Genomic DNA, 112,530 nt, shown 5'->3' with positions numbered 1-112,530 from the left:
CGACCGCCTTGACGTGCGGTTTCACGTCGGCGGCAGCCACGACCTCGGGTGTCGGGAACAGCGTCGTCAGGGTGTCCATCGGCGGCTCACCGGACGGTACCCGGGGGCCGAGCGCGGCGACGGAGGCGGCGGCTGAGCCGAGCGCGGCGCGCAGGACCAGCTCTGGCCCGTCGACCGCACCGGGCACGCGCAGGCCCGGCACCTTCGTGACCAGCGGCGCGAGCACCGGATCCGCACCGAGGACGCGCGCGACGGCCTCTGGATCTGCGTCGAGATCGAGCAGCCGCCGGACGCGGGAGACCGCGCTGCCGAGGTCGCGCAGGTCGGTCAGCGCGAGGTCGCACCGGACATGATCCGGTTGCGGCGATAGCCACACCAGGCCGGGGCCGTGGGAGAGGCGCAGCGTGCGGCCGTAGCCGGTGATGCCGTCAGCGCTCTGTTCGACCGCCTCGATGCCCGGCAACGCACGCGACGCGTGGTAACGCAGCACACCCTGTGCGTCGAACGGTGCGCGGAACGGCAGGCGCAGGCTCAGCCGTGTCGAGCCGGTGGGTTCGGCGCGGCGGCCGCGACGCAGTGAAGCCGCGCGAAGCTGCGAAGGCGTCGTCGCGAAGACCTCGCGGATCGTCTCGTTGAACTGCCGGATGCTGGAGAACCCGGCGGCGAACGCGACGTCGGTCAGCGGCAGCGCCGAGAGCTCGATGAGCAGCCGCGCGGAGTGGGCACGGTGGGCGCGGGCGAGCGCGAGCGGGCCGGCTCCCAGTTCGGCGGTGAGGACGCGGCCGATCTGGCGTTCCGAATAGCCGAGCCGCCGCGCCAGGCCGGGCACGCCTTCGCGCTCGACGAAGCCGTCGGAGATCAGGCGCATGGCGCGGGCGGCCAGATCGGCGCGGACGTTCCAGTCGGGTGAACCCGGCACGGCGTCGGGCAGGCAGCGCCGGCACGCGCGGAAGCCGCTCGCCTGGGCGGCGGCCGACGTGGGGAAGAACCGCACGTTCTGGGCCTTCGGCGTGATCGCCGGGCACGACGGGCGGCAGTAGATGCCGGTGGTGCGCACGGCCATGATGAACTGGCCGTCGAACCGCTGGTCGCGGGCGGTGACGGCCCGGTAGCAGCGCTCGGTGTCGCGCCAGAGCGGGGCGGTCTGGGTGGCCATGTGGTCGATGGTGCCAGCAGGTCGCGGGCTTGGCTGGCGGGAATCCGACACGGCGTTACCGGGTCGGCCGGGGCGTTGGCCGGGCACGTAGACTTCACTGTCGTGAGTCTGACCCTCGGTATCGTCGGCCTGCCCAACGTCGGCAAGTCCACCCTGTTCAACGCGCTGACGCGCAACGACGTGCTCGCCGCGAACTACCCGTTCGCGACGATCGAGCCCAACGTCGGCGTCGTCCCGCTGCCGGACCCGCGGCTCGACAAGCTGGCGGAGATGTACAGCTCGGAGAAGATCGTGCCGGCTGTCGTGTCCTTTGTGGACATCGCGGGCATCGTGAAGGGCGCGTCCGAGGGTGCCGGGTTGGGCAACAAGTTCCTCGCGAACATCCGCGAGGCCAACGCGATCTGCCAGGTCATCCGCGTGTTCGACGACCCGGACGTGGTCCACGTCGACGGCCGCATCGACCCGTCGAGCGACATCGAGACCATCAACACCGAGCTGATCCTCGCCGACCTGCAGACGCTCGACAAGGCCCTGCCGCGCCTCGAGAAGGAGGCGCGCACCAAGAAGGAGGCGCGTCCGGCGCTCGAGAACGCGCAGCGCGCCAAGGAAATCCTCGACGCGGGCCGGACGCTGTTCCAGGCACAGAAGGAAGTCGACTTCGAGGCGCTGCGTGAGCTGAGCCTGCTGACGACGAAGCCGTTCCTGTACGTCTTCAACGCCGACGAGGGCGTGCTGACGGATTCCGGTCGCCGCGACGAGCTGGAGAAGCTCGTCGCCCCCGCCGACGCTGTCTTCCTCGACGCGAAGGTCGAATCCGAGCTGCTGGAACTCGACGACGAGGAGTCCGTGCGCGAGCTGCTGGAGTCCGTGGGCCAGGCCGAGCCGGGCCTCAACGCCCTCGCCCGCGCCGGCTTCCACACCCTCGGCCTGCAGACCTACCTCACCGCCGGCCCCAAGGAATCCCGCGCCTGGACGATCCCCCAGGGCGCCACCGCCCCCCAAGCCGCGGGCGTCATCCACACGGACTTCGAGCGCGGCTTCATCAAGGCGGAGATCGTGTCCTACGCCGACTTGATGGAGGCCGGCTCGATGGCCGCCGCGCGCGCCGCGGGGAAGGTGCGGATGGAGGGCAAGGATTATCTGATGGCGGATGGCGATGTGGTTGAGTTTAGGTTCAACGTCTGAGCCTGCTCTCCGTAAACGCGGTCCTTGTTCCGGCGTGGAAACTCTAAATTGACCCGGTGATCCGCGAACTGGAGGCCGCCCTCGCCGAGCACCGCGCGGCGCCGTTCCCCGCTCCCGAGGTCGTGCGGGGCCGGGACTACGGCTCGGTGTGCGCTGTGATGATCGACGCCGACATCTACGCGCCGTCGGAGCGGGTGTCTCGCGGAGAATTGCCGGCGGATGACCGGTGGAACTGGCTCGCGGAATGCGAGGCAAGACTGCAGGACTCGCTCGCCGAGTTCCCCGAAGCAGGGCGGCCGTACTACGCGCGGCTCCTGCGGATCGCCGAACTGGCGTTCCAGCGCATGGAGGCGATGGCGCCGACCCACGCCAGTTGACCGGAGGTCAGGTGAGCCCTGTTCGCTCGGTCAGACGTTCTCATCGAGGATTTCGCCCAGCTCCGTGCGCCGGCGCTGTCGGACCGTGGCGGCTTTCGTCACGGCCAGGCCGCAGAGCGCGAGCACGATCGCTGACACGGCGAGGAGCAGCCAGAACGTGCTGCCATCGGCAGAAGTGAGCGTGCCGACGAAGATGAAGACACCGACGAAGCCGTAGAACAATGCAAGCCTCACCTGCCTGGCGAATTGCTGTGCGTAGAGCTTGTGCTTCTGCCGGGCGGCGTCCAACGCTGCGGCCGATGGTGGTTCGCCGGCGACCGTGAACGGTCCGTCAGTGAGGTCGTGGACGGAGGTCGTTCCGGGCCGGGCGAGCTCCAGGCTGGGGCGCGCGCTGTCTTGTGCCACTCGGCGTACTTCCCAGCCCGCGGATTCTGCGGCGCGGCGGACGTCGTTCAATGGGATGGCCGGGTACTGACTGGCGTCCAGGAGGTAGCGGCCCTGGACGTCCGGCTCGGCAGCGGCCAGCTCACCCGCCAAGCGAGTACGCGCACTGCCGACCTCGGCAGGCTCGGTTCGCCGAGTGAAGTGCAGTGTCCAGGCTGTATCGCCGACGTCTTCAGCGCACAACATCCAGCCCTGCCCGCCGAGCACGTCCAGCAGCTCGGCTTTGGGGATCTCCCGATACTCCAGCCAGTCGAGGTCCAGCGAAGTGCCGGAGCCGAGGCTTTGCAGCCGGCACAGCTGACTTTCGCGACGGCGCCGCCGGGTCGCCCGCGGTGTGCCGGCCACCTGCGCGGCGAGGACCAGCACGACCAGCGACAGCGCGGGCAGCAGCAGCCAGAGTGCGATGGAGTTCGCGACCTTGTCAGACATCCAGTGACAGCTTCCGTCGCTGCTGAGGCGGCTTGAACTCGAGGCCGCGTGCTCCGTTGTAGGTCATCCGCTCGCCGACGTACCGGTAGCCGCGAGCGGTGGCCAGCTCTTTGATCATGTGGTCGCTCAACGGGTGCGCCGACCACACGGCGACCAACGCCGTGTCGGACCCCGGACGCAGTTTCGCCAGCTCGCGGTGCACCTGCTCGACGGCTTTGCCCAGCCGCTGGGTACGCCGGCGCAGCCGGTCGGCGAGCAGACTCAGCGCGACCAGGGCGACCACGCTCGCGCCGATCACGTTCGTCACCATGCCCTCCTCGTCATCATGGATTCACGCATCTAGTGTGGCGTTGATCGATTTGGTCGACGACGGATCGGTGAACGACACGCTGTTCACGATCCCGTTGAGGATCTCCATCAGGTACGGCCAGTCATCGAGACTCTCGCTGGACAGGCCGAACGTGGTAATCCGACGTCGGTCTGGGCACGCGAAGCTGACCTGTGCTTGACGGACCCGGTGCTCGGCAGGAGCCGGTTCGCCGAGCGGGCCGAACGGCACAGTCACCAACAGCTCCTCGGCGACGATCAGACCGTCACCCGCGGGAAACCGCTCCAGCACCACTTCACGTGGAGAGCCGGGCGTGCGCAGACCTCCTGCCGCGCCGGCGAGCGGACGTTCCGCGTGCAGGTCCGCAGCCTGGACGGTGACTGAAAACTGAGCGGTGACTATCCGGTGGGGGTCGGTCTCGGACCGAGCGCAGCACAGTCCCAGGTAGACGCCGCCGTGGTCGTTCAGCTCGGCGATCAGGTATTCCTGGCTGTAGGCGAGATGCAGTGCTTGACGCTCGGTGAGCCCGTGCAACGATGCCCGGAGCCGGTCGTAATTCCGCCGAACCCTGATCTCCGGATTCTCCGTCAGGTCGATCTCGTGTAACTGTTCCGGCACCTTGAAGGCCAGCGGCGCCTCGGTGCGTCCGGGATTGAGCAGATCCGAGATTCCCACGCTCACCTCGCGGTCAGGATGCCGGTGGCCAAACCGCCCCAGCCGGCTGCGTTCTTGGCATCGGTCGTGGCGTCGTGCGTGTCGAACAGGCCCGCTGCCGACGGCACTTGCAAAGCGACGTTGGTTCCGCCTTCGAACGCCTTCGCGACGTTCTGCGTCAGCGCGGGGTCAGTGAGCGCTCCGGTGCCCATCGCCTTGTCCGCCAGCCACTGCGCGGCCTTGCTCGGGTCCTTCATCTCGCTGATCACTCGCGGCATTTCGTCGGCGAACGCGCGCCCGCCCGCCGCCGCGGCGTCGCTCGCGGTGCTCAGGGCGCCACCGGCCCTGGTGACGTCGACCAGCCGGTCGACACCGGCGACGGCGTCACCTGCGGCGTTGAACCCCTTCGACACCGCGCCGATGCCGGGGATCAGCCCCACAACGTCGCCGCCGAGCGAGACCCAGGCGTTCGGGTCGTCGTACTTCTCGTTGACCACCATGTCCGCGCCGTGCGCGGCCAGTGCGACGGCGCCTGCACCAAGGGCGATCGGCCCGCAAATCGGGGTCAGAACGGGGATGAACGCCAGCGCACCGGCCACGGCGGACACGATGCCCGCGATGTCCCCGATATCGCCGAGGTGGTCCTTGAACCATCCCCCGATGTCGTCGAACATGCTGCCGAGCGAATCCCAGAACGACTCCTTGGGAGCCTCCTCCGCGGCATCTTTGAGAGCGTCCGCGCAGGTGTCCGCGTCGTCTTCCCATGCATCACGCACGTCTTCGGCCTGCCTGCGGAGATCTTCCACCCTGGCCCAAGCGGCGTTGGCCGCGCTGATCTTGTCCGTCGCCTCGTTGTGCATCGTGGCGTTGTCAGGCTGCTGCAGTGCAAGGTCTCGGGCGGACTCCGCGGCGGAGTTCTTCGCCTCGGCGTCACCGAGAGCTTTCCGACACTCCTCTTCCAGCTGCTTTGCCTTTTGCTGGTGCGCGTCGAGCCGGTCGGACCAATCGGCAAGAGCTTTGCCGGCCAGTGCCAACGATTTCTGGCCTTTGTCGAGGTACTCGGGTAGCTGGTCGAGCTTCCCGGCGAATGCTTCGGCGGCATCACCGGTCCAGACGTCTTTCTTGTCCTGGATGGATTTCAGCACGTTGAAGGCTTCGTCCGTGTAGGTGGCCGTGTCGCTGATTTGCCTGGCCAGTTCACGAACTGTGCTCACATTGCCGCGCGCCGGCTCGAACCGGAGAGACGGGTAGTCGGCGTCGCTCATCCAGCGGTCGCCTCCTCGATCTTGGCGGCCATGTGCTGGAGTGATCCCTTGAGACCTTCTTCCAGTTCGGCATAGCCTTGAACCGCGTTGTCGAGGCCGCCCTTGATGCCGGAGACGGCTTCCTTGATCTTCTTCAGCCCTCCGGCCCAGTCCGATGTGAAATCGGCACAGGCTTCGTCGAGATCGTCCGGGCCGATCGAGTCCGGACCGACGTCCTCCATGCGTTTGGTGGCCTGCTCGATGTTCTCGCCGACGCGGTCGAGATTCTTGCCGAGCGCCTGCAAACCGCCGATGTCGACGGTGAAGTCGGGCATGTCGAGGTCCCCCCTCGGGCATCGCGATGTCCAGTCCTGTTCGTCGGCAGGCGCCAGCAGCCGACGAAAGGCCCACCTTAGTCAAAATCGGGCGTTTCTGGTGCTGATTCGCCAGGTCCGGTGAAGGTGTGGACTGAATTCACGACAAAGTGAGGGGGTATCTCATCGAGGCGGCTGCATGTGCGCGCCGAGGGTGACGAGTCCCGAGGGCGAAAGAAGGCTCAGCCGAGCAGGCCGAGCACCACCAGAACCGCCAGCGTGAACGCCGTGGCGAACATCGTGATCCAGGCGCGCTGGGTGGCGGACAGGGTGGTGGGCGAGTTGTTCATCGCGTGTCCTAGCGGGGGCGGGGCGGGCGGATTCCGCTGGGATAGCGCGCTGATCAAGGGTGGTGTTACGGCCTGTGGTCGAGATCACGGTGGGCGCGGAAAGTGCGCCACAGGACCGCGCCGGCGGAGGCCACCATCAGGGTGAACGCGATGGTGCCGACGACGATTGCCTGGGTCATGGAAAGAGATCCCTCCTCGTGGAACGTACGAAGAGGGGACGTCTCAGACCGCGGAAGGTGTCGCGACAGTAGGGCGCGTCACACGGTGAGCGCGGCGTCGATCTGGCCGGCGAGCGCGAAGTCCTTCGAGGTGAGGCCGCCTTCGGAATGGGTGGAGAGGCGGAAGGTCACCGTGCGCCAGCGGATGTCGATGTCCGGGTGGTGGTCGGCGGCCTCGGCGAGTTCGGCGACGCGGACGACGTAGGCCACGGCGTTCGGGAAGGAAGACAGGGTCACCGAACGGGTGATCGTGGCGCCGTCGCGCTGCCAGTCGGGCACGGTGGCCAGGGCGGACGAGATCTCGGAATCGCTCAGTAGTTGCGCCATGTGTCCAATGGTGAACCCGTTTGGGCTACGCTGCACGGTTGCCACGGGAGTCCGGTACGCCGGGCTGAGAGGCGGGTGCCCGAGACCCGCGACCGTTCGCACCTGATTCCGGATCATGCCGGCGCAGGGAGGCCTGCTCTCCTTGCTCACGGCGAAGTGCAGGAGGGCAGATGATTCCGCGGACCGCACGCACGGTGCTGGGCCTGGCCACGGTCACGGTGCTGGCGAGCGCGTGCTCGCTGTCCGGCGGCTCGGGCGGCGACGCCCAGCAGACCCCGACGGTCACGCTCGTCACCCACGACTCGTTCGTCGCGCCGCAGGACGTGCTCGACGCGTTCCAGCGCCAGTCCGGGATCAAGCTCAAGATCCTCAAGTCGGGCGACGCGGGGGAGCTCACCAACAAGCTGGTGCTCACCAAGGCCAACCCGATCGGCGACGTCGCGTTCGGCGTCGACAACACGTTCGCCTCGCGCGCGCTGAACGAAGGCGTCTTCCAGGCCTACACGAGCCCCGAGGCCGACCGCGGGCCGCAGCGGTACTCGGTGGACCCGCAGCACCGCCTGAGTGCCGTCGATGTCGGCGACGTCTGCGTCAACATCGACCCCGCGTACTTCGCGAGCAAGCACCTGCCCGAACCCAAGACGTACGACGACCTCGCCGACCCGAAGTACAAGGACCTCACCGTCGCCGAGAGCCCCGCCACGGCGTCGCCCGGGCTGGCGTTCCTGCTGGGCACCGTGGCGAAGTACGGCGAGCAGGGCTGGCACGACTACTGGGCCAAGCTCAAGGCCAACGGCGTCAAGGTCGACAGCGGCTGGGAAGAGGCCTATACGAAGAACTTCTCCGGCTCCTCGGGCAAGGGCCCGCGCCCGATCGTGGTCTCGTACGCGTCCTCGCCGGCCGCCGAGATCGGTGACGACGGCAAGCCGCGCACCAAGGCGCTGCTCGACACGTGCTTCCGCCAGATCGAGTACGCCGGCGTCCTCGCGAACACCAAGCAGGTGCCGCAGGCCCAGAAGGTGGTCGACTTCCTGCTCTCGCAGCAGTTCCAGGCGACGGTCGCGGCCAACATGTACGTCTACCCGGCCCGCGAGGGCGTCGACCTGCCCGCCGGCTGGGCCGCGGCCGCGCCGCTGCCGCAGGACCCCGCGACTCTGCCCGCCGACCAGATCCAGGCCGGCCGTGAGAAGTGGATCGGTGAATGGCGCTCGCTCATGGGCGCGTAACGCAGGCGCAGACCGCGCGCACGGCGGGCCTGGCGCTGCTCGGACTGCTGCCCGTCGCGTTCCTGGTCCTGTTCTTCGCCTGGCCGGTCGTCGCGATCCTCGGCCGCGGCTTCTCGGCGGGCGGCGTGGACACCGTCCTGGCCGACGCGCAGACGTGGCAGCTCGCCGCGTTCACGCTGGTCAGCGCCGCCGCTTCGACGGTCGTCGCCGTGGTCGCGGGGCTGCCGGTGGCGTATGTGCTCGCGCGCGTGAAGCTGCCGGGCGTCGGGCTGGCGCGCACGCTGGTGCTGGTGCCGTTCGTGTTGCCGACGGTGGTCGTCGGTCTCGCGTTCCGCGCGTTGTGGCCCGACGGCGGCGTGTTGCCGCTGGTCCTGGCGAACGCGTTTTTCAACGTCGCCGTGGTCGCCCGGACCGTGGCCGGGCTGTGGAGCCACCTCGACCCGCGGGCGACGGAGGCCGCCCGCGCGCTGGGGGCCTCGCCGTGGCGGGCCTTCCGCACGGTGACGTTGCCTGCGCTCGGCCCGGCCGTCGCGTCGGCCGCGGCGGTCGTGTTCCTGTTCTGCGCCACCAGTTTCGGCGTGGTGCTCATCCTCGGCGGCGGCCGCTACCGCACGCTCGAGACCGAGATCTATCTGCGCACGGTCGACCTGCTGGACCTCTCCGGAGCGGCCGCGCTGTCGCTCATCCAGTTCGCCGCCGTCCTCGCCGCGCTCGCACTCGGCGCGATGGCCCGACGCCGCCGCGAGAACGCCGTGAAGCTCAAGCAGTCCGCTCCCCGGCGGCCGAGAAAAGGCGAGTGGTGGACGGTCGGTGCCGCCACGGTCGTGATCGCGCTGCTGATGACGCCGATCGTCGCGCTGCTGGTGGAGTCGGTGTCCACACCGGACGGGTGGAGCCTCGCCGGCTTCCGCGCGCTCGCGAGCACCGGCACGGACGACGCGCTGCAGGTCAGCGGCTGGGTCGCCGCCAAGAACTCGCTCGCCGCGGCCACCGACGCGACGCTGCTCGCGATGACGGTCGGCGTGCTGGCCAGCGTGGTGCTCGTCGCCCTGCGACGCGCACCCGGCCGCCTCGCCCGCGGCATGGGCGAGACGATGGACGCCGCCCTCATGCTGCCGCTCGGCGTCTCCGCCGTGACGGTCGGCTTCGGTTACCTCGTGACGCTTGACGCGCTGCCCGGCGACCTGCGCACGTCACCGCTGCTCGTTCCGCTCGCGCAGGCGCTGGTGATCATCCCGCTGGTCGTGCGGATGATCCTGCCGGTGCTGCGCGCCGTCGACGTGCGGCTGCGCCAAGCCGCGGCCACGCTCGGGGCGAGCCCGGCGCGCGTGTGGCGCGAGATCGACCTGCCGCTCACCGCGCGTTCGCTCGTCGCGGCCGCCGGGTTCGGCTACGTGGTGGCGCTCGGCGAGTTCGGCGCCACGAGCTTCCTCGCCCGACCCGACGCGCCGACGCTGCCCGTGGCCGTCGCGACGCTCATCTCGCGCCCGGGCGAGCTCAACAACCAGATGGCGTACGCCGCGTGCGCGCTGCTCATGGTCGTGACGGTCGCGGCCGTCGCGCTGATCGACCGCTTCGGCTCCGTGCGCGGGCACGGCACGGTGGGGGAGTTCTAGATGGCGCTGGCAGTGCGGGACCTCACGGTCCACTACGGCTCGTTCGCCGCGGTGCGCGACGCGCACCTCGACATCACCGACGGCGAGGTGCTGGCCCTGCTCGGACCGTCCGGCTCCGGCAAGTCGACGCTGCTGCGCGCCATCACCGGCCTCGAGCCCATGACGTCCGGTTCCGTGAGCTGGGACGGCACCGACCTCGCCACCGTGCCCGTGCACCGGCGCGGGTTCGGGCTCGTTTTCCAGGACGGCCAGCTCTTCCCGCACCGCGACGTCGCCGCGAACATCGCGTTCGGCCTGCGCATGCACGGGATCCCCAAAGCGAAGCACCGAGCACGTGTCGAAGAGCTGCTGGAATTGGTGGGGCTCAAGGGATTCGAGCGCCGGCGCGTCACCGAGCTGTCGGGCGGCCAGGCCCAGCGCGTGGCCCTGGCCCGCGCTCTCGCGCCCGAACCGCGGCTGCTGCTGCTCGACGAGCCGCTCTCCGGCCTCGACGCGGGGCTGCGTGAGCAGCTGGCCATCGACCTCGCGGATCTGTTGCGGCGCAGCAAGATCACCGCGCTGCTGGTCACCCATGACCAAGAAGAGGCGTTCACGCTCGCCGACCGCGTGGCCGTGCTCGACGCCGGGGAGATCCGGCAGGAAGGCGCCGTGCGCTCGGTGTGGCGCAACCCGGCGGACGACGACGTCGCGAAGTTTCTCGGCGCCACGTCGTTCGTCGACGGGCTCGCCGCGGGCGGGGTCGTGCACACCGATCTCGGTGATGTCACGCTCCCGGAACCCGAAGACGGTCCGGTGCGGCTCGGCTTGCGGCCGCACGCGTTGCGGGTGGCCGAAACCGGCGTGACCGGCGAGGTGACGGCCGCGGTGCACCGCCGGGAGCACCTCAGGCTGGTCGTACGACTGTCCGAAAAGGACACCGTGGACGCCGTCGCCCCCGTGACGGCCGACTTGCGTGCGGGCGATCCCGTCCGGCTCGCACTGGACCCGGACGGGATCGCGATCGTCGGCTGAAATCCCTCGAGCTCAGCCGTCTCGAGTGGCGAGCCGGCCGTAAGCCAGCGACAGCCCCACGATGATGTAACAAGCCGCCCGCAACGCACCTTCGGTGAGCATCGAGCCCGAGATCGGATCGGTCAGCACTTCGGTCGGGGCCTCACCCCAGTTGCGCGTGAGCAGGAACGGGTGCAGCCAGTCGAGCGAGGTCAGGAACCCCAGGATCGTGAACACGATGTCGCCGGCCAGCACCGAGGCCACCACGAGCATCGGGTGTTCCGTCCAGCTCGACACGGCCAGCGCGACCGCGCCGACGGCCCACAGCTGCAGCACGATCCAGCCCGCCACCAGCAGGATCCGGCCCAGCGCCGCGCCGAGCGACAACGTCGTGCCCGACAGCGTGAACAGCGATCCGGTGCCGTTGATGATCAGCCCGGTCACCACGCCCGTGACGCACATGGCCAGCACCGCGACCACGCACACGACCGCCACGCCGATGGCCTTCACCACCAGCAGCCGGCCGCGGCTGACCGGGGCGACGAGCCACGCGCGCAACGTGCCGTGGGCGGCTTCGCCCGCGAGCGCGTCGGCGCCGGCCATGGCCGAGGCCAGCGGCAGCAGCAGGGCCAGCGTCATCGTCAGCGCGGCGATGGGCAGCACCAGCGCGTTGTTCACGGCCGACGCGAGCAGCGCCGCGTCGCCGTCGGCCGGGCCACCGTCGGGCCCGCTGTCGCCGACGAGCGTGAGGCCGATGCCGATCACGATCGGCACCACGGCCAGTAGCGCGAGCACGGCCAGCGTGCGCGGGCGCCGGAAGATCCAGCGCAGCTCGGCCGCGACGAGCCGCGGCAGCGGCACCGTGTCGTGGCCCGTGCGGCTCACGGGTGCCGTGAGCGTCGCGGTGGTCATGCCGCCTCCGCGGAAGTGAGTACGTCGGCGGTGGTCATGCTTCCCCCTCGGATTCGGCGCCGGCCGGGTTCTCAGCGCCTTCGGTGAGCCGCGCGAACAGGTCCTCCAGCCCGGTTCGCGCGCGAGTCGCCTCGTGCACCTCGACGCCGGCGCCCACGAGCACCTGCAGCACCCGCGGCGCGGGCGTGGCGGTGAGGTCCGCGCGGACACCATCGGGCGTCAGCCGGGCCCCAATGCGGTTCTCCCGCAACACTTCCACGGCGTGTTCCGCGTCGGGCGTGCGCACGAGCAGCGCCGCGTTGCCCGACTCCAGCAGCTCGGCCAGCTCGCCCTGCGCGACGACGTTGCCCGACTGCAGCACGGCGACGTGGGTGCACGTCGCCTCGACCTCGGCGAGCAGGTGCGAGGACACGAGCACGGTGCAGCCGTCGGCGTGCAGCTCGCTGATGATGCGGCGGATCTCGCGCGTGCCGGCGGGGTCGAGGCCGTTGGTCGGCTCGTCGAGGATCACCATCCGGCGCGGCACGAGCAGCGCCGCGGCCAGCCCCAGCCGTTGCTTCATGCCGAGCGAATAGCCCTTGTACCGGCGGCGCGCGGCGACCGTGAGGCCCACGCGTTCCAGCGCCCCGTCCACGGCCGCGGGGATCGCCCCCGACGCCAGCCGCGGCTCGGCTGCGGCGAAGCGCAGCAGGTTGTCGCGCCCGGAGAGGAACGGGTGGAAGCCCGGGCCCTCCACCAGCGCGCCGACGTCGGGCAGCGCGTGCGGCGCGCCGTCGGGCATCGGCCGGCCGAGCAGCTCGACCTCGCCCTCGGTGGGCCGCACGAGGCCCAGCAGCATGCGGATCGTGGTCGTCTTGCCCGAGCCGTTGGGCCCGAGCATCCCGAGCACGGCCCCTTCGGGCACGTCGAGGTCGACGTGGTCCACCGCGACCGTGCCGCGGTAGACCTTGCGCAGCCCGCGCGTGCGCGCGGCGAGCGGGACCGCCGGGGCGGACACCTCCTCGGAGATGCCCGCCCCGGCTACCAGCGCGCTGGTCGTGTCGGTCACTTCTGGCCCAGCGCCTCGTACAGCACCTGCTCCGGCACCGCACCGGCGGCGAACCGCCCGTCGTCGGTCAGCACCGCGCCGCCGACCTTGGTGGTGAACAGGTAGCCGCTGCCCCAGGTGCCGTTCACGCGCTTGGCGAAGCGGCTGAGCAGCTGCTGCGGGTCGGCGCCCCGGCCCTCGGCCCCGGAGGCACCCGCCGGCGTCTTGCCGGACAGCGCGTCGGCCGGCACCTTGCCCGTGATCACGGTGTCCCAGCCGTCACCGACGAGCTTGGTGTCCTGCATGGCCTCGTCGGCCTTCGCCTTGGTCTGGTCGTCGACCTTCGCGGTCTTCTCCGTGACCTTGGCGCCCTGCGGCGGGGTGAAGGTGAACAGGTCGGCCGGCTGCGGCGCGAACTTCACCTCGTCGAACGCCACCTGCAGCGCCGGCGCCGTGGTTCCGTTGCTCAGCACGGAAAGCCGCAGCGGCATGCGCGTCTGCGAGTCCACGGCCACGCGGATTTCGCGCAGCAGGGTGCGTTCGGTCGGCTTCGGCGTGAAGACCAGCTCGTAGGCCGGGCGGTCGGCGACGTTCGCCGTGCCGTCCACGGAGACGGTGCTGTTCTCGCGCACCTTGGCCAGCAGTTCCTTGGTCGCCGTGGCCGGGTCGGCCATCTCGCCGGCACCCATGTCGTGCTTCGTGGCGACCTCGGCCGGGATAGTCGTCTTCGTGGCCGAGTTGTTGCTGGAGTGGTAGTCCCACACCGTGGTGCCGTCGCGGACGATCGTCTCCTGCGAAGCGCCGTTGGTCAGCGAGATCTTGGCCTTGCCGGTGCCGTCGCTGAACACGTGCGCGGAGTCGACGTTCAGCGCGCTCATCCCCGGGATCGCGCCGCCGGCGGCGCCCATCGCGGGCAGGCCGAGGTCGTTGCTCACGCTCACGGTGCCGTCGAACGGACCGGGGTTGGCCGTCATCACCGACTGCACGAGGTCTTCGGCGCTGATCGCCGGCAGCTTCGGCGCGTCGCCGGCCGAAGCCGGCATCGCGACCACCACGAGCCCCCCGACCCCCAGAGCGGTGCCGACGACGGCCGCGGTGATGGCCTTCTTCTTCGGATCCATGTCGTCTCTCCCTGTGTTTCCGAGCCCCAGTGTGCTCGGCTCCCGGAACCGACGCTTCCCTCTCGAGGCTGAGATTCCCCTGAATGCTCGGCCTCCGCGGCTGAGATCGCGCTGAGAGCTCGCGCACGACCTGCGCAAACCGGCCATGATGAAAATCGTGAAACCTCGGGTGCTGGTGGTCGACGACGAGCCGGGCGTGCTCAAGGCGCTGCAACGCGGCCTGCGCGCGGAGGACATGGACGTGGTCACGGCGGCCGACGGGCCGTCCGGGCTGCGGCTGGCGCGCACGGGCGCGTTCGACGTGGTGCTGCTCGACATCATGCTGCCCGGCCTGTCCGGCTATCGCGTGCTGCAGCAGCTGCGCGCGGAGAACGTGACGACGCCCGTCCTGCTCGTGTCCGCCAAGGACGGCGAGATCGACCAGGCCGACGGGCTCGACCTCGGTGCCGACGGTTACCTCGTGAAGCCGTTCTCCTTCGTCGTGCTGGTCGCGCAAGTGCGCGCGGTGCTGCGGCGCGCCGGGCCCGACGCTTCGCGCGGCACGCTGCGGCTCGGCTCGCTGGAGGTGGACCGCGCATTGCGGCAGGTGCGCTGGGACGGCACCGAGGTACCGCTGTCGCCGCGGGAGTTCGGGCTGCTGGAGGTGCTCGTGAGCCGCGCCGGCACGGTCGTCACGAAGGACGAACTGCTGCGCGCGGTCTGGGGCGAGGAGCAGGCCGTGACGCGCAACCTCGTCGAGGTCTACGTCGGTTACGTGCGGCGCAAGCTCGACGCGGTCGGCGCCGGCGCGCTGCTGCGGACCGTGCGCGGCCACGGTTACCTCGCGTCCGACGCGCAGCTGGACGAGGTCATGTGATCGGCACACCCTCCTGGTGGCGGGGCCGTTCGCTGCAGGTCCGGATCACGGTGCTGGCCATCACGATCACGCTCGCCTGCCTGCTCGGACTCGCCACGCTTGCCGCCAGCCGGCTCGAGCCGCTGCTCGTCGACTCCGTGGATCACGAGCTCACGGCGGCACTCGGGCCCGCGTCGGTCTCGGTCGCGGCGGGCCGGCCGCCGGCGGGCGCGGATCCGGTTTCGGTGCGCGTGCTGGACATCTCGGGCGCGCCGGTCGACGGTCAGCCACGGCCGCCGTTGAGCGGCGACGCGATCGGGCAGCTCAAGGCGGGCGTGCCCGTGCAGACGGATGGCGACCGCTGGCGAGGCCAGGTCGTGAGCGGGTCGGACGGCAGCCAGCGGCTGGTCGTCGCGGGCGCGGGCCTCGTCGGGTTCGCCGCGGCCGTGCACTCCGGCGGGTTGTGGCTGGTGATCGTCGCGCTGGTCGGCGCCGTGCTGGCGGGGCTCGCGACGTGGCTGGTGGTGCGCTTCGCGCTTCGGCCGGTGGCGCGGATGCGCGGCCTGGTGCGCTCGTTGCCGCCGGGTTCGCGGCTGCCGCTGCCGACGTCGCACGACGAGCTGCGCGCGCTGGCCGAGGAGTTCAACGCGCTGCTCGCCCGCCAGGAAGAGGTGAGCAGCCGCCTTCGCCGCTTCACCGGCGACGCGGCGCACGAGCTGCGTTCGCCCGTCGCGTCGATTCGCGTGCAGGCCGAGGTCGCCGTGACGAACCCGGATCCGGAGCTGGCGCAGGAGACGCTCACGGACATCCTCGCCGAGGCCGAACGCCTGTCGGCCCTGCTCGACGGCCTGCTGTCGCTGGCCCGTTCCGACGCCGGCGAGGTGCCACCATCCGAGCCGGTGGAGCTGGTCACGGAGGTGCGGGCGGCCGTGCACCGGCTGCCGGCCGGCGCGCCCGAGGCGCGGGTGAGCGCTGCCGTCGCGCAGGCGTGGGCGCTCGCGACGCACTCGGAGGTGGAGCTCGTGCTCGACAACCTCCTGCGCAACGCCTGCCGCTACGCCACCGGCCAGATCGTGGTGTCCGTGCTTGCCTCGCGCTCCGACGTCCGCGTGGTCGTGGACGACGACGGGCCCGGCATCGCGCCCGAGCACCGCGCCAAGGTGTTCGACCGCTTCTACCGCGTGGCCGACGACCGTGCCCGCTCGTCCGGCGGAACCGGCCTGGGCCTGGCAATGGTCGCCGAGGCCGTGCGCCGGCGGGGCGGGCGCGTACGCGTGGGGGAGTCGCCGGACGGCGGTGCGCGCTTCGAGGTCAGGTGGCGTGCGGATCGGGCCGCGGCAACCGGGTGAACGCCGTGCGGGACACTGGGCCGATGGACGGGGTCATCGTCGGGGCGGCGCTGGTGCGCGACGGGAAGTTGCTCACCCAGCAGCGGGCGTGGCCGCCGCACCACGCGGGACAGTGGGAGTTGCCGGGCGGGCGCGTCGAAGAAGGCGAGACCGACTCGTACGCGCTGGCTCGCGAGTGCCAGGAGGAGCTCGACGTCGCCGTCACGGTGGGCGGGCGCGTCGGTGACGAGGTGCCGCTGCCGGGCGGGAAGGTGCTGCGCGTGTACTCCGCCGCGCTGATCTCCCCGGGCGACGAACCGCGCGCGGTCGAGCACACGGCCTTGCGCTGGGTCGGGCCGGACGAGCTCGACGACGTCGACTGGCTGCCGGCGGACCGCGGGTTGATCCCGGCGTTGCGCGCGTTGCTGATCAGCTGACGTTCTGCCGTGGCAGGGGCGGGTTTCCCTTGTGTGTCAAGGAAAACCCGCCCCTGCTCTTCAGCCGGCGCCAATCAGGCGCAGCGCCGAGGACAGCCGGTGGTCGCCGCGCTCGGCGGCGCGGATGGCGCCGGCCTTGCGGACGCGTTCGAGCTCCGCCGTGTCGGCGAGCAGGGCCATCGTGCGTTCACGAACCGGGCGCAACTCTTCGATCACGGCGTCGGCGACGGCGTCCTTGAGCACGCCGTAGGACGGGTACTCGTCGGCCAGCCGGTTCGGATCGCGGCCGGTGCAGGCGGCGAGGATGTCCAGCAGGTTCGCGATGCCCGGCCGGCTTTCCGGCGCGTACGCGGGCACGGACCCGCCGTCGGTGCGCGCGCGACGGATCTTGCGGCGCACCTGGTCCGGCTCGTCGAGCACGAAGACCACGCCCGCGGCGTCGTGCGCCGACTTGGACATCTTGCGCGTCGGCTCGGCCAGGTCCTTCACGCGCGCGCCCGTGGGCGGCAGCACGGCCCGCGGCACGGTGAACACCTCGCCGTAGGTCGTGTTGAACCGCCTGGCCAGTGTGCGGGCGAGCTCCACGTGCTGGCTCTGGTCCTCGCCGACCGGCACGTCGGACGCGCCTTGCAGCAGGATGTCCGCGGCCATCAGCACGGGGTAGGTGAGCAGGCTCAGCCGGACGCCGGCCTGGCCCTTCGCCTTCTCCTTGAACTGGATCATCCGCGCGGCCTCGCCGTAGGAGCAGGTGCACTCGAGGATCCACGTCAGCGCGCCCAGCTCCTTCGCGATGTCGGACTGCACGAACACGCGCTCGGGGTCCACGCCTGTCGCCACCATCACGGCGAGCTGCTCCGTCGCCAGGGCGCGCAGCTTCGCGGGGTTGTGCGCGGTGGTCATCGCGTGCAGGTCGGAGACGAAGAACAGGTCGTCGGGCTCGCTGTCGGACGCGAAGCGGCGCAACGCGCCTAGGTGGTTGCCGAGGTGCACGTGGCCGGACGGGGTGATGCCGGATAACTGGACCACTGGGGTTCCTCTCCTGGGTGTGTGCCCCGGGAGGAGACCCGCCTGATAAGCGAGAAGGCCGCCCACCGGGGCGGCCTTCGCTGGAGTTCAGCGCAGAGCAACGGGGCCGCCGGAGGGCGGCCACCACTGGGTGCTGTGCGCGAACATGGTGAACACCTTAGAACACTTGCGGGTGCTCATGTGCGGAACCGGGTTTACCGTCGAGACATGTTCGTCGTCTTGCTCACCTACACCGCGCCCATCGAGGAGATCGACCTGGCGCTGCCGGACCACGCCGAGTGGCTCGGTAAGCAGTACGACCACGGTCATTTCCTGGCCTCCGGCCGCCAGAACCCGCGCACGGGCGGCGTCATCATCACGCGTCCGATGGCTCGCGGGAAGCTCGACGCCATCCTGGCCACGGACCCCTTCGCGACGCAGCACCTCGCGCACTACGAGGTGATCGAGTTCTCACCGACGAAGACGGCACCCGAGTTGCGCCTGGTCAACGAGGCCGTGGCGCACTGATCAGGGCGTTCGGCGGCAGGAGATTTCGGTCACGCTGAACGGGCGAACGGGCCGTCGTGGGGAGAAGCCGGGCCGCGAACGGCGGGTGAAACCTCTCGGAACTGTCGCCGCCGGGAAAGAAACGCTCAAGCCGCCTTCGCAAGGTCCGTTTTCGCCTTCTTCAACGCGAGAACCGGACACTTCTTGCACCTCGAGGACGACCGGCAGCACTTCTTCTTCACCTTGCCGGCCTTCATCAGCTTGCGGACGACCCCGGCTGGGGTGTCCGGCTGCTTCTTGTCCTTTTTGCCCACGGTGGGCTCCCACGTCCTCGGCGGCACTTCCTGAGTGTTCAGGTTAGGTGAGCCTAACCGATCATGGGGCGTGGCGGTCCTCACACTTCGGCAACAGGTATCCTTATGAAGTCCGCGTGTGGCCAAAGCCGGTCACGATGCCGGTTGAGGTGGCGAAGCCGTTTTGGTGGAGGCCACCGCTGGGCCCGCGACGCGGCCACCCACCCGCCTTCGTAGTTCAGGAGTCTTCGCGTGCCCGCAGCCAGCGCCACCGCAGTCGAAACCGGCCGCGCGTCCGGTAAGACCCGGCCCGACCTGCGCAACGTCGCCATCGTCGCACACGTCGACCACGGCAAGACGACCCTGGTCGACGCCATGCTCCGCCAGTCCGGCGCCTTCGCCGAACGCGCCGAGCTCGTCGACCGCGTCATGGACTCCGGTGAGCTCGAACGCGAAAAGGGCATCACCATCCTCGCGAAGAACACCTCCATCCACCGCCAGACGCCCGACGGTCAGGTCACCATCAACGTGATCGACACCCCGGGTCACGCCGACTTCGGCGGCGAGGTCGAGCGCGGCCTGGCGATGGTCGACGGCGTGGTGCTGCTCGTCGACGCGAGCGAGGGCCCGCTGCCGCAGACCCGCTTCGTGCTCCGCAAGACCCTTGAAGCCGGCCTGCCGGTGATCCTGCTGGTCAACAAGACCGACCGCCCGGACGCCCGGATCGCCGAGGTCGTGGAAGAGACCCACGACCTGCTGCTCGAGCTCGCGAGCGACATCGAGAACGCCGACCACGACGCGATCCTCGACCTGCCCGTGGTCTACGCCTCGGCGCGCGCCGGCAAGGCGAGCCTGGAGCAGCCGGCCGACGGCGAGATCCCCGAGAGCGAGAACCTCGACCCGCTGTTCGACACCCTGCTGCGCCACGTGCCGCCGCCCGCCGCGGACCTCGACGCGCCGCTGCAGGCGCTGGTCACGAACCTCGACGCGTCCAACTTCCTCGGCCGCATCGCGCTGATCCGCATCCACGCCGGCAAGCTGCGCAAGGGCCAGACCGTGGCCTGGATGCGCGAGGACGGCACGGTGCAGAACGTGCGCATCTCCGAGCTCCTCGTCACCGAGGCGCTCACCCGCGTGCCGGCTCTGGAGGCCAGCGCCGGTGAGCTCGTGGCCATCGCGGGTATCCCCGACATCACGATCGGTGACACGCTGGCCGACTCCGAGACCCCGGTGGCGCTGCCCCGGATCACGGTCGACGAGCCCGCGATCTCGATGACCATCGGCGTGAACACCTCGCCGCTGGCGGGGCGCAACGGCGGCGACAAGGTCACCGCGCGCCTGGTGAAGGCGCGTCTGGACCAGGAGCTGATCGGTAACGTCTCGATCCGCGTGCTGCCGACCGAGCGCCCCGACACCTGGGAGGTCCAGGGCCGTGGCGAGCTGGCGCTGGCCATCCTCGTCGAGCAGATGCGCCGCGAGGGCTTCGAGCTGACCGTCGGCAAGCCGCAGGTGGTGCTGCGCACGATCGACGGCAAGCTGCACGAGCCGTTCGAGCGCCTGTACATCGACTCGCCCGAGGAGCACCTCGGCGCGATCACCCAGCTCCTCGCGGCGCGCAAGGGCCGCATGGAGGACATGAGCGGCAACGGCAGCGGCCGGATCAAGCTCGAGTACGTGCTCCCGTCGCGCGGCCTGATCAGCTTCCGCACCGACTTCCTCACCGAGACCCGCGGCACCGGCATCGCGAACCACGTGTTCGAGGGTTACTTCCCGTGGGCGGGCGAGATCCGCACTCGTCACAGCGGCTCGTTGGTCGCCGACCGCACCGGCCCCGTCACCGCGTACGCGATGATCCAGCTGGCCGACCGCGGCACCTTCTTCGTCGAGCCGGGCGCAGAGGTGTACGAGGGCATGGTCGTGGGCGAGAACCCGCGCTTCGAGGACCTCGACATCAACATCACCAAGGAGAAGAAGCTGACCAACATGCGTCAGTCCTCCGCCGACGTGATGGAGACGCTGGCCCGCCCGCGCAAGATGGGCCTGGAAGAGGCGCTGGAGTTCTGCTCGGTCGACGAGTGCGTCGAGGTCGCGCCGGAGGTCGTGCGCGTCCGCAAGGTCACGCTGGACATCAACACCCGCGCCAAGGAGCGTTCGCGCGCCAAGAGCCGCGACAACGGCTGACAGTTCTTCTCGAAAGGGCGCCTCTCCCCTCGCCGGGGCGGGGCGCCCTTCGGCGTTCACGGGCGGGTCGCGCGCCGGTCACGATGCCGCGCCGCTGATCACGAACGGGAACCAGGCGGGGTTCCCGCACGTCCACCGGTTGGCGGTATCCACTCCGGTGTCGGCCGGTCCGGCCGGATGTGGGAATCTCGGTGCCGAGCAGCCTCTGGCGTGGCAGCATGTCGGCTCGGACCGCGGGAAATCGGGAGGGTACGCGTGCGGATGGGACGCAAGGCGGCGCCGGTGCTGGCGCTCGCGGGGGCGCTTCTCGCCGCGTGCTCGAACACTCCACCGCCTCCGGTGGTGACCGCGGCGCCGACGTCGAGCACCCCGTCGCAGCCCACGGCGTCGCAGATCGTGGTGGGCGTCGACGACGTGGTGGGCGGCTACAACCCGCACACGCTCGCGGACTCGTCCACGGTCACGTCCGCGCTGTCGCAGCTGCTGCTGCCCTCGGTGTTCCGCCAGTCCGACGACGGCAAGCGCACGCTCGACAAGACGCTGATGACCTCGGCCGAGGTCGTGTCGCAGATGCCGTTCACGGTGAAGTACGAGATCCGCCCCGAGGCCTCCTGGTCCGACGGCGCGCCGATCGCCACCGAGGACTTCACCTACCTCGCCGACGCCATGAAGTCGCAGCCCGGCGTGATCGAGCCTGCCGGCTACCGGCTCATCAGCGACATCGAGTCGCGCGACGGCGGCAAGGGAGTCGAGGTCACCTTCAGCAAGCCGTACCCGGCCTGGCAGACGCTGTTCGACAACCTGCTCCCGCAGCACCTGCTCAAGGACTCCCCGGGCGGCTGGCAGGCCGCGCTGGCGACGAGCTTCCCGGCCGTGGCGGGACCATTCGCGATCAAGGCCATCGACACCGCCCGCGGCGAGGTGACGCTGCAGCGCAACGACCGCTACTGGGACAAGCCCGCGGCCGTCGACACGCTGATCCTGCGCCGCTCCGACCCGTCAGGCATCGCGACCGCGCTGCGCAGCGGCAACGACCAGTTCTCCCTCACCCGCACCGACGCCAACGGCCTGCAGTTGCTCAACGACCTTGGCTCCGCTGTGAAGCTCACAACGCTGGCGCGGCCCATGGAGGCCACCGTCCTGCTGCGACCTGTGAGTGCGGTGCTGTCCGACACGCAGGTGCGCCAAGGCGTCGCGGCCCTGCTCGACCGCGGCAAGCTCATCACGGCGGGCGCCATGGGCGGCCCCGCCGCCGCCCTGAAGGCCGACGCGCAGGTCCTCCCGCCCACCGGCGCCGGCTACGCGCCCACCATCCCGGCCGGCCCGCCCGCCGCGCCGGATCCGACGAAGGCCGAGGGTTACTTCAAGGCCGCCGGCTACACCAAGGAAGCCGGCGTGTGGCGCAAGGGGACCAAGACGTTGTCGCTGGTCATCGCCTCGCCGGGCGAAGAGGAGCCCTACGCGTCGATCGCGAAGGAGCTCTCGGACGAGCTCATCGCCGGCGGCGTGCAGGTCAACACCATCACACCCGAGCCGCGCGACTTGTTCTCGACGCTGCTCGCGATGCCGGTGCTCAACGGCCAGCAGCAGGCCGGCCCGGACGCGAACGGCAACGTCGGCGTCGACATCGCCGTGGTCCCGCAGCCTGTCGGCGGCGACCCGGCCACGGTGCTCGCGTCCACCTTCGGCTGCGCCCCCGACCAGGCCACGGCCGACCCGACCAAGGCCATCGTGCCCGCCAACTCGGCCGGCCTGTGCAACGAAGGCCTCCAGGCCTCGATCGACTCGGCCCTCACCGGCTCGACGACGCTGGCGGACGCGCTGAAGACGCTCGAACCGCAGCTCTGGTCGGCCAACGTGGTGATCCCGCTGTTCCAGGAAGCCGAGACCCTGGCCGTCGGCAAGGGCATCTCCGGGCTGACGCCGGGGCCGCCGATGCTGGGGCCGTTCGGCTCCGCGGTGAACTGGACCCGCGGCACGAGCTGACCACCTGGCGGTCGCCGGTCAGCGCAGCCGATCCGCGATCTGCTGGAGGCCTTGCCGGATCAGCTGCCCGTACTCGTCGTCGCCGAGCGCGCTGATCGTCGCTTGCGCTTCGCGCAGGTGCGCACGGGCTCGGTCGAGGTCTCCGAGCTTGCGGTGGCACTCGGCCAAATTGAGGTGCAACGACGGAGACAACCCGGCCGCAGACAGCGTCAGTCCGGCCTCCGCCATGCGGGCGTCGGTCAGCCGCCCGGGGGCCGCCAGCGCGCGCTCGTCCCAAAGCAGTTCCTGTCGAACGTCGTCCTGCACGTCGGCCATCGAGTGCGCGAGCGTGCACCGGTGCAGCGGATCCCCTTGCGCACCACCGATTTCGGCCCAGATCTCGGCGAACACCCGGCGCGCGCCTTCCCGGTCGCCGCTGTGACCGAGCTGCACCGCCTCGCCGATTCGGGTGAGCGTGGGGTCCGTGATCACGGGTTACTCCTTTGTCTCACAACGAAAACGCCCCGGCGCGCGCAAGCGGCACCGGGGCGTTTCTCGTCAAGACGGACTCAGATCAGCTGCAGGCTCTCCGCGAAGTGGCACGCCGTCGGGTGGCCCTGGCCGTGGTCGATCAGCAGCGGCTCTTCCGTGCTGCACTTCTTGCGGCCCGCGTCGTCGATCTCGTTGGCGAACTTCGGGCAGCGGGTGCGGAAGCGGCAGCCCGAGGGCGGGTTCGCGGGGCTGGGCACGTCGCCGGTGATGACGATGCGCTGGCGGGTGCGTTCCTTGCGCGGGTCCGGCACCGGGATCGCCGAGATCAGCGCCTGGGTGTACGGGTGCGTCGGGCTGTTGAAGAGGTCCTCGGCCTCCGCGGTCTCCACGATCTTGCCGAGGTACATCACCGCGATGCGGTCGGACACGTGGCGCACGACCGACAAGTCGTGGGACACGAACAGGTACGACAGCCCGAGCTCGGCCTGCAGGTCCTTCAGCAGGTTGAGCACGCCGGCCTGGATCGACACGTCGAGCGCCGACACCGGCTCGTCGAGCACCAGCACCTTCGGCTTGAGCGCGAGCGCGCGGGCGATGCCGATGCGCTGGCGCTGGCCGCCCGAGAACTCGTGCGGGAAGCGGTTGCCGTGCTCCGGGCGCAGGCCCACGGTCTTCATCAGGTCACGGACCTGCTGGCGGCCGCCGTCTTCGTAGAGGCCGTGGATGCGCAGCGGTTCGGCGATGATCTCGTTGACCGGCAGCCGCGGGTCCACCGAGGCGTACGGGTCCTGGAACACGATCTGCATGTCGCGCCGCAGACGCTGCAGCTCGCGCTTCGACAGCTTCGCCAGGTCGCGGCCTTCGTAGGTGACCTTGCCGTCGGTGAGCGGCTGCAGGGCCAGCGCGATGCGGGCGGTGGTCGACTTGCCGCAGCCCGACTCGCCGACGAGCGCGAGCGTCTCGTGCGGGTAGATGTCGAACGACACGCCCGACACGGCCTGAACCGCTCCCGTGGTGCGGCGGATGACTCCGCCGCCGCGGATCGGGAAGTGCTTGACCAGGTTCTGGGCGGAGAGGACGGGCGTCCGGGTCGCCGTAACCTCGCTCATCAGATCTTCTCCGTGTCGGTCGCGGCGTCGACGGTGACCGGGACGGCTGCCGTGTCGGCCGAGGTGGCGCTGAACAGCTCGGCCGGGTCGCGGCCGATGACCTGCTCGGTGAAGTGGCAGGCCGCGAACTGCGAGCCGGGGCCCGCCACCAGGGGCGGTTCCTCCTTGTCGCAGATGTCCTGCGAGATCGGGCACCGCGGGCTGAACGGGCAGCCCGGCGGCATGTTCTGCGTGGCCGGCGGGGAGCCGGTGATCGGCGTGAGCCGTTCGGTCTTCACGTCGAGGCGGGGCAGGCTGCCCAGCAGGCCCAGCGTGTACGGCATCCGCGGCGTGTAGAAGATCTCGTCGACGGTGCCGGACTCGACGACCTTGCCCGCGTACATCACGTGCACCCGGTCGGCCTGGCCGGCGATCACGCCGAGGTCGTGGGTGATCAGCACCATCGCCGCGCCCGTCTCCTTCTGCGCCGCCTGCAGCGCTTCGAGGATCTGGGCCTGCACGGTCACGTCGAGCGCCGTGGTGGGCTCGTCGGCGATGATCACGTCCGGGTTGTTGGCCATGGCGATCGCGATCACCACGCGCTGGCGCATACCGCCCGAGAGCTGGTGCGGGTACTCGTCCGCGCGCTGCTTCGGGTTCGGAATGCGGACCAGGTCGAGCAGGTCGATCGCCTGCTTCTTGGCCACGTCCTTGCGCACGTTGTGGTGCGCGGTGATCGCCTCGGCGATCTGGTCGCCCACGGTGTACACGGGGTTCAGCGAGGTCATCGGGTCCTGGAAGACCATCGCGATGCCCTTGCCGCGGACCTTGTTGAGCTCTTTCTCGCTGGCCTTCAGCAGCTCGACACCGCCGAAGCGGATGGAGCCGGAGATCCTGGCGGTGCGCGGCAGGAGACCCATCACGGCCATCGACGTCACGGACTTGCCGGAGCCGGACTCGCCGACGATCCCGAGCACCTCGCCGCGCTGCAGGTGGTAGCTCACGCCGCGCACGGCGTTGACCACGCCGTCGTCGGTCGGGAACTGGACGGTCAGGTTCTCCACCGTGAGGACGGGATCACCGCCATGGCCATTGGACTCGTACTCGGTCATGCGCGCACCTTCGTCTGCTGGGGGTCGAACGCGTCGCGCAGGCCGTCCCCGATGAAGTTGATCGTCAGCGCGATCAGGATGATGAAAACGCCCGGGAAGTAGAACAGCCACGGGCGGGTGTCGACCGCTGTCTGCGCGGTGCTGACAAGCAGGCCGAGCGACGTGTCGGGCGCGGTTACGCCGAAACCGATGAACGACAGCGCGGTCTCGAGCAGGATGCCGATGGACACCAGGATCGTCAGGTTCACGATGATCGCGCCGAGGGCGTTGGGCACCAGGTGCCGGAAGATGATCCGCGCGTCACTCGCGCCGAGCGCCTTGGACGCTTCGACGAACTCCTTTTCGCGCAAGGAGAGCACGACACCACGGGCGACGCGGGACACGTAGGCCCAGTACAGGCCGGCGATGACCACCGCGATCAGCCACCACGTGCCACCCACCTGGTGGGCCAGCACCGCGGCCACGGCGAGCAGCGGCAGCGTCAGCACGAGGTCGGCGATGCGCATCAGCACCGTGTCGATCCAGCCGCGGTAGTACCCGGCGATCGAGCCCCAGATGGTGCCGACGATCGTCGCGAAGATCGCGATGAGCACGGAGATCTGCAGTGAGATCTGGGTTCCGCGCATCACCTGGGCCAGCGTGTCGTGCCCGACGGCGTCGGTGCCGAACGGGTGCGTGCCCGACGGCGGCGCGGAGTTGTCCTCGGTGATGGTCGCCGGCGTGAACTTCCAGACCAGCGGGCCGATGTAGGCGAACAGGACGATCAGGATGAACACGATGAGGCTGATCATCGCCAGCCGGTGCTGCAGGAAGCGCTTGAAGACCAACTGGGCCTGGCTGCGTTCCTTGACCGTGAACTCGCGCTCGGGAACGGTGTCCGGCTGGGTCGCGACGTCGAGGCGGGAGTCCGCTCCGGTCGGCAGTTCTTCGGTCGTCGATTCGTCACGCATAGCGGATCCTCGGGTCGAGCAGGCCGTAGAGCAGGTCGGCGATGAGGTTGAGCAGGATGATGAACGTGGCGGCGATGAGCAGCCACGCCTCCACGGCGTAGACGTCGCTCTGCTTGATCGCGGTCAGCAGGAACGTACCCGCGCCCTGCCATTGGAACACGGTCTCGGTCACCACGGCACCGCCGAGGATCGCGCCGATGTCCAGGGCCGTCACGGTCGTGAGCGGGATGAGCGCGTTGCGCAGCGCGTGGCGGCGGGTCACCGTCCAGCGGGGCAGGCCCTTCGCGCGGGCCAGCCGCACGTAGTCCGAGTTGAGGACTTCGAGCATCGACGCGCGCTGGAAGCGGCTCCAGGCCGCGTAGCTCGTCAGCGCGAGCGAGATGGTCGGCAGGATCAAGTGGCCGGCGACGTCACCGAGCTGTGCTCCGAACCCGTCGGGTGTGATCACCGACGAGGAGCCGATCGTGTAGAAGATCTGGTCGCCGACCGAGGTGTTGATCCCGATGCCGATCTGCTTCAGCACGATGGCGAACCAGAACGACGGCATCGACAGGAACAGGAAGCCGAAGAAGGTCGCGGTGTAGTCGAACTTCGAGTACTGGCGGGCCGCGCTGATCACGCCGATGATCACGGCGAGGATCACGGCCACGATCATGGCCAGCACGATCAGGCGCAGGGTCACGCCGAAGCGGACGAAGACCTCGTGGCCGATGTTCAGGTTCGACTGCACCGACGGGCCGAAGTCACCGCTGAAGACACCGGTGATCCAGTGCCAGTACCGCTCGAAGATCGGCTGGTCGAGGTGCAGGCGGATCCGCTCGAGCTCGATCGTCTGCGGGGGTGGCGGCGGGTTTCTCTGGATCAGGTAGCTCAACGGGTTGGCCGAGAGCGACACCATCACGAAGACGAGGAACGTCGACACGATGAGGATCGGCACCGAGACGAAGAGCCGGCGCAGTGCGAAGGCAAGCATGGAGGTCTTCCTGCTCTGGTGGTTCTGCCGTGGCCCGCCGCTTGTGGTGGCAGGGCCGAGGCGACGAGAGAGGCAAATCTGGAGTTCGGGATGAAGCGGACTTGACGGTTCGGACATGCGGTGAGGGGCCGGCGATGTGCCGGCCCCTCACCGGTTGTCCTGCGTGAATCTACCCGCGAATCTACCGGGTGGTGATCACTTGCGGAGGCCCCACTCCGCCATGTTGTAGACCGGGGCGTCGAGCGTCGAGTTGTTGCGGATGTTCCCGATCTTGTCGGACGAGGCGATGAAGGTCGGCTTCTGGTACAGCGGAAGCACGTACGCGTCGTCGGACATGATCTGGTCGGCCTGGTTCAGCAGGTCCGTGGCCTTGGCCTGGTCGGTCTCGGTGTTGGCCTGGGCGATCAGGCTGTCGACCTGCGGGTTGGAGTACTTGCCGTAGTTGCTGCCCTGACCGGTGACCCAGTTCTGGACGGCACCCGCGAACGGGAACGGCGAGGACACCCAGGCGAACACGATGATGTCGTAGTCGCCCTTGGTGGTGGTGTCACCGAGGTCGTCGGTCGGCGAGACGTTCACGGTGATGCCCAGCTGCTTGGCGGCCGCGGCGAACAGCTCGCACTCGTCCTGGCGGATCTGGTTGCCGACGGTGTAGCGGATCCGGTACGGGCCGACGTTCTTGCCCGACGGGTCCTGCAGCTGCGTGCCGTTGAGCTTGTAGCCGGCGTCCGTGAGCAGCTTCTTCGCCTTGTCGATGTCACCAGTGCCCTGGCCGGTCGACGAGACGACGTCCTTGAAGCCCGACTGCTGCGGCATGAAGTTGTGGTTGTTCAGCGGCTCGACCTTGTTGGTGAACTGGCCGACCGTCTTCGCGATCATGTCCTTGCGGTTGATCGCCGTGAACATCGCCTGACGCAGCGCCTTGTTGTCGAGACCCGGCGACTTCAGGTTGAAGTCGAAGTGCTCCCAGGTCAGGCCGAGGCCGATGTAGGAGGAGATGTTCGGCATGTTCTTGACCTGGTTCACGAGGTCGACCTGCGGCTGCGGGTAGATGACCTGGACCTCGTTGTTCTGCAGGGCCGTCGGCTCCTGCGTGGCGTCGGTGATGACGCGGAAGATCACGCTCGACAGGTGCGGCTTGGCGCCCCAGTACTTGTCGTTCGGGACCTCGGTCACCGACTGGTTGTTCACGAACTTCGAGATCTTGAACGGACCCGCGGTCCAGGTCGGCACGGTGTCGCCGAACCACTTGTACGACGAGGCGAGGCCGGCCGGGGTCTTGGTGTCACCGTGCTGGGCGGCCAGGTGCGCCGGGTACATCGCGCCCGAGGAGCTCCACAGCTGGCGCCAGTCGGTGAACGGCTTGGAGAAGGTCGCGGTCACCGTCTTGCCGTTGTCCGAACCGACGACCGAGGAGACCTGGTCGTAGCCCGAGGTCGTGGCGGCCTGGCAGTCGGGGCAGTCCTTGCCGTTCTGGACCTTCCAGTTGTAGATGAAGTCGTCGGCCGACACCGGGGTGCCGTCGTCCCAGGACGCCTTCGGGTTGATCTTGTAGACGACCACCTGCGGGTTGGTGCTGGTGACGTCCGCGGACTCCACGAAGTCCTTGTTCAGGACCGGCTTGAGGTCCGGCGTCGCGTAGAAGGTGTAGGGCAGGATGCCCTTGGTGACCATGCCCGTCTCGAAAACGTTGCCCTCGGCCGAGGTCACGTTCCAGTTCGGGATGTTCTTCTCGATGGCGTACGTGACGTCGCCGCCCTGCTGCAGCTGGTCAGCCTGGACCGTGTTGCAGCTGTTCGGGTTCTTGTCGCAGTCGGCGAATGCCTGCCCGGTCTGCACCGCGCTGTTGCCGCCGCCGCCACCGCCACACGCGGAGAGCAGAAGGGCCGCACCCGCGACGAAGGCACCGAGCTTCGCGGCGCGCGACCTTGTCGTCACTAACATTCATTCTCCTTGCTCGACGCCGTCGCGGGTTTGCGAGGCGACCTCTTCCTGACCGCGAGCTTCGATGTAATCGAGTTCGCTCACCGTAGTCGTGCAACCTAGGCAGTGGACAGCCGTCAAAACTATCGATCCGGACACTCTGAGTGAGATCGTGATGGAACAGCAATCTCGTCTTGCCTATCTCCACCACGGGTTCTGCGGTTGATCGACTACTCACGGTAGCTAATCTTCGATCATCGCAGTCCTCGTTCGGGGACGGCCACGGCTCGGTGGGTCATTCGGCTCGGGGGACAATAACCGACGCCATGCTCTTTGTGGACCCCGCGAATGGACTAGTCACACAGCCGTGACGAACCGGAAGTGACAAGGAATTAACCTGATCTCGTGAACGGTGGCGACCGTTTACCGGAGTGCGGGCCGGAGGGCGTGTCCCACCCTTTCCGGGGCGGTCCCGCGAGGTGGGCGGAACCCCTGCCGCGGAACGTTCCGGGATCGGGAACGGCGGGGCCCCGGCCCCGCGGGCGGAGTTCATTAACCTGGTGTCGTGATCCGAAAGCTCCTGCTCGTCCACGCGCACCCCGACGACGAGACCATCACGACCGGCGGCGCCATCGCGCGGTACGCCGCCGAAGGCGCCGAGGTCGCCGTGGTCACGTGCACTCTCGGCGAGGAAGGCGAGATCGTGCCGCCGCGGCTGGCGCTGCTGGCCTCGGGTGCCGCGGACCAGCTCGGCGGCTACCGCTCGGGCGAGCTCGCGGCCGCCTGCGCCGCCCTCGGCGTGACGCGCCACGAGTACCTCGGCGGGATGGGCCGCTGGCGCGACTCGGGCATGGCCGGCACGCCGGCGGCCGAGCACCCGCGCGCGTTCGCCGGCGGCAGCCTCGACGAGCAGGCCGCCCAGCTGGCCGAGCTGCTCGACGAGCTGGCGCCCCAGGTGGTGGTCAGCTACGACTCCTTCGGCGGCTACGGCCACCCCGACCACATCCGCGCCCACGACGTCACCATGGCGGCGGCACCGCGCGCGGCCTCGGTCGAACGCGTCTTCCACGTGGTGCACTCCCGGGCTGCAGTCGACGCGGGGCTCGCGCGGCTGCGCTCGAATGGCGGCTCACCATTCCGGGTACCCGAAGACGACGAGCTCCCCGGCACCGCGGATGAGAAGGTCACGACCGTGCTCGACACCTCGGCCCACCTGCCGGCGAAGATCGCGGCCCTGCGCGCCCACGAGACGCAGCTGACGGTCGTCGACGGAGAGATCGCGCACTTCGCCCTCACCAACGACATCGCGCAGCCGATCCCGCCCGCCGAATACTTCGTGCTCGCCCACGGCGGCGCGGCCGGCGCGGACACCGACCTGTTCGGAGGGCTGTGACGTGCCGGCCCCGCTGAGCCCCGATCAGCGCTTGATGCTGGTGGTGCTGTGCCTGGACGCGCTGCTGCTGGCGTTGCTCGAAGTGTTCTTCCTGCCGCTGCGCGTCGGCGCGCTCGGGGAGGTGCCACTGCCGCTGACGGCGCTCGTCGGCGCCGTCACGACGCCGTGGCTGGTGCTGGCGGCTGCGAAGCTCGTGCGGCCGGGGTTGTCGTGGGGGCCGCTCGTGGTGTGGGTGGTCGTGGTCTTCGCCATCGGCTTGGCCGGACCCGGCGGCGATCTCGTGCTCGTTCAGGACTGGCGGGCGATCCTGCTGCTCGGCGCGAGCGCGCTGCCGGCGGCGCTCGTGCTCGGCGGCGGGCTCGGCCGCGCGGCCTCGGCGAAGGGCAAGCTCCGTGGCTGAGGCCATTTCGGACCGTCAGGTCGTGGCGGTGCTGCGCCCGTTCGTCCGGGCCTGCGCGCCGATGCTCGACGCGCTGCGCGAGTCGGACCCGTTCGGCCTGCGGGCGCGGGCCCGCAAGACCGAGGCGGCCGAGGAGTTCGGCGACGACGGTTTCAAAGAGAAGGTGCTCGGCGCGTTCACGTCGGTGAAGGTTCCCGGCACCGCGGCGTGGGCCGGCATGGACATCGACGCGCGCTGCGGCTGGTGGGTCAATCGCGTCGGCCGGCTCACGTCGGCGCTCACCTCGATCCCGGGCCTCGGTGGCGCGCTCGCCGACCGGCTGCCGGTGCAGGACACGCTCGGCGCCGCGTCGCAGGGGCTGCTGCTGTGCGCGATCGCGGGGGAGTACGGCGTGACCGATGTCGGCAGCCGGGTGCGGCTGATCGCGTCGGTGCTGTTCGAGCGAGACCTCGACCCGGTGCTCGCCGCGGGCAAGCCCGCCGACGAGTCCGCAGAGGACAGTGCGGCGGCGCGGCTCACCGAAGAACTGACGGAATCCGAACGCGCCCACGGCAAGGTGACGGTGAAGGCCGTCGCCGGGACACTGTGGCGGCTCGGCCGGTCACTGTGGGGGATCACCGAGGAGCTGGAGAAGCGCCCGCGCGGCCGCTTCTACCACCGGGCCCTCGGGCTGGTCCCGGTGGTCGGCGCGGCGGGCGACTACCTCGGCGAGCGCTGGGGGCTCAAGCAGATCTGGAAGCGCGCGCACGGCTGGCTGATGGCCAACTCGCACTGGGCTTCTTTTTCTTGAGCTGAACCGCCTGAACTCCGAGCCGGACCGCGGCCGTCAACGCCAGAAGAGGAACGCCGACTGCCCGAACTGCGCGGCCAGGTCGCTGCCGCCGAGCGCGTCGAAGATCAGGCCCGCGACGTACCAGAGCGCGTCGGACAGCGGGCGGAACGCGAAGAACAACGCGAAGAGCACCAGCGGCGCCCACGGCCGCACGCGCGCGCCGAATGCCCGCGCCTGCGGCGAGAGGTACGGCTCGATCGCGCCCCAGCCGTCGAGGCCGGGGATGGGCAGGATGTTGATCAGGAACGTCATCACCTGCAGTAGCGCCAGGTAGGACAGGCCGAAGAACAGGCCGGTCGACATCGGCACCAGCGCCACCACGAGGCACAGCGCGGCGCCGACCCCGAGGTTCGACAGCGGGCCGGCGAGCGAGACCCACGACGACGTCGCGCGGTTGCGCAGCGCGCCGCGGTTGATCCACACCGCGCCGCCGGGCAACGGGATGCCGCCGATGAGGAGGAAGATCAGCGGGAGCAGGATCGACAGGACGGGGTCGGTGTAGCGCCGCACGTCCAGGGTGAGGTAGCCCTTCTGGGCGACCCCGGCGTCGCCGCCGCGATAGGCCACGAAGGCGTGGCCGAACTCGTGCAGGGTCAGCGAAGCGATCCACCCGCCGGCCACGAGGAGTACGACTCCGGTGACGTAGAGCGGGTCCTTGTCACCCGTCAGACTCAGTGAATCACCGTACGCGGCCAGGATTCCGCCGAGGACGGCGACCGCGAGGATGCCGATGAAGACCGGGCTGGGCCGCACTGCTGATCTCTGCACTCCACCAGTCTTCCGTATGCCCGGTGTGAAGTCTTCGGCGTGTCCCCTTGCGCAACGCGCGAGAGGTATCCCCCGAACTCGCTACTCCGCTTGACCTGACCGCACTACACGGGTGTAATCACAGTGATGTCATTCGCTGTCGAGAGGGGACAGCGGATGTCGTTTCACCACCGCCAGCCTGGGGAGTGCGTAGGAGCGAGGAGGCGGACGTGCGGTTGGAAGCGGAAGGCTCGAGGACCGACTCGAGGCCTGAAAAGAGGGAGTGGGGGCACGTCGTGGGTTGGGGCGAGAACCCTGAGCAGGAGCTGGGGGATCTGACCGACCTCTTCGATGCCACCGAGGAGGAACAGGATTGGCAGGAGCGCGCCTTGTGCGCGCAGACGGACCCCGAGGCGTTCTTCCCCGAGAAGGGCGGCTCGACCCGCGAAGCCAAGCGGATCTGCCTCGGCTGCGAGGTCAAGGACGAGTGCTTGGAGTACGCCTTGGCGCATGACGAGCGCTTCGGCATCTGGGGCGGTCTGTCCGAACGCGAGCGGCGGAAGCTGAAAAAGCGCGCGATCTAGCGAGGGGGAAGTGTGTCCACGGAAAGCGTGGACCACGTCTCGCTAGATCGGTGTCTTCTGGGGGTGCAACCCCCAGACCCCGCCCGGGGGCGAGCCCCCGGACCCCCGGCGTGGTCGCCTTGGGAGTTTGGCGTGTGCGGCGGGTTGACTGGTTCTGTTAGGGGTGAGGTGGGTCCGTGCATGGCGCGGGCCCTCTCGCTTTTGTGGTGTTTTTACTGGTATAGCGCCGGATCGGGCTACCGGGTCAGGCGCGGCCGGGGTTGTGGATCTTTCTCGAACTTCGGGGTTTGGGCGGGCAACCGCGTGGGTAGCCAGGCGTCAATGGAGTGTGCGTGGGGAACTTGCCGCTGTGGCGGGGTTTCGGCGCGAACCAATCCCAGCCTGGCGGTGGGGATCGAAGTGGGCGACGACGGTAGTTGTGCCGTCGTGGTGTGTCGCATGTGGTCGGTGCGTCCCGAGGCGTGGACGTATGTGGTGGAGACGTCAGTGTGATCGACACGGCGTTCGGCGCGAAACGTTCGACGCCGCGACGGCGAAAAGGTGGGTGCGGGTCCGGTGCCGCGTGCGCGGGTGAAGCCGTAGGGTGACCGCACCCGCCCGCAGCCTGACCAGGAGTGGTTGTTGACCCGCACCGTCGCACCGTCGCTCGTGAGGACGCTGCCCGTTCTGGCCATTGTGGTCTGTCACGACGGCGAAGAGTGGCTGCCGCTCGCACTTTCTTCCTTGCGGCGCAGCACGGTCCGGCCGCGGCACGTGCTCGCGGTCGACACCGGGTCCACCGACCTGGCCGCGAAGCTGCTCGCCGAGGCGGCCGAACCCGGCGGGGTCGCGGCGGGGCCCGATTCGCAGCCGGTGCTGTCCGGCGTCATCACTCTTTCGAGTGAAACTGGCTTCGCTGCGGCGATCGCGGCCGCCGTGGCGCACGCGGTGGAACGGTGGGGCGACCCGGGTGCGTGGCTGTGGCTGCTGCACGACGACTGCGCGCCCGAACCCGACTGCCTCGAGCAGCTCCTGCAAGCCGCCGATGCGGCGCCGTCGGCGAAGGTGCTCGGGCCGCTCGGGCTCGACTGGGCCGAGCCGCGCCTGATCGTGGAGGCGGGGCTGTCCACGGACGCGTCCGGGCACCGCCAGCAGATGGCCGCGCCCGGCGACCAGCCCGGTGAGGTGCTCGCCGTGCCTAGCGCGGGATCGTTGGTGCAGCGCGAACTCTGGGACACCCTCGGCGGCTTCGACGAGGACTTCTCCTTGCTGCGCGAGGATCTCGACTTCGGCTGGCGCGCCAACGCCGCCGGCGCGCTCGTGCTCTCGGTGCCGGCCGCCCGCGTCCGCCACGCGCGCGCCCTGTCGACGGGCCGGCGCGCGCCCGACGCGGCGGGCCGCTCGCTCGCGGCCGTGAACCGCGCGCACGGGCTGCGCGTGTTCCTCGTGAACTGCTCGCCGTTCTCGTTCTGGTTCGGGCTCGTCCGGCTGCCTCTGCTCCTACTGCTGCGCGCGCTCGTCTTCTTCGTCCTGAGGCGCGCTCCCGAAGCGCGCGCGGAACTCTCCGCGCTCGCCTATCTCACGAGCGGTCGCGGAAAACTCCGGGCAGCGCGGGCGAAACGGCGGAACTCTCCGCGCCCCGGCACGGTGCGGGGATTGTTCGTCGGCCGGTACACGCGGCTGCGCAACGCCCTGCGCGCCGGCGTCGTCGGGCTCGTGCGCCGTGGCGTGGAGAGCGACGTCGCGCTCGGCACGGTCCCCGAAGGCCTCACCGAGGAGCCGGCCTGGATCGCGCCGGAAGCGCTCGGCGCCGCGGACCGCCGGCCCGTCGGACCCGAAGCTTTGCCCGCAGGAGCCTTGCGCGGCTTGAGTTCCCGTGGTTCGGGGTTGCGCCGGCCGGGCACCGTCGTGGCCGTCGCGGTGCCGGCGGAACAGGACACGGCGCCGGAACGCGAGGAAGTTCCGGAGGAAACCGTCGCCGATCCCGGCGACGGCGCGAAGCCCTCGTCCACACCGCGCCCGGCTCCGGCCCGTGAACCCGGACTCGTCTTCGTCGAGGTGAATCGCCGCCGCGTGCTGGCCGCGACGATCTTCGCCCCGCCGGTGGTCCTCGTCGTGCTGCTGACGGCCCTGGCTTTCGCGGTCAACCGCGGCCGCCTCGGTCTGGACCTCTCCGGTGGCGGGCTGCTGCCCGTCGGTGGTCTCGGCGATATCTGGTCCACCTACCTCGCGCCGTGGCACGCGGTCGCGGGCGGCACCGGCGCGCCCGCGCCCGCGACGCTGCCCGTGCTCGGCACCATCGGCGCGATCTTCGCGCCCGTGGGCGGCCCGGCCGCGCTCGTGGCGATCCTGCTCATCGGCGACATCCCGCTCGCCGCGCTGAGCGCGTACGCGGCCACGCGCAAGCTGCCCGTGCGCCGCTGGGTGCGCGCGGTCGTCGCGGCCACGTACGCCCTGCTGCCCGCCGCCACCGCGTCGGTCGCGCAGGGGCGCCTCGACGTCGTGGTGGTCCACCTCATGCTGCCGCTCGTCGTCGCCGGGATCGCTCGGTTGCTGACGCGCCCGGGCACGCGCTGGCTGCACGTGTCGGCGCTCTCGGCCTTCGGCGCCGCGGTGCTCGGCGCGTTCTCGCCGCTCGCGCACGCTCTCGCGCTCGTGGGCCTGCTGCTCGGCTTCGTCGTTCTTCCGGCGCCGACGGGCCTCGCACGCCGCGCCGCTTCGGTCGGGATCGTGGTGATCCTGCCGCTCGTGTTGCTCCTGCCGTGGCCGACGGTGCTGCTCAAGCACCCCGAACTGCTCCTGCACGGTCTCGGCGGTCCCGCCGCGCCCGCGTCGGGCGCCGACCTGGCCGGGCTGACACCGGGTGGCCCGGGGGCGTGGCCCATCGGTGTCGCGGTGCTGGCGGCCACGCTCGTCGCGCTCGTGGTCCGGCCGACGAAGCAGGTGGCCGGCGGCCTCGCGCTAGCCGTGCTCGGTGTCGCCGCGGTCGTGCTCGTGCGGCAGGTTCCGGTGACACCGATGCAGGGCGGTCCCGCCGCCGCCGGCTACACGGGCGTGCCGCTGCTGGTCGTCGGCGCCGGGCTGCTGTGGGCGGTCCTCGCGACCTGGCAGCGCGGCGGCTCGGCGAGTGTGCCCGCGCCGTGGCTGCCCAAGGTCGCGGGCGCCGCCGGGGTGGTGGTGCTGATCGCGTTGGGCGTCAGCGCCGTCGGCACCGGCCACAGCGGCCCGCTCACCGCCCAGCCGCGCCCCGCCCTCGCGCCCGAGGTGGCCGCTGACCTCGCCGGCAGCGGCCGCGCGGTGCTCGATCTGGGCCGGCTCACCCGCCAGACCGGCGGCCGGCTGGCCCTCTTCGGCGACGACCAGCTCGCCGCGACCCCGGGCACGCGCGAGCGGCTTGCGAACTGGCGCCGCGACCTGCTCACGGGGGACGCCAACGCGGTCAAATCAGCCGTCGCGGCCGCCGCGGTGTCCGGCGTCGAGTACGTGATCCTCCCGCCCGGCAGCAATCCGCAGGCCCTCGTCTCGCCGGCCGGCGACCTTGTCGCGTTGGCGGCCCCGATGTCCGACGGCCGGCCCGTGGTCCGGCTCCTGCCGAAGGCCGGCGAGGTCACGCTGATCTCCCCGGAGCTGGCCAAGGCGGCCGTCACGGGCGGCGGCGCGCCCGGCGCGTCACCCGGAGTCTCGCCCGTGGACGCGCGGCTGCCCGACGTCCGCGTGCGCGCCTCCGACGGCCCGACCGGCCGGCTGCTGGTGCTGGCCGCCGAGCAGGAGGCCGGCTGGACGGCGAGCGTGAACGGCAAGGCCGTGCCGATCGTGCCTGCCTGGGGTCACCAGGTGGCGGTGTCGATCCCGCCGCAGTCGTCGGAGGTTTCGCTCGCGTTCCCGGGCACCGAGCGCGGCCTGCTGCTGCTCGCCCAGCTCGCCGCGGTGCTGTTCACGGCGCTCACCGCGGTGCCCTCCCGCCGCCGCACCCCTCGCCCCTGAACCGGGCCGCCGTGCAGCAAAGCCGGGCCGCCGTGCAGCAAAGCCGGGCCACCGGGCGGCAGAGCTGTGCGGCGTACGGCGGAGCGGTGCAGCGGAGAAGGGCCGCCGTGTGGCGGAGCGGTGCAGCGGAGCCGAGCCGGCGTACGGCGGAGCTGTGCGGCGGAGAAGGGCCGCCGTGCGGCAGAGCTGTGCAGCGGAGCCGGGCCGGCGTACGGCGGAGCCGGGCGGCAGCGCCGGGCCGCCGTGCGGCAGAACCGGGCCGCAGAGCCGGGCCACCGTCCGGCACAGCCGGTCCACCCGACAGGACCACCTACGACGGGGCACCAGCCCCCATCAACTCAGTCGCCTTCGATCACGTCCGGTTCGACGCCGAGGTAGCCCGCGACCTGCTCCACCAGCACGTCGTGCACGAGCTCCGCCAGCTCACCCGGGTCCTTGGCGCGCGCCTCGAGCGGCCGCCGGTAGAGCACGATCCGCGCGCGAGTCGGCAGCCCTGCTCGGTCGACTCCGGCCGGGACCAGGCGTGACAGGGGCACGGAGCCGTCGTGGAGCACGCCTTCGGCCGGCGCGCGGCCGTCCGGGCGCACCTCGGGGACCTCGTCCACCGCCACGTCGAGCTTGGTCAGCTCGTGGCGCCAGCGCGCTTCGATGGGTTCCAGCGCGTCGAGCACGAGCGCGTCGAACTTCTCCGCCCGGCTCGCGGCGGCGGGCAGGGACGCGGGGTAGAGCGCTCCGCGCAGGCCCCGGCCGTGCCGGTCCCTCCGCATTCGCTGCCGCTGTCGGTAATCACGAGCCGTCGCCACCGCGCAAGTCTATGCGGTCACGCGCGTCACGCGCGTGTCGCCGGGGGCCCCTTGCGGCGACGCGCTATCGTTCTGGATCGTGCGGAGCGTACGGAAATGTTCGCGAACGGGTTGTCCAGAGCCCGCTGTCGCCACGCTCACGTATGCGTACAGCGATTCCACTGCCGTCGTCGGTCCCCTCGCCACCGCCTCTGAGCCGCATTCGTACGACCTGTGCGAGGCCCACGCGCTGCGGCTGACCGTGCCGAAGGGCTGGGAAGTCGTGCGCCACGAGGGCACGTTCGCCACTCCGGAGCAGTCGGCCGACGAGCTGACCGCGCTGGCCGAGGCCGTCCGCGAGGCGGGCCGCTCGGACCGGCCGGCGCCGCCGCCCGAGCCGGAGGGCCCGTCCGGCAGGCGCGGCCACCTCCGCGTGCTCCCCGGGCGCGCCTGAGCCCCGCTCCCGCCGGTAGGCTTTCCGCGCGGCGCGACCGGCGCCGCGACGAGAAACTGACGGCGGGGAGACGGCGTGCCAGATCTTTCGGGCATCGTGAAGGCCTACGACATCCGAGGCGTGGTCGGCGAGCAGCTCGACGCGTCACTGGTACGCGACTTCGGTGCCGCGTTCGCGCTGCTCATCAAGGCGGAGTCGCCCTCGGTGGTGATCGGCCACGACATGCGTGACTCGTCCCCGCAGCTGTCGTCGGCGTTCGCCGAAGGCGTGACCTCGCAGGGCCTCGACGTCGTGTCGATCGGCCTGTGCAGCACGGACGAGCTGTACTTCGCCTCCGGCTCGCTGAACATGCCGGGCGCGATGTTCACCGCCAGCCACAACCCCGCGAAGTACAACGGCATCAAGATGTGCCGCGCGGGCGCCAGCCCCGTCGGGCAGGACACCGGGCTCGCGGAGATCCGCGACACCGTCGAGCAGGGCGTGCCCGCGTTCGAGGGCAAGACCGGCAGCGTGAGCGAGCGCGACGTGCTGGGCGACTACGCCGCCTACCTGCGCAACCTCGTCGACCTCACGCACTCGCGGCCGCTGAAGATCGTGGTCGACGCCGGCAACGGCATGGGCGGCCACACCGTTCCCACGGTGTTCGCCGGGCTGCCGATCGAGGTCGTGCCGATGTACTTCGAGCTCGACGGCACCTTCCCGAACCACGAGGCCAACCCGCTGGACCCGGCCAACATCGTCGACCTGCAGGCCAAGGTCCGCGAGGTCGGCGCCGACGCCGGCGTGGCCTTCGACGGCGACGCCGACCGCTGCTTCGTGGTCGACGAGCGTGGCGAGCCCGTTTCGCCGAGCGCGATCACGGCGCTGGTCGCCGTGCGCGAGCTGGCCAAGGAGCCGGGCGGCACGGTCATCCACAACCTGATCACGTCGAAGGGCGTGCCGGAGATCGTCTCCGAGCACGGCGGCAAGCCCGTGCGCACGCGCGTGGGCCACTCGTTCATCAAGGCGGAGATGGCCCGCACCGGCGCGATCTTCGGCGGCGAGCACTCCGCGCACTACTACTTCCGCGACTTCTGGCGCGCCGACACCGGCATGCTGGCGGCGCTGCACGTGCTCGCGGCGCTGGGCGAGCAGGACGGCCCGCTGTCCGCGCTCACGCAGGACTTCTCGCGCTACGCGGCCTCGGGCGAGATCAACTCGACCGTGTCCGACCAGGTCGCGCGCATGCTCGCGGTGAAGGACGCGTACGCGGACAAATCGGGCGTCGAGATCGACGAGCTCGACGGCCTGACCGTGCAGCTTCCGGGCGGCGCTTGGTTCAACCTGCGCCCGTCGAACACTGAGCCGCTGCTGCGACTCAACGTGGAGGCCGCCGACCGCGCCGCGGTCGAGGCGCTGACCGACGATGTACTGGCAATTGTCCGGGGCTGAGCAAGCCACGCTGATGGGGACCAACCGAGGCGAACTGTGTCCGGAAGGTGCCGTTGCGACCCACCTACGCGTGGTATGGAGGAACCATGGCCATCACGCTTGACGCCCAGCTGCTCGAGATCCTCGCGTGCCCGTCGCCGGATCACGCACCGCTGCGTCCCGGCACGCCGGACGACGCGGATGCCGAAGCGCTGACCTGTACCGAGTGCGGCCGGGTGTACCCGGTCCGTGACGGGATTCCTGTGCTGCTTCTCGACGAAGCAGTACTCAGTGGTGACCACACTCCCGGTGAGCCGGATGACAGCCATGCCGACAGTGCTTGACGATTCGCTGCTCGACGATCCCGCGCGCCTGGCCGAGGCCGACAGCGCGGGGCTGCTGCGTGCCGCCGCCATGGCCGGGGCGCAGGTGCGGGCCACCGCCGAGGCCGCGGCCGAGCTGGAGCTGAGCGACCGGCTCGACCTGGGGCGCCCGCGTTCGCTGGTGCTCATCGACCGGCCTGGCGTCAGCCGCACGCTCACGCGGCTGTTGGCGGCGCTGCTCGCGCCGACGTGCCCGGTGCCGGTCGTGGTGGCCGAGATCGTGCCGTCGTGGATCGGCGCGCTCGACGTGGTGTTCGCGCACACCGACGACGCGGGTGACCGCGAGCTGGCCGCATCACTGGAGCGCGCGGCCCGGTTCGGTGCGACCGTGGTGCTCTCCGCTCCGGCGGAGGGTCCTGTCGCCGCTTCGGTGGCCGGCAAGGGCGTGCTGCTCGCGCCGCGCATCCCCGTGCCGCCGGAGCTCGCGTTCCCGCGGGGGCTAGCCGCCGGGCTGCTCACGGCCAACGCGCTGGGCCTGCTGGTGGCCGACGTGCAGGCCCTGGCCGACCAGCTCGACCTCGAAGCCGAGAAGGACTACCTCGCGCGCGAGTCGTTCGCGAACCCGGCGAAGGCGCTCGCGCTGCGCGTGGCCGACCGCGTGCCGCTGCTGTGGGGTCTCGACCCCGTGGCGGTGGCCGTCGCGGAGCACGCGGCGCACGCGTTCGCGGCTCACTCGGGCGTGGTGTGCGACGCCGAGGATTTCAGGCAAGCGCTTGCGCGGCCCGCGCTTCGCAGAGTTGCGCAATCGGGCGGCCAAGAGCGTGACATCTTCGCCGATCCGGACGACTCACCCGGTGGAACCGCCACGAGGGTGCTGTTGGTCTCGGTGCGGACCGGGCCCGCCGCCGAGGCGGCCCGCTTCCAGGCCGAGGAGTTCCTCCCGGACGCGGACGTGATCGCGCCGGCCGAGGAGTTCGAAGCGGACGAGATCGTCCGGGCCGCGGTGCTCGCGCTGCGGTTCGAGCTCGCCGCGGTGTACCTCGGGCTCGCGGCGGGCAGCATCGGTGGCGCCGGGAGATACGAGCCGGCCACCGCCTGACGGCTCACGGGATCAGGGGGAGGAAGTGCGGACGGGCGCCGTGGGGACGGCACCGCCCGCACGACATCGGCTCCGGTCGATGGGAAGGATTGGGAGTTGAGGTGACAGTGGAGCTGTTGCGCAACGCCGTACGGCCCTACGCGTGGGGATCGCGCACCGCGATCCCGCAGCTGCAGGGACGTCCGGTGCCGGCGCCGCACCCCGAGGCCGAGCTGTGGATGGGTGCCCACCCGGGCGACCCCTCCCGCGTGCTCGCCCCGGACGGCACCGAACGGAGCCTGCTGGAGCTCGTGGACGCCGATCCGGTCGGCCAGCTCGGCGAACGCTGCGCGAAGCGCTGGGGCGGCCGCCTGCCGTTCCTGCTGAAGATCCTGGCGGCCGAGGAGCCGCTGTCGATGCAGGCGCACCCGTCGGCCGCGCAGGCCGCCGAGGGGCACGAACGCGAGGAGCGCCTCGGCATCCCGCGCGACGCGCCCAACCGCAACTACCCGGACCCGACGGCGAAACCCGAGCTCGTCTGTGCGCTCACGGAGTTCCACGCGCTGGCCGGGTTCCGCGACCCGCAGCGCACGGTGAAACTGCTCAAGGCCGTCGAGACGCCGGGGCTGGCGAAGTACACCGGCCTGCTCGAAGCGCAGCCGGACCCGGCGGGGCTGCGCGCGTTGTTCACCACGTGGATCACGCTGCCGCAGGCCTCGCTCGACGAGCTGCTGCCCGAGGTTCTCGACGCGTGTGTGCGCCACATCGCCGACCACGGCGAGTTCGGCGTGGAGTGCCGGACCATCCTGGAGCTGGGTGAAGCGCACCCGCGTGACGCCGGGGTGCTGGCCGCGCTGCTGCTCAACCGCCTCACGCTGCGCGCGGGCGAGGCGATCTACCTGCCGGCCGGCAACCTGCACCTCTACCTGTCCGGCACCGCCGTGGAGATCCTGGCCAACTCCGACAACATCCTTCGCTGCGGCCTCACGCCAAAGCACGTGGACGTGCCGGAGCTCCTGCGGGTGGTCGACTTCGCGTGCGGCGAGATGCCTGTACAGCAAGGCGAATGCGCGGGCCGGCGCATGGCCGTCTACCACACGGACGCGCCGGAGTTCGAGCTCTCGCGCATGCAGTGGGAGGCCGGCGACGACACCGAGCTCGTGGTCGACTGCACCGGCCCGCAGATCCTGCTCTGCACCGACGGCGACCTGCTCGTGACGGCCGACGACGGGGAGCAGGTCGAGCTGCTGCGCGGCCAGTCGGTGTGGCTCCCCGCGGCCGATCCGGCCGTCTCGGTTCGCCCGCTCGCGGGCCGGCCGGCCCAGCTGTTCCGCGCCACCGCCGGGACCTGCGAAGACTGACTTCCGACGTTGCCGTGAAGGGCACCTTGAGGGACTCCGCGTCCGGCAGGGTGCCCTTCACGGTTCGTGTGGTTCGAGCACTAAACGTTCACATGGCCGAAGCGACGGCGTGATGATCGGTCCTCTAGGCTCCCGATCGGGCATTTCGGGAATCCATTGCGCAACAGGCAGGGGAGCACGCCGTGTCAGCAGGTGGCGGTACCAAGGCGATCATCGCGGCGCTCGCGGCAAACGCCGGGATCGCGGTGGCGAAGTTCGTCGGGTTCCTGGTCACGGGCTCGTCGTCGATGCTGGCGGAGTCGGTGCACTCGCTGGCCGACACGTCCAACCAGGGCCTGCTGCTGCTCGGGCAGAAGACTTCGCGCCGGCGCGCCACGAAGGAACACCCCTTCGGTTTCGGCCGGGAGCGGTACTTCTACTCGTTCATCGTCGCGCTGATGCTGTTCACGCTCGGTTCGGCCTTCGCGCTGTACGAGGGCATCCACAAGATCATCGAACCCGAGCCGCTCGAATCGCCGATCGTGGCCGTGATCATCCTGCTGGTCGCGATCTGCCTGGAGGGCTACAGCTTCTACACCGCCATCGGCGAGTCGCGGAAGATCAAGGGCAACGCCGGCTGGTGGCGCTTCATCCGCCAGGCCAAGGAACCCGAGCTGCCCGTCGTGCTGCTGGAGGACACGGGCGCGCTCATCGGCCTGGTGTTCGCGCTGCTCGGCGTCGGCCTGTCCACGCTCACCGGCGACCCGGTGTGGGACGGCATCGGCACCGTGATGATCGGCCTGCTGCTGGGCGTGATCGCGGTGATCCTCATCGTCGAGATGAAAAGCCTGCTCATCGGCGAGGGCGCGACGGACACCGACCTCGAGGCGATCGTCGACGAGCTGGCCGCAGGCAAGGTCGAGCGCGTGATCCACATCCGCACGCAGTACCTCGGCCCCGACGAGCTGCTCGTGGCCGCGAAGCTCGCGCTGGTGCCCGGCCTGGACACGTCCGAAGTCGCCCTGGCCATCGACGACGCCGAGGCCCGCGTGCGCGCGAAGGTCCCCGTCGCGTCGCTCATCTACCTCGAACCGGACCTCGACCGCGACGCACGGTGATCAACTCCCACCGCGCAGCCTCCTGTTTGCCGCGTTAGGGTGATTCTCCCGTTTCCACGCAGGTCAACTGGAGGTCACTGTGCCCGGGCAGGGTTTGTGGCGCACGAAGTCGATCGAGCAGTCCATGGCGGACACCGACGAGCCAGATACCAAGCTCCGAAGAAACCTGAGCGCTTGGGATCTGACCGTGTTCGGCGTCGCGGTCGTCATCGGCGCGGGCATCTTCACGCTCACCGCGCGTACGGCGGGTGACTTCTCCGGCCCGTCGGTGTCGGTCGCGTTCGTGTGCGCTGCGATCGCGTGCGCGCTGGCGGCGCTCTGCTACGCCGAGTTCGCCTCGACCGTGCCGGTCGCGGGCAGCGCGTACACCTTCTCCTACGCCACGTTCGGCGAGTTCATGGCGTGGATCATCGGCTGGGACCTGATCCTGGAGCTGGCGGTGGGCGCGGCCGCCGTGTCGAAGGGCTGGTCGGTCTACCTCGAGACGGTGCTCGGTTACCTCTTCGGCGAGGGCGCCAAGACCACGTTCGATCTCGGCTGGGTCACCATCGACTGGGGTGCGCTGGCGGTCGTGGTCGTGCTGACGACGCTGCTGGCCATCGGCACGAAGCTGTCTTCGCGGTTCTCCATGGTGATCACGGGGATCAAGGTCGCCGTGGTGCTGTTCGTGATCATCCTCGGCGTCTTCTACATCAAGGGCGCGAATTACACGCCGTTCATCCCGGAGGCCAAGCCCGGCGGCCCGGGCGACAGTGGGGTCGACCAGTCGCTGTTCTCGGTGATCCTGGGTGGCGGCGGCAGCGTGTTCGGCATCTTCGGTCTGCTGGCCGGTGCGTCGCTGGTGTTCTTCGCGTTCATCGGGTTCGACATCGTGGCAACCACCGCGGAGGAGACGCGCAACCCGCAGAAGTCCGTGCCGCGTGGCATCTTTGGCTCGCTGGCCATCGTCACGGTGCTGTACGTGGCCGTTTCGCTCGTGGTCGTTGGCATGGTGCCCTACACCGACCTGGCGACCGAGGCGGGCGACGGCAGCCACAAGACGCTCGCCACAGCCTTCTCCGTCAACGGCGTCGACTGGGCCGCGAACATCATCTCCGTCGGCGCGCTGGCGGGCCTCACGACCGTGGTGATGGTGCTGATGCTCGGCCAGGTGCGGATCATCTTCGCGATGTCGCGCGACGGGCTCATGCCGCGCGGGCTGGCCAAGACCGGCGGCCACGGCACCCCGAAGCGCGCGACGCTGCTCGTCGGCGGCCTGGTGGCCCTGGCGGCCACGTTCTTCCCGGCCGACAAGCTCGAGGAGATGGTGAACGTCGGCACGCTGTTCGCGTTCATCCTCGTGTCGGCGGGTGTGCTGGTGCTGCGCCGGACGCGACCGGACCTGCCGCGCGCGTTCCGCGTGCCGGCGGTACCGCTGATCCCGATCCTGGCGATTCTCGCGTGCCTGTGGCTGATGCTGAACCTGACGGTGCTGACCTGGCTGCGGTTCATCGCCTGGATGGTTCTCGGGGTCGTCATCTACTTCGTCTACAGCCGGCGCCACTCGCTGCTCGGCAAGCGGATCGCCACCGGTGAGGAACCGGCTGCGAAGTCCGCTTCGTCGGAGTCTTCGACACCTTCAGAGGACTGAACCACTGCTCGTTACGGCCCGTCGTCCCACCCGGGGCGGCGGGCCGTTTCGCGTCCCTGACCTGGGGAATCACCGTAGTGCGGGAAGGTTGCGTGAGGTTGCCGAGTTGTCATCTAAGTCAGAATGATCACGAGAAGGTAACCTCCGCGTCTCGGTTTGGATCACGCTCTCGAACGCAGGGTGATCGGGTGAGCGGTATGCGATACCGTCCGGCTCTGCTTCCTTCTGGTGGGTTAATCACTCGTGTGTGATTCATACGGTAAGTGGTTTCGATCCTCACTGGGAGTGCACAATTCTTCGCTCGTATCCCCCGTTCGGTACAGGAGCTTTCTGAATGCCCACGATCACCAGACGACCCCTTCGCGCAGGTCTGACAGTCGCTGCCGTCACCGGCTTGGCGCTGCTGGGCACTGCCACCGCCGCGCTGGCGTGCCACTCCGACGACACCCGCGCGAACCCGGTCGGCGCGAACGTCACGACATGCGCCGGCGCGCACCTGCCGGGCACGTTGGTGAAGCAGGAGGACGCCGCGACGGTTTTCACCTTCACCGGTGGCACCAGCAAGGACAAGTACCTCAACATCACGAAGGTCGCCGACGGTGTCACCGTCGAGGCCATCGTCGTCAAGGGCGGCGATGGGTACAACGTCTACGAGCCCGGCAAGCGCGACCTCGCGACCACCCCGCCGTGGGAGAAGCTCCGCTCGCCGCTGAACGGTGGTGGCCAGCAGGCGACGATCAGCCACTGGTTCGCCTGTATCGGCAAGACGACGCAGCCGACTGAGACGACGCAGCCGACCAAGCCGGCGGAGACGCCGACCACGCAGCCGACCGAAACCTCGTCGGTGCCGACCACGTCTCAGGCCGCCCCGACTGAGGCGCCCGCCAGCACCTCGGCCGTTGTCGCCGCCCCGGCCGGCAACGAGACCGGTGGCACCGGCGGCCAGCTCGCCAACACCGGCTTCGACAACGCGTGGCTGATCTACATCGCCGCCGCGCTGCTCGTCGTCGGCGGTGGCCTGCTCGCGCTGCTGAAGTTCCGCCGCAGCACCAACTGACCTGCTTTTCGGGTTCCTGAAACCGGAGGGGATCCTCGCCCGTTTGCCCACGGGTGGGGATCCCCTCCGGTCTTTTTGTTACTGCACAAGGGTTTTCAACGCGGGCGGGGCAGGTCGCCGAACAGCGAGCCCTGCTCGCCGAGCAGACGCGAGCGTCCGCTCGGGCGGCCGAGCCCCGCGGCCATCGCGAGCGCCTGGTCCCATTCGGCGTCGGCCAGGTAGTCGGTGTGCTTGAGCACGCCCGGGGCCCAGCGGTGGCGGCCATCGGGCGCGCGCAACGGGTCGGGCAGCCAGTGGTCGCCGCCGAGCACGAGCACGCCGGACTCCTCGGGTGTCGCTTCGAGCGCGCCCGAGCCGCCCTCGGGCAGGTAGCCGTCGCCGATGAGGTGGCGGCCGGAAACGTTGTGCCGCCAGGTCGTGACGCCGCCGCCGAAGATGTCCGTGCCGCGGCACAGCGCGCGCCAGCGGCCGTCGAGGTCGCCGAACAGCGTCGCGAGCGAATCCTGTGGCAGCACCGCGGGGAACGCGCGCTGGTAACCCCATTGCAGGGGCGACCCCGCGGTGAGCAGGCCGACGCGGTCGCGTTCGTCGGGGGTCAGATCCGTGAACAGGCGCGCGGCCGTGAGCACGGTGAGCAGGCTGCCGAGGTTCTGTCCGGACAGGACCACGCGCGTGCCCGGTTCGGTGAGGTGCTCCTTCACGCGTTCGGCCAGTTCGGGCACGACCTTCAGCGCGTAACACGGCGGCACGGTCGGGTGCGCCGCGCGCGGCCAGAACGACACGAGGTCCGACAGCGCGCCGAGGTGCCGGTTGCGTTCCGGTGTGCGCGCGGCGGAGTAGACCACCCGCAGCAGGCCCGCCGCGAACCCGCCGAGCGCGAACACACCGATGGCCGACACCGGTGTGAACCACGCTGGCCGCAGGTCGAAGCCGAAGCGCACGACCAGCAACGCGAGCCCGGTGACGCCGAGCCCGATGGCCACGATCATCGCCAGCTGGTGCAGGTGCCGGCGTTCCCACGCGGAGCGAGCCCACGCGCGAGCTGCGACCTTCTCCTGCTTGGCGTCGAGCTGCACCAGTTCGACCAGAGCCGGGATCCCGCGGCGACGCCGGCGCAGCGGCACCGCGATCGCGTACCCGGCCACGGCGAGCACCGCGATCAACGCGAGCCCGGCGCCCCACAGCACGGTGATCAGCTCGTAGGTGTCGGGCAGCCGCAGCCCGCCCGTGCCCAGCAGCCGCCGGACGGCGATGCCCAGCCCGGCGCCGAAGCCACCGCCGAGCAGGCCCGCGAGCGTGACGACGGGCGCCGCCGCCCAGCCGCCGAGCCACGGACGCAGCCGTTTCGGGCGCGTCTTCCAAGTCGTTCGCGCGAGCAGCGCCATCGGCACGAGGGCCAGCGCGAACAGGACGGTGATCGCGACCAGCGCCGCGCCGAGTCTTTCGACCGTGCCGTCGGTGCCGCGCAGGCCGCCGCGCGCGGGCAGCGGCGCGGCGAGCACCGCCGCGAAAATCACCAGCGCCGCGGCGAAGGTCATCAGCGTGCGCCGGGCGATGCGTCCGGGGTCGCTCCCGATCGCCGCGCCGACGATCACCGCGACCACCAGCCCCAGCCCGCAGATCCAGCCGATCAACCGGGGCACGTCGTCGGGCACGTGCAGCGGTCCGCCGAGCAGCAGCAACGCGACGCAGGCCAGGGCCGCGACCGTGTGCGTCGCGGACATCCCGGGTGCCTCCGGGTCGGCGAGCAGTTGCAGCGGCGAGCCGCGCCGGGCGCGCGGCTCAGGGGCCTTGACCTGCCAGTTCGACGACGAGATCCGGTGCAGCAAGAGGATCACCGCGAACAGGACGGCGACGCCGATCGTCAGCCGCGCCGGATCCGAGCGCAGCCACGACGGCACCCACGGCAGACAGCCGCTGCCCGGCGCGAGGCATTGCGTGGCGAACAGGTCGAGCACGGTCGCGGCGACCTGCCCGATCAGCAGCATCGTGAGCAGCACGGCGACCACGCGCAGCAGCCCGCGGCACAGCCCGCCGAGCCACCGGGCGCGGTGCACCGGCGGCAGCATCCAGAACGCGACGTTGGCCAGCGAGAACGGGAACAGCAGCGCCCACGTGGCCTTGGCGGCGCCGCCCGAGGTCATGCGGCTCCACAGGTATCCTTCGAGTGTGCGTGGGATGGACCGGCCCAGCGCGGGCACCATCGGACCGGGGGCCGGGCGCCGCAGCCGGTCCGCCGGGCGCACGACCCTGCCGATCCCGTCGCCGGCGACGTCGACGGTGGCCACGGCGTCCAGCAGCGTCTCGCCGCTCGTGCCCGCGAGTCCGGCCACCCTGAGCTCGACGATGCGGGTGTCGGGGCCGGGCAGCGGGGCGGGCACGGTAAGGGTCTCCTAAGCCGGTCGGGGGGACGTCAAGCCGACAACGGTACTGTTCAGATGCCATCAATCCTTGGAGGAACCGCACTATGACCCCCGAAAGCGTTGCCAAGCGGCACGACACCCGGGGCGGCATCGAGTTCGCCGTCGCCGACCTCGAGGCCGCCGAGTTCGGCCGCAAGGAGATCCGCCTCGCCGAGCACGAGATGCCGGGCCTGATGTCGCTGCGCCGTGAGTACGCCGAGGTCTACCCCTTGCGGGGCGCGCGGATCTCCGGGTCGCTGCACATGACCGTGCAGACCGCTGTCCTCATCGAGACGCTGGTGGCGCTGGGTGCCGAGGTCCGCTGGGCCTCGTGCAACATCTTCTCCACGCAGGACCACGCGGCCGCCGCCGTGGTCGTCGGCCCGCACGGCACCACCGAGGAGCCCAAGGGCGTACCGGTGTTCGCCTGGAAGGGCGAGTCGCTGGAGGAGTACTGGTGGTGCACCGAGAAGATGCTCACCTGGGACGGTGAGGGTCCGAACATGATCCTCGACGACGGCGGCGACGCCACCATGCTCGTCCACAAGGGCACCGAGTACGAGAAGGCCGGCGTCGTGCCGCCCGCCGACGAGGACGACTCGGACGAGTGGAAGGTCTTCCTGGAGCTGGTCCGCGCGTCTGTCGCTGCCGACAACTCCAAGTGGACCACCATCGGCGCGGGCATCCGCGGCGTCACCGAGGAGACCACCACCGGCGTGCTGCGGCTCTACCAGCTGGCCGCCGCGGGTGAGCTGCTGTTCCCGGCGATCAACGTGAACGACGCCGTGACCAAGTCGAAGTTCGACAACCGCTACGGCATCCGCCACTCGCTGATCGACGGCATCAACCGCGGCACGGACGTGCTCATCGGCGGCAAGGTCGCCGTGGTCTGCGGTTACGGCGACGTCGGCAAGGGCGCGGCCGAGTCGCTGCGCGGCCAGGGCGCGCGCGTGATCGTGACCGAGATCGACCCGATCTGCGCGCTACAGGCGGCGATGGACGGCTACCAGGTCAAAACGCTCGAGAACGTGCTGCCCGAGGCCGACATCGTGATCACCACCACCGGCAACAAGAACGTGGTGATGGTCGAGCACATGGCGAAGATGAAGCACCAGGCGATCGTCGGCAACATCGGCCACTTCGACAACGAGCTCGACATGGCCGGCCTCGCGCGCTACCCGGGCATCCACCGGATCAACATCAAGCCGCAGGTCGACGAGTGGGTGTTCCCCAACGGCAACACGATCATCGTGCTGTCCGAAGGCCGGCTGCTCAACCTCGGCAACGCGACCGGCCACCCGTCGTTCGTGATGTCCAACAGCTTCTCGAACCAGGTCATCGCCCAGATCGAGCTCTTCACCAAGCACGAGGAGTACGACAAGGAGGTGTTCCGCCTCCCCAAGAAGCTCGACGAGAAGGTGGCGCGCATCCACCTCCAGGCGCTGGGCGGCGAGCTGACGAAGCTCACCAAGGAGCAGGCGGAGTACATCGACGTGGACGTGGAAGGCCCGTTCAAGTCGGACCACTACCGCTACTGAGCGGTCAGCACAGCCGAAGCGGCGCCCGGAGTGTTTTCCGGGCGCCGCTTCGGCGTCCTGGCAGTGCCTGTCATCCACAGTGGACGCCCGCTTGGTTCGGACCACCCCGTAGTGCACTCCGGTTCCCCGATCGATGACAAGTCCACGACGTCCGATGTGCCCGAAGATCCGCTTCGGGTCTGCCTCCTGGGCTCCGGCCTCTCCGCGTCCGGACCCGTTCGGAGCGCTCCCGTGGTTCCTTCGAAGAGGAGCGGCCGCACACGGCGGCCGGGGGATTGTCGAAGTGAAGGGGATCTGCCTTGTCCGCAGGAGAAGTGGGCCGAAGAGGGGTGCTCGCCGGAGGGCTGGCCGCGGTGGCGGCGGGAGCGATGAGCACTCCCGCGTCCGCCCAGGGTGCCACGACCACGCCGGTGAACGAACGGCTCAAGGGCTACAGCTATCCGCTCAGCGCCCGTGGGGTGGCCAACCTCGCGCCGACGCCGCCGTGGCACTACGTGGGTGACGTGGTCGGCGTCGAGTTCTGGACCACGCCGGCCGCGGCGGCCGCGTCGCTGCCGACCGGTCTGGACCCGGACCCGGCGAGCTCAGGGCACGGCTACGCGCTGTTCATCGACTGGCAGTTTTCCGCCAGTGACAACGAGTACCTCGACCCGGTGCGCAGCCAGTACAGCGAGTTCCTCGTGCTGCTCGACGCCGTGCACAAGGGTTCGCCCGTGGCGTGGTGCCCGTTCATCTACGTGGACAACGACGAGGCGCTGGCCCGCGGCTGGATCCAGGGCTTCCCGAAGAAGATCGGGGCCGTGCACCAGACCCGCGCGTTCGGCGTGCCGAGCCAGGCCGGCCCGGTGGTCGGCCCCGGCGGCCGGTTCGGTGCCACGCTGTCGTCGAACGGCCGGCAGCTGGCCGAGGCGCGCGTGACGCTCGAGAAGACCGCGCCGACCATCCCGGCGCTGGGGCGGCCGATCGTGAACCTGCGCTACTTCCCGCGGCTCACGGCCGGGCAGCAGCAGAACCCCGCCGTGCACGAGCTGACGCAGTCCGTTTTGGACACTCCGCAGGTGGCCGGTACGTGGACCGGCACCGGCGAGCTGTCGTTCTTCCCGGCGCAGGCCGAGGAGCTGGCCGACCTGGCGCCGCAGCGCACCGGCGCGGGCTTCCGCGGCTCGTTGTCCTACAGCGTCACGGATCTGATCATCCTCTGACGCGGTGGCGGCCGGGTCACCCGCGCGGCGCCCGGCCGCTCAGAGCCGTTCGTCCCGCATCACCTCGAGGTTGTGGAACACCGGCGGCCCGTCGCACAGCTTGCCGATCCGCTCGGCGAACTTCGCGGTCTCCGGCAGCTCCGAGTTCCGCATCGCCTCTTCGTACGACGGGAACTCGACGAACTCCATGTACGTCCCGGGGTTGTCGCGGTCGCTCATCACCACCGCGTGGGTGGCCGTGCGACTGCCCTGCGTCGCGGTTTTCCACTCGTCCATGAGCTCGTTCAGCTCGTCCGGGTGTGAGGTCTTGAACTCGATGACTTGCACGAAACTCATATCCGGCTCCTGGTGAGGCTGCCCCGAAAACTCATCGTGCGCGCGGCATCGGGGCCCGTCAACGCAGGTCGGGGCCCGGCTGTTCACCGGTCGCCTCAGTTCCACTCGACGGCGATGCCGGCCAGCCCCGGTCCCGCGTCGCGGAAGTAGCCGCTCGTCACACCACCCGTGTCGAGCGGGAGCTCTTCGGCCTCGACGGGCAGGGCGTCGTCGCGCGCGCGGACCTGGCGGGTGCAGCGCGCAGGCATCGCGGTGGGCGCGAACTGCAGCTGCAGCAGGTAGCTCGCGGCCTGGTCGCGCAGCATGCGGTAGTAGCCGGGGAACAACGCGCTGGAGTCGTCGCGCACCTCGAAGCAGAAGACGTGGATGTCGCCTTCGCCGAGTTTGCGGTCGAAGAGCAGCTCGGTCGCCATCGTCTCGCCGCCGGGGTGGCGCCGGATCCGCCCGACGCGACAGCCCTCGGCGGTGATCAGCTCGACGTCGTCGATCTTGCAGCCTGGGTCCCCGTTGTACACGGTCACGTAGCGGTCGGGGCCGTGCCGCCGGGCGCGCGTGACCAAGCGCGTGCGGATGCTGACCTGGCGGCGGCGCTCGTCGACCGTGATGCGGTCGTGGACCGAGAGCAGTTCCAGGTCGGCGTTGGAGTGGTTCGACGACGGCAGCACGCCCAGGTCGGTGAGCAGCTGGTCGACGATCGAGCCCATGTCGCCCGAGCGCAGGTCGTGGAACGACACCGCGGCCTGGTGACCGCGCGGGCGGGCGGTGCGCGGGCCGATCAGCACCACCAGCGAGTCGGACGGCAGCTGCAGCACCGACTCCAGAGCGCGCACGGCCGGCAACGCTTTGGGCACCTCGGGCTGGCGCAGCCCCCGCTGCCAGTAGCTGAGCGTCGACTGTCCAATCTGGGCGCCGCGCAGCGCCAGGTGGGCGCGCAGGCGGGCCAGCGACAGTCCCCGGTGCGAGATGGCCGTGCGCAGGGCGTGGTGGAACTCGCCGGTGCGCAACGCGTCGGCCAGCTCTGCGGGCAGATCGCCCGAGCCACGGCGAACAGGTTCGATGATCAGTGCGCCTTCCCCGTCTCGAGACACCGCTTGTCCCTTCACCAGACCAGTGTGGAGATCACTGCGTGCGCCGGCCGTGAACACCGCGGAACGTTCACGTTAGCAGCGCACGGTAGCCGCTCCGACCCCCGTTCGGGGTGGTTGGCCACGCAAGGGTGCCCATTCCGTGTTCCAGGACTGACCCGGAACGCGTTGATCACCGGAAGAGCATCTTGCTCCGCGTGACCGCACTGTTCACCGTTGTGACGACCGAGGGTCACGTCGTGGGGTGGGGAGGTCCGTGCCGGTGTTCGCCGAGCAGTTACCCGTCACCACCCGGGCGGCCGTCCGTCGTGGCCGGGTCCGGATCGAGAGAGTACGCACCGCGGGCCGGGTCCTGGCCCTCGTGGTGCTCGTCGGCATGGCGTTGCTGACGTCGGCACCGGGCGCGAGCGCGGCGCAGCCCTCCGGCGTCGGCAACGCCCACCTCGTCCCGCAGTCGGGCACCGGTGAGGCGCACGCCGTCCGCCTCGTCGCCGACGTCCTGCCGCGCGGCGACACCCCGCCGCCCGAGGACCACGACTCGGGCTGGCTGCCGTTGCTCATCCTCGGGGGCCTGCTGCTCACCGGCGGCGGGGGCTACCTGCTGCACGCGCGGCGCGAGGCGGCCTAAGGCGTACCGGCCGGCCCGGCGGTGCCGTCCCTCCCGCCGGGCCGCCGGTCGACCACCGTCTCGTCCGGTGCGACGGCCACGGCGTCGAGCGCCGCGTGCAGGAAAGGGATCAGGCCTTCGGCGTCGGGCCCGGTGAACACGGTCGAACCGAGCAGCATGCGGTTGAGCAGCATCCCGGCGCAGATGGCGATCAGCAGTGCCGAGCGGCCGGTCGCGTCGGTTCCGGGGAGGGCGTCGGCGAGCCGGCTCTGGTAGTTGCGCTCGATGCTCTCGCGCATGATCGCCGCCGCACGCGGGTTGGCGACCGAGCGCAGGGTCAGCAGCAGTCCGTCGGACGCGTGCTGGTCGTCGCCGGTCAGCAGGGCGCGCGCCGCCTCGGCGTTGAGCTCGGGCGTCATCATCGTCGACTTCTCGAACGCGACCTCCACCACCTCGGCGAAGAGCCCTTCCTTCGAGCCGAAGTACTTGCCGATCAGCCGCGCGTCCACGTCGGCCGCGCCGGCGATCTCGCGGACGCCGGCGCCGTCGTAGCCGTGCTCGGTGAACGCCTTGCGGGCGGCGTTCAGGATCGCCGCGCGGGTGGCCACGGGGTCCCGGCGCTTCGGCGTCGAATCAGGGCTCATGGTCGCCAGGGTACGAGCCCTGGTCCCGGCTTCGGGACAACTGCGGGTTGCTAAGGCTTCAGTCGTGGACTTATGGTCCACGGGTGTGGACTTGACCGCACCGACGACACGGCCGACGCCCTCATCGGCCGCGCGCTGGACCTCGGCGTCACCCTCGTCGACACCTCCGACCGGTACGGCGCCAGCGAGGAGATCATCGGCAAGGCGATCGCCGGTCGGCGCGAGAAGGTGGTGCTGGCGACCAAGTTCGGCATCGTCGAAGGCCCGACCGCGGACACGCGACCGGTGATCAACGGCCGCCCCGAGTACGTGCGCGAGCGCATCGAGCACTCGCTGCGGATGCTCGGCACCGACCACGTCGACCTGTACTACCAGCACCGCGTGGACCCGGACACGCCCATCGAGGAGACCGTCGGCGCGATGGCCGAGCTCGTGGCGGAGGGCAAGGTGCGCCACCTCGGCCTGAGCGAGGCCGCGCCCGACACGATCCGCCGCGCGCACGCCGTGCACCCGATCACTGCCGTGCAGACCGAGTGGTCGCTGTGGTCGCGCGACATCGAGGAGGAGGTGTTCCCGCTGTGCCGCGAGCTCGGCATCAGCGTCGTCCCGTACAGCCCGCTGGGCCGCGGGATGCTGACGGGCAAGCTCACGTCGTTCGACGAACTGCCCGAGAACGACTACCGGCGCAAGATGCCGCGGTTCGCCCGGGAGGTGTTCGAGGCCAACCTCGCTGCCGTGGAGACCGTGCGCGACATCGCCGCGGCCCACGGCGCCGCACCCGGCCAGGTCGCGCTCGCGTGGCTGCTCGCGCAGGCACCGGACGTGGTCCCGATCCCGGGCACGCTGCACCTCGGCCGGCTGGCGGAGAACGCCGGCGGCGCGTCGCTGGAGCTCAGCGGCGACGAGCTGAAGCGGCTCGACGCGCTGACCGTCATCGGCGAGCGCGAGGTCGCGCTGGACCACAACTGGTCCTACGGCGTCACCCCGCCGAGGTCCCGGTAGCGCCTGTCCTAGGGTGAGCCCCGTGGGGCGACTGGTCGTGATCGAAGGTCTGGACGGTGCCGGCAAGCGCACCCTCGCGGACGGGCTCACCGCTGAGCTGCAGCGCGGGGGCGCGCGGGTCGGCAGCCTGGCGTTCCCGCGGTACGGCCGCAGCATCCACGCGGACCTCGTGCGCGAGGCCCTGCACCGTGGCCACGGCGACCTCGCCGACTCCGTCTACGGCATGGCCCTGCTCTACGCCCTCGACCGCAGCGGCGCCGCCGACGAGATCCGCGCGCTGCTGGCGGACAACGACGTGGTGCTGCTCGACCGCTACGTCGCCTCCAACGCCGCGTATGCCGCCGCACGCCTGCGGGAGAACGCCGACGGCGACGTCGTGCGCTGGGTGTGGGGCCTCGAGGTCGACCGCTTCGCGCTCCCGCGGCCCGACGCGCACCTGCTGCTGCGGGTGTCCCCTGAGGTCGCCGCCGAACGCGCCGTCCGCCGCGCCGCCACGGACAGCGAGCGCGCGCGGGACGCGTTCGAATCCGACGACGCCCTGCAGCAGCGCTGCGCCGCCGTGTACGACGAGCTGGCCGCGGCCGGCTGGCTCGCGCCGTGGCACGTGCTCGACGGCGTGGCCGGTGTCGACCTGCCGACGCTGGCCAAGTCGCTGCTGTCCTGAGCGGTCAGCGTTCGTCGAAACGTGCCGGGTCGAACAACGCGATCGGGTGCGTCGTGCTCCCGTCGACGATCAGATCGGCCACGATCTCCCCGACCACCGGCACGAACTTGAAGCCGTGCCCCGAAAACCCGCACGCCACGACCACGCGAGGGTGCGCCGGGTGCCGCGCGATCACGAAGTCCTCGTCGGGCGTGTTCGTGTACAGGCAGGTCGCGGCGCGGCGGAACGTGCCCAGCGCCGGCAACCGCGAGCCGACGAGGCCGGTGACGGCGCGCACCTCGTCGTCGTGCACCCGGCGGTCGATCGTGTCGGCCGTGCACGGCGTGCCGGCGAGGTGCGAAGCCACCTTCACGCCCTGCGGTGAGTGCGCGGGAAAGCCGTAGAACTGTTCGCCCTGCTCGGTTTCCCACAGGTACACCGGATGCCGGTCGGCCGCGAACGCCGCCGCGTCCGCCGGTTCGAACCAGTACTGCACCTGCCGCTGCACCTCGAAGTCCACGCCGAGGTCGGCCAGCAGCGACGGCGCCCACGCGCCGGGGCACAGCACCAGCCGCGAAGCCGTGTAGTAGCTCGACGCCGTCCCCACGCGCACGCCGGACTCCGACGTGCTCCACGTGAACACCTGCTCCTCGTGGTGCAGCTCGGCGCCGTGGCGCGCGGCCAGCTGCAGGTGCGCGGCGACGCTGCCCTCGGGCGACACGAACCCGGCGCCCGGCTCGTAGAGGGCCACCTCGTCCTCGCGCGGGGCCATCGTGGGGAAGCGGCGACGGATCTCCGGCGCGTCGAGCAGCTCGTGCGGGATGTCGAACTTCTCGGCCGAGAGCACGCTGCCGGTGATCGTGCGCGAGTCCGGCGGCCCGGCCATCAGCCCGCCGCAGCGCGTGAACAGGTGCCGGCCGGTATCGCGTTCGACCTCGTCCCACAGCTCGTGCGCGCGCAGCAGCAACGGCACGTAGTCGGGACCTTCGAGGTAGGCCTGGCGGGTGATGCGCGAACCGCCGTGGCTGGAGCCGAGGTTGTGCACGGGCGCGAACTGGTCGATGCCGAGCACCCGTTGTCCGCGCTGCGCGAGCCGGTACGCCGCGGCGCTGCCCATGCCGCCGAGGCCGATCACGATCACGTCGTAGTGCGTCAAGCGGTTCTCCTCGTCCGTTCCGCCGAATCGGCCACCACCGCGGGCACTCGTTCGCCGAAGTACTCGATCTCCACCGGTGTACCAGGTTTCGCGCATTCGACGGGAAGCCACGCGTACGCGAGGTTCTTTTCGACGGTGTAGCCGCGCGCCGCGCTCGTGACGTAGCCCGCCGGGTGGCCCTCGAAGTACACGGGTTCCCTGCCCAGCACGAGATCGCCGGTGACCAGGGACGTCAGCGTGCGCCCGACGGTGGTGGCCGATCGGCCGAGCAAGGCGTCGCGGCCGAGGAAGTAGCCCTTGTCCATCCGCACGGCGAACCCGAGCCCGGCCTCGTACGGATCGTGCTCCGTGGTGAAGTCGACGCCCCACGTGCGGCGGCCGTCCTCCAGCCGCAAGCTCGTGAGAGCCTCGCATCCGGCCGCGACGATCCCGTGCGGCTGCCCGGCTTCCCACAGCGTGTCCCACAGCAGACGGCCGAGGTCCGCGCTGGTGTGCAGCTCCCAGCCGGGTTCGTGGGGCGGGCGCAGCGCGAGCACCGGCACGTTGCCGACGTACGTGTCGAAGGCGTCTTCGTCTACTGTGGACAGTTCTGGGAGAACCTGCCGCGCGAGCGGTCCCCGCAGGCCGAGGCAGCACGTGCCGCCGGTGGTTTCGTGGATCTGCACCGTGCCGTCGCCGGGCAGGTGGCGGCGCAGCCAGTCGACGTCGAGCGCGCTGTTCGCCCCGACGTGGAACCGGGCGGCGCCCAGCCGCGCCACCGTCAGATCACTGCGGACACCACCGTCTTCGCCGAGCAGCAACGTGTACGTGACCGCACCCGGCGTGTGGCCGAGCTGGTTGGTGGTCATCGTCTGCAGGAACGGCAGCGCACCCGGTCCGGTGACCTCCAGCCGGGTCGCCGGGGTCAGGTCGAACACCGCCACCCGCTCGCGCGCGACGATCGCCTCCGCACCCGCTGTCCGCGCTCCGGATGACGGCACGCGGGAGAGCTCAGACAGGGTTTCGTTGGCGGAGAACCAAACCGGGCGCTCCCAGCCGCCGGTTTCCGCGAAGCACGCACCCAAAGCGACGTGTCGCTCGTAGAACGGCGAAGTGCGCAACGGCCGCCGCGGCTCGTCGTGCCGTATGCCCGCGACCGTCCGGATCGCGCGTTCCCGAACGTGGTCCGGCGCGAGTTGCGCCCGCTCGAACCGGGCGAGATCGCTCGTGTGCAGGTCGAGCCGCGGCTGCCCGTCGACGAGCCACCGCGCCACCTCACGCGCGACGCCGGCGGTATGCGAGGAGGCCACGGCCTCGGCGATCCAGAAACCGTCGAGGTCCGGGTGCTCGCCGACCAGCGGCCTGCCGTCCGGGGTGGCCGCGACCAGGCTGGTCACGCCGTCCTCGACTTTGGCGTCATCCAGCGCGGGCAGCAGGCGCGCGGCCTCGGCCCAGGGCTGCTCGAAGTCGGCCCGGGCGAACGGCTCGGCCGTGCGGGGCGCGGCGTGGCCGATGCCGAGGCGGTCGACGTGCTCGCGCACGGTCAGCCCGCCGTGGCGCAGGACCGGCTTGCCCGCCTCGGTGAAGTCATCGTTGTCACCGGCGAGCGAGGGCAGCGTGCTGGTGCGCGCGTAGTGCTGCGCCAAGGGCACGAGCGGCACGGTGAGCTCCACGAGTCGTCCGATCTCCGGCGCTCCTGCACCCGCGCACGAGACCACCACGTCGGCGCGGAAGCGATCGGTCCCGGTGACCACGCCGGTCACGCGCCCGGCACTGCGTTCGATGGCCGTAACCCGTTGTCCCGTCAGGAAACGCGCCCCGCGTCCGGTCGCCCGGCGGGCCTGCGCCCAGGCCGCGCGCCGGGGTTTCGCCAGGCCGTCGCCCGGGGTGTGGAGCCCGCCGAGCACCTTCGCCGCGTCGAGCAGCGGGTGCAGTTCGGCGCACTCGGCCGGTGAGCGCAGGTAGCTGCGCACGCCCCACGACGTGGCCCAGCCGTGGCGCCGCTTGAGCTCGGCGAGCCGCTCCGGCGTGGTCGCGAGCTCCAGGCCGCCGACGGGCTGGAAGCACCAGCCGCCGTCGAGCGTGAGCGAGCTGTACTTGGCCACGGTGTACTGGGCGAACCGCGTCAGCGTGCGGTCGGGATCGGTCTGGAACACCAGGCCCGGCGCTTCGGCGCTCGCCGGTCGGCCTTGGTCCAGCACCGTGACGTCGGTCCAGCCGCGTTCGGTGAGCTCGTCGGCCAGTGCGCAGCCGAGGAGCCCGGCGCCGATGACGACCACTCGCGGACGGGCTGCCATCGCGGTACCTCCTGGCCGGGTTCACCGGGCACGCCGAACGACCCGCCGGGCACGGGCCAGGTTGCGGATGGGGGTGTGTGTTCCGTCTTCTGCAACAAAGTGCGGGATCGCGGGGGTACGTGTCAAGACTGCGCGCGGAAGGGGTTTTTCGCTTGCGCCCAGGCAGGTGAAGCCCGTAACGCGAACCTCGGCAGGGGCGATTCGACGCCGGAGGAGTATCAGCCGGCGTAGTAGCCCAGTTGCGCCGAAAGTTCGTTCGCCGCTTCCGTCATCGGCCGCACGATCTGCTTGATCCGCTGCTTCGACAGCCGGTACGACGGCCCCGAAGCGCTCATCGCCGCCACGACCTCGCCGCCCGGGCCGTGGATCGGCACCGCGACCGCGTGCATGCCGAGCTCCAGCTCCTCGAAGCAGGCCGCGTAGCCGTCCTCGGCCACGCGCTCGACCTCCGACTCGAGCTCGTCGGGGTCCACGGTCGTGCGCGGCGTGTACTGCTCGAGGCCGTGGCCGAGCACGCGCTTGCGGTCGGCCACGGTCATCGCGGCCAGCAGCACCTTGCCGCTGGAGGTCGCGTGCAGCGGCGTGCGCTGCCCGGTCCAGTTCTGCGTGGTGATGGCGGCCGCGCCGCGGGCCTGGCTGATGTTGATGGCCACGCCGTCGTCGGCGATCGCGATGTTCACGGTCTCGCCCAGCTCCTCGGCCAGGGCCTGACAGGTCTGGCGGCCGAGTTTCGCGAGGTCCATGCGGCCGGTGGCCGCGCCGGCGAGGCGGACGATGCCGAAGCCGATCGCGTACTTCCCGCGCTCGCCCAGCTGCTCGACAAGCCCGTGCTGTTCCAGGACACTCAGCAGCCGGGACGCCGTCGACTTGTGCACCCCGAGCTCACCGGCGATCTCCGTGATCCCCGACTCCCCGTTGCGCGCGAGCAGTTCCAGCACGAAAATCGCGCGGTCGACCGACTGAACTTGACTTCCCGTTGCGTTGCCCGAGTCCTGGTTCCGCATAGCGCAACACTAACGGCTGGGCGGCGATCTGTTCGGCTGAGCGGGCGAATCCCTTGACGATGAGGGCGCGCGGGCCGCACTGTTGCGCACAGTGCACATCGACGCGTCATGCGCAACATTCACGAACCGCTCCCGGTTCCCGTGACCCGTTTCCCGGAGGCTGCCCGATGATCCGTGCCTGCGCCGTCGCCGACCTGCCCGAGGGCGAGTCCCTCCGCATCGACGGCCCGATCCCGATCGCCGTCTTCCACACCGCCACTGGCTTCTACGCCATCGACGACACCTGCACCCACCAGGACGCCTCGCTCGCCGACGGCTGGCTCGAAGGCTGCTTCGTGGAGTGCCCGCTGCACGCGGCCCAGTTCGACCTGCGCACCGGCGCGCCGACGTGCCTGCCGGCGAAGGACCCGGTCCGCACCTACGCCGTGGTCGTCACCGACGGCGTGGTGTTCGTCGACGCGCCGGTGCCGGCGGTCGTCGGCGAGGGCAGCGCCCAGCTCACCGTCTAGCTCTTCCCACCCGAGGCCCGTGGGGGTTCCCGAGCGCCCGCCCGGGAACCTTCACGGGCCGTCCACACCTGCTCGGGAGCGCCCGGATGGAGCAATCCGAGCTCGCGATCTTGATCTTTCTGGTGGTCAAACGCGCGGGTCGTGCTCGACGGCGGCGCAAGTAGTGCGAACATGTGCTCATGAAGGCACGTGTCTTGGTGGTCGACGACGACCCCGCGCTGGCGGAGATGCTCACCATCGTGCTCCGCGGTGAGGGGTTCGACACCGCGGTGGTCGCGGACGGTTCGCGCGCGCTGCCGGCGCTGCGCGAGCTCAAACCGGACCTGGTTCTGCTGGACCTGATGCTGCCCGGCATGAACGGCATCGACGTCTGCAAGGCGATCCGCGCCGAGTCCGGCGTGCCGATCGTGATGCTGACGGCCAAGAGCGACACCGTCGACATAGTGCTGGGCCTGGAGTCCGGCGCCGACGACTACGTGGTCAAGCCGTTCAAGCCGAAGGAGCTCGTCGCCCGCGTGCGCGCCCGCCTGCGCCGCACCGAGGCCGAGCCCGCCGAGTCGCTGACCATCGGCGACCTGGCGATCGACGTGCCTGGCCACGAGGTCACCCGCGAGGGCAAAGCCATCCCGCTCACGCCGCTGGAGTTCGACCTGCTCGTGGCGCTGGCCCGCAAGCCGCGCCAGGTCTTCACCCGCGAAGTGCTGCTGGAGCAGGTGTGGGGCTACCGCCACGCGGCGGACACGCGGCTGGTCAACGTGCACGTCCAGCGTCTGCGGTCGAAGGTCGAGAAGGACCCGGAGCACCCCGAGGTGGTGTTGACGGTGCGCGGCGTCGGTTACAAGGCCGGCCCGCCGTGATGAGGCGATGACGGCTTCCGCGGCAGCCGGCCCACCCGCCGGGACAAAGAGTCACCCGAAGGTGGGACGGCTGACCGCTTTCGCCCGAGCCACGATGCGCTTCGTACGGCGCCTCGTGGTCTTGGCGCGCCGCCGGGTGGTGGCGTTCAACGAGCTGTGGCGCCACTCGCTGCAGTTCCGCGTGACGATCTCGACGCTCGCGCTGTCGGCCGCCGTGGTTTTCGTGCTGGGCATGGTGCTGCAGAACCAGATCACCGAGCGCCTGCTCGACACGAAGCGCAGGGCCGCCGTCGAGCAGACGCAGGCACTGGCCGACACCGCGGCGCGCGAGCTGGTGGGTGTCGGAGGCGAGTCGCCCGACGCGCTGCACACGCGGCTCGAGAACGCGTTGAAAAAGATCTCCACGACGTCGGCGTCGCCCGCGGGGTCCACGGCGGGCACGTTCGAGCCGGTGCTCGCGAGCGTCGGGCGCGACCAGTCGGACGCCGACCCGGTGTTCGTGGGTCCGTTCACGTCGGTGCCGGTGCGGCTGCGCCAGTTCGTGGAAGGCGGCAACCTCGCGCGCGTCGAGCACACCGTCTCCGAGAACAACGCGAACACCACGTACCTCATCGTGGGCACGCCGCTGAGCTCGGTGGCGAGCCCGCTGCAGCTGTACTTGCTGTTCCCGCTGACCAGCGAGCAGAACACCGTGTCGACCGTGCAGAACACGCTGCTCGTGGGCGGGCTCGTGCTGCTGCTGTTGCTGGCCGGCATCACGAACCTGGTGGTCCGGCAGGTGGTGCGGCCCGTCCGCCAGGCCGCCGCGGCGGCCGAGCAGTTCGCGGGCGGTGACCTGGAGCAGCGCCTCGCCGTGGTCGGGGAAGACGACCTGGCGAAGCTCGCCGTGTCGTACAACGGCATGGCCGCGAGCATCCAGCGCCAGATCCGCCAGCTCGAGGAGTTCGGCGGGCTGCAGCGCCGGTTCACCTCCGACGTCTCGCACGAGCTGCGCACCCCGCTCACCACCGTCCGCATGGCCGCCGACGTGCTGCACGCGTCCCGCGAGCAGTTCCCCGCCGGCCTCGCGCGGTCCACGGAGCTGCTGGTCGACGAGCTCGACCGCTTCGAGGCGCTGCTCGGCGACCTGCTGGAGATCAGCCGGCTCGACGCCGGTGTCGAAGAGCTGTCGGCCGAGTACATCGACGTGCGGCCCATCGCCACGCGCGCGGTCGAGCAGGTGCGCGTGATCGCCGGGACCGCGGGCAGCTCGGTCGAGCTGATCCTGCCCGACGAGGACGCCTCCGCCGAGGTCGACGCCCGGCGCGTGGAGCGGATCCTGCGCAACCTGCTGGGCAACGCCGTCGACCACAGCGAGGGCAAACCGGTGCAGCTCACCGTCGCCGTGAACGAGACGGCGGTGGCCATCACCGTGCGCGACCAGGGCGTGGGCCTGCGCGCGGGCGAGGCCGACCTGGTGTTCAACCGGTTCTGGCGCGCCGACCCGTCGCGCAACCGGCGCACCGGCGGTACCGGCCTCGGCCTGGCGATCAGCCAGGAGGACGCGCGGCTGCACGGTGGCGTCCTCGACGCGTGGGGCGAGCTGGGCCAGGGCGCCTGCTTCCGGCTCGTGCTGCCCCGCCACCAGAACGTGCCGATCGAGGAGAACCCGCTGCGCCTGCCGCCGCCCGACGCCACGTCGGAGATCACGCTGTCGCCGTCGTCGGTGCTCGAGGTGCAGCCGGCGCCCGACGCGATCCTCGCCGACCGCGACGCCGAGCGAGTTTCCGACCGCGAGGAGGTCGGCCGGTGAGACGTGTTCTCGCCGCGCTGGCGTGTCTGCTGCTGCTCGCCGGCTGCGCCAACGTACCGCTGGAGTCGCAGCCGCTGGTCGTATCCGTGGACTCGACGCCGCCGGTGGCGAACGACGCTCCCGAGCCGGCGCACGGCCTCGCCGCGCTCGACATCGTGCGGGAGTTCATCCGCAACAACGGCGACCCGCGGTCCAACAACGCCGCCGCCCGGGCGTACCTCGACGACCAGCAGCGCAGCACGTGGAAACCCAGCCGGGCGATCACGATCATCGACAACACGTTCAGCACCGTCTACGAGACCCCGCCGCAGCCGCCGTCCTCGACGACGCCGCCCGACCCGAACGTGCGGGAGGTCGGGCTGCGCGGCTACACCCTGGGCACACTGAGCGGCGACTCCGCGTTCATCCCCGGCTCCGGCTCGGCCGAGCTCACGATCGAGGTGCGCAAGCAGCCGAGCGGTGAGTGGCGCATCTCCTCCCCGCCGGCCACGCTGGTGGTGACCGACGACGACTTCGAGGCGAACTACAACCGCGTCCCGGTGAGCTTCTACTCGCCCGACTCCGGCACGTTCGTGCCCGACCTGCGGTACGTGCCGGCGAAGCCGCAGTCGGGCCTGCCGGGGCGCGTGATGGACCTGATCGTGCAGGGGCCGTCGGCCGGGCTCGGCGGGGCCGTGAAGAACCTGCTGGGCGACCAGGTCACGCTCGACACGAACGTGAAGAACACCGACGACGGCTCGCTGCTCGTGCAGCTTTCGGGGCTCACCGGCGCGAGCCCCGAGACGAGAACGCTGATCGCGGCGCAGATCGTGCTGTCGATGCAGGCCGTCACGTCCACGCGCATCCGGCTGCTCGCCGACGGCCAGCCGCTGGTGCGCGGCATGGAGTACTGGCGAAGCAGCGACGTGCCGAACTACAGCGCCGCCTCCTCGCCGAGCCCCGATCTGCAGGGCCTGATGACCGTCGACGGCCGCATCCGCTCGCTCACCGACGGCGCGCCGGTGGCGGGCCCGGCGGGCAACGGTGAGTACGCCGTGGTCAGCGCCGCGCAGTCGATCGACGGCAAGCGGCTCGCGGTGGTGGAACGCAGCGGTGACCGCGTGCAGCTGCGCGTCGGCGACCTCGGCCGCGACCTGCCGCTGGTGGACCTCTCAGGCGGTTCGCTGAGCCGTCCGACGTGGCGGCCCGCGCCGAGCGGGGCCGGTCCGTCGGGTGAGGTGTGGACGGTGGTGGACCACTCGATCGTCGCCCGCATGGTCCTCGACCCGACCGGCCACTGGCTGCGGCAGAGCGTGAACGCCAACGACCTGCTCGCGCTCGGCACCGACATCGACGCGTTGCGCCTGTCGCGCGACGGCGCCCGCGTGGCGGCGATCGTCAACGGCCAGCTCGTGGTCGCGGCGGTCGTGCGCGACGGCGACACGGTGACGCTGCGGGAGCCGCGCGTGCTCCAGCCCGGTGACCTGTCGGACGTCGTGGACCTCGACTGGGGTTCGACGGCGGACACGCTGGTGGTCGTCACGTCGGCGAGTTCCCAGCCCGTGCAGCGCGTTTCCGTGGACGGGCGCCGGATGGACGCGTTCAACGGCTCGAACCTGACCGCGCCGGTCACCGCGGTCACGGCCGCACCCAACCGGCCCATCGTGGTGGCCGACCCGGGCGGGCTGTGGAACGCCACCGAACTGGGTGAGGTCTGGCGGCCCCAGGCCCACACGATGCTCAACGCGACGCCGTTCTACCCGGGCTGACGAGGGTTATTCCGCTCGTTTTCGCCGGGCGGGGCTCGAGGGTGCCGAAACTGTCGGTGCCCGGGTGCACACTGCGAGTCATGGTTCTCGATCTGCTCGTTCCCGCCCGTTGCGCCGGCTGTGGTGCCCGGGGTGTCCCTTGCTGCGCGGAGTGTTCGCGGGTGTGGGGGTCACTCACGGAGGTGGTCCGCGCGCCGCTGACCGGTCTCGCGCCCGCGTACGCGCTGGCCCGCTACCAGGGTGTCGCCAAGCGCGTCTTGATCGCCTACAAGGAGCGCGGGCGCCGCGATGTGGCGCCGGCACTCGGACGGGTGCTCGCGTCCGCGCTGGCCGCCTTGCCTCGCGCCGGTTCTCCCCGCCCCGATGCTTCCCGCGCCGGCCCGCGCCGCGAGGGACACTCACTCGGTGGACCTTCGTTCGATGAACCGACCTTCGTCGGGTCTTCGCCCACCGATCTCCGCCTCGTAAAGCCCGCTGTCCCCGGGAATTCCACCTTCCCTAGGGATTCCAAGGTCCGCAGAGATTCCACCGTCTCCTGGAATTGCACAGCCGCCGGGGATTCCGTGCGCGCCGGGCCGTGGTGCCTCGTCCCGGCACCGAGCCGTCGCTCGGCTTCACGCCTCCGTGGTGGCCCGCACGTGCAGCGCCTCGCCGAGGCCGCTGCGCGCTGTCTCGCCCAAACGGGCGCCGAGGCCTTCGTCGCGCCCGCTCTCGCGCTGAAGGGCGCCCGCGACGCCGTGGGTCTCAGCCGGGCGGAGCGCGTCGCCAACCTGGCCGGGCGGTTGCGGTTCGTGCCCGCCGGCCGGCCACCGCCGGGCAGCCGGGTCGTGGTGCTCGACGACGTGGTCACCACGGGTGCCACGGCGGCCGCGTGCGTGCGGGCACTCACCGACGCCGGGGTCGCCGTGTCGGCTGTGGTCGCGTTGCTCGCCGCAGGGTGAGCAGACGTCACCTACACGAGTGACGTCAAGAGGGAACGCGGCGCGACGGCCGCCCGTTGTCGGGACATGAGGGTCTGGCTCGGATTCACGCGGGCGGCCGAACACTCCACCGGGGTGGCGGCTGTGGCGCGGCGGGCCGTGACTCTCGGCTTCCGGGCTCCCGCACCGTTGCGCCGTACGCGTGAAAATGCATCGCTCGCGTTCGGCCGTCAGGGGCGGGATTTCGGGCTGCACACGGGGGTTTCGCTGCGCGCCGTAACGGGTTCCCGAATCGTGACATCCCCCGGCCCGGGGGCTGTTGCGAGAGGCGTGATGAAGCTAACGTGCTCCGCTATCAGCAATCCCCGCAGGCAGGGAGGTGTGCAGCCCATGTCCCTGGCGCCGGAGGCGCGCTGAGTCCGCGCTCGAGCATCCGCCACGAGACGTCGTGACCGGCCATCGAGTTCTTCTCAGCCCGCCAGATCCGGGCTCCGTCCCCGCACTACCGGCGCCGTGTGAACACACAACAGCTCGCAGTCATCTCAGCGAGGGAGGTCGTGTATGGACATCGTCGTAAAGGGCCGCAACGTGGAGGTGCCCGACCACTACCGGGCACTCGTCAGCGAAAAGCTGGCCCGTCTTGAGCGCTACGACAAGAAGGTCATCCGGTACGACGTGGAGTTGTTCCACGAGCCGAACCGCCGGCAGGCGAAGAGCTGCCAGCGCGTCGAGATCACCGGAAAGGGCCGCGGCCCGGCCGTGCGCGCCGAAGCGTGCGCCGCGGACTTCTACGCAGCGCTCGACTCCGCCGTCACGAAGCTGGAGAACCGGCTGAGGCGGACACACGACCGGAGGCGCGTGCACTACGGGCGCAGCCGCCCGGAGTCGGTCGCCGAGGCGACCTCGATGGCGATGGCCGGCGGATCGCCGGACGCCGTCGCCCGTCCCACAGCGAGCACGGCGGTGCTGGAGGCACCCGCCGCGGACACGGCCGAACCGATCACCGATGGTTTCGCGGCCGTCAGCTCCGGTGAGATCACCCTGCCCCAGCAGAAACGCTGGGAAGACGACGATCTGGGCTACCAGCCCGGCCGCGTAGTCCGCGAGAAGAAGCACAACGCGGACCCCATGTCGGTGGACCAGGCTCTCTACGAGATGGAGCTGGTCGGTCACGACTTCTACCTGTTCAACGACTCCGAGTCCGGGCGGCCGAGCGTCGTGTACCGGCGGAAGGGTTTCGACTACGGCGTGATCCGGCTCGGCGGCTGAGCCTGCCGAGCCGGCGCGGCCGGAGGGGGAGCCGGCCGGTGCCACGGGTGGCCCGCACGCGAGCGCGTGCGGGCCACCCGCGTGCCGGGAGTAGGGTGCGAAGGGGCCTCTCGTGACCTTCTGCGAGCACGTGCGTGCGCGGACCACTGTGTGTTCCCTACGATGTGGTGAGACGGCGGCGCCGCACTACGAGTGCGCGCCGTGCCCACAAGCCCGGGACCGGCTCGGGTGCGATCATGATCAGCTAGTGAGGTCGACCGGATGGTGCTGAACCGCCTGCTCCGCGCGGGTGAGGGCAAGATGGTGAAGCGGCTGCGCAACATCGCCGATCACATCAACACCCTCGAAGACGACGTGAAGGACCTGTCGGACGCCGAACTGCAGGCGAAGACCGGCGAGTTCAAAGAGCGGTACGGCAAGGGTGAGTCGCTCGACGAGCTGCTCCCGGAGGCCTTCGCGGTCGCCCGCGAGGCCGCCAAGCGGGTGCTCGGCCAGCGGCCCTACGACGTGCAGATCATGGGCGGCGCGGCGCTGCACCTCGGCCAGGTCGCCGAGATGAAGACCGGTGAGGGCAAGACCCTCACCTGCGTGCTCCCGGCCTACCTCAACGCGCTGTCGGGCGACGGCGTGCACGTCGTCACCACCAACGACTACCTCGCCAAGCGCGACGCCGAGTGGATGGGCCGCATCCACCGCTTCCTCGGGCTCGAGGTCGGCGTGATCCTCGCCGAGCAGGACCCGCAGGAGCGCCGCCGGCACTACGAGGCCGACGTCACCTACGGCACGAACAACGAGTTCGGCTTCGACTACCTGCGCGACAACATGACGTGGTCGCTCGACGAGTGCGTGCAGCGCGGGCACAACTTCGCGATCGTGGACGAGGTCGACTCGATCCTCATCGACGAGGCGCGCACGCCCCTGATCATCTCGGGGCCGGCGGACCAGTCGTCGCGGTGGTACATGGAGTTCGCCCGCCTCGCGCCGCTGATGCAGGGCATCGACACCACCACGATGGGCTCGCGCGAGCGCGTCGAGAAGACCAACCTGATCAACTCGAAGTACCACTACGAGATCGACGTGCGCAAGCGCACCGTGGCGGTCACCGAGAAGGGCGTGCGGTTCGTCGAGGACCAGCTCGGCATCGAGAACCTCTACGAGGCCGCGAACACGCCGCTGGTCGGCTACCTGAACAACGCGTTGAAGGCCAAGGAGCTCTACAACAAGGACAAGGACTACATCGTCCGCGACGGTGAAGTCACGATCGTCGACGAGTTCACCGGCCGCATCCTGGTGGGCCGCCGCTACAACGAGGGCATGCACCAGGCGATCGAGGCCAAGGAAAAGGTCGAGATCAAGGCCGAGAACCAGACGCTCGCCACGATCACGCTCCAGAACTATTTCCGCCTGTACAACAAGCTTTCGGGCATGACCGGTACGGCCGAGACCGAGGCCGCGGAGTTCCACCAGACCTACAAGCTGGGTGTGGTGCCGATCCCGACGAACCGGCCGATGGTGCGCGCCGACCGCGCCGACCTGATCTACAAGACCGAGCAGGCCAAGTTCGAGGCCGTCGCCGAGGACATCGCCGAGCGGCACGAGAAGGGCCAGCCGGTGCTGGTCGGAACCACGAGCGTCGAGAAATCCGAGCACCTCTCGAAGCTGCTGCTGAAGCTGGGCGTGCCCCACGAGGTGCTGAACGCGAAGTACCACGGCCGGGAGGCGCTGATCGTCGCGCAGGCCGGCAAGGTCGGCGCCGTCACCGTCGCCACGAACATGGCCGGTCGCGGTACCGACATCGTGCTGGGCGGCAACCCGGACATCATCGCCGACCAGGTGCTGCGCGAGCGCGGGCTCGACCCGGTGGAGAACTCCGAGGAGTACGAGGCCGCGTGGCCGAAGGTGCTCGAGGAGATCAAGACCGGTGCCAAGGAAGAGGCCGAGCAGGTCCGCGAGGCCGGTGGTCTCTACGTGCTCGGCACCGAACGCCACGAGTCGCGCCGCATCGACAACCAGCTGCGCGGTCGTTCCGGCCGTCAGGGCGACCCGGGCGAGTCCCGGTTCTACCTGTCGCTGGGCGACGACCTCATGCGCCGGTTCAACGCCGTGATGGTCGAGCGCGTGATGACCACGATGCGCCTGCCCGACGACGTGCCGATCGAGCACAAGATGGTCTCCAAGGCCATCAAGAGCGCGCAGACGCAGGTCGAGCAGCTCAACATGGAGACGCGCAAGAACGTCCTCAAGTACGACGAGGTCATGAACGAGCAGCGCAAGGTGATCTACGCCGAGCGCCACCGCGTGCTCGAGGGCGAGGACCTGCGCGAGCAGATCGAGCACATGACCGTGGACGTCGTCGGTGCGTATGTCGACGGAGCCACCTCCGAGGGCTACGCCGAGGACTGGGACCACGAGCAGCTGTGGACCGCCCTCAAGACGCTCTACCCCGTCGGCCTGAACTGGGACGACCTGGTGGAGAACGGCGACCTCGACGCCGAGGGCCTGCGCGAGGCGCTGGTCAACGACGCGGTCGAGGCGTACGACAAGCGCGAGGCGGAGATCGACGAGCTGGTGGGCGAGGAGGGCGCGATGCGCCGCCTCGAGCGCCAGGTGATGCTGACCGTGCTGGACCGCAAGTGGCGCGAGCACCTCTACGAGATGGACTACCTCAAGGAGGGCATCGGCATGCGGGCACTCGCTCAGCGCGACCCGCTGATCGAGTACCAGCGCGAGGGCTTCGACATGTTCCGCGCGATGCTCGAATCGCTGAAGGAGGAGGCCGTCGGCTTCCTGTTCAACCTCCAGGTCGAGCGCAGCGAGCCCGAGCCCGCGCCGCAGCTGGACCCGTCGGCGCTGCCCGCGGGCATCACGTCGGCCACGGGCGCCGCGGCCGCTTCCTTCGGCGACGACGGCGGCCGCCACTCACGCCCGACCCCGCCCCAGCCGCCCACGACCGACACCGAGTCGGTGCCGTCGGCCTTGCGCGGCAAGGGCGTCGGCGGCGGCGTCCAATCCGGACTGACCATGTCCGGCCCCGCCGAGGGCGGCGGTGTTGAGTCCCATTCGGACAGTGCCGACTCCGACGGCGCCGGCGCGGGCAACACACGCCGCGAACGCCGCGCCGCCGAGCGCGCGCAGGCGAAGAAGGGCAAGAAGGGCCCGCGTCGCTGACGCAGGTTTTTCCAGGGCGGGCCGCATTCGTGTGGCCCGCCCTCTTTGTGCGCTACGCCGGGGTCGCGTTCGGGCGGCGAAGCACCGCTGTTGCCGACGAAGTTCTTCGAAGGGCGGGGGCCGGCCGCCTTCACGTGACGGGATTCGCCTACGCGCCTAACGTGGTCGGTGGTGCCGTCGAGGGGGAGAGCCGTGGCTGACCTGGAAACCTTCACACAGATGTTCGCGCCCGAGTACAAAGCGGACCCGTACCCGTTGTACCGCAAGTGGCGTGAGGCCGAGCCCGTCGCCGAGATCGCGCCGGGGTTCCTCGTGGTGAGCGGCCTGGCGGAGGCGACGGAGGTCGTGCGTGATCCCGCGTTCGGGCACCCGCGGCCCGAGGTCCTCGACCCGGCCACCCGCCACCCGGACGACTTGGTCGATGCCGAGGGCCGCCCGGTGGTGTCGTTCCTCGGTCTCAACCCGCCGGACCACACGCGCCTGCGCCGGCTCGTGTCGAAGGCCTTCACGCCGCGGATGGTCGAGCGCCTGCGCCCGCGCGTCGAGGACATCACCGCGCGCCTGATCTCCGACCTGATCGACGCCGGTTCGGCCGACCTGATGACCGCGCTGGCCGCGCCGCTGCCGGTCGAGGTCATCAGCGAGATGCTCGGCGTCCCGATGGCCGACCGGTCGCGCTTCGCCGAGTGGTCGCACGCGCTGGCCCGCGCCCTCGACCCGGCGTTCCTCGTCGCCGACTCCGTGCTCGAAGAAGCGGGCGACGCCGGCCGCGAGTTCAACGCCTACTTCCGCGAACTGGCCGCCGAACGCCGCCGCAACCCCGGTGAAGACCTCCTGTCGGACCTCGTCGCCGTCACCGATCAGGGCGACAAGCTCACCGAGGCCGAGCTCCTGGTCACGCTCACCCTCCTGCTCGTCGCCGGGCACGAGACCACCACCAACCTCATCGGCAACGGCGTCCTCGCCCTGCTCGGCACCGACGCCGGCCTCCGCTCCCTCGGCGACGACGGCGCCCTCGCGCCCAATGCCGTCGAAGAAGTCCTGCGCCACGACTCCCCGGTGCAGCTCACCAGCCGCGTCGCGCTGAAGCCCACGCGCATCGGCACCACCGACGTCGCCCCCGGCGCCCAGGCGATCGTCCTCATCGGCGCCGCAAACCGCGATCCCGCCACCCACCCGGACCCGGACACCTTCGATCCCACCCGCGAGCCCTCCCGCCACCTCGCCTTCGGCCAGGGCATCCACTTCTGCCTCGGCTCACCCCTGGCCCGCCTCGAAGGCCAGACCGCCCTGCGCGAACTGGCCGTCCGCACCCCGGCGCTGCACCTGGCCGGCCCCCCGACCTGGAACCCGACCATCACCATGCGCGGCCTGTCCCAACTCCCGGTGGCGATCGGCTGACGCCGTGACCTGCTGTTCGGGACACCCGTCCCATCAAGCAGCCGACGGACGCGCCGGCACCGCACGCGCCGGCCCCAGCCGCGGCGCCAGCAAGTGGAACCGCGTACAAACCCACCCCGTCCGTGTCCGCTCGAACCGCGCCGCCAAAGCGAGCACCCGAGGCCCATTCCGAATGGTCGTCGCGGCCTCCAGCGCAAGATCCGTCGGGTGGCACAGGTGCAGCGTCCCGACCCGATGCCGCGTGCTCGGCAGGCGGCTGTGCGTCAGAAGCCGCGCGAACAAGGCCGGGTCGACGAGGTTCTGCACCTGCGCCGCGGCGCGGCGGCCGCCGAGGACTTCGAGGATGGCGTTGAGGCGGCCGGTCAGCTGGCGTTCGCTCGGGGGTCCCAGGAGCTGCACCACGTTGTGGCCCGCGGGTGGCAGGTCGCGGACCGGCGGGCGATGCCGCGTGACGTGGCGGACAGTGCGGGGCCGGGCGGCGGGCTCGCTGCCCGCGAGGCCCCGGAGGCGGTGGGTCGTCATGTGTTCCTCCCCTGAAACGCGGACGATCCGCTGCAGGTAGTGCCCGGACAAAGCCGAAACCGGGACTGCCTGCGCCTGATCCGGCGAAATCCGCGAAACCGCCCATTCCGATCTGCAAGATGCGCTACGCCCGTTGCCGCGCACGCGGATCGCTAGGGTGAGCCCGTGCTCAAAGGCTTGCTGGTCGACTACGCCGGCGTCCTCACCGACCCCGACGCCCACCTGCTCTACGACTACCTGCGCGCCATCCGCTCCGGCGGCACGCGCACCGGCCTGGTCTCCAACGCGCCCGGCGCCACGTCGGCCGTCCGCCACCAGCTGGGCGACTACTTCGACACGCTGGTCTTCTCCGGCGAGGTCGGCGTGGCCAAACCCGACCGCGAGATCTACCTCGTGGCCGCCGAACGCCTCGGCCTCGCCGCCGCCACCTGCGCGTTCGTGGACGACGCGGCCCGCAACGTCCGCGGCGCCGCCGAGGCTGGCATGGTCGCCATCCACCACGTCACGATGGAGGGCACCCTCGAAGAGCTGGCCGCTCTCTTCAGCTAGTCCGTCGCACCAGCTCGAACGACAGCACCGCGGCCGCCGCCGAGACGTTGAGGGACTCGACGTCGCCGGGCATCGGGATGGAGACCCACTCGGTCACCAGCTCGGCCACGGCCGCGCCCACGCCTTCCGTCTCCCCGCCCAGGACGAACGCCGCCCGCTGGGGGAGCGAAACGTCGAACACCGTCGACTTGCCCGATGCACTCAGTGCGTACAGGCCATAGCCGGCGTCCGTCAGCATTTCCGCCGCGTCACGGGCGCTGCCGCACCGCAGCACCGGCGCGCGGAACGCCACGCCGGCCGAAGCCTTGACCACCATCGGGTCCAACGCGGCCACGCCCCGCCTCGGCACGATCACGCCTTCCAGACCGGCGGCGGTTGCCGTGCGCAGGATCATGCCGACGTTCGCCGGCGTCGTGATGCCGTCGAGCAGCAGGACTCGCGAGGGCGGGCGGCGGTCGTCGAGCGCGGCGGCGAGCGAGCGCATCCGCGGCGCGACGACGTCGGCCAGCACACCCTGGTCCTGCTTGCCGTTGCCGGCCAGCACCTTCACGCGGTGGGCGCTCGCGCGCTGCACCGGCACCCCGGCGTCCTTCGCGGCGCGCTGGATCTCCGCGGCGGCCGGGCCGCGGGCGGTGTCGGCGAGGATGACCTTGTCCACCTGCAGCCCGTCGTCGGCCAGCGCTTCGAGCACCGGCTTGCGCCCGTAGACGGTCAGGAACCGGTCCTTCGGAGAAACCTCCGCCTCATCACCCACGCCGGTCAGTCTCGCACTGTGTAAGGATCGGCCCATGCCCGACCGCCTGTCCGCGCTCGACGCCTCGTTCCTGTACGTCGAGGACCACGCGACCCCGATGCACGTCGGCGGCGTGGCGATCTTCGAGCGGCCACGCGGTGGGCTCGACTACGCGCAGGTGCTCGACCTCGTCGGCTCGCGCCTGCCGTTCCTGCCTCGCTACCGCCAGCGCGTGCTCGACGTTCCCGGGCACCTCGCCCGGCCCGTGTGGGTGGACGACGTCGACTTCGACCTCAACTACCACGTCCGCCGCTCCGCGCTGCCCCAGCCGGGCACCGACGAGCAGCTGTTCGACCTGGTCGCGCGCCTGATGTCGCGCCGGCTCGCACCCGAACGCCCGCTGTGGGAGGCCTACTTCGTCGAGGGTCTCGCCGGCGACCGCGTGGCGCTGGTGACGAAGACGCACCAGTCCGTTGTGGACGGTATCGGCACCATCGACCTCGGCCAGCTCATCCTCGACGACGCCCCGGCGCCGCCCGAGCCGTACGAGGACACCTGGACGCCGCGGCGCGAACCGAGCCGCGCGCAGCTGGTGTTCGACGCCGTGAGCGAGGCCGTGCAACGCCCGGGTGAGCTGGTGGAGAACGTCCGCTCTGCCGCCAACGACGCGCTGACGTCGGTCGGCAAGGTCGCCGAGACGCTGGGCGATGTGGCGTCGACGCTGCGCACGGTCGTCAACCCGGCACCGCAAGGCCCGCTCAACGTGCGCGTGTCCGGCGGCCGGCTGTTCTCCGTGGTGCGCACGCGGCTGGAGGACTTCCGCAAGATCCGCGCGGAGCACGGCGGGACCGTCAACGACGTGATCCTCACCGCGATCACCGGCGCGCTGCGCGAGTGGCTCCTGTCGCGCGGGGTGAACCTCACGTCCACGGCCACCGTGCGCGCGCTGGTGCCCCTGGCCGTGCGCGACGAGGACACGGCCGAGTACTCCACGCCGGCGCTCGTCGGCAACCAGGTGGCGGCCTACCTCGTCGACCTGCCGGTGGGCGAGCCGAACCCCGTGCTGCGGCTGCAGCACGTCGGCCACGCGATGACCGAGCACCTCGACTCCGGCCGTTCCGTCGCCGCGCGCGGGCTGCTGAAGGTGAGCGGCTTCGCCCCGGCGACGCTGCATTCGCTCGGCGCGCGGGCCGGCGGTTCGCTGTCGGGCCGGATTTTCAACATCATGATCACCAACTCGCCGGGGCCGCAGGAACCGGTGTACGCGGGTGAGGCGAAACTGATCGAGATGTTCCCGGTGATGCCGCTGATGCGCACCCAGGCGCTGGCGATCGGGGTCACGTCCTACCACGGCGGTGTCTACTTCGGACTCAACGGCGACCGCAAGGCCGCGTTCGACGTCGACCTCCTCGGCGGGATGATCGAAGAAGCGTTGGAAGAGCTGAAGGGGGCGCACTGGTGAGGGTCTACATTCCGGCGACGATCGCGATGCTCCGCGAACTCGAGTCGAACGGCGAGTTCCGGGCCCGCAGCGGCACGGCGTTCGCGCTGACGCCCGGGCTGCGCGAGGCGTACGTGAGCGGCTCCGACGAAGAGCTGGAGTACGCCGCGTTGCTGGACGCCGCACGTGCGTCACTGCGCCTGATCAACGCGGAGGAAAAGGGCGAGCCCCGCCGCGCCGTCGTCTCGGCCGACGTGGACAACGTGACATTGCGCGCGGACCTCGACGCCGCCGTCGTCCGCCTCGACGGCCCCGTCGCGCTCAGCCGGATCGCCGCGATCCACGTGGACTCCGCCGAAGCCGCCGACGCCGTCTCCGCGGCCGCCGCCGTGATCGACGCCGCCGATCTGGGCGACGAGGACGCCGAGTTCGTGCTGGGTGATGCGGAGGACCATGAGCTGGCTTGGTATGCGCCGCAGGAGCTGCCGTTCTTGCTGGAGCTGATGTAGTCCCCGTTTTTGTCGGACCCGGCTGGCAGAGTTCGGTCTCGTGACGGAACTCGACTTCTGGCAGCTCATCGACCCCTCCCGCACCGACGTGGCCGCCCGCGCCGGCGAGCTGCTCGCGGCCCGCCCGCGCGCGGAAATCGTTGCCGCGCACGGGGTTTTGGGCGGACTCCTCACGGAGTCCTACCGCAGCCCCCTGTGGGCCGCCGCGTACCTCATCAACGGCGGCTGCTCCGACGACGGCTTCGACTACTTCCGCGGCTGGCTCCTCACCCAGGGCCGCGAGGTCTTCACCCGCGCCCTCGCCGACCCCGACTCGCTGGCCGACGTGCCGGCCGTCCGCGCCGCCGCCGCTGAGGGCGAGGAGCTGGAGTGCGAAGAGATCCTGTACTTCACTTCGGCGGCCTATCTCGCCGCTACCGGGGAACCACTTCCGGAGGACTCGCCCGTTGCGCTGCCGCCGCTGGACCCGGACTTCGACGTCGAAGATCCGGATTCGGCTCGGGAACGGTTACCGCGGTTGTCTGCGCTGTTCGCCGCCTGAGCCGGGGTTAACGGTGGTCGAGACCGTCGATCATCAACCCCACCGTGAAGTCGAACCGGTCGTGGCCCTCGCCGGCCGTGAGTGCCGTGGCGTGGCGCGTCGTGTGCGGGAAGGTCTCGGCGGGCAGGGCGGTGAGGCGGCGGCGGAGTTCGTCGCGGTCGAGGACCCAGGCGGTGTCGTCGAGGGTTGAGCGCCGGCGGGCGATGGAGAGCTCCAGGCAGTAGGACGCGACGTACAGCAGGAGCGCGTCGATGGCCCACGCGGCGGTCTGCGGCGCGACGCCGCCCGTGAGCAGGATCGCGAGCATGCCTTCGTTGACGCGCACGGCTTCCAGGTCGGTGGGGACCATGGCGAACGCGGCGCTGGAAATGCCGGGGTAGCGCAGGTACTGGTCGCGCAGCTGCTCGCACACGTCGCGGATCTGGTCGCGCCACTCCTCGGTGGAAGGCGAAGGCAGCGCGAGCTCGGAGCACAGCCGTCCGATGAGCAGCTCGCCGAGGTCGGCCTTGTTGACCACGTGGTTGTAGAGCGACGCGGGTCCGGTGTCGAGGGCGTCGGCCAGGCGCCGCATGGTCAGGGCCTCGTAGCCCTCCCGGGCGATCACCTCCAGGGCCGTGTCGATGACCTGCTCCACGATCGGGGGCTTGCGACGGCGCCGCGGTCGGGTGTCGGCCTGGAGGTTCGGCGGCTGGTGGCGCGCCGCGCGTCGCTCTCGCGGGTTCACGGGAACCACCCTAGCTTGACACGAACAACGTTCGTAAATAGAACATTGTTCGTGTCTGACGAACGCTTAGACGTGACCGTGGTCGGTGCCGGCCCGGTGGGCCTGGTGCTCGCCGCCGAGCTGGCCTTGTCCGGCGTGAAAGTGCAGGTACTGGAGCGGCTGACCGAGCCGGACCAGGCGGTGAAGGCCGGCGCGATCAACGTGCCGACGGCCGAGGCCCTCGACCGCCGCGGCCTGCTGCCGGCGGCCGAGCAGGTGCAGCGGGAGCTGCTCGGGCAGGTGGGGTCGTTCGCGCGCCTGGTCGGGAAACGGGAAGGCCCGCGGTTCACCGGCCACTTCGCGGGCCTGGTGCTCGACGCCGGCCTTGTCGACTGGTCCGATCCCGACCTCGCCGCCCACACCGCCGTCGACGGCGCACGGCTGGTGCCGCAGCGCGAGCTGGAGGCGCTGCTGGCCGAGCACGTCGCGCGGCTCGGCGTGCCGGTGCGGCGCGGGGTGGAGGTCACGTCGCTCGAAGACACCGGCGACGGCGTGCTCGTCGACACCACGGCCGGCCCGGTGCGCACGGCGTGGCTGGTCGGCTGCGACGGCGGGCACAGCGCCGTCCGTCGCTTCTCCGGCATCGACTTCCCCGGCACCGCCCCCGAGCTCACCGGGCGCCTGGCCGTCGCCGACATCGCCGACCCGGAGAAGCTCGCCGACAGCTGGGCATGGTCGGCCGCGGGCGCCTACCGCTGCGGCCCGCAGCCCGGCCGCGTGACCACCGTCGAGTTCGACGGCGGCCCTGCCGACCGCGCGGCGCCCGTCACCCTGGAGGAGGTGCAGAGCAGCCTGCGCCGCGTCTCCGGCACCGACGTCACCCTCACCGCCCTGCATGGCACGGCCACCCGCTGGACCGACAACACCCGCCAGGCCGCCACCTACCGCTCGGGCCGAGTCTTCCTCGCCGGCGATGCCGCCCACGTCCACCCGCCGTTCGGCGGCCAGGGCCTCAATCTCGGCGTCGGCGACGCGATGAACCTGGGCTGGAAACTGGGCGCCGTGATCGCCGGCTGGGCTCCCGACGGCCTTCTGGCCACCTACGACGCCGAACGCCGCCCCCTCGGCGCCTGGGTCCTGGACTGGACGCGCGCCCAGATCGGCGTCCTGCGCGGCGACCCCAAGTCGGCCGCGCTGCGCACCGTCGTGGCCGACCTGCTCGCCACCTCCGACGGCGCCACCCACGCCGTCAAGAAGATCTCCGGCGTCACCCAGCGTCTCGACCTGCCCGGCGACCACCCGTTGATCGGCCGCTTCGTCCCGGACGTGTGGCTGTCCGACGGCTCCCGCCTCGCCGACCACACCCACTCGGGCGGGTTCGTCCTGCTCGACCGCACTCCCGACGGCGCTTTCGCGTCTCTCGCCGCCCCGTGGTCCACCCGCGTCACCACCGTCCCCGACGCCCTCACGACCCCAATCGGCCTCCTGCTCCGCCCGGACGGCATAGTCGCCTGGGCCACGGACACCCCCGACCCCGCCGATCTCGCGACGGTCCTGCACCAGTGGGCCGGCGCGCACTCACCCGAACCCGCGCAGGTGGGCTGAACCACCGCCGGTGTCAGCCACCGATCAGCGTGCCGACCTGGTCCGCCGCCGGGGCCGTGACGTTCACCGGTGAGCCCCACGCCGAGTAGCGCGCCGTGATGCTGGCGCTGCCCTGGCCGCCGGAGCCGCGCAGGACGGGGGACAGGTCGAGGACCAGCTGCAGCGGCCGGTTGTCCTCGTCGAGCCACAGGTCGAGGGGAACCTTCGTGCCACCGAGCTGCGCGTCCGCCGGCAGGCCCGCGGGCAGCTCGGCGCCGAGGTGGGCCAGGTCGACGTCGACGCGGTAGTGGGAGGCGTCCGTGCCGTCGAGGGTGGTCGTGTCGCCGGCAGTGAGGGTGCCGGCGGTGCGGACCTGTTCGAGCGTGTGCACGGGGTCGTTCTGCTCGGCGAGCTGCGCGAGGCTGCCGCCGAGAACCTGGGAAAACGGGTCGCTGCCATCGGGCGAGACCTTCACCCACGGTTTGCGGCCGGTCACCTGGTCGAGGGCGCTCGGGGGGACCTTCGCGTACAGCGTCTGCGCGACCAGGCGTAGCTCCAGCGGCTCGCCGACGTAGTCCGTGGTCATCTGCAGCGCCGTCCCGCCGGGGCCGAACACGGCCTCACCCTGGCCGTGGGACACGAGGGCGCCCGCGGCGACGTCGGTGGTGAACTTCGCGGAGTGACCGGCGTTCGTCGCCGCGACGGCCGCGTCGGCCAGGGCGCGGGCGTCGGAGAACCGCTCGGGCGAAGCCGAACACCCGCCGATCACGAGCAGCGCGGCGCACGCCAAAGCCGTCCTGCGCATCCGGAAACCCCGTCCTGACCGGCGGAAAGAGACCCTACAAAAGCACAGACGGCTCCGAAGACCCGTTCGGGGGAAGTGGAATTGCCCGTAGTAACGCGAAGTGCGCCCCGACGGTTGTCGAGGCGCCCTTCGGGTCAAGCAGCGAGCGGTCAGCCGCCCATCTTCTTGATCAGCTCGCCCATGTCGGCGACCTGGTCGGCCGGCGGAGCGGCAATGGTTACCGGGACGCCCCAGTCGCTGTACTTGACGACGAACTTGCCGGTGCCGGCAGAGGCGGCGTTACCGCCCATCTCCTTGACCATTTCGCTCTCGTCCATGCTGATTTGGAGCGGCAGCTGGTCCTTGTCGACCCAGAGCTCCATCGGAATCCGGATGTTCTTGCCCTGCGCCGCTTCCTTCACCTTCGCCTTGGTCTCCTCAGGCAAAGCCTTCAGCAACTTGTCGAGAGCCTTGACCATGTCAATGTCGATCTTGTAGTGGTTGACCTTCTGGCCGTTGAGCTCGGTCTGGTCGGAGCTCACGATCTTGCCGGCTTCCGAGAGCTGGTCGAGCAGCTGGGTCGGGTCGCTCTGCTGACCCGCCTGCGCCATGCTCCCGGCGAGCGCCTTCGAGATCGGGTCGTCGCCATCCGGCGAGATCTTCAGCCACGGCTTGTCGGTGCCGAGCTGAGTGGCCTGGTCGGCGGGGATCTTCAAGAACGTCGCGTTGTCGACCAAGATCATCTCGGTCTGTTCGCCATCGGCGTCGACCGTCATGTGAAAGGTCGTGCCCTGTGCTCCATACGCAGCTTCACCCTGCGCGGTGATGGTCTTGCCGTCTGCCGTCATCTCCATCGACATCTTCGACGACTTCGACTTCTGCGTGCCCTGCTTCGACGCCGCCGCCAGCTCGATCACGTTCGAGAACGGCGCGGCCAGCCCCAGCTCCGGCTTCGCCCCCGCCGGCCCGGCGGCGCCGTTTTCAGCCTTCGAACCACAGCCGGTCAGCACGAGCGCCAGCGCGGCACCCGCGGCGACGACGAAAGTGGTTTTGCGCATGCAATCCCCCTAGGAAGGTCATTACTCCACCCGCAGTATCGCTGGATCGGGGCAACGGTTACGCCCTTTCGATCACGATTTGGGTACTCGATCACCCGTTGTGTCGTCCACCTGCGGAGTAATCATGGGACGCGCGGTGACGGCCGTAGGTTCCGGCCGCTTTCAGCGGGTCGCGACCGGCAGCTCCTCCAGCCCGTGCATCAGCGTCGAGAACCGCCACCGCGCTGGATCGGCACCGTCGGCGAGCCGAAGCGCGGGGAACCGTTCGATGAGCGCGCCGAGCGCGATCGCTCCCTCCAACCGGGCGAGCGGCGCGCCGAGACAGTGGTGGATGCCGTGCCCGAACGCCAGGTGCCCGCCGGCCGGTCGGGTCACGTCGAGCTCATCGGGATCCGCGAACCGCTCGCCGTCGCGGTTCGCGGAAAGCAGCGACACGGAGAGGAACTCGTTCGCCGGGATCTCGACGCCACCGACCGTGATCGGGGCGGTGGTGAACCGCGTGGTCGCGATGTGCACCGGTCCGTCGTAGCGCAGGAGCTCCTCGACGGCATTCGGCACGAGCGACGGGTCGGCCCGCAGAGCCGCGAGCTGCGCGGGGGCACGCAGCAGCGCGAGCGTGCCGTTGGCGATGAGGCTGACCGTGGTGTCGTGCCCGGCGATCACGAGCAGTTCGGCCATGGCGACGAGCTCCTGCTCCGACAGGCGGTCGCCGCTGTCGGTCACGGCGACCAGGTCGGACAGCAAGTCCTCGGCCGGCTCGGCCCGCTTGGCGGTGACGAGTTCACGCAGGTAGGCCAGGAACAGCTCGGACGCCTCGACGAGCCGCTGATCACCGGCCGACGTGATCACCTCGACCCACGAGCCGAACTTCTCGCGGTCGGTTTCGGGCACCCCCAGCAGCTCGCAGATGACGATCATCGGCAGCGGCGCGGCGAAGCTCGCGACCAGGTCGACCCGATCCTGCCCGGCCATCGCGTCGAGCAGCTCGGCGGTCACACTCTCGATCCGCGGCCGCAGGCGCGCGATCGCGCGGGTCGTGAACACCTTCGCGACGAGCCGCCGCAGCCGCGTGTGGTCCGGCGGGTCGCTGTTGAGCATGTGGACTTCGAGCAGCCGGAAGGCGGGCGACAGCACCGCGAACGACGGGCCGTGTCGCTCGGCGATGATCTGGGCGCGCCTGCCCTCGTCCTTGTGGACGTCCGGGCTGGTCAGGACCTGTTTGACGTCCTCATACCTGGTGACGAGCCACGACCGCATTCCCCGCGGTGTCTGCACCAGCCGGACGGATGCTTCGATCCGCAGCTTCGCTTCGATCTCGTGGGGATTCTGGACGTACTCGATGTCGAGGGGGTAGGCCTCGGGGTCGGTCGGCACGGGCGGCGGCTCCTTGTGGTGGGGATTCCCACCCCATCGGCTCCGCGCGCGGTTGCCAACCTCCGGCCGCCGTCAGCGCCCGTTTTCCCGTGATCAAGAGTCACTCCGCGCCACCCGCGCGTGAAACGAGCAGCCGACGCAGCGAGGCCAGCCGCTCAGCGCTCGCGCGGCCTTCGGTGACGACGGCGTCGAGCGCGCAGTTCGGGTCCTCCGGCGGGCCGAGGTGACCGCAGTTCGTGGGGCATTCCTCGGCGGCCTCGGCGAACTCCTCGAAGGCGTTCACGATGTCGTCGGCGGTCACGTGTGCCAGCCCGAACGACCGCACGCCCGGCGTGTCGATCACCCAGCCGCGGCCCGCGAGGGGCAGCGGCAGCGCGACGGCCGCCACGGACGTGTGGCGTCCCTTGCCGACGGAGCTGACGACGCCCGTGGCGAGCTCGGCGTCGGGCACCAGGCGGTTGACCAACGTTGACTTGCCGACGCCGGAGTGCCCGACCAACGCGGACACGCGGCCTTCGAGGCGCTCGGCCAGGCCTTCGGGCTTCTCGTCGTGGCGCGTGACGATGGCCGGCACGTCGAGGCCCGCGTAGCTCGCGAGCAGCTCGTCGGGGCTGGCCAGGTCGGCTTTCGTGAGGCAGAGGACGGGCTCGAGCCCGCCCGCGTAGCAGGCGACCAGGCAACGGTCGATGAATCCGGTCCGCGGCGGGGGATCGGCGAGTGACGTGACGATCAGCAGCTGGGCGGCGTTCGCGACGACCACGCGCTCGTACGGGTCGGTGTCGTCGGCGGTCCGGCGCAGCACGCTGGTGCGCTCGTCGACGCGGACGATGCGCGCGAGTGTGTCCGGCAGCCCCGAGACGTCGCCGACGAGGGCGACCATGTCGCCGACGACCACGGAGACGCGCCCCATCTCGCGGGCGCGCATGGCCGTGACCACGCGTTCGGGGTCGGCGTTCACGGCGCACGTCCAGCGGCCGCGGTCCTTGCCGATCACCATGGCGGTGACGGCGTCGGCGTGCTCGGGCCGGCGTTTGGTCCGGGGCCTGGTGCCCTTGCCGGGGCGAACCCGCACGTCGGATTCGTCCAGCTTGCTCCAGTCGCCTCGCGCCAAACCGCCCACCGTCCTCCCGCTCGTCCTGCCTGGTCGAAATGATCCCATGCCGGTCGCGCCCGGCCCGGCCTGCGTGTAACGATGGCGTCTTGAGAGGTGTGAGGAGGCTGGCATGTGCGGCCGTTACGCGGCGACGAAGGACCCGGCGAAGCTGATCGACGAGTTCGCGGCGGTCGATTTGACCGAGGGTGCCGCGCGCGAGGACTACAACGTCGCGCCGACCAAGAACGTCGTCACCGTGGTCCAGCGCCACCCCCGCGACGCCGAGGGGCAGGTGCTCGAGGACGAGCCCGCCGAGCGGTCGCTGCGGATCATGAAGTGGGGCCTCGTGCCGTTCTGGGCGAAGGACCCCTCGGTCGGCTCGCGCATGATCAACACACGCGCCGAGACGGCGGCTGAAAAGCCCGCCTTCAAACGCGCTTTGAAGTCGCGCCGCTGCCTGGTCCCGGCCGACGGCTGGTTCGAATGGCGCCGCGCGGGCAAGGAGAAGGAGCCGTTCTACATGACGGATCCTTCCGGCTCGTCGCTCGCGTTCGGCGGGATCTGGGAGAGCTGGCGCCCGAAGGACGGCTCGTCCGACGAGCAGCCCTTGATCACGTTCTCCATCATCACGACCGACGCCGAGGGCCAGCTGCGGGGCATCCACGACCGCATGCCGCTGGTCGTCCCGCGCGAGCACTGGGACGGCTGGCTCGACCCGGACCAGTCCTCCGTGGACGGTCTCCTCGTGCCCACGCCGCCGGACTTCGTCGAGTCGCTCGAGCTGCGACCGATTTCCACGCTGGTCAACAACGTCCGCAACAACGGCCCCCAACTGCTCACGCGCGCCGAGCCCGCCGCCTCGGAAACCCTGTTCGACGCGCCATGACCACCCTCGAGATCGACACCCCCCACGGCCCCGCGCGCGCCGAGCTCCACTGCGCCAAGGACGGCGCCGCCGCGCTCCTGCTCGGCCACGGCGCGGGTGGGGGGATCGGGGCCAAGGACCTGGTGGCGGTCGCGCAGGCCGCGAAGGCGGCCGGGGTGCACGTGGCTTTGGTGGAGCAGCCGTACCGGGTGGCGGGGCGCCGGGCGCCCGCACCGGCGAAGCAGCTGGACACGGCTTGGCTGGCTGTGGCGGACGAGTTGTCGGCGCACCTCGACGACCTGCCGTTGGTCTTCGGTGGCCGTTCCTCGGGCGCGCGGGTGGCCTGCCGGACTGCTTCGGCCGGTCAGGCTGTGGCGGTGTTGTGCCTGGCTTTTCCCGAGCACCCGCCGGGCCGGCCGGAGAAGACGCGGCAGCCGGAGCTCGATGCGGTGGAGGTGCCGACCCTGGTGGTGCAGGGCGAGCGGGATCCGTTCGGCCGTCCTTCGGCGGGGCCGCACCACGAGGTGGTGATGGTCTCGGGGGACCACACGCTGTCGGCTGACTTGGACGCGGTGTCGCGCGCGGCGGCGGAGTGGCTGGGGCGGGTGCTGAGGCCGCACCTCTGAGTGGTCAGGCGCCCTCGGTCCAGAACTGGTTGACGCGCGCGATCGCTTCCTCGCGGCTCATCGCGGCGACCTCGGCGTCGGGGATACCGACCTGGTGGATCAGCGTGTGGACGACCTGTGCCGGCACGCCGGCCTCGGCCACCGGACGCGCGATGGACCGTTCCGGGACCACATCGTCCTGCACGCACGCCCAGTACTCGGCTTCGGTCACGCAGAGCTGGTGACGCAGGATCGCGCGCCACATCTGCGGTCCGTAGGTCGACCGGTTCGGCCGACGGGAAATCCTCGTCCGCAGCACGCGCCCGTCGGACAGGTGCAGCTCGTAGGTCACGTGGTGCGTGACGGAGCGCTCCCGCGCATCCCGCACGAGTTGCCATCCCTCGGCTCGGCAGAACGCGTCGTGATCCGCCCGGGTCGGTGCCGGCCACGTCATCGGCCGCTGTTCACCAGCCAAGTCTGCAGGTCCGCGTCGCTGCTGAGCTCGATCAGCTGGACCAGGCTCCAGTTGTCCCGGTGGGTCGGCGCGTCGCGCAGGTGGTCCTGCCAGTCGTCCGCGTACTCCCGCAGCGCCCCCACCATGTCGGCGACGGCGTCGTCGAAGGTCTCGGCATCGGCCGCCACCGTGTCGTTGTCGCGGCGCATCGTGGCCACGCGGCCCTGCGCCTGGTTGCCCACAGACTTCCCCCAGGTGTGGACAACCAGGCGTTCACGACTCGTCAGCCGGCGATCGAAGCCACCACAGCCCCCGTCAACCGCACCAGATCCCCAGGCGCCAGCTCCACCTCGAGCCCCCGCCGCCCAGCCGAGCAGTAGACCGTCGCAAACCCCGAAGCCGACTCGTCCACCACCACCGGCAGACGGCTCCGGTGCCCCAGCGGCGAAATCCCCCCGAGCACATACCCGGTAGCTCGCTGGGCAGCCGCCGGATCCGCCATCCGCGCCTTCTTGCCCCCGGCCGCGGCGGCCAGCGCCTTGAGGTCCAGAGACCCCGTCACCGGCACCACGCCCACCGTCAGCTTGCCGTCGACGTCCGCCACCAGCGTCTTGAAGACGCGCGCCGCCTCCAGGCCCAGGGCCTCGACGGCCTCCAGGCCGTACGACTCGGCGCGCGGGTCGTGGTCGTACGAATGCAACGTGTGCGCCACCTTGTGTTTCGTGAGCAGTGCCGTCGCCGGTGTTCCCTTGCCCGCCATGGGATCGGAGTCTACGAAGGGGCCGGGAATGGAAGGCCGCCACGTTCTGTTGAAAGAGACGTGACCACGACGCTTACCACTGCCCGCCCTCGTAGGCGCAGCACCGAGCCGGGCCTTCCGAGCCCCCGCGTAAACTCGGCGTTGCCGTATGCGCAGAAGCGCATCGACGCCGAACGGGAAGGGAACGGTTTGCCGAGCACCCCTAACACCGCGCCGGAGACGGCGGCCGACGAGCTGGAGCTGGCGGAGCGCTTCGAACGCGACGCGATGCCCCTGCTCGATCAGCTGTACTCGGCCGCGATGCGGATGACGCGGAACCCCTCCGACGCCGAGGACCTGGTCCAGGAGACCTTCCTCAAGGCATACGCGGCGTTCGCCTCCTTCAAGGCCGGCACGAACCTCAAGGCGTGGATGTACCGCATCCTCACCAACACCTACATCAACGGCTACCGCAAGCGTCAGCGGCAGCCGGTGCAGCAGCCGACCGAGGAGATCACCGACTGGCAGATCGCCAAGGCGGAGAGCCACACCTCCAGCGGGCTGCGCTCGGCTGAGGTCGAGGCGATGGACAACCTGCCCGACACCGACGTGAAGGGCGCGCTGCAGAAGCTGCCCGAAGAGTTCCGGCTTGCCGTCTACCTGGCGGACGTCGAGGGCTTCGCGTACAAGGAGATCGCCGAGATCATGGACACGCCCATCGGCACCGTGATGTCCCGTCTGCACCGCGGTCGCGCCCAGCTGCGCGACCTGCTGGCCGACGTCGCGCGCGAGCGCGGCTTCATCCGCGGTGACCGCGAGGAGGTGGCGAAGCGATGAGCACGGGTGACGCGCCGGGGACCGAGGACAAGGTCCGCTGCGAAGAGGCGCTTTCGGAGATCTACCTGCTCCTCGACAAGGAGTGCAGCCCCCTGCGCGACGCCGAGCTGCGGCGCCACATCGAGGACTGCCCGCCGTGCCTCGAGGAGTACGGCATCGACGAGCAGATCAAGGAGCTGCTGCATCGCAAGTGCGGCGGTGACTTGGCGCCGGCGGAGCTGAAGAGCCGCCTGCGCGCCTCGATCCGCCAGACCGTGGCCACCCGCGGCGGCGTGACGGTCGAGCGCACCGAGATCACCGTCGAGCAGCGCACCGGCGAGTAACCCACGCTCTGAACACGACGACGGCCCCCGTACCAGCTGGTGCGGGGGCCGTGTCGCGTCCGGACGCCGGAATCAGGCGTTGGGCTTCTTGCCGTGGTTCGCGCCGTTCTTCTTGCGGTCGCGACGCTTGCGGGCGCGCTTCGACATGCTTCACTCCTCGTATTCACGCGGGATGGCCCGGGTGCGGGGTGCCGAAGCACCTGCCGGGCTCGGGTCAACCGCTCCAGTGTGTCATGCGTGCCCCGGCTCACCTGCGGCGCCCGTGCTGATCGGCGCCCGCTCTGGTTTGATGGGCGGATGACCGGAGGAACCGCGCACCACGCACTCGTGGTCGCCGAGTAGCTCGTGTCCACCCTTTCCGACCTGCTCGCCGAGAACACCGGCCTCCCCGGTGAGGCGGCCGACCATCTGCAGACCGTCGTCGCGGAGTGGCAGCTGCTGGCCGATCTGTCGTTCGCCGATTTCCTGCTCTGGGTCCCCGTCGCGAAGGATCTGCAGCCCGAGGGCGGCGATTTCGTGTGCGTCGCGCACGCCCGGCCCACCACGGCACCCACCGCGCACCCCGAGGACGTCGTCGGCACGCGGTTCACCGTCGCCGAGCACCCGGAGCTGGCGAAGGCCGTCCGCGAGCGGACGATCGGCCGCGAGGAAGACCCGCACTGGTACCGCGACCTGCCGATGCGCCGCGAAGCCGTGCCGGTGAGCTTCGGCGGCGACGTGATCGCAGTGCTCAGCCGCGAGACGAACCTGGCCGCGCCGCGCGTGCCGAGCCCGCTGGAGATCGCATACCTGGGCAGCGCGGGCGACCTGTGCCAGATGATCGTCGACGGCACGTTCCCGCCCCCGGGCGGCAACCAGGCCGACACGCACACCAGCCCCCGCGTCGGCGACGGCCTCATCCGGCTCGACCCGAGCGGCACCGTCGTGTTCGCCAGCCCCAACGGCCTGTCCGCCTACCACCGCATGGGCCACGAGTCCGACCTGGTGGGGCAGCGGCTGGCGCCGTTGACGCGTTCGCTGATCCGCGACCCGTTCGACGCCACCGAGGTCTCGCACCGCATCATCGAGGCTCTCGACGGCAAGCCCTCCACCCGCACGGAGGCCGATTCCCGCCGCGGCGCCGTGGTGCTGTTCCGCGCGCTGCCGCTGCGCCCGTCGGGGCAAGCGGCCGGCGCGCTCGTGCTGGTCCGCGACGTCACCGAGGTCAAGCGCCGCGACCGCGCCCTGCTGTCCAAGGACGCGACGATCCGCGAGATCCACCACCGCGTGAAGAACAACCTGCAGACCGTCGCGGCGCTGCTGCGGCTGCAGTCGCGTCGCACCACGAGCGAAGAGGCCCGCCTCGCGCTCGGCGAGTCCGTGCGGCGCGTTTCGTCGATCGCGATGGTCCACGAGGCACTGTCGATCTCCGTCGACGAGCGCGTGGACCTCGACAAGCTGCTCGACAACGTCCTGCCGATGGTCGGCGAGGTCGCCACCGCGGAGTCGCAGGTGGGGCTCACGCGCAAGGGCTCATTCGGCATCGTCATCGCCGAGATCGCGACGCCGCTGGTCATGGTGCTGACGGAGCTCGTGCAGAACGCCATCGAGCACGCGTTCCCGCAGGGCCGCCCGGGCAAGGTCGAGATCATCGTCGAACGCTCAGCGCGCTGGCTGGACGTCCTCATCCGCGACAACGGCCGCGGCCTGCCTTCGGGCTTCTCGCTGGAACGCAGCGACGGTCTCGGCCTGCAGATTGTGCGCACGCTGGTGGAGTCGGAACTGCGTGGGTCCCTGTCGCTGCGCAAGGTGCGCACGGACTCCACCGGCGCGCGCGTGCCGGGCACCGAGGCCGCGCTGCGCATCCCGCTCTCCCGCCGGCTCTAACGCCAGTATTCGACGCGCTGCCCGTCGGTGTCGGCCACGAAGACGACCGCGTCGGCGCCGTCGATCTGAGCTGGGCTCAGCGGGAGGTGGCCGGGCAGGATCGGCTCGCCCGTGCCGGTCGACGCGGGCAGCGCGCCGCGCAAAGCCTGCGCCGGGAACAACGTGCGACGGGTGGTGGCCTCGGCCAGTTCGCCCTGGAGCGTGCCGGGTTCCGCGTCGGGGTTGGCGTCGGTGGCGACGAAGACGTAGCGCTCGCCCAGCGTCAGCGCGACTAGCGCGCCCGCGCTGCCCCACGTCGCCTCCTCCGGGCCCATCCGCAGGGTGGACGGCACGCGCTGCAGGTGCACGTTGTGCGCGAACACCAGGCTCGGCCCGCGGTCGCGCTCCTGCGAGAGCATCGCGAGCAGGTTGTCGGCCATCATCTCGGCGCGCAGGCTGAGCAGGGTCCCGAACCGATCGGGCGCGGCGAAGGCCATCGCCGCGTGATAGCGGAGCAGGCCCACGGCGGTGCGTGCGTACGCGGCGGCGAGCGTGTAGGCGGCGGGATCGGCGGGCTGGAGCACGGGCGCCGCGCGGTGGAGCGCGCTCGCGAGGTCGTCGGCGACGATGCGCAACGCGCGGGCGCGGTCGGAGCCGCCGATCGACGCGGCCGCGTCGTACATGGCCTGTTCGTTCGTCCAGTCGTCGTCTTCGCCGAGCAACGCGTCCAGGTCGTGACTCGAGGCCGGCCGCAACGCAGTGGGCAGGTAGTCGATCACGGTGGTCAACGCGCGCCGCGGGCTCGGCGCGGAAGTGGTCTCCGTCGGCGCGTCGAAGCCGTGGAATCGCACCTGATCCTCGGGCGCGCGGCCGGCGTTGTGCGCGCGCAGCCACTCGACGAGCTCTCGGTTGCCCGGCACGCGACCGAACCAGTGGCTGAAGCCGGTTTTCAGCACCTCGTCGAGGTCACCGGCGCCGCCGGTCACGTAGTCGTTGACGATGGACGCGGCAAAAGCGTCGATCTCCAGCGAGATCGACCGGTAGCCCCGCTCGACGAGGTGGGCAAGAAGTTCGTTGCGCAGCAAGGGAAACGCTCGGATCCCGTGCGTCGGCTCGCCGAGGGCGAGCAACGCGGGCCGGGCCTCGGCGAGCAGCTCGTCGACGGCGCGGCCCAGGCTCGCCGCGTCGCCGATCTCGCGGCCGACCCCGTGCAGGGTGGTGGCAGTGGACATGGAAAACCCCTTCCAGAGAAACCTGTCCTCGACCGTATCGTTGAAGAATCACGTGAGACTTCGATGCGAACCACCTGCAGTTCAAGACCGAAAGCTTCAAACGGAGGTTCACCCTGCGGCCCATCGACCTCGCGCGGGAGCACGGGTTGTCCGCCCAAGCCGTCCGCAACTACGACGACGCCGGCGTGCTCCCGTCGACCGAACGCAGCGACACCGGCTACCGCCGCTACACACCGCTGCACGCGCAGGCCCTGCGCGTCTTCCTCGCGTTGCGCGCGGGCCACGGGCACCGGCCGGCAGTGGAGATCATGCGCTCGATCCACCGCGGTGACACCGAATCCGCGTACCGGCTCATCGATGCCGCGCACGTCGCTCTGCTCGCCGAACGCGACACCCGCGCGGAGGTCGCGGCGGCCCTGGGCACCTTGTCCACGGCACCGGCACCGTTTCGCGGCCCGCCGCTGACCGTCGGCGAGCTCGCGCGACGGCTCGACGTGCACCCGGCGACGCTGCGCGCCTGGGAAACCGAGGGCATCCTGCGTCCTGAACGAGATCGGGCCACCGGTTATCGCGAATACGGCCCGGACTGCGTGCGCGACGCCGAGATCGCCCGGCAGCTGCGCCGTGGCGGTTACCTGCTGCGCCAGGTCGCGCAGTTCCTCGAGTCGCTGCGCGAGGCGGGCGGGGCCGACGCGTTGAGCGCCTTCCTCGACGCCTGGCAGCACCGGCTCACCGCGCGCAGCCGCGCCCTGCTCGCCGGCGCCGCCCAGCTCGACGCCTACCTCACCTTGCGCGATTCGGTCACACCTGGCTGAGCTCGACCACCGGGAACTCGACGCGTTCCGGAGCGCGCCCGGCCTGCAGCATCCACGCCTCCCCGGTGCCCTCACCCGCGGCGACCGTCGCGACCGCCGACGCGATTTCCGCCGGAGAAGCCACGGCCAAGCCGTTCGCCACGAGCGTGTCCTTGAGCCCGCCGATCATCCGCGTCTCCACGAACCCCGGGCACACGGCGTTGAGCGTGATCCCCGAATCGGCACAGGCCGGGGCCAGCGACCGCACCAGGCCGATGATCGCGTGCTTGCTCGCCGAGTACACCGGGTCGAACGTGGCCGGCGAGATGCCGGCAAGGCTGGACGTCACCACGATCGCGCCACCGCCATGAGCCCGCAGCGCCGGGACGGCGGCGCGCAGGCCGAACATCGTGCCGTCGACGTTCACCGCCAACGTGCGGCGATAACGCTCCAGGTCGAAGTCGTCGAGGCCGCCCGCGCCGCCGGTGCCGGCGTTGAGGTGCACGACGTCGAGCCCGCCGTACTCGGCCACCGCCGCGGCCACGGCGGCTTCGTTGTCCTCGGGCCGCGTGACGTCGGTGCGCACGAACAGGCCCCCGACCTCGGCGGCGACCTCCGCGCCCGCAGCCTCGTCGACGTCGGCCACCACCACCCGCGCGCCCTCGGCCGCGAAGTGCCGTGCCACGGCGGCGCCGATGCCGCTCGAACCCCCGGTGATCAGAACGACGGTCATGCAGGCGATTCCTCTCCGACTTCGGCCGCGATGGCGGCGGCGACACTCTTGCGACGGGCGTAGACCCGCGTGGCGACCTCGAGCGCGAGGTACACGGCCACGTACTGCAGCCCGCTGATCAACGGCACCCGGTCCACGGGCAGCGTGTAGGCCAGCACCACGCGCACCCCGGCGTCGAGCACGAGCACCACGCCCCACATCGCGGTGGTCACGCGCAGCACGTGGCGGTAGGTGGGCGAGCCGAGCCAGTTGCGCTCCATGCGGTCGCGCGCTTCCTGGCCGAGGAACGACCGCAGCACCTGGTACAGGAACGGCGTCCGCAGCAGCGTCGCCAGCATCCAGAGCCCGGCGGCCGCGGTCATCCAGCCGTCCTTGGCCAGCAGGAAGCGCGGGCTGCCGGACAGGAACGACGTCGCGACGCTCAGCACCAGGATGCTCAACGTGAACACCGCGAGCGTGTCCACGCGCCGCTTCCTGACCACCGTCTGCACGGCGCGCACGGCCGGTGGGACGACGCCCGCCAGCAGCGCCAGCCACTGGTTGACGCCCAGTGCGCGCAGGCCGTAGAAGAGCGCGGCCGGGGCGACGAGGTTGATGGCGAGGTTGACGATCAGCTCCCGGCGCAGTTCCGGGGGAGTGGTGGGCTTTTCGGGAGGGGCGAGCGTGGTCATCACCGGACCTCGATCCGCTGACGGTCGCGGTGGCGCCAGGTCTTGGCGAGCACGGCGACGGTGACGGCGGCCAGGACGACCAGCGCGAGCCAGCCGATCCAGCTGCCGGTCTCGGCGAAGGCGCTGCCGAGCGCGGGATCGAGTACGCGCGCCTCGAGGAACAGATACGCGAGCGGTCCCGTCGCCGCGAGGACGAGCACGGTGCCGGCGACGGCCGTCGCGAGCGTCCAGCGGCCCAGCCGCAGGTTCGCCACCGCCAGTGCGAGCGAAAGCACCAGCACGACAACGAAGAACGGCACCCAGAACCCCCACAACGTGGGGTCGAGCACCGGCACCCGCGCGCCGGACGCCGTGGTCACGAGCATGGCCGAACGCTGCACGAACAGCGCAACCACCAGCAGCACCGCGAGCACGATGCCGCTGCCGACCTCGTTCCACGTGGTGGTCGCCGTGGCGTCGGAGAACGGGAGCTGGTCGGGTTTCCAGTCCTCGTCGGGTTCCCCGGGACCGCGCTCGCTGCCGAACCGATCGACGAGTACATAAAGGACAGTGATCCCGGCGAGCAGGTACACCGCGACGTTCAACGTGGCACCCAGCGGCGAAAAGATCGCCGCCCCCACGTTTTCGCCGCGCACCCAGTGCCCGATCCCGTTCACGACGTAGGCGATGGGCAGGACGGTCGCGCTCAGCAGGCGCACCGCCTTGGCGTAGGACGGGTAGGTCGCCGGCCCGATCAGCACGGTCGCCTTGTCGGCGTACCGCGTCGCCAGCTGCGCCGGGTCGCCGAGCTCTGCCAGCGCGGCGTACTCGGCCTGGCCCGGGCTCTCCCCGAGCGAGATTCGTGCGTCGACGTCGTCTGCGATCGCGGCCCGCAGCTCGCGGTCGATCTCGCCGCGGTGCTTGCCCGAGACGTGGCGCACGGTGGCGGCCACGTATCGGTCGGTGAGTGTGGTGCTCATGGTTGTTCCCCCAGTTCGGTGTCTTCTTCGGTCTTCGTCTCCGGACCCGCTTCGGCGTCCAGCAGGCTCAGTGCGGTGTCGATGGCGCGCCACTCCTTCTGCAGCTCCTGCGCGAGCCGCAACCCGTCGCGGCTGGTGCGGTAGAACTTCCGCGGCCGGGTGCCCGAGGTGTCCCACTCGCTGGTCAGCAGCCCTTGACCCTCCAGGCGGCGCAACAGCGGGTACAGCGTGTTGGCCGGCGCGGGCACCCCCGCGCGCTCCAGTGCATCGAGCAGTCCGTAGCCGTACCCGGGCTTCTGCAGCGCCAGCAGGCTCGCCAGCACGACCGTCCCCCGCCACAGCTCCTGCCGATGCGCGTCCAGCAAGTCGGTGTCTTTCACGCTCACCACGATAGTGTGTGAGACACAGTATCGTCAAATGGCAATGCTGTGCGAGGTGCCAGGGTGTGCGAGAGAGGGGGCCGCGCGGGCTGGGATCGCGTCTCGTTCAGGAGTCGTTCAGCAAACGTTCAACCGGCGAGGTGCCGCTCATCGGGAGCGCGGGCGGCGAGCGGGCTCCCGCCGGCGGCAGGGGAGCGTCGAACGCGAAAGATCTTCTACCCCAGGGGGATCGGCCGCGAGGGTCAGTCCACAACGGACGGCCGGCGGGCGACGGGTTCGGCGGCGCCGAAGAGGGCGCGGCCGGAAGAGCCCCGGACACGCCGAAGGGCCGGTACCGAACGAATCGGTACCGGCCCTCACGACGTTCCGCGGGAGGACTTGTTCAGTCCTGGTGAGGTGCAGTGCACCCGGGTGCGGGTGGTTTCACCTCAGTTGTTACGCTTAAACCGGATGGGTATCGCCCCAAGTCGCAGGCGGAGGGGACACAAGATGCCCCCTGCGACTTTCCAGTTCAGGGTTGGTGCTTCTGAGCCTTCAAGGCTCAGGCGATGGTACGCGTGCCGATCTGCGTACGGCGGCGCTTGAGCGCGCGTCGCTCGTCCTCGCTCATGCCGCCCCACACGCCGGCGTCCTGGCCGCTGGCAAGAGCCCAGGCCAGGCAGTCGGAAGCGACGGTGCAGCGGTGGCACACGGCCTTCGCCTCGGAGACCTGCAGCAGAGCCGGACCGCTGGTTCCCACCGGGAAGAACAGCTCGGGGTCCTCGTCTCGGCAGGACGCGTCGTGGCGCCAGTCCATGTTCGTGAGCTCCTTCATAGTGGCGCGGGAGAGCCGCGCCACAGTCGTCATGGCGGTCGTGTTTTTGGGTGCTTGTGAATGCTTTCACGAAGCACCGCGTTCGACAAGGGTTTCCCGAAGATCGGTGAGTCAGCTCACCCGGCCGAGCGACGCCTCTGACCTGCGGTTTCTGTCCGAAACAGACCGCCCGGCGGAAGCACGATGCGGTGAGCGGAGGTTCTGTGTCGACGAGCGGCAAGATGCACTTTGCCGCAGGCGATCAGTGGTCGCACCGTCACACGATTACTGTGAGTGCATCCCGCACGCTGTGGAATTCCACTCGCGTCCGCTGCCCGACGAGGTCCCCGTCGACCTGGAAGTTCACCGGTTCAGCTGCGTCGATGCGGATCATTGGCACGTCGTCGCGGCGCATCAGGTGACGCCCGTGCTGGTCGCTCTTCGTGAGCAAAGCTTGGCGTACATGTGTGAACACGGTGGGCAACCGCAGACCGTTCAACGCGAACAGGCCCAATCCCGTCTCGAACGAGCAACTCGAGTTGAGGTGGACGGCGCGATCACCGAGGTAGGTCCACGGATCGGTGTTGGACACGAACGCGGTCACCACCTCGGCGGGTTCCTCGCCCGGGATCCGCACGGTCAGGGTGGGCCGGCCCATCGGCGGCCGGAAGTAGGAGCCCACTGATGCGCGTAGATAGAGCGCGGCGCTCGTTTCCTTGCCGCGCCGCTTCGCCACGCGGCCCACCACGTCGGCGTCCCAGCCGAGCCCGGCGTTGAAGGTGAACCAGTGCCCGTCGGCGAGCCCGAGCCCGATGCGGCGGCGCCGGTCGTTCTCCAGGGCGTTCAGCAGCTGGTGCGTGGCTTCGACGGGATCCACGGGAAGGCCGAGGGCGCGCGCGAACACATTCGCCGAGCCGCCGGGCACCACGCCGAGCATCGGGACGCACCCGAGCTCGCCCGGGTCGCCGGTGGAGTCCGCGAGGAGACCGTTGACGACCTCGTTGACCGTGCCGTCGCCGCCGTGGGCCACGACCAGGTCGAAACCGTCGCGGGCCGCCGAGCGCGCCACGGCCATCGCGTGGCCGCGGTAGTCCGTCTCGACGACGTCGAGCTTCACCTGGCTGGCCAGCGCGTGCGCCAGCACATCCCGGCCACCGGCGGTGGTCGAGGTGGCCTGGGGGTTCACGACGAGGATGGCGCGCACTTCCCCACCGTAGGTGACGTTCGCCCGCGTGGAGAACCTTCGACGGCACAAGGTGACGCGAAGCTCAACGCGGGGAACGGCGCTCCGGATGCACAGGAGGAATGCGCCAGTACTGCCTCCGGTGACCCTGTGGCGGGCGATCCTCCCTTGCGTACGGCGAACATCCGCTCGTCGTGACAAGTGCACCCGGGCCGACCGCCCGCTCATCGACGACAACCCCGATTTTCACGTGCCCGGCGCCCCGCGAAAACGGCCGACCGGGTGGCATACGATCGAAACTGCTCACCCACCGTGACCCGCGCAGGTCTGGTCGCTGTGCTCCCGCAAAGCAGCTTGGAAGGCCGCACCCGTGTCGCTCGACGAGAACCAGCCGCCAACCCCGTTCGAGGTCCGGCTGGCCGGGATCCTCACCGCGCTGCCCGGTCTCGGGCTCCTGGTGCTGGGCGTCGTGATCCTCGTGCGCGGCCTGCAGGAACCTTCGCAGCCGGGCAACAACATCTGGGCCGAGTTCGGCACCTACGCGGTGCTGGCGATCGCGTTCCTGGCCGCCTCGGCGGGGCTGGTCCTCGGCCGGCAGTGGGCGCGCTCGCCCGGTGTCGTGGTCGCGCTGCTGCTCATGGGCGTCGGCTGGTACGTGCTCGGCCCGTCCGGCCAGCCGGCCTGGGGCGTGCCGATCGGCGTGTGCGGCCTCGCGGCGCTCGTGCTGCTCTTCCGCCGCCCGGCCCGCGCGTGGGCGCTCGGCCTGCGCGAAGGCGAGACGGAGGAAGAAGCAGCCGAACGCGGTGGCCTCGCCGGGCGTCGCGAGGAACGCGAGCGCCACGAGAAGGACTGAACCTCAGGCGTCCGCGGCCAGCGCCTTCAGCGGCGCGTCCGTGAGCCGGTAGGTGGTCCACTCGTCCTGCGGCAGGGCGCCCAGCGCCCGGTAGAACCCCACGGCCGGGTTCCAGTTCAGCACCGCCCATTCGAGCCGCTCGTAACCCTGCTCCACACATTCTGCGGCCAGCGCTGCCAGCAGCGCCTTGCCGAGCCCTGAGCCGCGCAGCTCCTGGCGGACGTACAGGTCTTCCAGGTAGATGCCGTGCACGCCGCGCCAGGTGGAGAAGCTCAGGAACCACAGCGTGAACCCGGCGACGCGGCCGTCGACCTCCGCCACATGGCCGAACAACGCCGGCGCGGGACCGAACAACGCCTTGTGCAGCTGCGGCGCTTCCAGGTGGCACTCTTCGGGCATGCGCTCGAACTCGGCCAGCGCGTAGACCAGTTCGACGACGGCGTCGACGTCTTGGTGGCGGATCCGCCGCACTCTCGGGTCGGACACGCGGTCAGCCTTCCAGCGCGGGCAGCAGGTTGAGGTGTTCGACCTGCGGCTCGCCGCGTTCGTCGCCGAGCACCGCGATGCCGGCCGGGTCGAGTCCGAAGTGGACACCCGCCGTAGAGGACAGGCGCACCCAGCGCGCCACGAGCACGCGGCTGAAGTGCCCGTGGCCCACCAGGACCACGTCGCCGTTGTCGATTTCGCGGCGCGCCCGGTCGAGCACCTTGTCGGCGCGCGCGGCCACGTCGGCGGCGCTCTCGCCGCCTGGGACCGCGTGCGTCCACACCGTCCAGCCCGGATCGGTTTCGCGGATCTTCGGCGTGGTGAGGCCTTCGTAGTCGCCGTAATCCCATTCGGCGAGGTCTTCGGTGATCTCGTCCACGCGCAGGCCCGCGAGCTCGGCCGTGCGCTTCGCGCGTTCGCGCGGACTGGAGATCACGAGTTTGGGGCCGCCGAGCAGAGTGCGCAGGGTGCCGCCCGCCGCGCGTGCCTGGTCCTCACCCGCCGCCGTGAGCGGGATGTCGGTGCGCCCGGTGTGCCTGCCGTTGACGGACCACTCGGTCTGCCCATGTCTGAGGAGGAAAAGCCGATGTGCCACGAGCCCGAATATAGCCCTGGCTCCGTTTGCGGGCAGGTCGTGCGCCATGCCTATCTACTCGTGAGTAGGTAGCAGGAGGGGCGGTGATGGGCATGAATCCGACGTACGCGCTGTGGCGCCGGCTGGCCGGCAAACCGGGCGGTAAGCAGCTGTTTTCCGCCGCCATGTGCCTGCGCGTGCCCTGCTTCGCCGACCGTGCTGCCGTCGGTGCGGCAGCTGCGTCCGGGGCACTGTTCGGTCAGTGCGCCGAAGTGGTGGGGTGTCCACAACCACATCCGGACCTTTCACGCGATCGCCGCGTACAACCTCGCGGAGATCGCGATGGGCAGCTCGCGGAGGCGACCGTGCCGCCGCACCGCTGGCTGCCCGGGGGGATGGACGTGCGGTACCTCGCCAAGGCGACCACGGGCCTGCGTGCCGTTGCCGAGCTGCCGGAGCTGCCCGAGTTCGGCGACGGGGGTTCGACCTCCCGGTGCCGGTGCGGATCCTCGACGCGCGCGGGGCAATCGTCGTCACGGTGGCCGTCACCATCTGGGTCACGCGGAAAACAGCGAACGGGGTCAGTTGCGAATTGATCCGGCCGGGTGAAACTTAACGCCGTTTACTGGGTGGATGCGAATACTGCTCATTTTCGGCCTGGTCAGCCCTGGACCGCGACAACGTTTTCTGCGAGATGCTGAACCCCGACCAGCGCTCGATGTGGTTCAAGAACCGCACGCAAGCGCCGCTCGCGTCGTTCCTCTGGCTCGACATCGCCAACCGCGACATCAAGCCGTACGCCGGGGTGCTCGACCGCGTGAACTACGGCGACATGTCCGTGTACCTCGGCCGCGGTGTCGGCGGCGGCTCGCTGGTCAACGGCGCGAGCAGTGGTTCGAGAATTGCCGCTCCTACCGGTACGCGCGCGTTTCGCGGAAAGCCGCGCGGAAAGCCGGTTTCACGACGACTTTCGTGCCCAGCGTTTACGACTTCTCTTACTTGGCACAGGAAGAGGCCGGCACCATCGAACGCTCCGCGCTCGCGTCGGAAGTGATCTACGGCAACAACCACGGCAAGCGTTCGCTCGACAAGTCCTACCTCGCGGCCGCGCTCGGCACCGGGCACGTGACGATCCAGACGCTGCACGAGGCCCGCGAAATCATCCAGCAGCCCGACGGCACGTACACGCTGGTGGTGCGCGAAATCGACCGCCTCGGCGGCCTCGTCCTCGGCGACGCAACGGACGACTGCGGGCGCGTAAAGGGCTACCGCAACCTCTACGTGACGGACGGCTCGCTCATCCCGGGCAGCACGGGGGTGAACCCGTTCGTCACGATCACGGCCCTGGCCGAGCGCAACGTCGAACGAGTGCTGGCGGAGTACGTGCCGGCCTGAGCCCTCACGTCCCGAGCTCGGCCAGTGCGGACACGAACCCACCCGCCCGCTCGCCGAGCCCGCCGAAGAAACGCGCGTCGGCGTCTTCGACGTCGTGCAACGCTTTCGCGACGAGCGCCGAGCCGGCTCCGGTGAGCTGTACCCGCTTCGCGCGCGCGTCGGCCGGATCGTCGGCGCGCGTGAGCAGGCCGCGGTCCGCGAGCTTGCGCACGACCTGACTGGTCATCATCGTGTCCGTGCCGGCCTGCTCGGCGAGCTGCCGCTGCGTGGGCGGCTCGCCGGAGCGCGTGAGCCACCACGTGGTGGTGAGCAGCACGAACTGGACGTGCGTGAGGTCGTGCGGCGCGAGCGCGGCGCGCATCACGCGTTGCCAGGCCAGTGTGACGCGCCACAGCAGGAAGCCGGGGCTCTCGTCGGGGCCGGGCAGGCGGGACTCCGGAGCGGTCATGCCCGCAAGGATGCCTCGGCAAGCCGCGCCAGCGCGCGCACGGCGTCCGGGGTGTCCTCGGTGACGGCCGGGCCCAGCTCCGGTGGTCCGTCCACCGTCACGCGGTAGACGATGCGCGTGCCGTCTTCGGCGTCCTCCAGCCAGTGCTCGAAGACGAGCGTGGCGCCGGGCAGCCGGGTCTCGTCGGTGAACCCGCGGCCGTCGTCGACGGCGGTGAGCGTGAACGGGATCGGCGGCCGGTCCGGCATCGTCATGGTGCCGCTGGTGCCTGCCTCGAACGGGCCGTCCAGCACGACTTCCCGCAGGCCCGCGTCCCATTCGGGCCAGCGCGACGTGTCCGTCCACAGTGGCCAGACGGCCGACGCGGGCGCGGTGGTGGTCTCGGTGTGCTCGTACTCGAACAGTGTCATGCGGGCATACTATATGCGCGCATATTAAATGGGCAACAGTGAGAATCGGCCGCGCGGATCGCCCGGAACTCAGTGGTGAGCCGAGCGCAGCTTCTCGTAGTAGGTCGCGCAATCCGCGTACGACGGCAGCAGCCCCTGTGCCTCAGCCTCCGCCAGCGTCGGGGCGGAACGGTCCTTTTCGGACACGATCGGCGTCAGATCGGCGGGCCACGGCAGGTCGAGCGCGGGGTCGAGTGGGCTGATGCCGTGCTCGCCCGACGGGTTGTACGGCTCCGAGCACAGGTACGCCATCGCCGTGTTGTCCTCGAGTGCCACGAACGCGTGGCCCAGGCCCTCGGCGACGTACACGGCGCGGAAGTCCTTCGCGTCGAGCAGGACGGAGTCACACTGGCCGAAGGTGGGGGAGCCGGTGCGCACGTCGACGATCACGTCGAGCAGGGAGCCGGCGGGGCAGTAGACGTATTTCGCCTGGCCCGGCGGTACGTCGGCGAAGTGCACTCCGCGGATGGTGCCGCGGCGGGAGACGCTGTGGTTGGTCTGGCCCATGCGGATCGGGTGCCCGGTGGCGCTCAGCAGTGCCTCTTCCTGGAACGGCGCCACGAAGAGCCCGCGCTCGTCGTGGAACGCGCGGGGGGTGAACTCGTAGGCGTCGGCGACCTTCAGCGGGCGGAATTGCATGCGCTCACCTTATCGAGTGCCGCGCGGCGCGAAATGCGGGTGGCCGCGATCACTGAATCGGTTCGGAACCATTCAACAAAACCGGACGGACGTCTTGGGAATAGGGGTTTTTCGGCGGTTTTCCTCGGGAAGTCCATGGAATCTGTGACTTGAGCCGCACCGAGGGTTCGCCTCCGGAGGCGCTCCTGTCATGATTGGGAGACCGCAGCGTCCGCGGCCATCAGCCACACCCCACGGATCGGATGGCCGCTGTGACGCCTCGCCGACAGGCCGGCGCTACCGCGCTGGGCTGCCGTCCGGAGGACAAGTTCCAAGGGTGTGCGGGTGCGCCTTCGCCCGCCGCCAGTGGTCCCCCGCTCGCAGTCCCAGGAGTAATTCAGTGACGCAGATCCACCCCGCGAGTTCCGCGATCGCCGAGGGGCGAACGCCGGAAACGACGACAGGAACCCCGATGACCGACCAGGCCAGCACGGCCGCCACCGCCGCGCCGGTGACGGACGCCGAGATCTTCGCCGGGCACGAGGGCGGCAAGCTCTCCGTGGCGGCCACCCGGCCCATCTCCGACCCGCGCGACCTCTCGATCGCCTACACGCCCGGCGTGGCGAAGGTGAGCCGCGCGATCGCCGAGGACGCCGCCCAGGCGAAGCGGTACACCTGGGCCGACCGTCTCGTGGTGGTCGTCAGCGACGGCACGGCGGTGCTCGGCCTCGGCGACATCGGCGCGAGCGCGTCGCTGCCCGTCATGGAGGGCAAGTCGGTGCTGTTCAAGACGTTCGGCGGCCTCGACTCGATCCCGCTGGTGCTCGACACCACCGACGTCGACGAGATCGTGGAGACGCTGGTGCGCCTTCGCCCGTCGTTTGGCGCGGTGAACCTGGAGGACGTCTCGGCGCCGCGGTGCTTCGAGCTGGAGGACAAGCTCAAGGCCGCGCTCGACTGCCCGGTCATGCACGACGACCAGCACGGCACCGCGATCGTCACGCTCGCGGCGCTGCGCGGGGCGAACCTGGTGCTGGATCGCGCGATCGCCGACCAGCGCGTGGTCATCTCGGGTGCGGGCGCGGCGGGGGTGGCCTGCGCGAAGATCCTGCAGGAGGCCGGCGTCGGCGATGTCACGGTGCTCGACTCGCGCGGCATCATCCACTCGGGACGCGAGGGTCTGAACCCGATCAAGCAGCAGCTGGCCGCGACCACCAACTCCTCCGGTCTCACCGGCGGTCTCGAAGCCGCGCTGAAGGGCGCCGACGTGTTCCTCGGGCTGTCCAGCGCGACGATCGACCCCGAGCTGCTCGGCTCGATGGCCGACGACCCGATCGTGTTCGCACTGTCCAATCCGGACCCGGAGGTGCACCCGGCCGACGCGGCGCGCTACGCGGCGATCGTCGCCACCGGGCGCAGCGACTTCCCGAACCAGATCAACAACGTCCTGGCGTTCCCCGGCGTCTTCCGCGGCGCCCTCGACGCCGGTGCGCGCGCGATCACCGAGAACATGAAGCTGGCCGCGGCCGACGCCATCGTCTCCGTGGCGACCGACGACCTCGGCCCCGACCGCATCGTGCCGAGCCCGCTCGACCCGCGCGTCGCCCCTGAGGTCGCGGCGGCCGTCGCCAAGGCCGCGGTGGCCGACGGTGTGACCGGCTGATCGTCGTTGTGGGACAAGGGCTCCCCGCGCCTGGTGTGCGCGGGGAGCCCTTTGTGCCCGGACGGCCTTGCTCTGCGCCGGCGCCCTCGTGACACCGCCGCGAGCACACGCGGCTCGCCCTGTATCCGCGATTCTGGACTTGCCGGTCCATTTTTTGGTCGCCACGCTGGGGGCATGACGATCGACCTCGGCGCCTACGGCGTCTGGCAACCGGCCGCTCTGACCACCCCGGCGATGGCGAAGGAGGTCGAGCAGCTCGGCTTCTCCACGTTGTGGGCCGCCGGCCCACCAACCGACCTCGCGGGCCTCGACGAACTCCTCGAAGCCACCTCGACGCTCGTGGTCGGCACGAGCATCCTCAACATCTGGCACGGTGACCCCGCCGTCGCCGCGAAGGCGTACGACCGGCTGGTTTCGCGGTTCCCCGGCCGGTTCTGGCTCGGCATCGGTGCGGGGCACCCGGAGCACACGCGGGAGTTCACCAAGCCGCTCGCCGCGATGAAGAGTTACCTCGACGGCCTCGATGAGGGCGGCGTTCCGGTCGAGGGCCGTGCGATCGCCGCGCTGGGGCCGAAGATGCTGGAGCTCACGGCTTCGCGCGCGGGCGGGTCGGTGCCCTACCTCGTGCCGCCGTCGCACACGCGGCTTTCGCGTGCGGCGCTCGGCCCTTCCGCGCTGCTGGCGCCCGAGCAGAAGGTGGTGTTCGACCCGGACCCGGCGCGCGCCCGTGACACGGCGCGGCCACGTATCAAGCACCCGTACCTGGGCCTCACCAACTACACCGGCAACCTGCGTCGATTGGGCTTCACCGACGAAGACCTGGCCGGCGACGGCAGCGACCGCCTCGTCGACGCCGTCGTGGCCCGCGGTGACGCGGCCGCGATCGCCGGGCAGCTCGGTGAACACCACGACCAGGGCGCGAACCACGTCGCCATCCAGGTGATCACCACCCGCCACGCCGCCCACTCGGCCATGCCGGACGTCGAGCTGCAGGTCTACGACGACGAGGTCTTCAGTGTCTGCAAGGCACTGGCCGCGGAGCTGTTCTGAGCCACCGCGGTGCCCGGCTTCAGCGCAGCAGTTCCACCAGCCGGTGCCGCGGCACGTCCACGAGCCGCAGATCCGTGAGCTCGCGCGGCACGTCGAGCGCGACGTTCGCCAGCCGCGCGTGTGCCCGAGTCAGGACCTCCGACGGGTCGTCGACCATGTCCGCGGTGACCACGGCGTGGCGGTTGTCCGGCGTGCTGCGCAGGAATCGCAGGCGGTACTTGCCGGCCATGAGATCGGTGAGTGCCGCCTGCGAGGCCGCGTCGGCGAGGTCCGGGTGGTTGTTGGGCACGAGCAGCGCCAGGCGGCGCGCGTTGGTGCCGAGCAGGGTGCGCAGCAGCCACGGGCCGGGGTCGGCGGTGAGGTCCATGGCGACGGCGTCACCCTCGGGCGCGGACATCGACCAGTCGACGGGCCGGGTTTCCAGGGCCAGACCGCCTTCGGAGGCGATGTCGCGCAACGCGGACAGCAGCGTCGGCTTCGTGCCCGTGGCCTCCACGGACTGCGGCCCGTGGGTGTAGATGGCCGACTTTCCCTTGCCCCGGCCCGTTTTGCGGGCCTTCGCGGTGGGCTGGCAGACGTAGAGATCGGCGGCGGCGCCGATGGCCTGGGCGCCGTCGTAGCGGTTGAAGTCGGGCAGGATCGCCTCGAACGTGAGCCCGAGCGTCGCCAGCGAACGCTGCACCTGGGCGCCGAGTGCGGGGTGGCGGGGGCTGTAGCCGTAGGCCAGCAGGATGCGGCCCTCGGTCGGCTCGCGCAGCGCCTGCACGGCGCGGGCGGCGAACAGCCCCATGCCGTCCGGGGTGTAGGGCGGATCACTGAAGACGAGGTCCGCGCGGCCCGTCACGGCGGGCGGCAGGCCGACCCGCAGGTCGGCGTGCGCGGTGGCGACCTTCCGGTCGCTGGTGGAGTCCAGGTAGGACAGAACGCGCTCGTCGAGGTCCACCACGGTCAGCTCGGCCTCGGGGCACACGGCGTGCACGGCCAGCGACGTCAGGTCGTGGTCGCCGAGGAAGAGCAGGTGGGAGCGGCGCAGGTCGTAGCGGGCGTTGAGCCACAAAGCACGCCGCAGCACCGTCTCGGGCGTCGCCTGCACGTGGTCGAGGGCGGCGAGCGGTGCCGGCACGCCGGCGACCCAGCCGGAAATCGACGCGAGCAGCTTGGAATGCGCGGCCACGGCGTCGTCGAGCGGATCGGGCAACCGCGGCAAGCGGTACGCCTCGTACTTGGGCACCGCGTCGGGTGCGATCCGGACACCCGCGGCGGAACGCTCCAGATCACGCTCCAGCGCGGCCAGCACGTCCTCGACACTGCGCCGGGGTGCCGCGGCCAGGCGCACCAGGTCGGCCAGCTCGCGGGGACCCGAGCGGAGCAGGTCGATCACCTCGTACAGCGGGCGTACGCCGGCGCCGTGCGCGGTCAGGAGGTCGTCCAGAGCGGTCACCGGGGAAGACTAACCGGCCACAGTGCGGGAAAGGCTGCCAAGGCCCGCCGAGTGGGCTACGGTCGATCTGCATCTGACGTGGGGAGAAGTCCGTGACGATCGAGTTCCGCGATGTGACCAAACGCTATCCGGACGGCACGGTGGCGGTGAACGGACTCTCGCTCACCGTCGACGACGGCACCATCACCGTGCTCGTCGGCCCTTCGGGCTGCGGGAAGACCACGTCGCTGCGCATGATCAACCGCATGGTGGAGCCCACGTCGGGAGCCGTGCTGCTCGACGGCAAGGACGTGAGCGAGGGCGACGCCGCGCTGCTGCGCCGCGGCATCGGTTACGTGATCCAGCACGCCGGCCTCTTTCCACACAGGACGGTGCTCGACAACATCGCGACCGTGCCGCTGCTGTCCGGCTGGGACAAGCGCAAGGCCCGCGCCCGCGCGGCCGAGCTGCTGGAGACCGTCGGCCTGCCGAAGGAGCTGGGCAAGCGGTATCCGGCGCAGCTTTCGGGTGGCCAGCAGCAGCGCGTGGGCGTGGCCCGGGCGCTCGCGGCCGACTCGCCGGTGCTGCTGATGGACGAGCCGTTCTCGGCCGTCGACCCGATCGTGCGCGAGGAGTTGCAGGACGAGCTGCTGCGGCTGCAGTCGCAGCTGGGCAAGACCATCGTGTTCGTCACGCACGATATCGACGAGGCCGTGCGGCTCGGCGACAAGATCGCGGTGCTGCGCGTGGGCGGCGTGCTCGCCCAGTACGGCACCCCGTCCGATGTGCTGCGACACCCGGTGGACGACTTCGTGGCGTCGTTCGTCGGCCGCGACCGCGGCTACCGCGGTCTGTCCTTCGTGTCCGCCGGCGGCGTCGAGGTGTCCCCCGTGGACGTCGTGGAGCTCGGCACGAAGCTGCCGGAGCCGTCGAAGAGCTGGCAGCTCGTCGTGAATTCCGAGAAGCAGCCCCGCGGCTGGCTGCCACCGAACTCCACTGTGGACGGTGAGCTCGCCGAGGGCGACATCGTGGCCGGCGGATCCCTCTACGTGCAGGGCACGCCGATCCGCGGCGCGCTCGACGCCGCCCTGTCGTCGCCTGCCAGCCTCGGCGTGGTCGTGGACGAGGAACACCGCGTGGTGGGCACCGTCTTGGCCCACCAGGTCCTGGACGTGATCGAGGCCACCCCGCAGGCGTTCTGATGGGCGGGTTCTTCGACGAGCTCGGGCGTTACCTGGGCAGCGCGAACAACCGCGGCGAGATCCTCGGTGACCTGGGCGAGCACATCTACCTCGCGTTGGTGCCGCTGGTGATCGGGATCGTGCTCGCCATCGTGCTGGGCTGGCTCGGGCACCGCTGGCAACCGGTGCGCAGCGTGCTGCTGGTGGTGGCGAACCTGCTGTACACGATCCCGTCGCTGGCGCTGTTCGTGGTGATCCCGGGTCTGATCGGGTCGAAGATCCTCGACAGCGTCAACGTGATCGTCGCGCTCACGATCTACACCGCGGCGCTGCTTGCGACCACTTCGGACGATGTGTACGCGCAGCTGAAGCAGAAGCTGCCGGCCGGGTTCGAGGTCCTTGACCAGGCCCCGGCGCAGGACAAGGACTTGCTCGTGGTGCGCCCCAAACTGGCGGCCTCCGGCGTCCGCACGTTCTCGGACCTGGGCCGGCGCTGCGGCGAGCTGGTGATGGGCGGGCCGGGCCAGTGGAGCAGCCGGTGGAAGGACCGCATCGAACAGCTGTACGGCTGCTCCTTCAAGGAGATCCGCACCACCGACACCGGCGGCCCCGTCACCGTGGCCGCGCTGAAGTCCGGCGAGGTCCAGGTGGCCGACCTGTTCAGCACGTCGTCGACGATCATGTCCAACGGCTTCGTCCCGCTGGACGACGACAAGAACATGTTCCCGGCGCAGAACATCGTGCCGCTCGTCGCCCGCGGGACTCTGTCCCCGGCCGAGGTCGCCGCCCTGAACCGCGTCTCGGCCGCCCTGACGACCGACCAGCTGACCGAGCTGAACGTGCAGTTCACCGACGAGAAGCGCAACCCGCTGGACATCGCGGACGACTTCCTGGCGCGCAACCACCTGAAGGCTTGAGCCGTCAGCGGAACTCGTGCACGACCTCGATCTCACCGATGATGTGCCGGTTGAACTCCTCCAGCTCCTCGGCCGGCACCCACAGTTCGAGGATCGTCTCGCCGCCCGCCTGCCGCACCGGGCATCGGCTTTCCTTCACAGTCGTTCGAACGCGGGCGCGTACCGGAAGGCGCCGCAGTTTTCCGGCTTGTGGGCACTCAGCGTGCGGCCTTGGAAGTGCTGAGCCCACTCGGGCTCCGGCGGCGTGATCCCCAGCTGCTCGGCCGGCACGAACCCGAACCTGCGGTAGAACCCCGGGTCGCCCAGCAGGACCACGAGTGCGAACCCGAGCGCATCGGCGGCCTCGAGCGTCGCGTGCACGAGCGCAGACCCCGCCCCACGGCGCTGAAACTCCGGCAGCACCCCGAGCGGCCCGAAGCCCAGCGCGGACTTCGGATCGTCCCCGAGCAAAGCCGGGCTCGAGCACACGTGGCCTGCGACTTCGCCGTTGTGCTCGGCGACCAGCGACAACGCGGGGATGAGGTCCCCGTCCGCCCGTAGCCCGTCGACGAGCACGGCCTCGGGCACCGTGGTGAGCCCGGGCTGCGCGAACGCGGCCGTGTGCACGGCTCGGATCGCGGTCTCGTCGCCGCGAACGGCTTGGCGGATCAACATGGGGTGAATTCTTCCTGGCCGCGCGTGCGCGGGTAAAACCGTTTCTCCCAGCACGCGAATGGTCCGAACAGCGCAACGCGGTGAAAACCTCCGAGACGACTCTTCTTCCTGCGGCCAGTCCGCGCACTTAGCCTCAGGCCAACTGGTGTCCGCGCTGGTCGAGGAGGGACGAACTGTGCGCAAATCTCGGGGAACAGTGACTAGAAGCCTGACGATCCTGGGGAGTGCCGCCTCGATCGCGACCGTCACCGTGATCGGGAGTGGCGTGGCGTCCGCTCAGGAGGGCGCGATCGTCGGTGCGGGTGGTGCCGGCGCGGTGAAGGACAGCTACCTCGTGGTGCTCAAGGACGGCACCTCGGTGGAGTCGACGGCGAAGACCGTCACCGGCCGCCACGGCGGCTCGGTCGTGCGCACGTTCTCGAAGGCGCTGCGCGGCTTCACCGGCACGATGTCCGAGACGCAGGCCAAGCGCACCGCCGCCGACCCCGCTGTGTCCTTTGTGGAGCAGAACCGCGTGGTCCACGTCATGACGGACCAGCCGGACCCGCCGTCGTGGGGCCTCGACCGGGTGGACCAGCGCGAACTGCCGCTGGACGCGGACTACAGCTACAGCACGACGGCGGCCGACGTGCACGCCTACGTGATCGACACCGGGATCAACCTCACCCACTCCGAGTTCGACGGCCGCGCCGTGTCCGGCTACGACTTCGTAGACAACGATTCCGACGCCACCGACTGCTACGGCCACGGCACCCACGTCGCCGGCACGATCGGCGGCACGACTTTCGGCGTGGCGAAGGAAGTCAGCCTGACGGCGGTCCGCGTGCTCGACTGCACCGGCAGCGGCACGCTCGACCAGGTCGTGGCCGGCATCGACTGGGTCACCGAGAACGCCGAGCTGCCGGCCGTGGCGAACATGAGCCTCGGCGGCCCCGTGTCCACTGTGGTGGACGAGGCCGTGCAGCGGTCGATCGCCGCCGGTGTCACGTATGGCATCGCGGGCGGCAACTCCTACGGCGGCAGTGCGTGTGACGCCTCGCCCGCCCGCGTGCCCGAGGCGATCACCGTCGGCGCCACCACGGACACCGACGCCAGGTCCGCCTTCTCCAACACTGGCACGTGTCTCGACCTCTTCGCTCCGGGCTCCGACATCACGTCCGCCTGGATCGGCAGCGACACCGCGACCAACACCATCAGCGGCACGTCGATGGCGACTCCGCACGTGGTCGGCACCGCCGCGCTCTACCTGGCGGACCACCCATCGGCCACACCGGAAGAGGTCCGCGATGCGCTGGTGGACGCGGGGACGAAGGACGAGATCACCGACGCGGGCACGGGGTCGCCGAACGTCCTGGTGTACTCCGGTACCGACGGCACCGGCGACCCCGATTGACGAGTTGTCTCCCGGGGTCAACCCTTCGACGTGGAAGCAGAAACCTCTGACTCACGTCGCGTAAGCACCAACGGCCCATCCTCCGTCACGGCCACCGTGTGCTCGGAATGCGCCGTCCGGGAGCCGTCGGCCGAGCGGATCGTCCAACCGTCGGGGTCGTACACGATGCGGTCTGTCGTGCGCGCGAACCAAGGCTCCAGCGCGAGCGTGAGACCCGGGCGGAGTTTCAAGCCGCGCCCGGCCGTGCCCTTGTTGGAGACGTGCAGGTCCTCGTGCATGGTGCGGCCGATGCCGTGGCCGCCGAACTCCGTGTTGACCGGGTAGCCGTGAGAGCCGGCCACCGCGTAGATCGCCGCGGAGATGTCGCCCAGGCGGTTGCCCGGCAGAGCCGCCGAAATCGCCGCCTCCAGCGCTTCTTCCGTGGCCCGGATGATCCGCAGGTCCTCCTCGGCCGGAGTTCCGACGATGACCGTGCGCGCCGAGTCGGCGACCCAGCCGTCGATGCCGACCGCGAGGTCCGCGGTGAGCACGTCGCCGTCACGCAGTACGTAGTCGTGGGGGAGGCCGTGCAGGACCGCGTCGTTGACCGAAAGGCAGATGACGTTGCGGAACGGTCCCTTGCCGAACGAAGGCGCGTAGTCCCAGTAGCACGACTCCGCCCCGCGCCGCTTGATCATGCCGCGCGCGTGGTGCTCGAGGTCCAGGAGGTTGACGCCCACGTCGGCGAGCCGGCCGACCTCGGTGAGGACCTCCGCGACGAAGCGGCCGGTCACGTGCATGCGGTCGATCTCCGCAGGCGTCTTCAGTTCGATCACGAAAAACCTCGCAGCACGAAAGGTATAGTTATACCGCCACCTTAACACTGGCCGGTATAGAAATACCACCAAACGCCCGGAGGCCACCACGGGCGAACCGTGGTGGCCTCCGGAGAAAACCAGCGATCAGTCGAACGCCTTCGCGATCAGCGCCTTCTGCTCCACTTCGTGCACCTTGGACGAACCCGCCGACGGCGCGGCCATCGGGCGGCGCGAGACGACCTGCAGGCCGGCGAAGACCTCCGGGAACTTCCGCGGCAGGTTGAGACCGAAGAACGGCCACGCGCCCTGGTTCTCCGGCTCCTCCTGGACCCACGCGATCTGCGTCGCGTTGCTGTAGCGCTCGATGGCGGCGAGCAGCTTGCGCTTCGGCAGCGGGTAGTACTGCTCGATGCGCACGATCGCGACGTCGTTCGCCTCGCGCTTATTGCGCTCGGCCACCAGTTCCCAGTAGAGCTTGCCCGAGGTCAGCAGCACCTTGCGGACGCCGTCGGGGTTCTGCGTGGTGTCGTCGATGACGGACATGAAGCGGCTCTGGCCGGTGAAGTCCTCGACCGCCGACGTCGCGGCCTTGTTGCGCAGCATCGACTTCGGCGTGAAGACCACCAGCGGACGCTGGATGCCGTCGAGGGCGTGGCGGCGCAGCAGGTGGAAGTAGTTCGCCGGGGTCGACGGCACGGCGACGGTCATCGAGCCCTCGGCGCACAGCGAGAGGAAGCGCTCGATACGGCCGGACGTGTGGTCCGGGCCCTGGCCCTCGTGGCCGTGCGGCAGCAGCAGCACGACGTCGGAGCGCTGGCCCCACTTGGCCTCGCCCGAGGAGATGTACTCGTCGATCACGGTCTGCGCGCCGTTGACGAAGTCACCGAACTGCGCTTCCCACATGACCAGCGACTCGGGGTTCGCCACGGCGTAGCCGTACTCGAAGCCGACGGCCGCGTACTCCGACAGCGCCGAGTCGTAGATCATCACGCGGCCCTGGCCCTCGGCCAGGTTCTGCAGCGGCGAGTACTCCTGGCCGGTCTTGCGATCGATGAACACCGAGTGCCGCTGCGTGAACGTGCCGCGGCGCGAGTCCTGGCCGGACAGCCGCACCAGGCGGCCCTCCATCGCCAGCGAGCCGAACGCGAGCAGCTCGCCGAACGCCCAGTCGACGTCGCCTTCGCGCGACATCTTGTGGCGGCGCTCCATAACCGGCTTCACGCGCGGGTGCGGGGTGAAGCCCTCGGGGACGTTGACGAACGCGTCGCCGATGCGCTCCACGACTTCCTGCGAGACGGCAGTGGTGACCTTCGCCGGCACCTGCTGCTCTTCCTCGACCGAGGGGCTCGCCTTCGCCGGGTGCTTCTCGAGCTCGCGCACCTCGTTGAAGACGTGCTCCAGCTGGCTGGAGAAGTCGCGCAGCGCCGCTTCGGCCTCTTCGACGGAGATGTCCCCGCGGCCGATCAGCGACTCGGTGTAGGTCTTCCGGACCGAGCGCTTGGTGTCGATGATGTCGTACATCGCCGGCTGCGTCATCGAGGGGTCGTCGCCCTCGTTGTGGCCGCGGCGGCGGTAGCAGATCAGGTCGATGACCACGTCCTTGTGGAACGCCTGGCGGTACTCCACGGCCAGCTTGGCCACCCAGTGGGCGGCTTCCGGGTCGTCGCCGTTCACGTGGAAGATCGGCGAGCCGATCATCTTCGCGACGTCGGTGGCGTACTGCGACGAGCGCGAGTGCTCGGGCGCGGTGGTGAAGCCGACCTGGTTGTTCACGATCACGTGCACGGTGCCGCCGGTGCGGTAGCCGCGCAGCAGCGCGAGGTTCAGGGTCTCGGCCACGACGCCCTGGCCCGCGAAGGCCGCGTCGCCGTGCATCAGGACCGGCAGCACGGTGTAACCCTCGCCGCCCTTGTCGAGGATGTCCTGCTTGGCGCGGACGATGCCCTCGAGCACCGGGTCGACCGTCTCGAGGTGCGACGGGTTCGAGGCCAGCGACACCTTCGTCTCGCCGTCGCCGAACATCCGGAAGTACTTGCCCTCGGCGCCGAGGTGGTACTTCACGTCACCGGAGCCGTGGGCCTGGCCCGGGTCGAGGTTGCCCTCGAACTCCTGGAAGATCTGGCTGATCGGCTTGCCGACGATGTTGGCCAGCACGTTGAGGCGGCCGCGGTGCGGCATGCCGATCACGACCTCGTCGAGCTCGTGCTCGGCGGCCTTGTCGAGGATGGTGTCGAGCAGCGGGATCGCCGTCTCGCCGCCTTCCAGCGAGAAGCGCTTCTGGCCGACGTACTTCGTCTGCAGGAAGGTCTCGAACGCCTCGGCGGCGTTGAGCTTCGACAGCACGTACTTCTGGACGGTGGAGTCCGGCTTCTCGTGCGGGATCTCCACGCGGTCCTGGATCCAGCGCCGCTCCTCGGGGTCGAGGATGTGCGTGTACTCGATGCCGACGGTGCGGCAGTACGAGTTGCGCAGCACGCCCAGGATGTCGCGCAGGGTCATGCGCTCCTGGCCGGAGAAGCCGCCGACCGGGAACTCGCGGTCGAGGTCCCAGAGGGTGAGGCCGTGGGAGATGACGTCGAGGTCGACGTGGCTGCGCTGGCGGTAGTTCAGCGGGTCGGTGTCGGCCATCAGGTGGCCGCGCGTGCGGAACGCGTCGATCAGCTCGATCACGCGGGCGGTCTTGTCGACCGGGCCCTCGGGGATGTCGGCGACCCAGCGGATCGGCTCGTACGGCAGGCGCAGGCTGGTGAAGACGTCGTCGTAGAAGCCGTCGCCGCCGAGCAGTAGCTCGTGGATGCGCTTGAGGTACTCGCCCGACTCGGCGCCCTGGATGATGCGGTGGTCATAGGTGGACGTCAGCGTCATGATCTTGCTGACGGCCAGGTCGACCAGCGTCTTCTCGCTCGTGCCCTCGAACGCCGCCGGGTACTGCATGGCGCCGACGCCGATGATCGCGCCCTGGCCGGCCGACAGGCGCGGCACCGAGTGGTTGGTGCCGATGCCGCCCGGGTTGGTCAGCGAGATGGTGGTGCCGGCGAAGTCGTCCGCGGTGAGCTTGTTGTTGCGGGCCTTCTTGATGATGTCCTCGTACGCCTGCCAGAACTGCAGGAAGGACATGTCCTCGACACCCTTGACCGAGGCCACGACGAGGGTGCGCGCACCCTCCTTGCCCTTCATGTCGATGGCGAGGCCGAAGTTCACGTGTTCCGGCGTGACCGAGAACGGCTTCCCGTCGATCAGCTGGTAGTGCCGGTTCATGTTCGGGAAGTCCTTCAGTGCTCGCACCATGGCGTAGCCGATGAGGTGCGTGAAGGAGATCTTGCCGCCGCGGGTGCGGTTGAGGTGGTTGTTGATGACGATGCGGTTGTCCGCCATCAGCTTCGCCGGGACGGCGCGCACGCTGGTCGCGGTGGGCACCGTCAGCGAGGCGTCCATGTTCTTCGCGATCGCCGCGGCGGCGCCGCGCAGCTGCTTGGTTTCGGGCTCTTCCTTCCCCACCGGCGTGGCGGCGGGCGCCTTCTCGGCGGCCTTCGGAGCCGGCTTCGCGGGCGCGCTCTTCGGGGCCGGCGCCGGCGCCATGATCATGCCGTACCACGTGGCCATCGACAAAGTCACCGAGCGCTACCTGGGCAGCCGCAAGATCGGCACCAC

At 70.4% G+C, this 112,530-nt stretch carries 104 protein-coding genes, 5 pseudogenes and 1 riboswitch (1 of these 110 only partly in view); of the genes and pseudogenes, 56 read left to right on the top strand and 53 right to left on the bottom strand.

The genetic code is table 11. The features are described from left to right. Window positions 1-1,156 carry the 5' portion of an AlkA N-terminal domain-containing protein gene (locus AB0M56_RS07970; RefSeq protein ID WP_364172176.1) on the bottom strand. 275 nt of this gene lie to the left of the window's left edge, so only the first 1,156 of its 1,431 coding nucleotides appear in the window; the start codon lies at window positions 1,154-1,156; its stop codon lies beyond the left edge, outside the window. Between the two features lie 102 nt (window positions 1,157-1,258). On the opposite strand from AB0M56_RS07970, the gene ychF reads away from it, so the two are divergent. After that, window positions 1,259-2,341, top strand: coding sequence for a redox-regulated ATPase YchF (gene ychF / locus AB0M56_RS07965; RefSeq protein WP_364172175.1), 1,083 nt, complete (start codon window positions 1,259-1,261; stop codon window positions 2,339-2,341). A 56-nt stretch (window positions 2,342-2,397) separates the two neighbouring features. Continuing rightward, a complete protein-coding gene (locus AB0M56_RS07960) occupies window positions 2,398-2,718 on the top strand; it encodes a hypothetical protein (RefSeq protein WP_364172173.1) in 321 nt (106 codons plus the stop codon). A gap of 30 nt (window positions 2,719-2,748) precedes the next feature. On the opposite strand, the gene AB0M56_RS07955 is transcribed toward AB0M56_RS07960, so the two are convergent. The 6 genes from AB0M56_RS07955 to AB0M56_RS07930 all read right to left on the bottom strand — a co-directional run bounded on the left by AB0M56_RS07955 (window position 2,749) and on the right by AB0M56_RS07930 (window position 7,026). Then, complete coding sequence (locus AB0M56_RS07955; RefSeq protein WP_364172171.1) at window positions 2,749-3,591, bottom strand: hypothetical protein; 843 nt, start codon at window positions 3,589-3,591, stop codon at window positions 2,749-2,751. After that, window positions 3,584-3,901, bottom strand: coding sequence for a hypothetical protein (locus AB0M56_RS07950; protein ID WP_364172169.1), 318 nt, complete (start codon window positions 3,899-3,901; stop codon window positions 3,584-3,586). The genes AB0M56_RS07955 and AB0M56_RS07950 overlap by 8 nt, the downstream gene beginning before the upstream one ends. A gap of 21 nt (window positions 3,902-3,922) precedes the next feature. After that, window positions 3,923-4,600, bottom strand: coding sequence for a hypothetical protein (locus tag AB0M56_RS07945; RefSeq protein WP_364172167.1), 678 nt, complete (start codon window positions 4,598-4,600; stop codon window positions 3,923-3,925). After that, window positions 4,597-5,838, bottom strand: coding sequence for a putative T7SS-secreted protein (locus AB0M56_RS07940; protein ID WP_364172165.1), 1,242 nt, complete (start codon window positions 5,836-5,838; stop codon window positions 4,597-4,599). The genes AB0M56_RS07945 and AB0M56_RS07940 overlap by 4 nt, the downstream gene beginning before the upstream one ends. Then, window positions 5,835-6,152: a hypothetical protein gene (locus AB0M56_RS07935; RefSeq protein ID WP_364172164.1), complete on the bottom strand. Its 318-nt coding sequence runs from the start codon at window positions 6,150-6,152 to the stop codon at window positions 5,835-5,837. The genes AB0M56_RS07940 and AB0M56_RS07935 overlap by 4 nt, the downstream gene beginning before the upstream one ends. 586 nt (window positions 6,153-6,738) lie before the next feature. Beyond that, entirely contained in the window at window positions 6,739-7,026 is a 288-nt protein-coding gene (locus AB0M56_RS07930) for a 4a-hydroxytetrahydrobiopterin dehydratase (RefSeq protein WP_360594286.1), read from the bottom strand. 33 nt (window positions 7,027-7,059) lie between these two features. Further along, a riboswitch (TPP riboswitch) is annotated at window positions 7,060-7,173 on the top strand. 23 nt (window positions 7,174-7,196) lie between these two features. On the opposite strand from AB0M56_RS07930, the gene AB0M56_RS07925 reads away from it, so the two are divergent. The 3 genes from AB0M56_RS07925 to AB0M56_RS07915 are packed head-to-tail and all read left to right on the top strand — an operon-like array spanning window position 7,197 to window position 10,879. Continuing rightward, a complete protein-coding gene (locus AB0M56_RS07925; RefSeq protein ID WP_364172162.1) occupies window positions 7,197-8,252 on the top strand; it encodes a thiamine ABC transporter substrate-binding protein in 1,056 nt (351 codons plus the stop codon). Beyond that, entirely contained in the window at window positions 8,228-9,868 is a 1,641-nt protein-coding gene (locus AB0M56_RS07920; protein ID WP_364172160.1) for an iron ABC transporter permease, read from the top strand. Before AB0M56_RS07925 ends, AB0M56_RS07920 begins: the two co-directional genes overlap by 25 nt. Continuing rightward, window positions 9,869-10,879, top strand: a complete 1,011-nt coding sequence (locus tag AB0M56_RS07915) for an ABC transporter ATP-binding protein (RefSeq protein ID WP_364172158.1) — start codon at window positions 9,869-9,871, stop codon at window positions 10,877-10,879. Between the two features lie 12 nt (window positions 10,880-10,891). On the opposite strand, the gene AB0M56_RS07910 is transcribed toward AB0M56_RS07915, so the two are convergent. Genes AB0M56_RS07910 through AB0M56_RS07900 form a run of 3 tightly spaced genes read right to left on the bottom strand, consistent with a single transcriptional unit; the run spans window position 10,892 to window position 13,918 of the window. Beyond that, entirely contained in the window at window positions 10,892-11,770 is an 879-nt protein-coding gene (locus tag AB0M56_RS07910) for an ABC transporter permease subunit (RefSeq protein WP_364172156.1), read from the bottom strand. Window positions 11,771-11,804: 34 nt separating this feature from the next. Next, entirely contained in the window at window positions 11,805-12,818 is a 1,014-nt protein-coding gene (locus AB0M56_RS07905; RefSeq protein WP_364172154.1) for an ABC transporter ATP-binding protein, read from the bottom strand. Continuing rightward, a complete protein-coding gene (locus AB0M56_RS07900; protein WP_364172152.1) occupies window positions 12,815-13,918 on the bottom strand; it encodes an outer membrane lipoprotein carrier protein LolA in 1,104 nt (367 codons plus the stop codon). Before AB0M56_RS07900 ends, AB0M56_RS07905 begins: the two co-directional genes overlap by 4 nt. 145 nt (window positions 13,919-14,063) lie before the next feature. Between AB0M56_RS07900 and AB0M56_RS07895 the strand changes: the two genes are divergently transcribed. From AB0M56_RS07895 to AB0M56_RS07885, 3 genes are read left to right on the top strand one after another with little or no spacing between them, the layout of a single operon-like run. Beyond that, entirely contained in the window at window positions 14,064-14,774 is a 711-nt protein-coding gene (locus AB0M56_RS07895) for a response regulator transcription factor (protein ID WP_364172150.1), read from the top strand. Beyond that, on the top strand, window positions 14,771-16,102 hold the full coding sequence (locus AB0M56_RS07890) for an ATP-binding protein (protein WP_364172148.1): 1,332 nt from the start codon (window positions 14,771-14,773) through the stop codon (window positions 16,100-16,102). Before AB0M56_RS07895 ends, AB0M56_RS07890 begins: the two co-directional genes overlap by 4 nt. 23 nt (window positions 16,103-16,125) lie before the next feature. Further along, window positions 16,126-16,518, top strand: a complete 393-nt coding sequence (locus AB0M56_RS07885; RefSeq protein ID WP_285972604.1) for a (deoxy)nucleoside triphosphate pyrophosphohydrolase — start codon at window positions 16,126-16,128, stop codon at window positions 16,516-16,518. Window positions 16,519-16,578: 60 nt separating this feature from the next. Here the strand turns inward: AB0M56_RS07885 and trpS are convergent, their stop codons facing one another. Next, the gene (gene trpS, locus AB0M56_RS07880; protein WP_364172146.1) at window positions 16,579-17,544 is read right to left on the bottom strand and encodes a tryptophan--tRNA ligase; all 966 of its coding nucleotides are present in this window, start codon (window positions 17,542-17,544) and stop codon (window positions 16,579-16,581) included. A 207-nt stretch (window positions 17,545-17,751) separates the two neighbouring features. On the opposite strand from trpS, the gene AB0M56_RS07875 reads away from it, so the two are divergent. Further along, window positions 17,752-18,051 (top strand): YciI family protein, encoded by a 300-nt coding sequence (locus AB0M56_RS07875; RefSeq protein ID WP_220244063.1) that lies wholly within the window; start codon window positions 17,752-17,754, stop codon window positions 18,049-18,051. 125 nt (window positions 18,052-18,176) lie between these two features. Here AB0M56_RS07875 and AB0M56_RS07870 read toward each other — a convergent pair whose 3' ends face one another. Then, window positions 18,177-18,371: a hypothetical protein gene (locus tag AB0M56_RS07870; protein ID WP_364172612.1), complete on the bottom strand. Its 195-nt coding sequence runs from the start codon at window positions 18,369-18,371 to the stop codon at window positions 18,177-18,179. A gap of 204 nt (window positions 18,372-18,575) precedes the next feature. On the opposite strand from AB0M56_RS07870, the gene typA reads away from it, so the two are divergent. Both typA and AB0M56_RS07860 read left to right on the top strand, forming a co-directional pair. Further along, a complete protein-coding gene (typA, locus tag AB0M56_RS07865; RefSeq protein ID WP_364172144.1) occupies window positions 18,576-20,504 on the top strand; it encodes a translational GTPase TypA in 1,929 nt (642 codons plus the stop codon). 261 nt (window positions 20,505-20,765) lie between these two features. Then, a complete protein-coding gene (locus AB0M56_RS07860) occupies window positions 20,766-22,490 on the top strand; it encodes an ABC transporter family substrate-binding protein (protein ID WP_364172142.1) in 1,725 nt (574 codons plus the stop codon). Window positions 22,491-22,508: 18 nt separating this feature from the next. Here the strand turns inward: AB0M56_RS07860 and AB0M56_RS07855 are convergent, their stop codons facing one another. The 6 genes from AB0M56_RS07855 to AB0M56_RS07830 form a co-directional block, all read right to left on the bottom strand. Then, the gene (locus AB0M56_RS07855; RefSeq protein WP_364172140.1) at window positions 22,509-22,961 is read right to left on the bottom strand and encodes a hypothetical protein; all 453 of its coding nucleotides are present in this window, start codon (window positions 22,959-22,961) and stop codon (window positions 22,509-22,511) included. A gap of 77 nt (window positions 22,962-23,038) precedes the next feature. Then, window positions 23,039-24,070: an oligopeptide/dipeptide ABC transporter ATP-binding protein gene (locus AB0M56_RS07850; RefSeq protein WP_364172138.1), complete on the bottom strand. Its 1,032-nt coding sequence runs from the start codon at window positions 24,068-24,070 to the stop codon at window positions 23,039-23,041. After that, complete coding sequence (locus AB0M56_RS07845; RefSeq protein ID WP_364172136.1) at window positions 24,070-25,161, bottom strand: ABC transporter ATP-binding protein; 1,092 nt, start codon at window positions 25,159-25,161, stop codon at window positions 24,070-24,072. Before AB0M56_RS07845 ends, AB0M56_RS07850 begins: the two co-directional genes overlap by 1 nt. Further along, entirely contained in the window at window positions 25,158-26,111 is a 954-nt protein-coding gene (locus AB0M56_RS07840) for an ABC transporter permease (RefSeq protein ID WP_364172134.1), read from the bottom strand. The genes AB0M56_RS07845 and AB0M56_RS07840 overlap by 4 nt, the downstream gene beginning before the upstream one ends. Next, window positions 26,104-27,084: an ABC transporter permease gene (locus AB0M56_RS07835; RefSeq protein ID WP_364172132.1), complete on the bottom strand. Its 981-nt coding sequence runs from the start codon at window positions 27,082-27,084 to the stop codon at window positions 26,104-26,106. Before AB0M56_RS07835 ends, AB0M56_RS07840 begins: the two co-directional genes overlap by 8 nt. A 195-nt stretch (window positions 27,085-27,279) precedes the next feature. After that, the gene (locus AB0M56_RS07830; protein WP_364172130.1) at window positions 27,280-29,028 is read right to left on the bottom strand and encodes an ABC transporter family substrate-binding protein; all 1,749 of its coding nucleotides are present in this window, start codon (window positions 29,026-29,028) and stop codon (window positions 27,280-27,282) included. 544 nt (window positions 29,029-29,572) lie between these two features. On the opposite strand from AB0M56_RS07830, the gene mshB reads away from it, so the two are divergent. The 3 genes from mshB to AB0M56_RS07815 are packed head-to-tail and all read left to right on the top strand — an operon-like array spanning window position 29,573 to window position 31,590. Continuing rightward, on the top strand, window positions 29,573-30,400 hold the full coding sequence (mshB, locus tag AB0M56_RS07825) for an N-acetyl-1-D-myo-inositol-2-amino-2-deoxy-alpha-D-glucopyranoside deacetylase (protein WP_364172128.1): 828 nt from the start codon (window positions 29,573-29,575) through the stop codon (window positions 30,398-30,400). Window positions 30,401-30,434: 34 nt separating this feature from the next. Then, the gene (locus AB0M56_RS07820; protein WP_364172607.1) at window positions 30,435-30,800 is read left to right on the top strand and encodes a hypothetical protein; all 366 of its coding nucleotides are present in this window, start codon (window positions 30,435-30,437) and stop codon (window positions 30,798-30,800) included. Next, complete coding sequence (locus tag AB0M56_RS07815; protein WP_364172126.1) at window positions 30,793-31,590, top strand: hypothetical protein; 798 nt, start codon at window positions 30,793-30,795, stop codon at window positions 31,588-31,590. The genes AB0M56_RS07820 and AB0M56_RS07815 overlap by 8 nt, the downstream gene beginning before the upstream one ends. Before the next feature lie 36 nt (window positions 31,591-31,626). On the opposite strand, the gene AB0M56_RS07810 is transcribed toward AB0M56_RS07815, so the two are convergent. Next, window positions 31,627-32,385, bottom strand: a complete 759-nt coding sequence (locus tag AB0M56_RS07810; protein ID WP_364172605.1) for a site-2 protease family protein — start codon at window positions 32,383-32,385, stop codon at window positions 31,627-31,629. Window positions 32,386-32,705: 320 nt separating this feature from the next. Between AB0M56_RS07810 and AB0M56_RS07805 the strand changes: the two genes are divergently transcribed. After that, window positions 32,706-32,963 carry a WhiB family transcriptional regulator gene (locus AB0M56_RS07805; RefSeq protein WP_220247102.1) on the top strand — a complete coding sequence of 86 codons (258 nt, stop codon included), beginning with the start codon at window positions 32,706-32,708 and terminating at the stop codon, window positions 32,961-32,963. Between the two features lie 621 nt (window positions 32,964-33,584). After that, window positions 33,585-36,926, top strand: coding sequence for a glycosyltransferase family 2 protein (locus tag AB0M56_RS07800; RefSeq protein ID WP_364172124.1), 3,342 nt, complete (start codon window positions 33,585-33,587; stop codon window positions 36,924-36,926). A 338-nt stretch (window positions 36,927-37,264) separates the two neighbouring features. Here the strand turns inward: AB0M56_RS07800 and AB0M56_RS07795 are convergent, their stop codons facing one another. After that, window positions 37,265-37,693 carry a metallopeptidase family protein gene (locus tag AB0M56_RS07795; RefSeq protein ID WP_220244053.1) on the bottom strand — a complete coding sequence of 143 codons (429 nt, stop codon included), beginning with the start codon at window positions 37,691-37,693 and terminating at the stop codon, window positions 37,265-37,267. A 115-nt stretch (window positions 37,694-37,808) separates the two neighbouring features. Here AB0M56_RS07795 and AB0M56_RS07790 point away from each other — a divergent pair, with 115 nt between their 5' ends. From AB0M56_RS07790 to AB0M56_RS07755, 8 genes are all read left to right on the top strand, one after another. Beyond that, window positions 37,809-38,162 (top strand): DUF3499 domain-containing protein, encoded by a 354-nt coding sequence (locus tag AB0M56_RS07790; protein WP_204093559.1) that lies wholly within the window; start codon window positions 37,809-37,811, stop codon window positions 38,160-38,162. A 75-nt stretch (window positions 38,163-38,237) separates the two neighbouring features. After that, window positions 38,238-39,593 carry a phosphomannomutase/phosphoglucomutase gene (locus AB0M56_RS07785; protein WP_364172122.1) on the top strand — a complete coding sequence of 452 codons (1,356 nt, stop codon included), beginning with the start codon at window positions 38,238-38,240 and terminating at the stop codon, window positions 39,591-39,593. 86 nt (window positions 39,594-39,679) lie between these two features. Then, window positions 39,680-39,916: a Trm112 family protein gene (locus AB0M56_RS07780; RefSeq protein ID WP_220244051.1), complete on the top strand. Its 237-nt coding sequence runs from the start codon at window positions 39,680-39,682 to the stop codon at window positions 39,914-39,916. Further along, window positions 39,900-40,994: a hypothetical protein gene (locus AB0M56_RS07775; protein WP_364172121.1), complete on the top strand. Its 1,095-nt coding sequence runs from the start codon at window positions 39,900-39,902 to the stop codon at window positions 40,992-40,994. Before AB0M56_RS07780 ends, AB0M56_RS07775 begins: the two co-directional genes overlap by 17 nt. A 107-nt stretch (window positions 40,995-41,101) precedes the next feature. Further along, window positions 41,102-42,334 carry a mannose-6-phosphate isomerase, class I gene (gene manA, locus AB0M56_RS07770; RefSeq protein WP_364172602.1) on the top strand — a complete coding sequence of 411 codons (1,233 nt, stop codon included), beginning with the start codon at window positions 41,102-41,104 and terminating at the stop codon, window positions 42,332-42,334. A gap of 182 nt (window positions 42,335-42,516) precedes the next feature. Next, window positions 42,517-43,431, top strand: a complete 915-nt coding sequence (locus AB0M56_RS07765; protein WP_364172119.1) for a cation diffusion facilitator family transporter — start codon at window positions 42,517-42,519, stop codon at window positions 43,429-43,431. A 79-nt stretch (window positions 43,432-43,510) separates the two neighbouring features. Then, window positions 43,511-45,061 (top strand): amino acid permease, encoded by a 1,551-nt coding sequence (locus AB0M56_RS07760; RefSeq protein WP_364172117.1) that lies wholly within the window; start codon window positions 43,511-43,513, stop codon window positions 45,059-45,061. Between the two features lie 334 nt (window positions 45,062-45,395). Next, window positions 45,396-46,118 carry an LPXTG cell wall anchor domain-containing protein gene (locus AB0M56_RS07755; RefSeq protein ID WP_364172115.1) on the top strand — a complete coding sequence of 241 codons (723 nt, stop codon included), beginning with the start codon at window positions 45,396-45,398 and terminating at the stop codon, window positions 46,116-46,118. A gap of 95 nt (window positions 46,119-46,213) precedes the next feature. Here the strand turns inward: AB0M56_RS07755 and AB0M56_RS07750 are convergent, their stop codons facing one another. Beyond that, the gene (locus AB0M56_RS07750; protein WP_364172599.1) at window positions 46,214-48,487 is read right to left on the bottom strand and encodes a hypothetical protein; all 2,274 of its coding nucleotides are present in this window, start codon (window positions 48,485-48,487) and stop codon (window positions 46,214-46,216) included. 98 nt (window positions 48,488-48,585) lie between these two features. On the opposite strand from AB0M56_RS07750, the gene ahcY reads away from it, so the two are divergent. Together ahcY and AB0M56_RS07740 are read left to right on the top strand one after the other, a co-directional pair. Then, entirely contained in the window at window positions 48,586-50,058 is a 1,473-nt protein-coding gene (gene ahcY, locus AB0M56_RS07745) for an adenosylhomocysteinase (RefSeq protein WP_364172113.1), read from the top strand. 299 nt (window positions 50,059-50,357) lie between these two features. After that, window positions 50,358-51,260, top strand: coding sequence for an acetoacetate decarboxylase family protein (locus AB0M56_RS07740; RefSeq protein ID WP_364172111.1), 903 nt, complete (start codon window positions 50,358-50,360; stop codon window positions 51,258-51,260). A gap of 39 nt (window positions 51,261-51,299) precedes the next feature. Here AB0M56_RS07740 and AB0M56_RS07735 read toward each other — a convergent pair whose 3' ends face one another. Then, entirely contained in the window at window positions 51,300-51,596 is a 297-nt protein-coding gene (locus tag AB0M56_RS07735) for a hypothetical protein (protein ID WP_220244044.1), read from the bottom strand. Window positions 51,597-51,691: 95 nt separating this feature from the next. Next, window positions 51,692-52,684 (bottom strand): hypothetical protein, encoded by a 993-nt coding sequence (locus AB0M56_RS07730; RefSeq protein ID WP_364172597.1) that lies wholly within the window; start codon window positions 52,682-52,684, stop codon window positions 51,692-51,694. Window positions 52,685-52,925: 241 nt separating this feature from the next. On the opposite strand from AB0M56_RS07730, the gene AB0M56_RS07725 reads away from it, so the two are divergent. After that, the gene (locus AB0M56_RS07725) at window positions 52,926-53,309 is read left to right on the top strand and encodes a hypothetical protein (protein WP_364172109.1); all 384 of its coding nucleotides are present in this window, start codon (window positions 52,926-52,928) and stop codon (window positions 53,307-53,309) included. On the opposite strand, the gene AB0M56_RS07720 is transcribed toward AB0M56_RS07725, so the two are convergent. Further along, on the bottom strand, window positions 53,306-53,932 hold the full coding sequence (locus tag AB0M56_RS07720; protein ID WP_364172107.1) for a TetR family transcriptional regulator: 627 nt from the start codon (window positions 53,930-53,932) through the stop codon (window positions 53,306-53,308). The two genes, AB0M56_RS07725 and AB0M56_RS07720, sit on opposite strands and share 4 nt — an antisense overlap. Window positions 53,933-54,004: 72 nt before the next feature. On the opposite strand from AB0M56_RS07720, the gene AB0M56_RS07715 reads away from it, so the two are divergent. After that, a complete protein-coding gene (locus tag AB0M56_RS07715) occupies window positions 54,005-54,934 on the top strand; it encodes an aldo/keto reductase (RefSeq protein ID WP_364172106.1) in 930 nt (309 codons plus the stop codon). A gap of 13 nt (window positions 54,935-54,947) precedes the next feature. After that, window positions 54,948-55,598 (top strand): dTMP kinase, encoded by a 651-nt coding sequence (locus AB0M56_RS07710; protein WP_364172104.1) that lies wholly within the window; start codon window positions 54,948-54,950, stop codon window positions 55,596-55,598. Window positions 55,599-55,602: 4 nt separating this feature from the next. Here AB0M56_RS07710 and solA read toward each other — a convergent pair whose 3' ends face one another. The 3 genes from solA to AB0M56_RS07695 form a co-directional block, all read right to left on the bottom strand. Beyond that, entirely contained in the window at window positions 55,603-56,733 is a 1,131-nt protein-coding gene (gene solA, locus AB0M56_RS07705) for an N-methyl-L-tryptophan oxidase (RefSeq protein WP_364172102.1), read from the bottom strand. Beyond that, a complete protein-coding gene (locus AB0M56_RS07700; RefSeq protein WP_364172100.1) occupies window positions 56,730-59,009 on the bottom strand; it encodes an FAD-dependent oxidoreductase in 2,280 nt (759 codons plus the stop codon). Before AB0M56_RS07700 ends, solA begins: the two co-directional genes overlap by 4 nt. Before the next feature lie 218 nt (window positions 59,010-59,227). Next, the gene (locus AB0M56_RS07695) at window positions 59,228-60,013 is read right to left on the bottom strand and encodes an IclR family transcriptional regulator (protein WP_364172099.1); all 786 of its coding nucleotides are present in this window, start codon (window positions 60,011-60,013) and stop codon (window positions 59,228-59,230) included. Window positions 60,014-60,180: 167 nt separating this feature from the next. On the opposite strand from AB0M56_RS07695, the gene AB0M56_RS07690 reads away from it, so the two are divergent. The 8 genes and pseudogenes from AB0M56_RS07690 (at window position 60,181) to AB0M56_RS07655 (ending at window position 71,677) form a co-directional block, all read left to right on the top strand. Then, window positions 60,181-60,522: a bifunctional 3-phenylpropionate/cinnamic acid dioxygenase ferredoxin subunit gene (locus tag AB0M56_RS07690; protein WP_364172097.1), complete on the top strand. Its 342-nt coding sequence runs from the start codon at window positions 60,181-60,183 to the stop codon at window positions 60,520-60,522. 179 nt (window positions 60,523-60,701) lie between these two features. Beyond that, window positions 60,702-61,379 (top strand): MtrAB system response regulator MtrA, encoded by a 678-nt coding sequence (mtrA, locus tag AB0M56_RS07685; protein ID WP_139099890.1) that lies wholly within the window; start codon window positions 60,702-60,704, stop codon window positions 61,377-61,379. Between the two features lie 94 nt (window positions 61,380-61,473). After that, window positions 61,474-63,171: an MtrAB system histidine kinase MtrB gene (gene mtrB / locus AB0M56_RS07680; protein ID WP_364172095.1), complete on the top strand. Its 1,698-nt coding sequence runs from the start codon at window positions 61,474-61,476 to the stop codon at window positions 63,169-63,171. Further along, window positions 63,168-64,919, top strand: coding sequence for an LpqB family beta-propeller domain-containing protein (locus tag AB0M56_RS07675; RefSeq protein WP_364172093.1), 1,752 nt, complete (start codon window positions 63,168-63,170; stop codon window positions 64,917-64,919). The genes mtrB and AB0M56_RS07675 overlap by 4 nt, the downstream gene beginning before the upstream one ends. A 578-nt stretch (window positions 64,920-65,497) precedes the next feature. Then, a pseudogene (locus AB0M56_RS07670) lies at window positions 65,498-65,860 on the top strand (ComF family protein); the annotation flags it as partial. 540 nt (window positions 65,861-66,400) lie between these two features. Next, window positions 66,401-67,108, top strand: a complete 708-nt coding sequence (gene raiA / locus AB0M56_RS07665; RefSeq protein WP_364050270.1) for a ribosome-associated translation inhibitor RaiA — start codon at window positions 66,401-66,403, stop codon at window positions 67,106-67,108. 261 nt (window positions 67,109-67,369) lie between these two features. Beyond that, window positions 67,370-70,276, top strand: coding sequence for a preprotein translocase subunit SecA (gene secA, locus AB0M56_RS07660; RefSeq protein WP_364172091.1), 2,907 nt, complete (start codon window positions 67,370-67,372; stop codon window positions 70,274-70,276). A gap of 192 nt (window positions 70,277-70,468) precedes the next feature. After that, window positions 70,469-71,677, top strand: a complete 1,209-nt coding sequence (locus tag AB0M56_RS07655; protein ID WP_364172089.1) for a cytochrome P450 — start codon at window positions 70,469-70,471, stop codon at window positions 71,675-71,677. Window positions 71,678-71,710: 33 nt separating this feature from the next. Here the strand turns inward: AB0M56_RS07655 and AB0M56_RS07650 are convergent, their stop codons facing one another. Next, window positions 71,711-72,199 carry an Rv3235 family protein gene (locus AB0M56_RS07650; RefSeq protein WP_364172087.1) on the bottom strand — a complete coding sequence of 163 codons (489 nt, stop codon included), beginning with the start codon at window positions 72,197-72,199 and terminating at the stop codon, window positions 71,711-71,713. A 165-nt stretch (window positions 72,200-72,364) separates the two neighbouring features. Here AB0M56_RS07650 and AB0M56_RS07645 point away from each other — a divergent pair, with 165 nt between their 5' ends. Then, complete coding sequence (locus AB0M56_RS07645; protein ID WP_364172085.1) at window positions 72,365-72,748, top strand: HAD-IA family hydrolase; 384 nt, start codon at window positions 72,365-72,367, stop codon at window positions 72,746-72,748. Here the strand turns inward: AB0M56_RS07645 and AB0M56_RS07640 are convergent. Then, a complete protein-coding gene (locus AB0M56_RS07640) occupies window positions 72,741-73,502 on the bottom strand; it encodes an RNA methyltransferase (RefSeq protein WP_364172084.1) in 762 nt (253 codons plus the stop codon). The two genes, AB0M56_RS07645 and AB0M56_RS07640, sit on opposite strands and share 8 nt — an antisense overlap. Before the next feature lie 34 nt (window positions 73,503-73,536). Between AB0M56_RS07640 and AB0M56_RS07635 the strand changes: the two genes are divergently transcribed. From AB0M56_RS07635 to AB0M56_RS07625, 3 genes are read left to right on the top strand one after another with little or no spacing between them, the layout of a single operon-like run. Next, window positions 73,537-74,943 (top strand): wax ester/triacylglycerol synthase family O-acyltransferase, encoded by a 1,407-nt coding sequence (locus AB0M56_RS07635; RefSeq protein ID WP_364172082.1) that lies wholly within the window; start codon window positions 73,537-73,539, stop codon window positions 74,941-74,943. Continuing rightward, on the top strand, window positions 74,940-75,431 hold the full coding sequence (locus AB0M56_RS07630) for a hypothetical protein (RefSeq protein ID WP_220244028.1): 492 nt from the start codon (window positions 74,940-74,942) through the stop codon (window positions 75,429-75,431). Before AB0M56_RS07635 ends, AB0M56_RS07630 begins: the two co-directional genes overlap by 4 nt. Before the next feature lie 40 nt (window positions 75,432-75,471). Next, window positions 75,472-75,972, top strand: coding sequence for a DUF4240 domain-containing protein (locus AB0M56_RS07625; protein WP_364172080.1), 501 nt, complete (start codon window positions 75,472-75,474; stop codon window positions 75,970-75,972). A gap of 7 nt (window positions 75,973-75,979) precedes the next feature. On the opposite strand, the gene AB0M56_RS07620 is transcribed toward AB0M56_RS07625, so the two are convergent. After that, window positions 75,980-76,696: a TetR/AcrR family transcriptional regulator C-terminal domain-containing protein gene (locus tag AB0M56_RS07620; protein ID WP_364172078.1), complete on the bottom strand. Its 717-nt coding sequence runs from the start codon at window positions 76,694-76,696 to the stop codon at window positions 75,980-75,982. A 51-nt stretch (window positions 76,697-76,747) separates the two neighbouring features. Here AB0M56_RS07620 and AB0M56_RS07615 point away from each other — a divergent pair, with 51 nt between their 5' ends. Next, a complete protein-coding gene (locus AB0M56_RS07615) occupies window positions 76,748-78,280 on the top strand; it encodes an FAD-dependent monooxygenase (RefSeq protein WP_364172076.1) in 1,533 nt (510 codons plus the stop codon). A 13-nt stretch (window positions 78,281-78,293) separates the two neighbouring features. Here AB0M56_RS07615 and AB0M56_RS07610 read toward each other — a convergent pair whose 3' ends face one another. From AB0M56_RS07610 to rsgA, 4 genes are all read right to left on the bottom strand, one after another. Beyond that, window positions 78,294-79,064: a hypothetical protein gene (locus tag AB0M56_RS07610; protein WP_364172074.1), complete on the bottom strand. Its 771-nt coding sequence runs from the start codon at window positions 79,062-79,064 to the stop codon at window positions 78,294-78,296. A 149-nt stretch (window positions 79,065-79,213) separates the two neighbouring features. Further along, entirely contained in the window at window positions 79,214-80,053 is an 840-nt protein-coding gene (locus tag AB0M56_RS07605; RefSeq protein WP_364172072.1) for a hypothetical protein, read from the bottom strand. 210 nt (window positions 80,054-80,263) lie between these two features. Further along, complete coding sequence (locus AB0M56_RS07600) at window positions 80,264-81,475, bottom strand: cytochrome P450 (RefSeq protein WP_364172070.1); 1,212 nt, start codon at window positions 81,473-81,475, stop codon at window positions 80,264-80,266. 100 nt (window positions 81,476-81,575) lie between these two features. Beyond that, on the bottom strand, window positions 81,576-82,586 hold the full coding sequence (gene rsgA, locus AB0M56_RS07595; RefSeq protein ID WP_364172068.1) for a ribosome small subunit-dependent GTPase A: 1,011 nt from the start codon (window positions 82,584-82,586) through the stop codon (window positions 81,576-81,578). Between the two features lie 112 nt (window positions 82,587-82,698). Between rsgA and AB0M56_RS07590 the strand changes: the two genes are divergently transcribed. Both AB0M56_RS07590 and AB0M56_RS07585 read left to right on the top strand, forming a co-directional pair. Continuing rightward, window positions 82,699-83,454, top strand: coding sequence for an SOS response-associated peptidase (locus AB0M56_RS07590; RefSeq protein ID WP_364172066.1), 756 nt, complete (start codon window positions 82,699-82,701; stop codon window positions 83,452-83,454). After that, on the top strand, window positions 83,451-84,059 hold the full coding sequence (locus tag AB0M56_RS07585) for an alpha/beta family hydrolase (RefSeq protein ID WP_364172064.1): 609 nt from the start codon (window positions 83,451-83,453) through the stop codon (window positions 84,057-84,059). Before AB0M56_RS07590 ends, AB0M56_RS07585 begins: the two co-directional genes overlap by 4 nt. A 4-nt stretch (window positions 84,060-84,063) precedes the next feature. On the opposite strand, the gene AB0M56_RS07580 is transcribed toward AB0M56_RS07585, so the two are convergent. The 3 genes from AB0M56_RS07580 to ybaK form a co-directional block, all read right to left on the bottom strand. Further along, window positions 84,064-84,426 (bottom strand): cytotoxic translational repressor of toxin-antitoxin stability system, encoded by a 363-nt coding sequence (locus tag AB0M56_RS07580; RefSeq protein ID WP_364172063.1) that lies wholly within the window; start codon window positions 84,424-84,426, stop codon window positions 84,064-84,066. Between the two features lie 62 nt (window positions 84,427-84,488). After that, entirely contained in the window at window positions 84,489-84,734 is a 246-nt protein-coding gene (locus AB0M56_RS07575) for a hypothetical protein (RefSeq protein WP_364172061.1), read from the bottom strand. 41 nt (window positions 84,735-84,775) lie between these two features. Beyond that, window positions 84,776-85,252, bottom strand: coding sequence for a Cys-tRNA(Pro) deacylase (gene ybaK / locus AB0M56_RS07570; RefSeq protein WP_220244019.1), 477 nt, complete (start codon window positions 85,250-85,252; stop codon window positions 84,776-84,778). A gap of 189 nt (window positions 85,253-85,441) precedes the next feature. Here ybaK and AB0M56_RS07565 point away from each other — a divergent pair, with 189 nt between their 5' ends. The 3 genes from AB0M56_RS07565 to AB0M56_RS07555 all read left to right on the top strand — a co-directional run bounded on the left by AB0M56_RS07565 (window position 85,442) and on the right by AB0M56_RS07555 (window position 88,257). Continuing rightward, on the top strand, window positions 85,442-86,068 hold the full coding sequence (locus AB0M56_RS07565; protein WP_364172059.1) for a sigma-70 family RNA polymerase sigma factor: 627 nt from the start codon (window positions 85,442-85,444) through the stop codon (window positions 86,066-86,068). After that, entirely contained in the window at window positions 86,065-86,391 is a 327-nt protein-coding gene (rsrA, locus tag AB0M56_RS07560; RefSeq protein WP_220244017.1) for a mycothiol system anti-sigma-R factor, read from the top strand. Before AB0M56_RS07565 ends, rsrA begins: the two co-directional genes overlap by 4 nt. A 345-nt stretch (window positions 86,392-86,736) precedes the next feature. Further along, the gene (locus AB0M56_RS07555; protein WP_364172057.1) at window positions 86,737-88,257 is read left to right on the top strand and encodes a histidine kinase N-terminal domain-containing protein; all 1,521 of its coding nucleotides are present in this window, start codon (window positions 86,737-86,739) and stop codon (window positions 88,255-88,257) included. Here AB0M56_RS07555 and AB0M56_RS07550 read toward each other — a convergent pair. Beyond that, window positions 88,254-89,468, bottom strand: coding sequence for an erythromycin esterase family protein (locus AB0M56_RS07550; RefSeq protein ID WP_364172055.1), 1,215 nt, complete (start codon window positions 89,466-89,468; stop codon window positions 88,254-88,256). The two genes, AB0M56_RS07555 and AB0M56_RS07550, sit on opposite strands and share 4 nt — an antisense overlap. Before the next feature lie 113 nt (window positions 89,469-89,581). Between AB0M56_RS07550 and AB0M56_RS07545 the strand changes: the two genes are divergently transcribed. Then, window positions 89,582-90,283 (top strand): MerR family transcriptional regulator, encoded by a 702-nt coding sequence (locus AB0M56_RS07545; protein ID WP_364172594.1) that lies wholly within the window; start codon window positions 89,582-89,584, stop codon window positions 90,281-90,283. Here AB0M56_RS07545 and AB0M56_RS07540 read toward each other — a convergent pair. The 6 genes from AB0M56_RS07540 to AB0M56_RS07515 form a co-directional block, all read right to left on the bottom strand. Continuing rightward, window positions 90,270-90,995, bottom strand: a complete 726-nt coding sequence (locus AB0M56_RS07540) for an SDR family oxidoreductase (protein ID WP_364172053.1) — start codon at window positions 90,993-90,995, stop codon at window positions 90,270-90,272. The two genes, AB0M56_RS07545 and AB0M56_RS07540, sit on opposite strands and share 14 nt — an antisense overlap. Next, window positions 90,992-91,666 carry a VC0807 family protein gene (locus AB0M56_RS07535; RefSeq protein ID WP_364172051.1) on the bottom strand — a complete coding sequence of 225 codons (675 nt, stop codon included), beginning with the start codon at window positions 91,664-91,666 and terminating at the stop codon, window positions 90,992-90,994. Before AB0M56_RS07535 ends, AB0M56_RS07540 begins: the two co-directional genes overlap by 4 nt. Then, entirely contained in the window at window positions 91,666-92,625 is a 960-nt protein-coding gene (locus AB0M56_RS07530) for a permease prefix domain 1-containing protein (RefSeq protein ID WP_364172049.1), read from the bottom strand. The genes AB0M56_RS07535 and AB0M56_RS07530 overlap by 1 nt, the downstream gene beginning before the upstream one ends. Continuing rightward, a complete protein-coding gene (locus AB0M56_RS07525) occupies window positions 92,622-93,005 on the bottom strand; it encodes a PadR family transcriptional regulator (RefSeq protein WP_364172047.1) in 384 nt (127 codons plus the stop codon). Before AB0M56_RS07525 ends, AB0M56_RS07530 begins: the two co-directional genes overlap by 4 nt. Before the next feature lie 541 nt (window positions 93,006-93,546). Beyond that, a complete protein-coding gene (locus tag AB0M56_RS07520; RefSeq protein ID WP_220247091.1) occupies window positions 93,547-93,801 on the bottom strand; it encodes a WhiB family transcriptional regulator in 255 nt (84 codons plus the stop codon). A 274-nt stretch (window positions 93,802-94,075) separates the two neighbouring features. Beyond that, on the bottom strand, window positions 94,076-95,002 hold the full coding sequence (locus AB0M56_RS07515) for a diacylglycerol kinase family protein (RefSeq protein ID WP_364172045.1): 927 nt from the start codon (window positions 95,000-95,002) through the stop codon (window positions 94,076-94,078). A 349-nt stretch (window positions 95,003-95,351) separates the two neighbouring features. On the opposite strand from AB0M56_RS07515, the gene AB0M56_RS07510 reads away from it, so the two are divergent. Next, on the top strand, window positions 95,352-95,834 hold the full coding sequence (locus AB0M56_RS07510; protein ID WP_364172043.1) for a hypothetical protein: 483 nt from the start codon (window positions 95,352-95,354) through the stop codon (window positions 95,832-95,834). 3 nt (window positions 95,835-95,837) lie between these two features. Here AB0M56_RS07510 and AB0M56_RS07505 read toward each other — a convergent pair whose 3' ends face one another. Continuing rightward, window positions 95,838-96,320 (bottom strand): GNAT family N-acetyltransferase, encoded by a 483-nt coding sequence (locus tag AB0M56_RS07505; protein WP_364172041.1) that lies wholly within the window; start codon window positions 96,318-96,320, stop codon window positions 95,838-95,840. A gap of 4 nt (window positions 96,321-96,324) precedes the next feature. Next, entirely contained in the window at window positions 96,325-96,915 is a 591-nt protein-coding gene (locus AB0M56_RS07500) for an acid phosphatase (protein WP_364172039.1), read from the bottom strand. An 86-nt stretch (window positions 96,916-97,001) separates the two neighbouring features. Between AB0M56_RS07500 and AB0M56_RS07495 the strand changes: the two are divergent. Both AB0M56_RS07495 and AB0M56_RS07490 read left to right on the top strand, forming a co-directional pair. Then, window positions 97,002-97,510: pseudogene (locus AB0M56_RS07495) on the top strand (hotdog fold domain-containing protein). Window positions 97,511-97,576: 66 nt separating this feature from the next. Beyond that, window positions 97,577-98,289 (top strand): annotated as a pseudogene (locus AB0M56_RS07490) (GMC oxidoreductase); the annotation flags it as partial. A 4-nt stretch (window positions 98,290-98,293) separates the two neighbouring features. Here the strand turns inward: AB0M56_RS07490 and AB0M56_RS07485 are convergent. The 3 genes from AB0M56_RS07485 to rfbC all read right to left on the bottom strand — a co-directional run bounded on the left by AB0M56_RS07485 (window position 98,294) and on the right by rfbC (window position 99,825). Continuing rightward, the gene (locus tag AB0M56_RS07485) at window positions 98,294-98,737 is read right to left on the bottom strand and encodes a MarR family winged helix-turn-helix transcriptional regulator (RefSeq protein WP_364172037.1); all 444 of its coding nucleotides are present in this window, start codon (window positions 98,735-98,737) and stop codon (window positions 98,294-98,296) included. Continuing rightward, entirely contained in the window at window positions 98,734-99,147 is a 414-nt protein-coding gene (locus tag AB0M56_RS07480) for an SRPBCC family protein (protein ID WP_364172036.1), read from the bottom strand. The genes AB0M56_RS07485 and AB0M56_RS07480 overlap by 4 nt, the downstream gene beginning before the upstream one ends. A 69-nt stretch (window positions 99,148-99,216) precedes the next feature. Next, entirely contained in the window at window positions 99,217-99,825 is a 609-nt protein-coding gene (gene rfbC, locus AB0M56_RS07475; protein ID WP_364172034.1) for a dTDP-4-dehydrorhamnose 3,5-epimerase, read from the bottom strand. A gap of 451 nt (window positions 99,826-100,276) precedes the next feature. Between rfbC and AB0M56_RS07470 the strand changes: the two genes are divergently transcribed. Both AB0M56_RS07470 and AB0M56_RS07465 read left to right on the top strand, forming a co-directional pair. After that, complete coding sequence (locus AB0M56_RS07470) at window positions 100,277-101,467, top strand: NADP-dependent malic enzyme (protein ID WP_364172033.1); 1,191 nt, start codon at window positions 100,277-100,279, stop codon at window positions 101,465-101,467. A 174-nt stretch (window positions 101,468-101,641) separates the two neighbouring features. Then, on the top strand, window positions 101,642-102,517 hold the full coding sequence (locus tag AB0M56_RS07465) for a TIGR03620 family F420-dependent LLM class oxidoreductase (RefSeq protein WP_364172031.1): 876 nt from the start codon (window positions 101,642-101,644) through the stop codon (window positions 102,515-102,517). Window positions 102,518-102,536: 19 nt separating this feature from the next. On the opposite strand, the gene AB0M56_RS07460 is transcribed toward AB0M56_RS07465, so the two are convergent. Next, a complete protein-coding gene (locus AB0M56_RS07460; RefSeq protein ID WP_364172029.1) occupies window positions 102,537-103,958 on the bottom strand; it encodes a bis-aminopropyl spermidine synthase family protein in 1,422 nt (473 codons plus the stop codon). Between the two features lie 92 nt (window positions 103,959-104,050). Here AB0M56_RS07460 and AB0M56_RS07455 point away from each other — a divergent pair, with 92 nt between their 5' ends. Further along, a complete protein-coding gene (locus AB0M56_RS07455; protein WP_364172027.1) occupies window positions 104,051-105,139 on the top strand; it encodes an ATP-binding cassette domain-containing protein in 1,089 nt (362 codons plus the stop codon). Then, window positions 105,139-106,035 (top strand): glycine betaine ABC transporter substrate-binding protein, encoded by an 897-nt coding sequence (locus AB0M56_RS07450; protein WP_364172026.1) that lies wholly within the window; start codon window positions 105,139-105,141, stop codon window positions 106,033-106,035. Before AB0M56_RS07455 ends, AB0M56_RS07450 begins: the two co-directional genes overlap by 1 nt. Window positions 106,036-106,170: 135 nt before the next feature. On the opposite strand, the gene AB0M56_RS07445 is transcribed toward AB0M56_RS07450, so the two are convergent. After that, window positions 106,171-106,689: an N-acetyltransferase gene (locus AB0M56_RS07445; protein ID WP_364172024.1), complete on the bottom strand. Its 519-nt coding sequence runs from the start codon at window positions 106,687-106,689 to the stop codon at window positions 106,171-106,173. Between the two features lie 175 nt (window positions 106,690-106,864). Here AB0M56_RS07445 and AB0M56_RS07440 point away from each other — a divergent pair. Further along, window positions 106,865-108,067 (top strand): annotated as a pseudogene (locus tag AB0M56_RS07440) (S8 family peptidase); the annotation flags it as partial. Window positions 108,068-108,099: 32 nt separating this feature from the next. On the opposite strand, the gene map reads toward AB0M56_RS07440, so the two are convergent. Together map and AB0M56_RS07430 are read right to left on the bottom strand one after the other, a co-directional pair. After that, window positions 108,100-108,897, bottom strand: a complete 798-nt coding sequence (gene map / locus AB0M56_RS07435; protein ID WP_364172022.1) for a type I methionyl aminopeptidase — start codon at window positions 108,895-108,897, stop codon at window positions 108,100-108,102. 126 nt (window positions 108,898-109,023) lie between these two features. Then, window positions 109,024-112,455: pseudogene (locus AB0M56_RS07430) on the bottom strand (multifunctional oxoglutarate decarboxylase/oxoglutarate dehydrogenase thiamine pyrophosphate-binding subunit/dihydrolipoyllysine-residue succinyltransferase subunit); the annotation flags it as partial. Window positions 112,456-112,530 lie beyond the last annotated feature (75 nt).

Origin of the sequence: Amycolatopsis sp. NPDC051372 (genome assembly GCF_040682095.1) — a bacterium.
Lineage (GTDB): Bacteria > Actinomycetota > Actinomycetes > Mycobacteriales > Pseudonocardiaceae > Amycolatopsis.
The sequence above is the reverse complement of the archived record's forward strand: the minus strand, read 5'-3'. Positions and strand labels throughout refer to the sequence as shown.

Coding starts and splice junctions, on each gene's coding strand:
- AB0M56_RS07955 (WP_364172171.1), bottom strand. CDS start 3,591: ATGTCTGACAAGGTCGCGAACTCCATCGCACTCTGGCTGCTGCTGCCC.
- AB0M56_RS07950 (WP_364172169.1), bottom strand. CDS start 3,901: ATGGTGACGAACGTGATCGGCGCGAGCGTGGTCGCCCTGGTCGCGCTG.
- AB0M56_RS07940 (WP_364172165.1), bottom strand. CDS start 5,838: ATGAGCGACGCCGACTACCCGTCTCTCCGGTTCGAGCCGGCGCGCGGC.
- AB0M56_RS07935 (WP_364172164.1), bottom strand. CDS start 6,152: ATGCCCGACTTCACCGTCGACATCGGCGGTTTGCAGGCGCTCGGCAAG.
- AB0M56_RS07930 (WP_360594286.1), bottom strand. CDS start 7,026: ATGGCGCAACTACTGAGCGATTCCGAGATCTCGTCCGCCCTGGCCACC.
- AB0M56_RS07925 (WP_364172162.1), top strand. CDS start 7,197: ATGATTCCGCGGACCGCACGCACGGTGCTGGGCCTGGCCACGGTCACG.
- AB0M56_RS07920 (WP_364172160.1), top strand. CDS start 8,228: ATGGCGCTCGCTCATGGGCGCGTAACGCAGGCGCAGACCGCGCGCACG.
- AB0M56_RS07915 (WP_364172158.1), top strand. CDS start 9,869: ATGGCGCTGGCAGTGCGGGACCTCACGGTCCACTACGGCTCGTTCGCC.
- AB0M56_RS07910 (WP_364172156.1), bottom strand. CDS start 11,770: ATGACCACCGCGACGCTCACGGCACCCGTGAGCCGCACGGGCCACGAC.
- AB0M56_RS07900 (WP_364172152.1), bottom strand. CDS start 13,918: ATGGATCCGAAGAAGAAGGCCATCACCGCGGCCGTCGTCGGCACCGCT.
- AB0M56_RS07895 (WP_364172150.1), top strand. CDS start 14,064: ATGATGAAAATCGTGAAACCTCGGGTGCTGGTGGTCGACGACGAGCCG.
- AB0M56_RS07885 (WP_285972604.1), top strand. CDS start 16,126: ATGGACGGGGTCATCGTCGGGGCGGCGCTGGTGCGCGACGGGAAGTTG.
- AB0M56_RS07875 (WP_220244063.1), top strand. CDS start 17,752: ATGTTCGTCGTCTTGCTCACCTACACCGCGCCCATCGAGGAGATCGAC.
- AB0M56_RS07860 (WP_364172142.1), top strand. CDS start 20,766: ATGGGACGCAAGGCGGCGCCGGTGCTGGCGCTCGCGGGGGCGCTTCTC.
- AB0M56_RS07850 (WP_364172138.1), bottom strand. CDS start 24,070: ATGAGCGAGGTTACGGCGACCCGGACGCCCGTCCTCTCCGCCCAGAAC.
- AB0M56_RS07845 (WP_364172136.1), bottom strand. CDS start 25,161: ATGACCGAGTACGAGTCCAATGGCCATGGCGGTGATCCCGTCCTCACG.
- AB0M56_RS07840 (WP_364172134.1), bottom strand. CDS start 26,111: ATGCGTGACGAATCGACGACCGAAGAACTGCCGACCGGAGCGGACTCC.
- AB0M56_RS07835 (WP_364172132.1), bottom strand. CDS start 27,084: ATGCTTGCCTTCGCACTGCGCCGGCTCTTCGTCTCGGTGCCGATCCTC.
- AB0M56_RS07830 (WP_364172130.1), bottom strand. CDS start 29,028: ATGTTAGTGACGACAAGGTCGCGCGCCGCGAAGCTCGGTGCCTTCGTC.
- AB0M56_RS07820 (WP_364172607.1), top strand. CDS start 30,435: ATGCTGGTGGTGCTGTGCCTGGACGCGCTGCTGCTGGCGTTGCTCGAA.
- AB0M56_RS07795 (WP_220244053.1), bottom strand. CDS start 37,693: ATGCGGAGGGACCGGCACGGCCGGGGCCTGCGCGGAGCGCTCTACCCC.
- AB0M56_RS07780 (WP_220244051.1), top strand. CDS start 39,680: ATGGCCATCACGCTTGACGCCCAGCTGCTCGAGATCCTCGCGTGCCCG.
- AB0M56_RS07775 (WP_364172121.1), top strand. CDS start 39,900: ATGCCGACAGTGCTTGACGATTCGCTGCTCGACGATCCCGCGCGCCTG.
- AB0M56_RS07755 (WP_364172115.1), top strand. CDS start 45,396: ATGCCCACGATCACCAGACGACCCCTTCGCGCAGGTCTGACAGTCGCT.
- ahcY (WP_364172113.1), top strand. CDS start 48,586: ATGACCCCCGAAAGCGTTGCCAAGCGGCACGACACCCGGGGCGGCATC.
- AB0M56_RS07735 (WP_220244044.1), bottom strand. CDS start 51,596: ATGAGTTTCGTGCAAGTCATCGAGTTCAAGACCTCACACCCGGACGAG.
- AB0M56_RS07720 (WP_364172107.1), bottom strand. CDS start 53,932: ATGAGCCCTGATTCGACGCCGAAGCGCCGGGACCCCGTGGCCACCCGC.
- AB0M56_RS07715 (WP_364172106.1), top strand. CDS start 54,005: ATGGTCCACGGGTGTGGACTTGACCGCACCGACGACACGGCCGACGCC.
- AB0M56_RS07700 (WP_364172100.1), bottom strand. CDS start 59,009: ATGGCAGCCCGTCCGCGAGTGGTCGTCATCGGCGCCGGGCTCCTCGGC.
- AB0M56_RS07695 (WP_364172099.1), bottom strand. CDS start 60,013: ATGCGGAACCAGGACTCGGGCAACGCAACGGGAAGTCAAGTTCAGTCG.
- AB0M56_RS07690 (WP_364172097.1), top strand. CDS start 60,181: ATGATCCGTGCCTGCGCCGTCGCCGACCTGCCCGAGGGCGAGTCCCTC.
- mtrA (WP_139099890.1), top strand. CDS start 60,702: ATGAAGGCACGTGTCTTGGTGGTCGACGACGACCCCGCGCTGGCGGAG.
- mtrB (WP_364172095.1), top strand. CDS start 61,474: ATGCGCTTCGTACGGCGCCTCGTGGTCTTGGCGCGCCGCCGGGTGGTG.
- raiA (WP_364050270.1), top strand. CDS start 66,401: ATGGACATCGTCGTAAAGGGCCGCAACGTGGAGGTGCCCGACCACTAC.
- secA (WP_364172091.1), top strand. CDS start 67,370: ATGGTGCTGAACCGCCTGCTCCGCGCGGGTGAGGGCAAGATGGTGAAG.
- AB0M56_RS07650 (WP_364172087.1), bottom strand. CDS start 72,199: ATGACGACCCACCGCCTCCGGGGCCTCGCGGGCAGCGAGCCCGCCGCC.
- AB0M56_RS07635 (WP_364172082.1), top strand. CDS start 73,537: ATGCCCGACCGCCTGTCCGCGCTCGACGCCTCGTTCCTGTACGTCGAG.
- AB0M56_RS07610 (WP_364172074.1), bottom strand. CDS start 79,064: ATGCGCAGGACGGCTTTGGCGTGCGCCGCGCTGCTCGTGATCGGCGGG.
- AB0M56_RS07590 (WP_364172066.1), top strand. CDS start 82,699: ATGTGCGGCCGTTACGCGGCGACGAAGGACCCGGCGAAGCTGATCGAC.
- AB0M56_RS07585 (WP_364172064.1), top strand. CDS start 83,451: ATGACCACCCTCGAGATCGACACCCCCCACGGCCCCGCGCGCGCCGAG.
- ybaK (WP_220244019.1), bottom strand. CDS start 85,252: ATGGCGGGCAAGGGAACACCGGCGACGGCACTGCTCACGAAACACAAG.
- rsrA (WP_220244017.1), top strand. CDS start 86,065: ATGAGCACGGGTGACGCGCCGGGGACCGAGGACAAGGTCCGCTGCGAA.
- AB0M56_RS07550 (WP_364172055.1), bottom strand. CDS start 89,468: ATGTCCACTGCCACCACCCTGCACGGGGTCGGCCGCGAGATCGGCGAC.
- AB0M56_RS07540 (WP_364172053.1), bottom strand. CDS start 90,995: ATGACCGTCGTTCTGATCACCGGGGGTTCGAGCGGCATCGGCGCCGCC.
- AB0M56_RS07535 (WP_364172051.1), bottom strand. CDS start 91,666: ATGACCACGCTCGCCCCTCCCGAAAAGCCCACCACTCCCCCGGAACTG.
- AB0M56_RS07530 (WP_364172049.1), bottom strand. CDS start 92,625: ATGAGCACCACACTCACCGACCGATACGTGGCCGCCACCGTGCGCCAC.
- AB0M56_RS07520 (WP_220247091.1), bottom strand. CDS start 93,801: ATGGACTGGCGCCACGACGCGTCCTGCCGAGACGAGGACCCCGAGCTG.
- AB0M56_RS07485 (WP_364172037.1), bottom strand. CDS start 98,737: ATGACCGCTCCGGAGTCCCGCCTGCCCGGCCCCGACGAGAGCCCCGGC.
- AB0M56_RS07480 (WP_364172036.1), bottom strand. CDS start 99,147: ATGACACTGTTCGAGTACGAGCACACCGAGACCACCACCGCGCCCGCG.
- rfbC (WP_364172034.1), bottom strand. CDS start 99,825: ATGCAATTCCGCCCGCTGAAGGTCGCCGACGCCTACGAGTTCACCCCC.
- AB0M56_RS07470 (WP_364172033.1), top strand. CDS start 100,277: ATGACCGACCAGGCCAGCACGGCCGCCACCGCCGCGCCGGTGACGGAC.
- AB0M56_RS07465 (WP_364172031.1), top strand. CDS start 101,642: ATGACGATCGACCTCGGCGCCTACGGCGTCTGGCAACCGGCCGCTCTG.
- AB0M56_RS07450 (WP_364172026.1), top strand. CDS start 105,139: ATGGGCGGGTTCTTCGACGAGCTCGGGCGTTACCTGGGCAGCGCGAAC.
- AB0M56_RS07445 (WP_364172024.1), bottom strand. CDS start 106,689: ATGTTGATCCGCCAAGCCGTTCGCGGCGACGAGACCGCGATCCGAGCC.